General features: G+C 60.7%; 99 protein-coding genes and 1 pseudogene (1 of these 100 only partly in view). 58 read left to right on the forward strand and 42 right to left on the reverse strand.

What is annotated here, in order from left to right:
- From preA to P7F28_RS13585, 7 genes and pseudogenes are all read left to right on the forward strand, one after another.
- Positions 1-482 carry the 3' end of an NAD-dependent dihydropyrimidine dehydrogenase subunit PreA gene (gene preA / locus P7F28_RS13555; protein WP_277185025.1) on the forward strand. The gene continues 817 nt to the left of window position 1, outside the view, so the window shows 482 of its 1299 coding nt (coding positions 818-1299); the start codon falls outside the window, past its left edge; its stop codon occupies positions 480-482.
- Positions 483-533: 51 nt separating this feature from the next.
- Positions 534-2021: an NCS1 family nucleobase:cation symporter-1 gene (locus P7F28_RS13560; protein WP_277185026.1), complete on the forward strand. Its 1488-nt coding sequence runs from the start codon at positions 534-536 to the stop codon at positions 2019-2021.
- A 19-nt stretch (positions 2022-2040) separates the two neighbouring features.
- Positions 2041-3492, forward strand: a complete 1452-nt coding sequence (hydA, locus tag P7F28_RS13565) for a dihydropyrimidinase (protein WP_277185027.1) — start codon at positions 2041-2043, stop codon at positions 3490-3492.
- A 73-nt stretch (positions 3493-3565) separates the two neighbouring features.
- Positions 3566-4318, forward strand: coding sequence for a CDP-diacylglycerol diphosphatase (locus P7F28_RS13570; protein WP_277185028.1), 753 nt, complete (start codon positions 3566-3568; stop codon positions 4316-4318).
- Positions 4319-4437: 119 nt separating this feature from the next.
- A pseudogene (locus P7F28_RS13575) lies at positions 4438-4674 on the forward strand (BrnT family toxin); the annotation flags it as partial.
- 22 nt (positions 4675-4696) lie between these two features.
- Positions 4697-4873, forward strand: a complete 177-nt coding sequence (locus P7F28_RS13580) for a hypothetical protein (RefSeq protein ID WP_277185162.1) — start codon at positions 4697-4699, stop codon at positions 4871-4873.
- A gap of 137 nt (positions 4874-5010) precedes the next feature.
- Entirely contained in the window at positions 5011-5415 is a 405-nt protein-coding gene (locus P7F28_RS13585; protein WP_277185029.1) for a BrnT family toxin, read from the forward strand.
- 27 nt (positions 5416-5442) lie between these two features.
- On the opposite strand, the gene P7F28_RS13590 is transcribed toward P7F28_RS13585, so the two are convergent.
- The 3 genes from P7F28_RS13590 to P7F28_RS13600 all read right to left on the reverse strand — a co-directional run bounded on the left by P7F28_RS13590 (position 5443) and on the right by P7F28_RS13600 (position 7604).
- Positions 5443-5793: a hypothetical protein gene (locus P7F28_RS13590; protein ID WP_277185030.1), complete on the reverse strand. Its 351-nt coding sequence runs from the start codon at positions 5791-5793 to the stop codon at positions 5443-5445.
- Between the two features lie 80 nt (positions 5794-5873).
- A complete protein-coding gene (locus P7F28_RS13595; protein WP_277185031.1) occupies positions 5874-7148 on the reverse strand; it encodes an aspartate carbamoyltransferase in 1275 nt (424 codons plus the stop codon).
- 36 nt (positions 7149-7184) lie between these two features.
- Positions 7185-7604: a secondary thiamine-phosphate synthase enzyme YjbQ gene (locus tag P7F28_RS13600; RefSeq protein WP_277185032.1), complete on the reverse strand. Its 420-nt coding sequence runs from the start codon at positions 7602-7604 to the stop codon at positions 7185-7187.
- Positions 7605-7686: 82 nt separating this feature from the next.
- Here P7F28_RS13600 and P7F28_RS13605 point away from each other — a divergent pair, with 82 nt between their 5' ends.
- The 3 genes from P7F28_RS13605 to P7F28_RS13615 are packed head-to-tail and all read left to right on the forward strand — an operon-like array spanning position 7687 to position 10239.
- A complete protein-coding gene (locus tag P7F28_RS13605; protein ID WP_277185033.1) occupies positions 7687-8151 on the forward strand; it encodes a BON domain-containing protein in 465 nt (154 codons plus the stop codon).
- A 21-nt stretch (positions 8152-8172) separates the two neighbouring features.
- On the forward strand, positions 8173-9477 hold the full coding sequence (locus tag P7F28_RS13610; protein WP_277185034.1) for a nodulation protein NfeD: 1305 nt from the start codon (positions 8173-8175) through the stop codon (positions 9475-9477).
- A complete protein-coding gene (locus tag P7F28_RS13615) occupies positions 9478-10239 on the forward strand; it encodes a slipin family protein (protein WP_277185035.1) in 762 nt (253 codons plus the stop codon).
- Here the strand turns inward: P7F28_RS13615 and P7F28_RS13620 are convergent.
- The gene (locus P7F28_RS13620; protein ID WP_277185036.1) at positions 10236-10772 is read right to left on the reverse strand and encodes a carboxymuconolactone decarboxylase family protein; all 537 of its coding nucleotides are present in this window, start codon (positions 10770-10772) and stop codon (positions 10236-10238) included. The two genes, P7F28_RS13615 and P7F28_RS13620, sit on opposite strands and share 4 nt — an antisense overlap.
- A gap of 131 nt (positions 10773-10903) precedes the next feature.
- Here P7F28_RS13620 and P7F28_RS13625 point away from each other — a divergent pair, with 131 nt between their 5' ends.
- From P7F28_RS13625 to P7F28_RS13645, 5 genes are all read left to right on the forward strand, one after another.
- Entirely contained in the window at positions 10904-11845 is a 942-nt protein-coding gene (locus P7F28_RS13625) for a LysR family transcriptional regulator (RefSeq protein WP_277185037.1), read from the forward strand.
- A gap of 174 nt (positions 11846-12019) precedes the next feature.
- Positions 12020-13108, forward strand: coding sequence for an HlyD family secretion protein (locus P7F28_RS13630; RefSeq protein ID WP_277185038.1), 1089 nt, complete (start codon positions 12020-12022; stop codon positions 13106-13108).
- On the forward strand, positions 13095-14687 hold the full coding sequence (locus tag P7F28_RS13635) for a DHA2 family efflux MFS transporter permease subunit (RefSeq protein ID WP_370467317.1): 1593 nt from the start codon (positions 13095-13097) through the stop codon (positions 14685-14687). The genes P7F28_RS13630 and P7F28_RS13635 overlap by 14 nt, the downstream gene beginning before the upstream one ends.
- Positions 14688-14700: 13 nt before the next feature.
- Complete coding sequence (locus tag P7F28_RS13640; protein ID WP_277185040.1) at positions 14701-16149, forward strand: efflux transporter outer membrane subunit; 1449 nt, start codon at positions 14701-14703, stop codon at positions 16147-16149.
- Complete coding sequence (locus P7F28_RS13645) at positions 16146-16595, forward strand: PaaI family thioesterase (protein ID WP_277185041.1); 450 nt, start codon at positions 16146-16148, stop codon at positions 16593-16595. Before P7F28_RS13640 ends, P7F28_RS13645 begins: the two co-directional genes overlap by 4 nt.
- A 45-nt stretch (positions 16596-16640) precedes the next feature.
- On the opposite strand, the gene P7F28_RS13650 is transcribed toward P7F28_RS13645, so the two are convergent.
- Positions 16641-17969, reverse strand: a complete 1329-nt coding sequence (locus P7F28_RS13650; RefSeq protein ID WP_277185042.1) for an aspartate aminotransferase family protein — start codon at positions 17967-17969, stop codon at positions 16641-16643.
- A gap of 147 nt (positions 17970-18116) precedes the next feature.
- On the opposite strand from P7F28_RS13650, the gene P7F28_RS13655 reads away from it, so the two are divergent.
- Positions 18117-19526 carry a PLP-dependent aminotransferase family protein gene (locus P7F28_RS13655; protein ID WP_277185043.1) on the forward strand — a complete coding sequence of 470 codons (1410 nt, stop codon included), beginning with the start codon at positions 18117-18119 and terminating at the stop codon, positions 19524-19526.
- Here P7F28_RS13655 and P7F28_RS13660 read toward each other — a convergent pair.
- From P7F28_RS13660 to P7F28_RS13685, 6 genes are all read right to left on the reverse strand, one after another.
- On the reverse strand, positions 19465-19806 hold the full coding sequence (locus tag P7F28_RS13660; RefSeq protein ID WP_277185044.1) for a hypothetical protein: 342 nt from the start codon (positions 19804-19806) through the stop codon (positions 19465-19467). The genes P7F28_RS13655 and P7F28_RS13660 overlap by 62 nt on opposite strands.
- A gap of 72 nt (positions 19807-19878) precedes the next feature.
- On the reverse strand, positions 19879-20661 hold the full coding sequence (locus P7F28_RS13665) for a class I SAM-dependent methyltransferase (protein ID WP_277185045.1): 783 nt from the start codon (positions 20659-20661) through the stop codon (positions 19879-19881).
- A 5-nt stretch (positions 20662-20666) separates the two neighbouring features.
- Positions 20667-21413 (reverse strand): ABC transporter substrate-binding protein, encoded by a 747-nt coding sequence (locus P7F28_RS13670; RefSeq protein ID WP_306805893.1) that lies wholly within the window; start codon positions 21411-21413, stop codon positions 20667-20669.
- A gap of 168 nt (positions 21414-21581) precedes the next feature.
- Positions 21582-21947 (reverse strand): Hsp20/alpha crystallin family protein, encoded by a 366-nt coding sequence (locus P7F28_RS13675; RefSeq protein WP_277185047.1) that lies wholly within the window; start codon positions 21945-21947, stop codon positions 21582-21584.
- Positions 21948-21970: 23 nt separating this feature from the next.
- Positions 21971-22396, reverse strand: coding sequence for an Hsp20/alpha crystallin family protein (locus P7F28_RS13680; RefSeq protein ID WP_277185048.1), 426 nt, complete (start codon positions 22394-22396; stop codon positions 21971-21973).
- Between the two features lie 192 nt (positions 22397-22588).
- Positions 22589-23038, reverse strand: coding sequence for a GNAT family N-acetyltransferase (locus P7F28_RS13685; protein WP_277185049.1), 450 nt, complete (start codon positions 23036-23038; stop codon positions 22589-22591).
- A 166-nt stretch (positions 23039-23204) separates the two neighbouring features.
- Between P7F28_RS13685 and P7F28_RS13690 the strand changes: the two genes are divergently transcribed.
- Complete coding sequence (locus tag P7F28_RS13690) at positions 23205-24185, forward strand: 2-dehydropantoate 2-reductase (RefSeq protein WP_277185050.1); 981 nt, start codon at positions 23205-23207, stop codon at positions 24183-24185.
- Positions 24182-24559: a nucleotide pyrophosphohydrolase gene (locus P7F28_RS13695; RefSeq protein ID WP_277185051.1), complete on the forward strand. Its 378-nt coding sequence runs from the start codon at positions 24182-24184 to the stop codon at positions 24557-24559. Before P7F28_RS13690 ends, P7F28_RS13695 begins: the two co-directional genes overlap by 4 nt.
- Before the next feature lies 1 nt (position 24560).
- On the opposite strand, the gene P7F28_RS13700 is transcribed toward P7F28_RS13695, so the two are convergent.
- Complete coding sequence (locus P7F28_RS13700; RefSeq protein ID WP_277185052.1) at positions 24561-24809, reverse strand: DUF4148 domain-containing protein; 249 nt, start codon at positions 24807-24809, stop codon at positions 24561-24563.
- Positions 24810-24998: 189 nt separating this feature from the next.
- On the opposite strand from P7F28_RS13700, the gene P7F28_RS13705 reads away from it, so the two are divergent.
- From P7F28_RS13705 to P7F28_RS13745, 9 genes are all read left to right on the forward strand, one after another.
- Positions 24999-26042: a M14 family zinc carboxypeptidase gene (locus tag P7F28_RS13705; protein ID WP_277185053.1), complete on the forward strand. Its 1044-nt coding sequence runs from the start codon at positions 24999-25001 to the stop codon at positions 26040-26042.
- Positions 26039-26875, forward strand: coding sequence for an alpha/beta fold hydrolase (locus P7F28_RS13710; protein WP_277185054.1), 837 nt, complete (start codon positions 26039-26041; stop codon positions 26873-26875). Before P7F28_RS13705 ends, P7F28_RS13710 begins: the two co-directional genes overlap by 4 nt.
- Positions 26876-27167: 292 nt before the next feature.
- A complete protein-coding gene (locus P7F28_RS13715) occupies positions 27168-27407 on the forward strand; it encodes a hypothetical protein (RefSeq protein WP_277185055.1) in 240 nt (79 codons plus the stop codon).
- Positions 27408-27471: 64 nt separating this feature from the next.
- A complete protein-coding gene (locus P7F28_RS13720; RefSeq protein ID WP_277185056.1) occupies positions 27472-28329 on the forward strand; it encodes a GNAT family N-acetyltransferase in 858 nt (285 codons plus the stop codon).
- A gap of 82 nt (positions 28330-28411) precedes the next feature.
- The gene (gene nthA / locus P7F28_RS13725; RefSeq protein WP_277185057.1) at positions 28412-29044 is read left to right on the forward strand and encodes a nitrile hydratase subunit alpha; all 633 of its coding nucleotides are present in this window, start codon (positions 28412-28414) and stop codon (positions 29042-29044) included.
- Complete coding sequence (gene nthB / locus P7F28_RS13730) at positions 29041-29718, forward strand: nitrile hydratase subunit beta (protein WP_277185058.1); 678 nt, start codon at positions 29041-29043, stop codon at positions 29716-29718. The genes nthA and nthB overlap by 4 nt, the downstream gene beginning before the upstream one ends.
- Positions 29715-30500: a nitrile hydratase accessory protein gene (locus tag P7F28_RS13735; RefSeq protein WP_277185059.1), complete on the forward strand. Its 786-nt coding sequence runs from the start codon at positions 29715-29717 to the stop codon at positions 30498-30500. The genes nthB and P7F28_RS13735 overlap by 4 nt, the downstream gene beginning before the upstream one ends.
- 22 nt (positions 30501-30522) lie before the next feature.
- Positions 30523-30909: a tautomerase family protein gene (locus P7F28_RS13740; protein ID WP_277185060.1), complete on the forward strand. Its 387-nt coding sequence runs from the start codon at positions 30523-30525 to the stop codon at positions 30907-30909.
- A 33-nt stretch (positions 30910-30942) separates the two neighbouring features.
- Positions 30943-31632: a 4'-phosphopantetheinyl transferase superfamily protein gene (locus tag P7F28_RS13745; RefSeq protein ID WP_277185061.1), complete on the forward strand. Its 690-nt coding sequence runs from the start codon at positions 30943-30945 to the stop codon at positions 31630-31632.
- Here P7F28_RS13745 and P7F28_RS13750 read toward each other — a convergent pair.
- Entirely contained in the window at positions 31590-32096 is a 507-nt protein-coding gene (locus P7F28_RS13750) for a M48 family metallopeptidase (RefSeq protein WP_277185062.1), read from the reverse strand. The genes P7F28_RS13745 and P7F28_RS13750 overlap by 43 nt on opposite strands.
- Positions 32097-32341: 245 nt before the next feature.
- Here P7F28_RS13750 and P7F28_RS13755 point away from each other — a divergent pair, with 245 nt between their 5' ends.
- The 3 genes from P7F28_RS13755 to P7F28_RS13765 all read left to right on the forward strand — a co-directional run bounded on the left by P7F28_RS13755 (position 32342) and on the right by P7F28_RS13765 (position 38416).
- The gene (locus P7F28_RS13755) at positions 32342-32866 is read left to right on the forward strand and encodes a metal-dependent hydrolase (protein WP_277185063.1); all 525 of its coding nucleotides are present in this window, start codon (positions 32342-32344) and stop codon (positions 32864-32866) included.
- Positions 32867-32938: 72 nt separating this feature from the next.
- Positions 32939-33400, forward strand: a complete 462-nt coding sequence (locus P7F28_RS13760; RefSeq protein WP_370467318.1) for an LEA type 2 family protein — start codon at positions 32939-32941, stop codon at positions 33398-33400.
- A 153-nt stretch (positions 33401-33553) separates the two neighbouring features.
- Positions 33554-38416, forward strand: coding sequence for an NAD-glutamate dehydrogenase (locus P7F28_RS13765; protein WP_277185064.1), 4863 nt, complete (start codon positions 33554-33556; stop codon positions 38414-38416).
- Here the strand turns inward: P7F28_RS13765 and P7F28_RS13770 are convergent.
- Positions 38413-38628, reverse strand: a complete 216-nt coding sequence (locus P7F28_RS13770; protein WP_277185065.1) for a hypothetical protein — start codon at positions 38626-38628, stop codon at positions 38413-38415. The genes P7F28_RS13765 and P7F28_RS13770 overlap by 4 nt on opposite strands.
- Positions 38629-39103: 475 nt before the next feature.
- Between P7F28_RS13770 and P7F28_RS13775 the strand changes: the two genes are divergently transcribed.
- Positions 39104-40336, forward strand: coding sequence for a nitrogen regulation protein NR(II) (locus P7F28_RS13775; protein ID WP_277185066.1), 1233 nt, complete (start codon positions 39104-39106; stop codon positions 40334-40336).
- On the forward strand, positions 40333-40959 hold the full coding sequence (locus P7F28_RS13780) for a response regulator (protein WP_277185067.1): 627 nt from the start codon (positions 40333-40335) through the stop codon (positions 40957-40959). The genes P7F28_RS13775 and P7F28_RS13780 overlap by 4 nt, the downstream gene beginning before the upstream one ends.
- 7 nt (positions 40960-40966) lie before the next feature.
- Here P7F28_RS13780 and P7F28_RS13785 read toward each other — a convergent pair whose 3' ends face one another.
- The 12 genes from P7F28_RS13785 to P7F28_RS13840 all read right to left on the reverse strand — a co-directional run bounded on the left by P7F28_RS13785 (position 40967) and on the right by P7F28_RS13840 (position 58692).
- On the reverse strand, positions 40967-41242 hold the full coding sequence (locus P7F28_RS13785) for a hypothetical protein (protein WP_277185068.1): 276 nt from the start codon (positions 41240-41242) through the stop codon (positions 40967-40969).
- 174 nt (positions 41243-41416) lie between these two features.
- Entirely contained in the window at positions 41417-41740 is a 324-nt protein-coding gene (locus tag P7F28_RS13790) for a host attachment protein (RefSeq protein WP_277185069.1), read from the reverse strand.
- A 352-nt stretch (positions 41741-42092) separates the two neighbouring features.
- Positions 42093-42776, reverse strand: a complete 684-nt coding sequence (locus tag P7F28_RS13795) for a Fe2+-dependent dioxygenase (protein ID WP_277185070.1) — start codon at positions 42774-42776, stop codon at positions 42093-42095.
- Positions 42777-42840: 64 nt separating this feature from the next.
- Complete coding sequence (locus P7F28_RS13800) at positions 42841-45054, reverse strand: TonB-dependent siderophore receptor (protein WP_277185071.1); 2214 nt, start codon at positions 45052-45054, stop codon at positions 42841-42843.
- Between the two features lie 511 nt (positions 45055-45565).
- Positions 45566-50098 carry a cellulose synthase subunit BcsC-related outer membrane protein gene (locus P7F28_RS13805; protein ID WP_277185072.1) on the reverse strand — a complete coding sequence of 1511 codons (4533 nt, stop codon included), beginning with the start codon at positions 50096-50098 and terminating at the stop codon, positions 45566-45568.
- A complete protein-coding gene (gene bcsZ, locus P7F28_RS13810) occupies positions 50092-51216 on the reverse strand; it encodes a cellulose synthase complex periplasmic endoglucanase BcsZ (RefSeq protein WP_370467319.1) in 1125 nt (374 codons plus the stop codon). Before bcsZ ends, P7F28_RS13805 begins: the two co-directional genes overlap by 7 nt.
- A gap of 19 nt (positions 51217-51235) precedes the next feature.
- A complete protein-coding gene (bcsB, locus tag P7F28_RS13815) occupies positions 51236-53710 on the reverse strand; it encodes a cellulose biosynthesis cyclic di-GMP-binding regulatory protein BcsB (RefSeq protein WP_370467320.1) in 2475 nt (824 codons plus the stop codon).
- Complete coding sequence (bcsA, locus tag P7F28_RS13820) at positions 53710-55926, reverse strand: UDP-forming cellulose synthase catalytic subunit (protein ID WP_277185075.1); 2217 nt, start codon at positions 55924-55926, stop codon at positions 53710-53712. The genes bcsB and bcsA overlap by 1 nt, the downstream gene beginning before the upstream one ends.
- Entirely contained in the window at positions 55923-56711 is a 789-nt protein-coding gene (gene bcsQ / locus P7F28_RS13825; protein ID WP_277185076.1) for a cellulose biosynthesis protein BcsQ, read from the reverse strand. The genes bcsA and bcsQ overlap by 4 nt, the downstream gene beginning before the upstream one ends.
- Positions 56708-57337, reverse strand: a complete 630-nt coding sequence (bcsP, locus tag P7F28_RS13830; protein ID WP_277185077.1) for a cellulose biosynthesis protein BcsP — start codon at positions 57335-57337, stop codon at positions 56708-56710. Before bcsP ends, bcsQ begins: the two co-directional genes overlap by 4 nt.
- 137 nt (positions 57338-57474) lie before the next feature.
- Complete coding sequence (gene bcsD, locus P7F28_RS13835; RefSeq protein ID WP_277185078.1) at positions 57475-57930, reverse strand: cellulose biosynthesis protein BcsD; 456 nt, start codon at positions 57928-57930, stop codon at positions 57475-57477.
- 561 nt (positions 57931-58491) lie between these two features.
- Positions 58492-58692 carry a hypothetical protein gene (locus tag P7F28_RS13840; protein WP_277185079.1) on the reverse strand — a complete coding sequence of 67 codons (201 nt, stop codon included), beginning with the start codon at positions 58690-58692 and terminating at the stop codon, positions 58492-58494.
- Between the two features lie 453 nt (positions 58693-59145).
- Here P7F28_RS13840 and P7F28_RS13845 point away from each other — a divergent pair, with 453 nt between their 5' ends.
- A complete protein-coding gene (locus P7F28_RS13845) occupies positions 59146-59760 on the forward strand; it encodes an NAD(P)-dependent oxidoreductase (protein ID WP_277185080.1) in 615 nt (204 codons plus the stop codon).
- Positions 59761-59779: 19 nt separating this feature from the next.
- On the opposite strand, the gene P7F28_RS13850 is transcribed toward P7F28_RS13845, so the two are convergent.
- The 5 genes from P7F28_RS13850 to P7F28_RS13870 all read right to left on the reverse strand — a co-directional run bounded on the left by P7F28_RS13850 (position 59780) and on the right by P7F28_RS13870 (position 65097).
- Positions 59780-60256, reverse strand: coding sequence for a DUF3331 domain-containing protein (locus tag P7F28_RS13850; protein ID WP_277185081.1), 477 nt, complete (start codon positions 60254-60256; stop codon positions 59780-59782).
- Between the two features lie 474 nt (positions 60257-60730).
- Positions 60731-61570, reverse strand: a complete 840-nt coding sequence (locus tag P7F28_RS13855) for an ABC transporter permease (protein WP_277185082.1) — start codon at positions 61568-61570, stop codon at positions 60731-60733.
- 3 nt (positions 61571-61573) lie between these two features.
- Entirely contained in the window at positions 61574-62845 is a 1272-nt protein-coding gene (locus P7F28_RS13860) for an ABC transporter permease (RefSeq protein WP_277185083.1), read from the reverse strand.
- A 57-nt stretch (positions 62846-62902) separates the two neighbouring features.
- Positions 62903-63940 carry an extracellular solute-binding protein gene (locus tag P7F28_RS13865; RefSeq protein ID WP_370467314.1) on the reverse strand — a complete coding sequence of 346 codons (1038 nt, stop codon included), beginning with the start codon at positions 63938-63940 and terminating at the stop codon, positions 62903-62905.
- A 65-nt stretch (positions 63941-64005) separates the two neighbouring features.
- Positions 64006-65097 carry an ABC transporter ATP-binding protein gene (locus P7F28_RS13870; RefSeq protein ID WP_277185084.1) on the reverse strand — a complete coding sequence of 364 codons (1092 nt, stop codon included), beginning with the start codon at positions 65095-65097 and terminating at the stop codon, positions 64006-64008.
- Positions 65098-65297: 200 nt separating this feature from the next.
- Between P7F28_RS13870 and P7F28_RS13875 the strand changes: the two genes are divergently transcribed.
- From P7F28_RS13875 to P7F28_RS13925, 11 genes are all read left to right on the forward strand, one after another.
- The gene (locus tag P7F28_RS13875; protein WP_277185085.1) at positions 65298-66800 is read left to right on the forward strand and encodes a PLP-dependent aminotransferase family protein; all 1503 of its coding nucleotides are present in this window, start codon (positions 65298-65300) and stop codon (positions 66798-66800) included.
- A 261-nt stretch (positions 66801-67061) separates the two neighbouring features.
- The gene (locus P7F28_RS13880) at positions 67062-67610 is read left to right on the forward strand and encodes a fimbrial protein (protein WP_277185086.1); all 549 of its coding nucleotides are present in this window, start codon (positions 67062-67064) and stop codon (positions 67608-67610) included.
- 109 nt (positions 67611-67719) lie between these two features.
- On the forward strand, positions 67720-68463 hold the full coding sequence (locus P7F28_RS13885; RefSeq protein WP_277185087.1) for a molecular chaperone: 744 nt from the start codon (positions 67720-67722) through the stop codon (positions 68461-68463).
- 162 nt (positions 68464-68625) lie between these two features.
- Complete coding sequence (locus P7F28_RS13890) at positions 68626-71421, forward strand: fimbria/pilus outer membrane usher protein (protein ID WP_277185088.1); 2796 nt, start codon at positions 68626-68628, stop codon at positions 71419-71421.
- A gap of 50 nt (positions 71422-71471) precedes the next feature.
- The gene (locus P7F28_RS13895) at positions 71472-72554 is read left to right on the forward strand and encodes a fimbrial protein (RefSeq protein ID WP_277185089.1); all 1083 of its coding nucleotides are present in this window, start codon (positions 71472-71474) and stop codon (positions 72552-72554) included.
- Between the two features lie 42 nt (positions 72555-72596).
- Complete coding sequence (locus tag P7F28_RS13900) at positions 72597-73130, forward strand: fimbrial protein (RefSeq protein WP_277185090.1); 534 nt, start codon at positions 72597-72599, stop codon at positions 73128-73130.
- Between the two features lie 208 nt (positions 73131-73338).
- Complete coding sequence (locus P7F28_RS13905; protein ID WP_277185091.1) at positions 73339-73461, forward strand: hypothetical protein; 123 nt, start codon at positions 73339-73341, stop codon at positions 73459-73461.
- Positions 73462-73620: 159 nt separating this feature from the next.
- Positions 73621-74502: a hypothetical protein gene (locus tag P7F28_RS13910; protein WP_277185092.1), complete on the forward strand. Its 882-nt coding sequence runs from the start codon at positions 73621-73623 to the stop codon at positions 74500-74502.
- Positions 74503-75699 carry an HlyD family efflux transporter periplasmic adaptor subunit gene (locus P7F28_RS13915; protein ID WP_277185093.1) on the forward strand — a complete coding sequence of 399 codons (1197 nt, stop codon included), beginning with the start codon at positions 74503-74505 and terminating at the stop codon, positions 75697-75699.
- Position 75700: 1 nt separating this feature from the next.
- Entirely contained in the window at positions 75701-77800 is a 2100-nt protein-coding gene (locus P7F28_RS13920; RefSeq protein ID WP_277185094.1) for a peptidase domain-containing ABC transporter, read from the forward strand.
- A complete protein-coding gene (locus tag P7F28_RS13925) occupies positions 77793-79151 on the forward strand; it encodes a TolC family protein (protein ID WP_277185095.1) in 1359 nt (452 codons plus the stop codon). Before P7F28_RS13920 ends, P7F28_RS13925 begins: the two co-directional genes overlap by 8 nt.
- Here P7F28_RS13925 and P7F28_RS13930 read toward each other — a convergent pair.
- Positions 79096-79671 carry a TetR/AcrR family transcriptional regulator gene (locus P7F28_RS13930; protein ID WP_277185096.1) on the reverse strand — a complete coding sequence of 192 codons (576 nt, stop codon included), beginning with the start codon at positions 79669-79671 and terminating at the stop codon, positions 79096-79098. The two genes, P7F28_RS13925 and P7F28_RS13930, sit on opposite strands and share 56 nt — an antisense overlap.
- A 92-nt stretch (positions 79672-79763) precedes the next feature.
- Between P7F28_RS13930 and P7F28_RS13935 the strand changes: the two genes are divergently transcribed.
- Positions 79764-80231: a nuclear transport factor 2 family protein gene (locus P7F28_RS13935; RefSeq protein WP_277185097.1), complete on the forward strand. Its 468-nt coding sequence runs from the start codon at positions 79764-79766 to the stop codon at positions 80229-80231.
- A gap of 1 nt (position 80232) precedes the next feature.
- Here the strand turns inward: P7F28_RS13935 and P7F28_RS13940 are convergent, their stop codons facing one another.
- Positions 80233-81255 carry a transporter gene (locus P7F28_RS13940; RefSeq protein WP_277185098.1) on the reverse strand — a complete coding sequence of 341 codons (1023 nt, stop codon included), beginning with the start codon at positions 81253-81255 and terminating at the stop codon, positions 80233-80235.
- Positions 81256-81484: 229 nt separating this feature from the next.
- On the opposite strand from P7F28_RS13940, the gene P7F28_RS13945 reads away from it, so the two are divergent.
- The 3 genes from P7F28_RS13945 (at position 81485) to P7F28_RS13955 (ending at position 82927) form a co-directional block, all read left to right on the forward strand.
- Positions 81485-81826 carry a hypothetical protein gene (locus P7F28_RS13945; RefSeq protein WP_277185099.1) on the forward strand — a complete coding sequence of 114 codons (342 nt, stop codon included), beginning with the start codon at positions 81485-81487 and terminating at the stop codon, positions 81824-81826.
- A 57-nt stretch (positions 81827-81883) separates the two neighbouring features.
- Complete coding sequence (locus tag P7F28_RS13950) at positions 81884-82321, forward strand: response regulator (RefSeq protein WP_277185100.1); 438 nt, start codon at positions 81884-81886, stop codon at positions 82319-82321.
- A gap of 324 nt (positions 82322-82645) precedes the next feature.
- Complete coding sequence (locus P7F28_RS13955; protein WP_277185101.1) at positions 82646-82927, forward strand: hypothetical protein; 282 nt, start codon at positions 82646-82648, stop codon at positions 82925-82927.
- 116 nt (positions 82928-83043) lie between these two features.
- Here P7F28_RS13955 and P7F28_RS13960 read toward each other — a convergent pair whose 3' ends face one another.
- Complete coding sequence (locus P7F28_RS13960; protein WP_277185102.1) at positions 83044-84000, reverse strand: chemotaxis protein; 957 nt, start codon at positions 83998-84000, stop codon at positions 83044-83046.
- A gap of 337 nt (positions 84001-84337) precedes the next feature.
- Here P7F28_RS13960 and P7F28_RS13965 point away from each other — a divergent pair, with 337 nt between their 5' ends.
- The 3 genes from P7F28_RS13965 to P7F28_RS13975 all read left to right on the forward strand — a co-directional run bounded on the left by P7F28_RS13965 (position 84338) and on the right by P7F28_RS13975 (position 86757).
- Positions 84338-84781 (forward strand): CBS domain-containing protein, encoded by a 444-nt coding sequence (locus tag P7F28_RS13965; protein ID WP_277185103.1) that lies wholly within the window; start codon positions 84338-84340, stop codon positions 84779-84781.
- A gap of 128 nt (positions 84782-84909) precedes the next feature.
- Positions 84910-85908 (forward strand): diacylglycerol kinase family protein, encoded by a 999-nt coding sequence (locus tag P7F28_RS13970; RefSeq protein ID WP_277185104.1) that lies wholly within the window; start codon positions 84910-84912, stop codon positions 85906-85908.
- 6 nt (positions 85909-85914) lie between these two features.
- Positions 85915-86757 carry a metallophosphoesterase gene (locus tag P7F28_RS13975; RefSeq protein WP_277185105.1) on the forward strand — a complete coding sequence of 281 codons (843 nt, stop codon included), beginning with the start codon at positions 85915-85917 and terminating at the stop codon, positions 86755-86757.
- Here P7F28_RS13975 and P7F28_RS13980 read toward each other — a convergent pair.
- Positions 86741-87133 (reverse strand): PPC domain-containing DNA-binding protein, encoded by a 393-nt coding sequence (locus P7F28_RS13980; protein WP_277185106.1) that lies wholly within the window; start codon positions 87131-87133, stop codon positions 86741-86743. The two genes, P7F28_RS13975 and P7F28_RS13980, sit on opposite strands and share 17 nt — an antisense overlap.
- Positions 87134-87200: 67 nt before the next feature.
- On the opposite strand from P7F28_RS13980, the gene P7F28_RS13985 reads away from it, so the two are divergent.
- Together P7F28_RS13985 and P7F28_RS13990 are read left to right on the forward strand one after the other, a co-directional pair.
- Complete coding sequence (locus P7F28_RS13985) at positions 87201-87590, forward strand: MAPEG family protein (RefSeq protein ID WP_277185107.1); 390 nt, start codon at positions 87201-87203, stop codon at positions 87588-87590.
- Between the two features lie 16 nt (positions 87591-87606).
- Positions 87607-88278 carry an alpha/beta hydrolase gene (locus P7F28_RS13990; protein ID WP_277185108.1) on the forward strand — a complete coding sequence of 224 codons (672 nt, stop codon included), beginning with the start codon at positions 87607-87609 and terminating at the stop codon, positions 88276-88278.
- Here the strand turns inward: P7F28_RS13990 and P7F28_RS13995 are convergent.
- From P7F28_RS13995 to cobA, 7 genes are all read right to left on the reverse strand, one after another.
- Positions 88270-89226 carry a nucleoside hydrolase gene (locus P7F28_RS13995; RefSeq protein WP_277185109.1) on the reverse strand — a complete coding sequence of 319 codons (957 nt, stop codon included), beginning with the start codon at positions 89224-89226 and terminating at the stop codon, positions 88270-88272. The genes P7F28_RS13990 and P7F28_RS13995 overlap by 9 nt on opposite strands.
- Positions 89223-91235 carry a hybrid sensor histidine kinase/response regulator gene (locus tag P7F28_RS14000; RefSeq protein WP_277185110.1) on the reverse strand — a complete coding sequence of 671 codons (2013 nt, stop codon included), beginning with the start codon at positions 91233-91235 and terminating at the stop codon, positions 89223-89225. Before P7F28_RS14000 ends, P7F28_RS13995 begins: the two co-directional genes overlap by 4 nt.
- Positions 91236-91557: 322 nt before the next feature.
- Positions 91558-91716, reverse strand: a complete 159-nt coding sequence (locus tag P7F28_RS14005) for a hypothetical protein (RefSeq protein ID WP_277185111.1) — start codon at positions 91714-91716, stop codon at positions 91558-91560.
- 107 nt (positions 91717-91823) lie between these two features.
- Positions 91824-94595 carry a hsp70 family protein gene (locus P7F28_RS14010; protein ID WP_277185112.1) on the reverse strand — a complete coding sequence of 924 codons (2772 nt, stop codon included), beginning with the start codon at positions 94593-94595 and terminating at the stop codon, positions 91824-91826.
- Positions 94596-96467: an Hsp70 family protein gene (locus P7F28_RS14015; RefSeq protein WP_277185113.1), complete on the reverse strand. Its 1872-nt coding sequence runs from the start codon at positions 96465-96467 to the stop codon at positions 94596-94598. It abuts the gene before it with no gap.
- Entirely contained in the window at positions 96464-97030 is a 567-nt protein-coding gene (locus P7F28_RS14020; protein WP_277185114.1) for a DUF2760 domain-containing protein, read from the reverse strand. Before P7F28_RS14020 ends, P7F28_RS14015 begins: the two co-directional genes overlap by 4 nt.
- 339 nt (positions 97031-97369) lie before the next feature.
- Positions 97370-98122 (reverse strand): uroporphyrinogen-III C-methyltransferase, encoded by a 753-nt coding sequence (gene cobA, locus P7F28_RS14025; protein WP_277185115.1) that lies wholly within the window; start codon positions 98120-98122, stop codon positions 97370-97372.
- Positions 98123-98685: 563 nt separating this feature from the next.
- On the opposite strand from cobA, the gene P7F28_RS14030 reads away from it, so the two are divergent.
- The 5 genes from P7F28_RS14030 to P7F28_RS14050 form a co-directional block, all read left to right on the forward strand.
- A complete protein-coding gene (locus P7F28_RS14030; RefSeq protein WP_277185116.1) occupies positions 98686-100020 on the forward strand; it encodes an MFS transporter in 1335 nt (444 codons plus the stop codon).
- Between the two features lie 28 nt (positions 100021-100048).
- Positions 100049-102589 (forward strand): nitrite reductase large subunit NirB, encoded by a 2541-nt coding sequence (gene nirB, locus P7F28_RS14035; RefSeq protein ID WP_277185117.1) that lies wholly within the window; start codon positions 100049-100051, stop codon positions 102587-102589.
- An 18-nt stretch (positions 102590-102607) separates the two neighbouring features.
- Positions 102608-102952 (forward strand): nitrite reductase small subunit NirD, encoded by a 345-nt coding sequence (nirD, locus tag P7F28_RS14040; protein ID WP_277185118.1) that lies wholly within the window; start codon positions 102608-102610, stop codon positions 102950-102952.
- Positions 102949-104220, forward strand: coding sequence for an NAD(P)/FAD-dependent oxidoreductase (locus tag P7F28_RS14045; RefSeq protein WP_277185119.1), 1272 nt, complete (start codon positions 102949-102951; stop codon positions 104218-104220). The genes nirD and P7F28_RS14045 overlap by 4 nt, the downstream gene beginning before the upstream one ends.
- Positions 104217-105055: molybdopterin-dependent oxidoreductase (locus P7F28_RS14050; RefSeq protein ID WP_370467315.1), on the forward strand; the 839-nt coding region annotated here is incomplete at its 3' end. The genes P7F28_RS14045 and P7F28_RS14050, both read left to right, overlap by 4 nt.

The raw sequence follows: 105055 nt of genomic DNA on the forward strand, positions 1-105055 counted from the left end.
TGGTGCTCGGTGCAGGCAGCGTTCAAGTGTGTACCGCCGCCATGCACTACGGATTCCGAATCGTTTCCGATTTTGCAGATGGCCTCTCGAACTGGATGGACGAAAAAGGCTACGCCACGCTCGACGATATTTGCGGCCGCGCCGTGCCGAACGTCACCGACTGGAAATATCTCAACCTCAAATACGACATCAAGGCGCGCATCGATCAGGACAAGTGCATTCAGTGTGGACTGTGTCATATCGCTTGCGAAGACACATCGCATCAGGCCATTCTCAAAGAAAAGGACGGCAAGCGTCATTTCGAAGTGGTCGATTCGGAATGCGTGGGCTGCAATCTGTGCATGCACGTATGTCCGGTCGAACAATGCATCACCATGGAACGTGTCGATGCCGGCGAATATGCCAACTGGACCACGCATCCGAACAATCCCGCGCGCGTAGACGCGGAAGAAACTGCAAACAAAGCAAAAGCAGCAGCATAAAAAACGAAGCGCTCGTCATTCGAACCCACTACTGGAACTGGAGTGCATCCGATGAAGCAGACAGCGCATGACGTCGAGGCGAGCAGCTTATATAACGACGATCTTGCACCGACCGGCCCCGCGCAGCGCACCTGGAAGTGGTATCACTTCGCGGCGCTGTGGGTCGGCATGGTGATGAATATCGCGTCGTACATGCTGGCGGCCGGATTGACGGAGCAGGGCATGTCGCCGTGGCAGGCGGTCGTAACCGTGTTGCTCGGCAACGTAATCGTGCTTGTGCCGATGCTGTTGATCGGTCACGCGGGCGCGAAGCACGGCATTCCTTACGCGGTGCTGGTGCGCTCGTCGTTCGGCACGCAAGGGGCGAAGTTGCCAGCGTTGCTGCGCGCGATCGTCGCGTGCGGATGGTATGGAATCCAAACTTGGTTGGGCGGAAGCGCGATCTATACGCTGGCGAATATTCTCACCGGCAACGCATTGCACGGCGGGGCGTTGCCGTTTCTCGATATCTCCATCGGCCAGCTTGCGTGTTTCCTTGTGTTCTGGGCCTTGCAGATTTACTTCATCGTGCACGGTACGGATTCGATTCGTTGGCTCGAAAGCTGGTCCGCGCCGATCAAAGTGGTGATGTGTATCGCGTTGGTGTGGTGGGCGACGAGCAAGGCGGGCGGTATCGGCTCGATGCTTTCTGCGCCTTCGCAGTTCGTGGCGGGCGGCAAGAAAGAGGGCTTGTTTTGGGCCACATTCTGGCCGGGCCTTACCGCGATGGTCGGTTTCTGGGCGACGCTCGCGCTCAATATTCCCGACTTCACGCGATTCGCACGCTCGCAACGCGATCAGGTGATTGGTCAGTCGATCGGTTTGCCCGCGCCAATGGCTTTGCTCTCTGTGATCTCCGTCGTGGTGACATCGGCAACCGTCGTGATCTACGGCAAGGCTATCTGGGACCCGATCGATCTGACCAGCCGCATGACGGGCATCGGCGTGGGGATTGCACTCATCATCCTGACGCTGGATACGATGTGCTGCAATCTCGCGGCGAATCTAGTCGGTCCTGCTTATGATTTTTCGAGTCTGTGGCCGAAGGGTATTTCGTATCGCGCGGGCGGCATGATTACCGCGACCATCGCCATTGTGATGATGCCGTGGAAGATTCTCGCCACCACGCAGGGTTATATCTTCACGTGGCTGGTCGGTTACTCTGCGCTGCTCGGCCCGGTCGCGGGCATCATGATGGTCGATTACTTCTTTATTCGCGGCACGGAATTGGATCAGCGCGAGTTGTTCGAGGAAGACGGCGAATACTCGTATAGCGGCGGCTGGAATGTGGCGGCGATCGTGGCGCTGGTGATCGGCGTGCTGCCTAATTTGCCGGGCTTTCTGCATACGGCGTTTCCGGCATCGTTCCCCGGCGTGCCCGCGTTTTTCAACACGATCTATACCTATGCCTGGTTCGTCGGACTCGTGCTCGCAGCGCTCGTATATGGATGCTGGATGAAATTACGTGGAAGCCCACGTACCGGAATGCTGGGTGTTTAAACAGGGGAGGAACCGAGACATGCCAACCTTAATTCGCGGCGGCACCATAATCGATGCAGACCGCACGTATCGCGCCGACGTGCTGTGCGCCGACCCGCAAGCGGGCGGCACGATTCTGGCGATCGGCGAGAACATCGACGCCCCGGCCGATACGCAGATTATCGATGCAGGCGGCCAGTACGTGATGCCTGGCGGCATCGATCCGCACACGCATATGGAACTGCCCTTCATGGGCACGACCGCAAGCGACGACTTCTATACCGGCACCGCAGCGGGCTTGTCGGGCGGCACGACGAGTATCATCGACTTTGTCATTCCGAGTCCTAAGCAACCGCTGATGGCTGCGTTCAAGGAGTGGCGCGGATGGGCAGAGAAGGCGTCGTCGGATTACGGCTTTCATGTGGCGGTGACGTGGTGGGATGAGTCCGTTCATCGCGATATGGGTTTGCTGGTGCATGAACACGGTGTATCCAGTTTCAAGCATTTCATGGCCTATAAAAACGCGATCATGGCCGATGATGAAGTGCTGGTGAATAGCTTTACGCGTTCGCTCGAACTCGGCGCATTGCCGACCGTGCATGCGGAAAACGGCGAACTCGTGTTCCAGCTTCAGAAGCAATTGCTGGCGAAGGGTTTTCGCGGGCCGGAAGCGCATCCGTTGTCGCGGCCGCCGGAAGTGGAGGGCGAAGCGGCGAATCGCGCGATACGCATCGCGCAAGTGCTGGGCGTGCCGATCTACATCGTGCATGTATCGGCGAAAGATGCGGTCGATGTGATTGCGCGCGCGCGTAACGAAGGTCAGCGTGTGTTCGGCGAAGTGCTGCCGGGGCATTTGGTTATCGACGAATCGGTCTATAGCGATAAGGACTGGACGCGTGCCGCTGCGCATGTGATGAGCCCGCCGTTCCGTACGAGCGAGCATCGCGAGGCGCTGTGGCGCGGGCTGCAATCGGGCCAGCTTCATACGACGGCAACGGATCATTGCGTGTTCTGCGCATCGCAGAAAGCGATGGGCCGCGAAGACTTCACTCGGATTCCTAACGGATGCGGCGGTGTGGAAGATCGTATGTCGGTGCTGTGGCATCACGGTGTCAATATGGGGCGTCTCACGCCGAACGAATTCGTGCGCGTGACATCGACGAATGCGGCGCAGATTTTCAATTTGTATCCGCGTAAAGGTGCGGTGCAGGTCGGCGCGGATGCGGATCTCGTCGTGTGGGATCCAAACGCGACGCGCACGATTTCGGTGAACACGCATCATCAGAAAGTGGATTTCAATGTCTTCGAAGGCATGACGGTGCAAGGCGTGGCAATGCACACGCTCACACGCGGCGCGCTCGCCTGGACTGATGGCGATCTGCGCGCAGTACGCGGCGCAGGGCAATATTTGAAGCGTCCACCGAACGCGTCGTACTTCGAAGCGGCGCGTGTGATGAACAAGCTGAAGGAGCCGCATCCGATCGAGCGTTGAACATGATCGACACGATGCCCCTTGCATGCCGACATGCGCGGGGTATCGGCACATTTGCGCGCCTGCAAGCATAATGGCGCGCATGCGAAACACTCTCGCGCTTGCCGCGCTCCTCTTCGTTTCATCCGCCGCGAGTGCCGCGAATCCCAACGCGCTCTGGCAGATCGTCCACGACTATTGCGAGCCGGCCGCCGAAGGCGAAGCGGTTCAGCAGAAGTGCGCCGACGTGAATCTCGCGGACGGTTATGCGGTGCTCAAAGACCTCGTAGGCATCGCGCAATATCTGTTGATTCCGACCGCGCGCGTGAGCGGCATCGAAAGTCCTTTGTTGCTGGATGCGAACGTGCCGAACTACTGGCGCGCGGCGTGGCAATCACGCACTTATGTCGATGCGAAACTCAAGCGCACGCTGCCGCGCGATGAAGTCTCGCTCGCGATCAACTCGGCCAGCGGACGCACGCAGAATCAACTGCATATTCATATCGATTGTCTGGCCGCGGACGTGGCGCGCACGCTGCGTGAAGTCGGACCGACGATCGGCACAGAATGGAAGCCGCTGCCGGTGCGATTGCGCGGGCATATCTACAGCGCCATGCGTATCGACGACGCCGACCTCGACCATACCGATCCGTTCAAACTCGTCGCACCGTATGCCGCGCAACGCGGCGAAACGATGGGCGCGCAGACCTTGATGCTCGTCGGCGCATACCGAAGCGATGGCGCGCCCGCGTTCTATTTGCTCAACGATCACGTTCAGCCGGGAGACTGGGCGTCATCGGAAGAGTTGCAGGATCACACCTGCGCATTGGCCGAACGGCCGAGGTGATAAATCTCGTGGCTTGTTGAAGAATGAAATGACACGAACGGTTCGGAGTTCGGATGAAAAAACATTCGAATTTCAGAGTTTTCGGAACTTGTCACTTCACTTTTTGGCGACCACAATGAATGCACATCTACATCACGTTTGATCCGGTGAAGGACGCGGTGAATCGCGCTCAGCATGGCATATCGCTAGGCGTTGCGCGCGAGATCGCATGGGACGACGCCGTCTGTTGGGACGATGAGCGTCAAGATTATGGCGAGGTTCGAGAAGTGGGTTTGGGCCCACTTCAGGGCCGGACTTTTTGCGTGGTTTTCACGCGCAGGAATGATGCGCTGCGCATTATCAGTTTGCGTCGCGCGAATGACAGGGAGAAGAATCAATATGAACGAAGCATGGTGGAACTACGAACCGGGCTCGCCGGAGGAAGAAGCGGCGATCCAACGCGGCATAGCGATGGACCCCGACACATACGACCTTTCCGATCCGAACATCGTGCTAAAACCCTTCCGCCGGTGGAGGACTGATCTACCGGGCTGCGAGGTCGAAGAGGGAGGCTGAAACTCGCGCATTAGCCATTCGGTCTAGGTGTAAAACAGAGTGGTTTGCTGAAGAATGAAGTGGCGGAAATATTTCGGATGACGAAGGTTATTCGATTAATTCGGCGTCTTCAATTCATTCTTCGGCGACCACAATGAATGCACATCGAGATAACGTTTGATCCGGTTAAAGACGCGATGAATCGTATCCAGCATGGCTTCCCACTTGATCTCGCCCGCGAGATCAAGTGGAATGAACTCATGTATTGGGTGGATGAACGTCGCGATTATGGTGAGGTCCGGGAAGTCGGCTACGTGCCGTTTCTGGACACTATTTTTTGCGTGGTATTCACGCGTAGACATACCGCGCTGCGCATTATCAGCTTGCGTCGCGCGAACGACAGAGAGAAAAATCGCTATGCACGAAATCTGGAAAAACATTCAGCCCAACTCGCCCGAGGAAGAAGCCCGAATCCAACGGGGAATCGACATGGACCCGACAACCTACGTCCTTACCGACGAGGAGTTCCAGCAACTAAGGCCATTCCGGATTCGACCGAGTGAGGCTTTCGACGTGTTTCCCGAAACGAGTTAGGACGCGGCACGTACCGCCGTCCGGTGCGGAAACACCCGAGGCATCACACAATCGACGTGTGCCTCGGGCAGCACGCGCCTCAACGTGCGTAACGTAAAAGCCACGTCCTCCGTTGCAACGTCGAATTCGAGGCGCAGCGCGCAAGCTTCGCGCTGCGCCGCGCTGACATATAGACCGAGTGGCGAGTGGAACAATTGGCGCATGCGTTCTTGCAAGATATCGTCGTCGGCGAATTGGGCGCGGGCGAGCATGCGCACGCGCTGACAAGCGCCGTGATGATGACCTGCAGCCCAGGCGAGTGACATATCCATGATCGTGCTCCTTCTCGTTGTTCTGAAGGAAAGCATAAGCCGCGCCGAATCAAGGCCCCGCTAAGACTGGCGTCACGCGTATAAAAAACGCGTTAATCCTGGCGTGACACGCAGTGTCAATCGAACCCCGGAAAAACCGCATCGTCCGGACCGATCGACGCAGGCGATTTCCACGTTGCATCGCGCATCGAATGGCCGACCTGATGCTCGACGCCCAGCAGTGTCGCGAAGATTGCCATGCGAACTGCAATGCCGTTGTCGGTTTGCCGAAAGATTGCGAGGCGCGAGTCGTGGTTGAGGTCGGTGGCGAGATCGTTCGCGCCGGGGCGGCTGTCGCGTGGCAGCGGGTGCATGATCATGGTATCGCGTCCGCAGACTTCGTCAACGAGCGCCTGATTGATCTGGAAGTCCGGCGTATAGCCTTCGATCGACTCGTCGGCGAATCGCTCTTTCTGGATGCGCGTGGCGTAGACCACATCGGCGCCCGCGAGTCCTGCACGCAGGTCGGTGGTTTGTTCGATCACGTGATCGCCATGTGCGAGGCGATCGATAATGTACGACGGCATTTCCAGCGAGCGCGGCGACACGAGCGTGAATTTGAGGCCCTTGTATAGCGACAGCAACTTGGCGAGCGAATGCACCGTGCGACCGTATTTCAGATCACCGACCATCGCGATATGCGCGCCATCGACGATCTTGCCGAGCCGCGAAAACTCGCGCTGAATGGTGTAGAGATCGAGCAGCGCCTGACTCGGGTGTTCGCCGGGACCATCTCCCGCGTTGATCACGGGAATGTTGGTCGCGCGCGCGAATTCGGCTAGCGAACCTTGCTCGGGATGCCGCACGACAATGGCGTCCGCATAACCGCTGATTACGCGGCTGGTGTCGTAGATGGATTCGCCTTTTGCCATCGACGAGAAGGTGAAGCCGGTTGTGTCGCAGACCGAACCGCCGAGGCGGCAGAACGCGGAGCCGAAGCTCACGCGCGTACGCGTACTCGCTTCGAAAAAGAGATTGGCGAGCACCGCGCCTTCGAGCACGCGCGTAATTTTCCGGCGACGCGCGATGGGTTGCATCATGTCTGCGGTGCGGAACAGCGCTTCGGCGGAATCACGCGAGAACTGGTCGATGGAGATCAGTTGCGGCCGGCCTTCGAATTCGATCGGATGATATACGCTCTGCGTAGCGCCTTCGCCAGCGGGCATGCCGTTGAGGATTTCGCCGACATACCGCGCCGCGATTTCCGGCATCGCGCGGGATTCGGGCGAATCGTCCGGCAAGAGCCACGTGTCGAGCGCACGCCGCGTTACGCCGATGCGAGAAGCGAACGCATCGCGGGTCATGTTCAGACGCCGCATGGCGTCGCGAAGGACGGTTTGTTGTTGGCTCATGGAACGCTCCGGTATGTACGCGGAGCGTATATTAGGTCACTCGCCGATCAGATGCAAGACGAGTTCGCGCTGATGCTGCTCCGTGCGATGCTCGAACACGTAAATGCCCTGCCACACGCCGAGCACCATGCGCCCGGCTTCGACGGGAATCGAAAGCTGAACGGTGGTGAGGGCGGTGCGCAGATGCGCGGGCATATCGTCGGGGCCTTCGGCGTCGTGTACGTAGCGGCCCGGCGATTCCGGCGCGACCGCTTCGAAATAGCGTTCGAGGTCGGTGCGCACGTCGGGATCGGCGTTTTCCTGAATCAGCAGCGACGCCGAGGTGTGTCGGCAGAACAGTGTCAGCAGGCCGGTGCGGATATCCTGAAGATCGATCCAGTTTTCGATCTCGCGGGTGACTTCGTGCAGGCCGCGCGAGCCTGTCGCGAGCGTCAGGTGGTGGAGTGCCTGTTTCATGTCGGTCTTGGTTCGGAAATGAATGATACATCGGACAGTGTATCGGCTTGGCGGGTCAACGGTTTGTCGAAAGGTGGCGAGGATGAAAGGCTATTTTCTATTCGGCGCACTCGCGATCGCACTCCCGGCCATCGCTGGCGACGCCGCACGCCTCAACCACGGCGACGATCCTTTCATCCACGTATCGAACGCGATTCCAAACTGCGCCACGCCGCGCGGTCCGTTCGAAACCGATCAGGAATGGCTGGACGAAGCGCATTACCGCATCGAACGCGGCAATAGCTGCTGGATTGCCGGTCGATGCCGCCTGTCGAACGGCTATCTCTATGACAAGGAAATTGCGGAAAGCGTGACGCGGCGGCTGAACTCGCTGAACGCATCGCTGCAATGGCGCGATAAAACCAGCCTCTGGCTCACCATCCAGCGCCGCTTCATTTATGTCGATGGCTGCGTCGCGCGCGATTTCGACCGCGCGCATTTCGTCTCCGCGCTGGGCGAAACCGCCGATGTCGAACGCGTGATCGATCGCACCACGATCCATCCGTGAGATTTGGCCTAAGCTGGAAGCATGAGCAAGAGACTGTGTCGTTTCCTCAGATGCGCGCTGCTCGCGTTCGTTATCGGATGTGCAGCGCAGAAGGCGAATGCCGCCGCGCCCGTCGTGGTGATTCCGCTGTCGGGCGCGATCGGACCAGCAAGCGCCGATTTCGTCGTGCGCTCGCTCGCCCGCGCCGCCGATGAGCACGCGCAACTCGCCGTGCTCCAGCTCGACACACCCGGCGGCCTCGATCAGTCCATGCGCGCGATCATCCAGGCGATTCTCGCGTCGCCCGTGCCGGTGGCGACGTTTATCGCGCCGAGCGGGGCGCGGGCGGCGAGCGCGAGCACTTACATTCTGTACGCCAGCCACATCGCCGCCATGGCGCCCGGCACCAATCTCGGCGCGGCCACGCCTATCCAGCTTGGATCGGACAAGGCCGCGAGTGAATCGACGGAAACGCGCAAGCAGATTCAGGACGCCGCCGCCTATATCCGCGGACTGGCGCAACTGCGCGACCGCAACGTGCAATGGGCGGAACGCGCGGTGCGCGAGGCGGTTGCGTTATCGGCGAGCGAAGCGCTGGAACAGAAGGTCATCGATCTGACTGCTTCTGACGTGAACGACTTGCTCAACAAGCTCGACGGCAAACACGTCCGCACGACCGCCGGCGATGTCACGCTCAACACCAAAGACGCGGCCCGCATCGTGCTGAATCCCGATTGGCGCAGCCGCTTTCTCGCGACCATTACCGACCCGAGTATCGCGCTGATTCTGATGATGATCGGCCTCTACGGCCTGTTCTTCGAATTCGCCAATCCGGGTTTCGTGCTGCCGGGCGTCGCGGGCGCGATCTGTCTGCTGGTCGGCGCGTTCGCGTTGCAACTGTTGCCGATCAGTTTCGTCGGGCTCGGGCTGATCGTGTTCGGCCTCGGCTGTCTGGTCGCGGAGATGTTCCTGCCGACGTTTGGCACGCTCGGCATCGGCGGAATCGTGGCGTTCGGGATAGGCGCGTTGATGCTGATCGATACCGACGTGCCCGGCTTCGGCATTCCGATTGGCGTGATCATCGGTGTGGCGTTGGTGACGGCGCTGTTCGTGTTCACCGTGTCCGGGCTGGCGCTGAAGGCGCGCAGGCGGCCTGTGGTGAGCGGCGGCGAGGCGATGCTCGGCAGCATCGGCGTGATGCTCGACGATGGCTGGGCGCAAGTGCATGGGGAACGCTGGCGCGTGGAAAGCGCGGCATCGGATAAGCAGCCGGAAAAAGGCGATCGCGTGCGCGTGACGGCGCGTCACGGACTCACGCTGAGCGTCGAACCAATGAGAGGCGACTAAATGGGCATGACCTTCGGATTCAGCGGCATCATTCTGGCGCTCGTGATGATCGTGGTGCTGTCGGCGGTGAAAATTTTTCGGGAGTACGAGCGTGGCGTGGTGTTTATGCTCGGGCGCTTCTGGAAGGTGAAAGGGCCGGGGCTGGTGTTGATCGTGCCAGCTGTGCAGCAAGTGGTGCGCATGGACCTGCGCACCGTCGTGTTCGATGTCCCGCCGCAAGACGTGATTACGCGCGACAACGTATCGGTGAAGGTGAATGCGGTGGTGTATTTTCGCGTCGTCGATCCGGAAAAGGCCGTGATTCAGGTGGCGCGCTTTCTCGAAGCGACCAGTCAACTCGCGCAAACCACCTTACGCGCGATTCTCGGCAAGCACGAACTCGACGAGTTGCTTTCCGAGCGCGAGCGCCTGAACGCCGATATCCAGCGCGTGCTCGATGCACAAACGGATGCGTGGGGCATCAAGGTATCGAACGTGGAAATCAAGGATGTCGATATCAACGAGACGATGATTCGCGCCATTGCCCGGCAGGCCGAAGCGGAGCGCGAGCGGCGCGCGAAGATCATTCATGCGGAAGGCGAATTGCAGGCATCGGAGAAGCTGTTGCAGGCGGCGCAGATGCTCGCGCAGGCACCGCAAGCGATGCAACTGCGCTATCTGCAAACCTTGACGACGATCGCCGGTGACAAGAATTCGACGATCGTGTTTCCGGTGCCGGTCGATCTCGTCAGCGCCGTGATCGACCGGTTCAGCAAGCCTTAAACGAGAGCGGGAAAGTCCAGCGTCGTATCGTTGACGCGGTTCACGAGGTTGGTGAAGTTGATCACGCTCATCGCGAACAGCGCTTCGATGACTTGCTGTTCCGTGTAACCGGCTTCGCGCACCGCGTTCAACACTTCTTGATCGACGGTGCCGCTCGTATTCGCCACGGTCCGCACGAAGCGCACGAGCGCATCACGCTTGGCGTTGCCGGTCGCTTCGCCCGCGCGGATTTGCTGCGTTTGCGCCTGCGTCAGACCGACCATCTTGCCGACGACCGTGTGCGCGGCGGCACAGTAATCACAACCCGCAATTTCGCTGACGGCCAATTTGATCGCTTCGACATCGGCTTTTTCCAGGCTGCTTTTGGCGAGAATGGCATCGCCGGAAAGCGTGGCGCCGAGCGCAGCGGGGCTATGCGAGCCGATCGCCGCGTAAGCGTTCGGCACGCGTCCGGCGGCTTTCTTGATGGCGGCAAACAGATCGGCGGTGACGCCCGTGGCTTCGTTGACGTTGATTTGGGAAAGACGTGACATGGTGTGCTCCTTGGTTCAGTGGGTGCCATCGGATGGCGTGAGTGAACTTTAGGCGCACACCGCTCCGGCGTGAATGCGCGGGAGGCTCGCAAAACCGCGCAATCGTCTCAATCGCTGTAGAGTGTCGATCCATGGACTATCTCACCAGCCTTCGCGTGTTCTGCACGGTCGTCGAAGCCAAGAGCTTCGCCCGTGCCGCCGATATCCTCGGGCTGTCGCCGCCGGTGGTATCGCGCGCCATCGCCGGACTGGAACAGCGACTGGGCAGCCGATTGTTCAATCGGACCACGCGGCAAATCTCGCTGACGGAAACCGCCGAGCGCTTTTTCTCGGACTGCTCGCGCCTGCTCGACGAACTTCAGGCAATGGAAGAGCGCGCCGGGAATCGTTCGAGCGAGGCGACGGGCTTGTTGCGTCTGGTCGCGCACACCACGGTCATGATGAATCGGTACGCGCCCTTGATCGCGGATTTCCGCCGCGCGCATCCGCATGTGCGGCTCGATGTGACGTTGACCGAACGGCCCGTCGATCTCGTCGGCGAAGGTTACGATCTGGCGATCGTGCTGCCGTTCATGTTGACGACGGACACGGTCGTCACGCGTCAACTCGAAATCATTCCGCAGGTGCTGGTAGCAAGTCCCGCGTATCTGGAAACCCATCCCGCGCCGCGCCATCCGTCCGAACTGGTCGATCACGCCTTCGTCGCCATTTCTTCGTCGATACGCAAACCGTCGCTGACGTTTCGCATCGGCGGGGAAGAGGTGCTGGTGCCGCTGAATTACGATATCTCGTCGAACAGCGCCGTGTTCAATCGCGAGATGGTGGTGCAGGGCTTCGGTATCGGCGTATTGCCGAGTGCGCTGATCGAGCGCGAAGTGGAAGCGGCGCGGCTGGTCAGATTGCTCGATGCCTACGAGCTGATCGGTGCCGTCACCGATATCCGTCTCGCCTACAGCACGCGCGCGCTCTTGCCCGCGAAAGTGCGCGCGTTCGTCGAACATGCGGTGCGTTTTTGCGCCGAACAGCCTTATGTGCTGGGCGAATCCATCCGCGCGCCGCTGCCGCAAAACTGATTCTTGCCACGCCTGAACGCAACGCCCCGGCGATTCTTGTCGCCAGCGTTATTGTCTCGTGTCTTCAGCACGCGTTGACCTGGTGCATCGGCGCAACTACTCTTCCGGACTATGACGGGCAGCGAAAGTTGCCCTTTTCTCCATCTGATCGGTGCATATGCACACAAAGTCAATATGACGACTCCTACGACAAATCTTCCCTCCACGGCCGCGCCCGCACTCGCGCGCCCGCCGCGCCGCATTCCCTGGATGATGATCGCGCTTGGCTTGGTCGGTATCGCGCTGATTGCGGCGGCGACTTATTGGGCGCTGGTGCTGCGCTTTGTCCAGACAACCGACGATGCCTACGTCGGTGGCGACGTGACCGTGCTCGCGCCGAAGGTCAACGGCTTCGTCACCGATGTACTGGTGCAGGACAACCAGCGCGTCAAAGCGGGACAAGTGCTGATCCGCCTCGATTCTCGCGATTACAACGCGCGTCTCGCACAAGCCAATGCCGAAGTCGATAGCGCGCGAGCGGCGGTCGTCGAACTGAAGGCGAAGGATGAGTTGCAGGCGGCGGTGATCAATCAGCAGCAGGCGGAAGTGCATGCGTCGTCGGCGGAACTGACGCGCAGCGCGCAGGATCGCGTGCGCTATCGCGAACTCGTGAAGGACGATGCGGTGTCGAATCAGATCGTCGAACGGGCGGATGCGGATTACACGAAAGCGCAGGCTTCGGTGGATCGGAGTGGCGCGTCTTTGGTGGCGGCGAAGCGCCAACTCGCGGTGATCGAAGCGCAAATCGCGGATGCACAAGCGCGCGTCAACACGGCGGAAGCCGCGCGGCGCGTGGCAGAACTAAACGTCGAATATACGACGATCCGCTCGCCCGTGGATGGCTACGTGGGCAATCGTACGGCGCGTGTGGGCGTGCTGGCGAACGTCGGCACATCGCTGCTGACGATCGTGCCCGCAACCGGCCTTTGGGTCGATGCCAACTTCAAGGAAGATCAGCTCAAGAAAATGCACGCCGGCGATCGCGCCGATGTCGAACTCGATGCATCGAACATTCCGTTCACGGGACACGTCGAAAGTCTTGCGCCTGCAACCGGCGCGACGTTCAGCGTCCTGCCCGCCGAGAACGCGACCGGCAACTTCACGAAGATCGTGCAGCGCGTGCCCGTGCGTATTCGCCTCGATGTGCCGAAGGGCGCGGAAGCCGTGTTGCGCCCGGGTCTCTCGGCGACGGTGAAAGTGCATCTGACGAATAACAACGGCTGAGCGAGGCGCGATCATGGACCCTCTCGATCCCGCCAGCGCACCCGTCAAACAGCGCGCGTTCGCCTTCGCGCTGATGTGCCTCGGCTTCTTTATGGCGACGCTGGATATTCAGATCGTGGCATCGTCGCTGAAGGATATCGGCGGCGGATTGTCGGCGAGTCAGGACGAATTGTCGTGGGTACAGACGTCGTATCTGATCGCGGAAATTCTCGTCATTCCGATGTCTGGTTGGTTATCCAAAGTATTTTCCACGCGATGGCTGTTCGCGGCGTCCGCTGTCGGATTCACGATTACGAGCATGCTGTGCGGTCTTGCGTGGGATATCAATTCGATGATCCTGTTCCGCGGTTTGCAAGGCGCGCTCGGCGCAGCGATGATACCGACGGTCTTTACCACGGCCTTCGTTTTATTCCCCGGCAAACAACGTTTGATTGCATCGACGACGATCGGCGCGCTGGCCTCGCTTGCACCTGCCATCGGTCCGGTGATCGGCGGATGGATCACGGATCAATGGTCGTGGCACTGGCTGTTTTATCTGAACCTCGTGCCGGGTCTGGTCGTGGCCGTGCTCGTGCCGAAGTATGTTCACATCGACAAAGCTGATCTTTCGCTGCTTAAAAAAGGCGATTATCTTGGCATGGTGCTGATGTCGGGATTCCTTGGATGCCTCGAATACGTGCTCGAAGAAGGGCCGCGCAAGAACTGGTTCGGTGACGACATTATCGTGTTCTGCGCGTGGATATCGGCGATTTGCGGCTTCTTGTTTATCGTGCACGCGTTGACAGCGAAGGAACCGATTGTCGATCTGCGTGCGCTGGCGGTGCGGAACTTCGGTATCGGTAGCTTGCTGTCGTTTGTGATCGGGATCGGCATCTTTACTTCTGTGTTTTTGTCGCCGGTTTTTCTGGCTCGCGTGCGTGGTTTCGATTCGCTGCATACCGGTTTGGCCTTGCTGTCCGTAGGCGTGTTCCAGTTGCTTTCCATCGGCGTGTACAGCACGGCTTCACGCTTTATCGATATGCGGATTTTGCTGGTGTTCGGTCTCGTGTGCTTCGGCCTCGGTTGCTATTTCTACACGCCGTTGACGCACGAATGGGGTTGGCAACAATTCCTCTTGCCGCAAGCATTGCGTGGTATCGGTCAGCAATTCGCAGTGCCGCCCATCGTGACGATGGCGCTCGGTTCGCTGCCGCAATCACGTCTGAAATCGGCAAGCGGTTTGTTCAATCTGATGCGTAATTTGGGCGGTGCGATTGGTATTGCGGTGAGCGCGACCATGCTCAACGACCGGCTCAATCTGCATTATTTGCGGCTCAACGAAAGCGTAACGGTCGGCCGTCCGGTGATCGAAGACATGCTCTCGCGCAGCACGGCGCATCTCGCCTCCGTTGCTGGCGATGCGCTCGATGCTTCGCAAGCCGGTCTCGCATCGCTGCATGCCCTGGTGTTCCGTGAAGCGCTCGTGCTGACCTTTGCCGATTGCTTCTACGTGCTCGCGCTGTGCTTCGTCGTCGGTATCGTGGCGATGCTGTTTGCCAAGCCGATCACCAGCGCGCCGCCTTCGTCCGAAGCGCATTGAACGGATTACGATCATGAAGAAATTATATTTCGCCATACTGACGACATTCGCGCTCGCCGCGTGTGCCGTGCAGCCGGAAACGCACGCCGATTTGCCCGACACCGTGCACACGACCGCGCCCGCCACATGGAGTGTCGATACCCCGCCAGCCGATGCCGATCCCACCGCGTGGTGGAATCAGTTCAACGATCCGGTGATGCACGAACTCGTTGCATCGGTGCTGAACAGCAATCTGGATGTGCAGGCCGCAGTAGAACGCGTAAAGCAGGCGCAAGCGCTGACCGTGCAACGACGCGCAGCATTGCTGCCGCAACTCGACGCCAACGCGGGCGCATCGGACACGCGCCAGAACACGCCGCCGCCCTTGGGCTACGTGAGGCAGGCGGGTATCGGATTGACGCTGAGCTGGACGCCGGATGTGTTTGGCGGCGAGCGGCTGGAATTGCTCGCATCGCAGGCGCAGCTCGTGGGCCGCGAACATGCCGCCGATCAGGTGCGTCTGGCGCTGGCAGCGGATACCGCATCGGCTTATGTCGATCTGCGTTGGGCGCAGGCGGAACTGAAGATTCTTCAAGATAACGAAGCAATTCGTGACCGTGCGCTGAAACTCACGCAACGCCGGCTTCAATACGGCTTATCGACTCAACTCGATGTTGCACGCGCGCAGAATCAACTAAGCGATCTGCAATCACGCATTCCGCGCACGCAAGCCACTATTCAGCATCAGCTCAGCCTGATCGCGGTGTATTCGGGCCGCACGCCCGAGTCCGTCGATAAGCTGATGCTCGCGGATGCAGGGCCATCGCCCGTAATTCCGGTGCCTGCAAACGGCGCGCCGACCACGCTGCCATCCGATGCACTGCTGCGTCGTCCGGACGTGCTCGTCGCTTACGCAGGCGTGCAGCAACGCGCAGCGGAAGTGGGCGTCGCGCGTGCAGAGCGCTATCCGAAGTTCTCGTTGCGTCTGACCGATGGCTTGCTTGCATCGTCCTATCTCGGCTTGCCGACGTTGACCGATAATCTGTTCTCCGCAGCATTGAACGCGACCAGTCCGATCTTCAACGCTGGCCGCATTACCGCTGATATCGAGCAGAACGAAAGCAAGATGCGCGAGTCAGAACTGCATTTGCGGCAGACCATGCTCGAAGCGCTGAAGGATGTCGAAGACACGCGCAGCGATCTGGTCAGCACGAGCGATCAGACCAAGCGTTTAACCGATGCACTCGCCGCGTCCGATCAATCGCTGAAGCTTTCGACGCAGCTATACAAAGGCGGCGCAGCCAGCTTCCTTGACGTGCTCGACGCGCAACAAGCCTATCTGCGCGATGCCGACTCTCTCAATCAATCGAAGCGCGAACATGCGCTGGCGGCAGTGGCGCTGTATCGATCGCTCGGTGGCGGATGGAGCACGACCGACGATTCCATCAAGACAGCAAGCACGCAAAGCAAGGAGACGAAATGAGTCTGATCGAAGAGACCGCAGCGGGACTGGATGGACTCGCGCAATTGCGCAGATTGATCGCGAGCGGGCGCAAGCCAGGCATCATGGTGTCGCTGGACTTCGACTTTATCGAAGTGGAAGCGGGGCGCGCGGTGTTCGCGGGCGTGGCGGGCGATCATGCGTATAACCCGATCGGCACGGTACACGGCGGCTATGCGGCGGCACTGTTGGATTCCGCTTGCGGATGCGCGGTGCATTCATGTCTGACCGCGACGCAGGCTTATACGACGTTCGAACTGAAGGTCGCGTATCACAAGGCAATCACGCGTGACACGGGTTTGCTGCGGGCGGAAGGGCGCGTGTTGTCGATCGGACGACGTGCGGCTTTTGCAGAAGCCAATTTGAAGGATGCCAACGGCCGCTTATACGCGTCGGCAACTTCCACGCTGCTGGTGATGGAACGATAAGACAAGTTCGGTTCCTTCGGCCAACGAAGGAACCGAAAACATCATTTATTTCACGCTTTCCAGCGCCTTTCGCACCGTGCTGAAGATCTGATCGATCTGATTGTCTTCGATAATCAGCGGCGGCGAGAACGCCAGGATATCGCCCGTATAACGCACCAGCACGCCCGCTTCGAAGCACTTCACGAACACTTCATACGTACGCGCGCCCGGCGCGCCTTCACGCGATTCCAGTTCGATACCCGCAACCAGTCCGAGATTGCGAACGTCCTTCACGTAGGGCGCATCGCGCAGCGCGTGTGCGGCGCTTTCGAATTTCTCGGACTTCGACGCGGCACGATCGAACAGCTTGTCGCGCTGATAAAGATCGAGCGTGGCGATTGCGGCAGCGGTCGCGGCCGGATGCGCCGAGTACGTATAACCGTGGAACAGTTCGGTCGCGTTCGCCGCGCCTGCATTGACGATGGCGTCGTGCACAAAGCGTTGCGCTGCGACCGCGCCCATCGGAATGGCGGCGTTGTTGATGGCTTTGGCCATCGTGATGAGGTCGGGCGTTACGCCGAAATACTCGCTCGCCGTCGCCTTGCCGAGACGTCCGAAGCCGGTGATGACTTCATCGAAAATCAGCAAAATGCCGTGCTTGGTGCAGATGTCGCGCAGCTTTTGCAGATAGCCCTTCGGCGGAATCAGCACGCCGGTGGAACCTGCGACCGGCTCGACAATCACCGCCGCAATCGTCGATGCATCGTGAAGCGCGACGATGCGCTCCAGCTCTTCCGCGAGATGCTCGCCATGCTCCGGCTGGCCCTTCGAAAACGCGTTGCGCGCGAGATCGTGCGTATGCGGCAGATGATCGACCGAAGGCAGCAGCGCGCCCGAAAACGTCTTGCGATTCGGCGCGATCCCTCCGACCGAAATTCCGCCGAAGCCCACGCCGTGATAACCGCGTTCGCGCCCGATCAGCCGCGTACGCTGGCCTTCGCCGCGCGCCCGGTGATAGGCGAGCGCGATTTTCAACGCCGTATCGACGGATTCGGAACCGGAATTCGTGAAGAAAATGCGGTCGAGTCCTTCCGGCATGATGCTCGCCACTTTCGTTGCCGCTTCGAACGCGAGCGGGTGGCCCATCTGGAAAGTCGGCGCGAAATCCAGCGTCGAAAGCGACTTCTGCACCGCTTCGACAATTTCATCGCGGCAGTGGCCCGCGTTCACGCACCAGAGACCGGCGCAGCCATCGAGCACGTCGCGACCATCGGTCGAACGGTAATACATGCCCTTGGCGCTCTCCAGCAGGCGCGGCGCGGCCTTGAACTGGCGGTTGGCGGTGAAGGGCATCCAGAACGATGAAAGGTCGTCGATGACGGGGCGCGCGTTCATGAAGAAGTCTCCTGTGGAAGTACGGCCACTCTATTCCTCGACAAATTTGCGCGGCATAGACAGTTGTGTGACTGCGCTGCCAACTGTGTTGGTCAAATGCCGCAAACTGTATTGGCGCGTTCTCCGGTTGCGCGTTATTCTCGATGGATGATCGAACTCAAGCTGGAGCGTGGCTCGCGGCAAGCGCCGACGCTCGTCGAACAACTGGTGCGCGCGTTTTCCTCGGCTATCGAGGAGCAGACGCTGCGCGCGGGTGCGTTGCTGCCGTCCGTGCGGCGTCTGGCGGAGGCGCATGCGCTGAGCACGTTCACGGTGACGGAGGCGTATGGCCGTCTCGTGTCGATGGGACTCGTCACCGCGCGGCGCGGTTCCGGCTATCGCGTAGCGGTGCGCGGGCATAGCGAGCGGGCGCGCGCGGTCGAATGGCAGCCGCCGAGTCTCACGGCCACGTGGTTATTGTCGGATGTGTTCGCCGATCATTCCGTGCCGATCAAGTCCGGCTGCGGCTGGCTGCCGAACGAATGGATCAACGAAAGCGGTTTGCAGCACGCGCTGCGTTCGGTCGGACGCGTGCCGTCGGCGCGGATTGCGGACTATGGGCATCCGTATGGGTTTGCGCCATTGCGTGAACGCATCGCGGAGCAATTGGATCGGCATGGATTGCCAGTCGATGCCGCATCGAACGTGCTGCTCACCGCAGGCGCGACGCAGGCGCTGGACCTGATCGTGCGCACGCTGCTGCGCCCCGGCGATGCGGTCGTCGTCGAAGATCCCGGTTACTGCAATCTGCTGCAAATCCTGCAACTCGCGGGGCTGACCGTGCATGGCGTGCCGCGCACGGCGGCGGGTATCAATACGGACGTGTTCGAGCGCATCGTGATTGAACATCGGCCGAAAGCGGTGTTTCTCAACACGACGCTGCAGAATCCGACCGGCGCGACGTTTGGCATGGCATCGGCATTTCGATTGATGCAGATTGCCGAGCGACATGGCTTGTGGGTCGTGGAAGACGATGTGAACCGCGAACTCGCGCCGCCCGGCGCGCCGTTGCTCGCCGCGATGGAAGGCCTGAGCCGCGTGCTTTACGTCGGCGGTTTTGCGAAAACCATCACGCCCGCTTTGCGATGCGGTTATGTCGTCGCCGAGCGCGAAGTGCTGCGCGAAATGGCGCGCACGAAGATGGCGGTGGGGTTGACTACATCGGAGGCGACGGAGCGCATTGTCGAAAAAGTGCTGACGGAAGGGCGCTATACACGGCACGTCGAAGTCGTTATCGAAAAATTGAAGGACGCGCACGCGCTCGTCGAAGAACGAATGGATGCGCTCAACATCGAGCTATTTCGACGCCCGCGCGCAGGGCTTTTCGTATGGGGTACGCTGCCGATCGATCCGGACCACGCCAGCGATTTCGCCACGCGCGCCTTGAATCACGGCATCTGGCTCGCGCCAGGTTCCTACTTCCGCCCCGGCGGTGCCCCGAGCGCGAGTTTTCGCTTCAACGTGCCGTATTCCGTGGACGATGCGTTGTGGTCGTTCTTGCAGCAGGAAATCGGCTGACGCGATACGCCTGCAAGCGCTCGCACACGTCTTTCCTGCGCACGGGATTGAGCGGATCGCACAGACGAATCGTCAACGTCGCTACTTCGGCGCGCGAATTATCCGGCGCTTCCCAAAGCACGACGCTATACGTGCCATCCGAAACCTGCACGATCTGAAAGCGGGCGAGATCGATCTTGGTCAACTCGTGCGGCTCGATCGAATGATGCATGATGGTCCTCGACAGACTCGACTGGTGCGTGAGCTTATGCAAACACCATGCCGATACCGAAGCCATCATGGCGCACGGCTCATGCAACACATTGCGCCTTGCTAAATTTTGCAATGACGCAATGGAGCCTTTGCCAAAGGCTTATTTGTTTTCTTTTACGATGACGAACGCGGCAGTTTCATAAGGCACCGTAACGGTTTCCTTGCCGCGCAACTCGGATTCTGAATCGATCAACGCGCGTACTTGTTCGTCGATACGCGCGCGTTCGTCTTCAGGCAACGCGGCGATAAAACTCGTCGAACGCACGCGATCCAGAATCACGTGCTCAGGCGACCCGCTATGTCCGATCGAAAAGCGCGTTTCATGCAGCGCGCCGAATCCAGTATGTGGGAATACCTTGCGCCACGCGCCGGTGTAAAAGCGCGGACTGCCGCCTTCATACTGATCGACGATGGCATCCAGCTTCGCGATCCACGGCACGCGTTTATCGCGCGTGTTCCATACGAGCCCGAGCTTGCCGCCAGGCTTCAATACGCGATGAATCTGGCTTAGCGCTTCCTTATGCGCAAACCAGTGGAAGGATTGCGCGCAGACGATTGCATCGACGGATGCGTCTAGAAGCGGAATGGATTGCGCGGTGCCTTTCAATGCTTCGACATTCGGCAAGGCATGTGCGAGCTTGGCGCGCATGGTATCGACAGGTTCGACGGCGATCACGCGCGCGCCTGTTTTTACGAGCCAAGGCGTGAATTTGCCCGTGCCCGCGCCGAGATCGACAACGGTTTTATCCGCGTTTAATCCCAGCACATTCGCGAGCCAGTCCGCGAGTTCCGGCGAATAACCGGGACGTCCGCGTACATAACCATCCGCGTTTGCCGTATAACCATCCGCCGCCGCGCGATGCACATCGCCTGCCTGAGTCATGGTGATTACTCGCCGTAGATATCGAAGTCGAAATACTTCTGTTCGATGCGCTTATACGTGCCGTCTTTAATCATCGCGGCAATCGCGCCATCGAGTTTCTCCTTCAGGTCCGTGTCTTCCTTGCGCAAGCCGATTGCGGTCCCCGGTCCGAAAATCGCGGGATCTTCGAGCGCGCCGCCCGCAAAAGCGTAGGGCTTGCCGCGAGCCGTATCGAGAAAGCCACGCTCGGCTTGCACGGCGTTTTGCAGCGATGCATCGAGTCGGCCGGAAAGCAAATCCGCATACACCTGATCCTGATCCGCATACGATACGACCGTCACGCCCTTGCTGCCCCAATGCGCTTTGGCATACGTTTCCTGCATCGAACCTTGTTCGACGCCAACCGATTTACCGGCGAGCGCTTCGGCTGTCGGCTGAATTTTGGAGTCACGTTTAGCGACTAAACGCGTGGGCACGTGAAAGAGTTTGCTGGAGAAGGCGATCTGTTTGACGCGCGCGGGCGTCATCGACATGGTGGAAAGCACGCCGTCGAATTTGCGCGATTTGAGGCCTGGAATCATGCCGTCGAATGCGTTTTCGACCCACACGCACTTCGCGTTCAGACGACGGCACAATTCATTGCCGACATCGATATCGAAGCCGACCAGCGAACCGTCCGCCGCTTTCGATTCGAACGGCGGATAGCTGGCATCCACGCCAAAGCGAATCGTCGACCATTCTTTAGCGTGCGCACCGATCGATACGGCGAGCATCGAACCCAACAACACCGTCAACAGCCTGTTCACGTTATTTTCCTTGCGTCTCTTAGGTTAAATCGGATGGGAACCGCTAAGGAATTATAGAGGCGCGGCTTGACGCACAAACAAAAAAGGCCGCAATCGCTTGCGGCCTTTGCTAAAACGCTAAAGAAATCTTAGCGATTAATTCACGCTGACTTCCACCTTTCGCGGACGCGCAGTCTCACGGCGCGGAATGCTGAGCTTAAGCACGCCATTGGTCAGATTCGCATCGATCTTTGTGGTGTCGAAGTCTTCGCTAACGGTAAAGGCACGCGCAAAACGCGGCGCGCGAATTTCCGCATGATGCACGCGCAAATCCGGCTGCACGGGCACGACGGCTTCTGCTTCGATATACAAGCGCGCATCATGCACTTTCACGTCCAACTTATCGCGCGGCACGCCGGGCAAATCGGCCCACAGCGTAATGCCTTCGCTATTCTCGACAATATCGACCGCAGGCGTAATCGTGGCTGCCTGACGCTGAGTGATTTGAGTGGTGTCGTTCATATTTTCCTCGCAAGCAAGCAGAGTTATTGAATAGCGATGGCGCGCGGCTTCGATGCTTCGCGCTTGCCGACCGTAATGGAAAGCAGACCGTTTTCATAACGCGCTTCGACTCGTTCGGCGTCCGCATTACGCGGCAATTCGATCACGCGGCGGAAGCTGCCATTAAAGCGTTCGCGAGCATAAGTACGCGCGCCATCGGTCGGCGCTTGTGCCTTGCGTTCACCGCTGATAGTGAGGGTGCCTTTATCGACCGTCACATCGAGCGATGCCGGATCGATGCCCGGTGCAAACGCGACAATCTGAATCGCTTCTTCGGTACTGCCAATATTCAGACGCGGGAAAGCATCTGCACGGCTCGAACGCATGCTCGAAGGAAAATTGCCGAATAATTGGCGCTGCACACGGTCGAGATCCGAGAAAAGATCGCCGCTGAAATACAAGTCACTCATGGTCCAGTCTCCGATAATGCGCGGCGAACGCCGGCTAGCAGAAATAACAAATCGGTTGATTCGACAGCGAGATGTTTCGCTGCCTCTGAATCCAAAATAGGTTCGGGCGCTATGGTTTCAATAGCGCAAAACGCGGTTTTTATTCGATCGAGAAGCTCTTGAAATCCGTCTGAGCATCACCAGAGCAGGGCGCTATGACTTTGCGGAATCTGGCTGGCGCGTGTAATAAATATCCCACTCCGCTTCGTCCGTCTGCTCGAAACCGTGTTGTTGGTAGAAACGGTTCGATTCGCTGCCACGCAAAGCGCCCAGGCGGACAGGCATACGTTGTGAATCGGCATCCGCAATGATCTTTCGCAGCACTGCGGACCCGATTCCCCGTGCCTGATGTTCCGGCAAGATGTACAAATGGTCCAGCAGCCAGTGGTCCGAATAAGGGCGAATCAGGTAAAAGCCCGCCCGGACATGATCGATTTCGATGAAGCGGCACAGCGCCGGTTCAAACGATGCCAGGAAACGTTCCCGCGCGCGTTGTGCGTCGAAACGTCCGAGACGCTCCAGGCTCTCGCGCATCGCCGCGATGCGAATGCTCACCAGCAGATCAGCGTCAGAATGCGTAGTGGGTGAGAAAGTCAGATTCATCGGAAAGCCAATTTTCTATGTCGAAGCGGTAGAGATCGTCCAGCTTAGCAGGCCGTTCCGATGCCGGTCGATCCGCGGACGAGGACGTGTCCGAGGAACCTTCCACGGCGAGGCAACGCGGCCTCGCTTTACAATAAAGCGCATCAGATCAGACGAGGACCGGACGATGAAAGTATGCATATACGGCGCAGGCGCAATCGGCGGATGGATTGGTGTCAAGCTCGCGCAGGCGGGTTGCGATGTCAGCGTGATCGCACGCGGCGCGACGCTCGAAGCGCTTGACGCGCACGGCCTGCAACTTATCGAGAAAGATGCGACGCATACGGTGAAGGTCGCGGCGAGTGCATCGCCGGAAGCGCTCGGGCCGCAGGATCTCGTGGTGGTCGCGGTGAAAGCGCCCGCCATGGAAGACGTGGCCGCGCATATCGCGCCATTGATCGATGCGAACACCATCGTGCTGACCGCGATGAACGGCGTGCCGTGGTGGTTCTGCGACGGACTCGGCGATGCCTTCGCCGGCAAGCGCCTTTCGTCTGTCGATCCGCACGGCGCGATCGCCGCTGCGATTCCTTCATCGCAAACGGTCGGCTGCGTGGTGCATGCGAGTTGTTTCGTCGAATCGCCGGGCGTGATTCGGCATCGGCAGGGCATGGGATTGATTCTCGGCGCGGCGGATGGCAAGCCGAATGCGCGCGTCGAAGAACTGGTTTCGCTGTTCTCGAAGGCCGGTTTCGACGCGACGCACTCGCCGCAAATTCAGCGCGACGTCTGGTTCAAACTCTGGGGCAACATGACGATGAACCCCATCAGCGCAATCACAGGCGCAACTACGGACCGCATTCTCTCCGACGATCTCGTGCGCGATTTCGTCACGCGCATCATGCTGGAAGCGAAGGAAATCGGCGCGCGCTTTGGCATTCCGATCGAACAAGCGCCGGAAGATCGGCACGCCGTCACGCTCAAACTCGGCGCGATGAAAACGTCCATGCTTCAGGATGTCGAAGCGCGTAAATCGGTGGAGCTGGATGCGCTGGTGGCATCGGTAAAAGAACTCGGTGTGATGACCGAAGTGCCCACGCCTTACACGGACGCGCTGCTCGGCCTCGCGCGTCTTCATGCACGCACGCTGAATCTGTATCCGAAATGAACGATCAACCGAACGCGTCAAATGAATTGACGCAAATGCGCGACATGCTGCGCGAGTTTGTCCACGAGCGCGACTGGCGGCGCTTTCATACGCCCAAGAATCTCGCCAGCGCGTTGAGCGTGGAGGCGAGCGAGTTGCTCGAACCCTTCACGTGGCTCGCCACCGGCGACAAGACCGAACTCGACGACGCCAAGCTCACCGCGATCCGCCACGAAATGGCCGACGTGCTCGCCTATCTCGTGATGCTCGCGGACTCGCTCGACGTCGATCTGCATCGCGCGCTGATCGAGAAGATGGCGCTCAATCGTGCGAAATATCCGGCCGACAAAGTGCGGGGCGATGCGCGCAAATACTCCGAGTATCGCGACGACTAAATCAGTGCGCGATATTCATCCCTTGCGCGCGGCGTTGCGCCACGATACGTCCGGCCTTGATGGCGTTGTCGGGATAACCGAGCCAGTCGTTGGGATCGTAGCCGGCGGCACGCCAGTCGAGAAACTCCTGACGTACTTGCGCGCGCGTCTTGGGCGCGTTGGGATCATATGCGCCGGAAGGCTGCGCAAAAGCGGACGCCGCGCAGCACAAAGCCAGCGCGCCGAGAATCAAGCGGGATAGGGATGTCATGATGATTGCCTCTTACCGCATCGCGCGGTAAATCCATTCTAGGTGACCGTGCAGAAAGCTGCTGAAGCCGCGAAGCGCGCACGCCGCATATTGTTGTCAGACAATCCGACCTATACTCGGCGTTTTGCGGCGCAGAGCTTGCGATCAAAGCCGAAATCAAGAACGACCACACAAGAAAGGCCGTAATTCATGAGCACTTTGCGCGTTGCCAGCGACAGCTTTCCCGAGATGGACGAACTCAAGGCGATTCTCGTCGCGGGCGGCACGTGGTTCGAGCGGCGCACCATCGGCGAAGTGCAGGTGCAGGAATTCAAGTTTCCGCTGATCACGGCATCGATTGGTTCGACGGATCGCAATGCGCCTGCGGTCGGTTTCTTTGGCGGCGTGCACGGGCTGGAATGTATCGGCACGCAACTCGTGCTCGAGTACATGCGCGCGTTGCTGCGGCGGCTCGAATGGGACGAACTGTTGCGCGAGCAATTGCGGACCATTCGCCTTATCTTCATGCCGATTGTTAATCCCGGTGGTATGGCGGCGCGGCGTCGCTCGAATCCGAATGGCGTCGATCTGATGCGCAATGCGCCGCAAAATGCCGAAGGGCGCGTGCCGTTTCTCGCGGGCGGGCAGCGCATCGGGCCGTGGCTGCCGTGGTATCGCGGGCCGAGCGGGGCGCAACTGGAAGTGGAAAGCGCGGCCTTGCTCTCAGTGGTCGAAGAAGAACTGATGTCGCGTCCGCTGAGCTTTGCGCTCGACTGTCATTCGGGTTTCGGCTGGGACGACAGCATCTGGTTTCCCTACGCGCGCACCGAACGCGAAATGGCGCATCTGCCGGAAATGTTTCTGCTGAAGACCATGTTCGAGGAGTCGTATCCGCATCACGGGTACGCGTTCGAGCCGCAAAGCCATCAATATTTGCTGCATGGCGATCTGTGGGATTGCGCATACGATCGCACGCGCGCGCCCAATATTTTTTTGCCGATGACGCTGGAACTCGGCTCGTGGCGCTGGATTCGCAAGAACCCGATGCAGATGTTCACGCGCATGGGCATCTTTAATCCGATCAAGGCGCATCGGACGCGGCGCGTGTTGCGGCGGCATCCGAGCTTCTTCGACTTTTTGACGCGCGCGGCGTTTTCGTCGCGCCGCTGGCTGCCGAACGGCGATTTCCGCGATCAGGTCATGCGTCGCGCGCGCGAACACTGGCAGCCTGCCAGCGCGGTATCGACCTCATGAGCGATTGGATTTTGCTGCGTGGGCTCACGCGCGAAACGCGTCACTGGGGCGCGTTCGAATCGTCGATGCGCGCGCATGGCGTGTTGCGTGACGATGATCGCGCGGTGTTCATCGATCTTCCTGGCAACGGCGACGAACGCGCGATGCACGTTCCGCTTTCCGTCCACGCGATGATGAACGATGTGCGCGCCCGCGCCGTCGCGCTCGGCGTCACGATGTCGTGCCGCGTGCTCGCGATGTCGCTCGGCGCGATGGTCGCGACCGCGTGGGCGCAGCAGCATCCCGGTGAGATCGAACGGCTGGTGCTGATCAACACGAGCATGCGGCCATTCGCGCGTGTGGATGAACGTTTGCGCGTGTCCGCGTGGCCGACGCTCTTGCGTATCGCGACGCAATGGAATCATCCCGAGCGATGCGAGCGGTTGATTCACGCGTTGACCTGTCATCGCATCGACACAATCGATACGGATATAAGCGAATGGGCCGCATTGAGACGCACGCACGGCGTAAGTGCGGGCAACGCGCTTCGCCAGCTTTACGCCGCCGCGCGATTCCGTGCGCAGCCATTCGCGCCGCCATGTCCGACGCTGATTTTGTCGTCGCGATCGGACAGGCTCGTGGATAACGCATGCTCTGAGCGTATCGCGAAGCAATGGCGCGCGAAGCACGCGATTCATCCGTGGTCCGGCCACGATCTCCCGCACGACGATGCCGCGTGGACCTGCGAAGCCATCGCCACTTGGCTCGCTGATATGCACGCGATGCATGCGACTCATGCCATCAGCGAACACGATGCGAAGCAAGCGCATCACGCGTTCCACTCGCGGAAATAACGCGCTATTACCCGTGCGTTCGCTGCATGTTCTTCAATGATGAACGTGATTGACGCTTCATTGGCGTGTGCATGACCCCATGCATCGGGTAACCCCGTGTTGCAACGCAGCATCGCATTGCGTATGCTGTTTGGAACAAGCGGAAAGGCCGCAAATATTCCACCCATTTCAACCAACGATATCGAATCGTTCCGGATGGCATCGACGTAAAAGAGAAACGCCCGAAGATCAAGGGCGTTCGTCGGGCAAGGCAGTCCGCCTTACGAACGTCAGCTTGAGGGAGCCGTAGCTTATGGACCTGATTACATCGACTCATCCCGTGCTGCATGTCTTCCATCAGGAAGGCGGGTGGCATTGGGGCATCACAGTCGAACGCACCTCGGGTGGCGGAATGAAGGTCGTCGCGTATAGCGACGAAGGCTTCGACTCCGAGGAAGAAGCGCGCGAGGACGGCGAGTACGTGCTGCGCTCGGAAGACTGGCGTTCGCGTCAGAGCTTCAGCCGCGCAGAGCGTCGTCGCGACTATTCCTGAGCATTTTTTTCGCCGCGTTCTACACTGCAGGCATTCGTCGTCGTTTCGTCCATCAGAGACGCGCATGCCGACTTCTTCCGACTCCCCGCACTTTATCGTCCGCCGCATGCGCCCAGGCGAGCCTCAACTCGCGATCGACTGGGCCGCGGCGGAAGGCTGGAATCCCGGCCTAGACGATGCTTCCACCTTCCACGCCGCTGATCCCGAAGGCTTCTTCATCGCCACGTTCGATGACGAGCCGATCGGCTGCATGTCTGCCGTCGCGTACGGCGAGTCGCTCGGTTTCATCGGCTTGTATATCGTGCGGCCGGAATGGCGTGGCAAGGGCTATGGCATGCAGTTGTGGCGCGCGGGCATGGCGTATCTGGGCACGCGCAATATCGCGCTGGACGGCGTGCTGGCGCAGCAGGCGAACTATCGCAAGTCGGGGTTCGTGCTCGCGCATCGGAATGTGCGCTATGAGGGTTTCGTGACGGGCGAGCATGACGGCGATTTAGTCGATGCACGCCGCGTTCCCTTCGACCGACTGCTCCAATTTGACACGCATCACTTCGCCGCGCCGCGCGAAACCTTCCTGCGCGCATGGCTCGATGCGCCCCATGCCAACGCACTCGCCGCCGTCGATGGCGACACGCTGCGCGGTTATGGCGTCATCCGCCGATGTCGCGAAGGCCGCAAGATCGGACCGCTTTTCGCGCAAGACCGGCGCGTGGCGCGTGCCTTGTTCCGCGCGCTGGTGGCGACATCGGATGAAGGCGGCAAAGTCGTGCTCGATGTGCCCGAATGCAATCCCGCCGCCGTCGCGCTCGCGGTCGAGCATGAGATGACGAGCGTGTTCGAAACGGCGCGTATGTTCACGCACGCTGCGCCCGTTATGCCGCTTGCCAATATCTTCGGCGTGACGAGCTTCGAACTTGGGTGAATGCGCTCGGTTTGCACGCTGTTTGCACGCGCAGGCGCACTCCGGTAACGTGTATCGCGCGTCCACTCACGTTCCCACGCCCATGAGCCACGACCACGACCACGATCATTCCCACTTGTCCGAGATGGATTTGCGCGTGCGCGCGCTCGAATCCTTGCTCGTCGAAAAAGGCTATATCGATCCGCAAGCGCTCGATGTGTTTATCGAAACGTACGAGCATCGCGTCGGGCCGCGCAATGGCGCGCGCGTCGTCGCGAAGGCGTGGAGCGATGCGGCGTATCGAAAATGGTTGCTGGAGGATGCGACGGCGGCGATTGCATCGCTCGGATATAGCGGACGGCAGGGCGAGCATATGGTCGCGCTCGAGAATACGGAGCAGGTGCATCACATGGTCGTGTGTACGCTGTGTTCGTGTTATCCGTGGTCGGTGCTGGGATTGCCGCCGGTGTGGTACAAGTCGGCGCCGTATCGCTCGCGCGCGGTGATCGATCCGCGTGGCGTGTTGAAGGACTTCGGCGTGAGCTTGCCCGAGCATGTCGAACTGCGTGTCTTCGATTCCACCGCCGAAATCCGCTATCTCGTCTTGCCGATGCGTCCCGCCAACACCGATCATCTCGATGAAGCCGCGCTCGCCGAACTCGTCACGCGCGATTCGATGATCGGTACAGGCCTCGCGCTTTCGCCTGCAACATCGCCGGAAGGAGCCGCATCATGAACGCCGCGCACGATATGGGCGGCATGCAGGCGTTCGGTCCCGTCGTGGCCGATGCCTGCGATGCACCCGGCGCGTCGCCCTTTCACGCCGAATGGGAACGCCTCGTCCTCGCCGTGACGCTCGCGATGGGCGCGACCGGGCGATGGAATATCGACACATCACGCGCGGCGCGCGAAAGTTTGCCGCCCGCGCAATATCTCGGCAGTACGTATTACGAAATCTGGTTCGAGGGATTGAAGAAGCTGATCGTGGCGAAGGGACTGGCAAGCGAGGCGGAAATCGCATCGGGCCGTTCGATCGATGCGCCATTGCCCAATGTACGCGTCCTGCGCGCCGCCGATGTGAGCGCCGCGTTGCTGCGCGGATCGCCGACTGAGCGCGTGTTAGAAGCGCCCGCGCGCTTCAACGTGAACGGTCGCGTGCGTGCCAAAGAGATGAATCCGCCGACGCACACGCGTCTGCCGCGTTATTGCCGTGGCAAAACGGGCAGCATGGTCGCGGTGCGCGGCGCGCACGTGTTCCCCGATACCAACGCGCTGGCGCAGGGCGAAGACCCGCGCTGGCTCTACACCGTCCGTTTCGATGCCACCGAACTGTGGGGCGCGGACACGAGCGCATCAGCGGTTTATGTGGATTGCTGGGAGCCGTATCTGGAGGCGGCCGATCAGGCATGACAACGCATTTGCACGAACTCCGCGAAGCCCTTCCCAACCTTCCATTCGATGAGGACGGTCCCGTTTTTCACGCGCCGTGGGAAGCGCAAGCCTTCGCCATGACGCTCGCGTTGTACGAGCGCGGCGTCTTCACGTGGCAGGAATGGGCGCACGCCTTGAGCGAAGCCATCCGCGACGCGCAGGCCGCAGGCGATCCCGATCACGGCGATACGTATTACGCGCACTGGCTGAGCGCGTTGGAGCGCATCAGCACGGAAAAGGGCTGCACGAGCGAGGAAAGGCTCAGGCAACGGCGTATCGAGTGGGATGAGGCGGCGCATCGTACGCCGCATGGTCAGCCGATCGAGCTTCGGCGCTCGCTTTCGGACGCGACGCTCGAGGCGTATCGCGGCGCGGTATATCGCATCTTTTTAGAAGGCGAAGCGCGTATCGATATGCGTATCGACGAACCGAACGAAGCGGTTATTGCGCTGCTAAAGCGCTATCACGCGACGAGCGCTGTATTCGTGACCGCGTACAACCCGTTCGGTGTCTTGTTCGATGAGGCAACGAACGAAGCCCGCCAACAGTCGCTGGCCAACGATCTTCTGAACGTGCCCGCGTTAAAAGGCATCGGATTCGATCCGAACGAAAACCCGCCGCATTCGGAAGCGAGCATTTTCGCGTTGAACGTATCGCGCGAGGCCGCTTGTGCGTTGATGCAAAAGTTCGAGCAGAATGCGGTGGTACTCGTGGATGAACGCGGCGTGCCCGAACTGCTGCTTCATCCGATCTATAGATGAACAGCAGCACAAGGAGCCTCATATGCCGTTCGTTCGAATCGATTTGATGCTTGGCAAGGACGCGACGTATCGCACGACTATCGGCGATGTTGTCTACGAGGCGATGCGCCGCACGCTCGACGTGCCGGAGAACGATCGCTTTCAGGTGATCGCGGAGCGGGGCGCGTCGGATTTCATTGTCGATCGCACGTATATGGGCATCGAGCGGACGGACGATTGCGTCGTGATTCAGATCACGCTCAACGAAGGCCGCGATGTCGCGAAGAAGAAAGCGTTCTACAAAGCCGTCGCCGATGGCCTGCACGAACGGCTGAAGCTGCGGCGCGAAGACGTGTTCATCAATCTGGTGGAAGTGAAGAAGGAAAACTGGTCGTTCGGCAACGGCGAGGCACAATACGCGCCTCAATAACGCCGGAGTTTCATTCTGAACCACGTCACGCCCATGCAGCTTCCGTCACACGCGCCCGACGATGTGCGCGTGTGGCTCGTAGAAATCGATTTCACTGCGCCGATGGATTGCGCCGTGCTGAACGAAGCGGAAATCGCCCGTGCGCGCCGCTATCTTCGTCCGGTCGATGCCACGCGTTTCGCCGCCGTGCGCGCAGCCTTGCGTCGCGTGCTCGCCGCCGAAGTGGACGAGGACGCGGCGAGTCTCGTCATCGAAACGGATGCGAATGGGCGTCCCGCGCTTGCGTTGAACCACGCGCCGGACTTCAACGTATCGCATTCGGGCGCGTTCGGCGCGATTGCGTTGTCGAGGAAACGTGCCGTGGGAATCGATATCGAAGAAGCACGTGCAAACCTGAACTGGCGCGAACTCACATCCGTCGTATTCGCGGATGCCGACACACGCGCCATCGAAGTCCTGCACGAAAACGCGCAACGTAACGCGTTCTTCGATTGCTGGACCGCAAAGGAAGCCGTGCTCAAGGCGCACGGCACCGGCATTGGTGCAGGCGCGATCCGCATGGACGCGTTTTCCGTGCTGCCGCGCGATGGCGAGCGTCACGCGTTATCAAAAGAAGCAGGCGCTTATGAAGTGGCCGTGCTCAAAGCACCCATGAATTACGCGGCCGCACTTTCATGGTCTCAAAGCGCCTCAATCTTCGCCAAATCCCGGTGCGTCAAATAAAGCCTTAAGTCGAATTCGATCTGATGGTACCCAGGCTGCATCAACTCGCACAGCCGATAGAACGCTTTGTTGTGATCGCTTTCCTTCAAATGTGCGAGTTCATGCACGACGATCATCCGTAGAAACTCCGGCGCCGTGTCCTTGAACAACGACGCGATACGTATCTCTTTCTTCGCCTTCAGCCGCCCGCCCTGCACGCGTGAAATCGCGGTATGCAGGCCGAGCGCGTGCCTCAGCACATCGAGCTTGCTGTCGTAAATCACCTTGTCGATGGAAGGCGCCACGCGCAGGAACTCGTTCTTCAGATCCGAGCAATACGAATACAGCGCGCGATCGGATTGCACCGCGTGCTTGTTGGGATAACGCGCATCGAGATACGAACCCAACTGCTGTTGAGCGATCAGACGGCGTACTTTGTCCTGCAACGCGTTGGGGTAAGCGCTGAGGTATTTCAGTTGTTGCATGACGGCGGTATTCGAAGTGTGTTCCATTGCACGATATGCGCGAATCCCGGCGCAAGAACCGGTTTCGCGCGCAACGATCTTCGAACCATTTTAGTCAACGCCGCGCCGGCTCGCCGATGATTGGCCACTACGCCGTGTTTCCACTCTCGCATTTCCGTAAGTTTATGTTTCCGCCTGCGCGATGCGGCAAGCCGCGTGCGAACATTCGCGCCTTCTTTCTTCAATGTGTTTGCAGGCAGGACTTCATGGCATCGGGCAAGGCGCATCACGCAACCGGATTTGCGGCAGGGATCATCGCGGCGGCGCTCGTCAGTGGAACGGGCGGTAATCATCTGGCGTGCGGTCTGGCGATGGTCGCGGCCATCGCGGGTGCAACCGCGCCGGACTGGCTCGAAGTGGCGTGGTGGAGCCGCGCGCGGCGCTTGTGGATCACGCATCGCACGTTGACGCACTGGGGCGTCGGCTGGGCCGCGATGTTAGCGGTATCGTGGCACTTTCTCGGCCGTGGCGGAGACTACGGAGCGGGCGCGGCGTTTGCGTTCGGTTTCGCCTGCGGCGGGCTGATACACCTGCTGGCCGATTGGCCTAATCCGCTGGGCGTGCCGTGGATACACGCGCGTCATTCGCTCAACCTCTGGACCAGCGGCCATTGCGATCTGATCGTAGTCGGCGCATCGTGGATCGCGGCGTTTTTCGTCGCGGACGATATCTGGTTTCATCATGCATATGGCCATATGCTGATGAATGCGCTGCGGACTCTGCACGCCTGAACATAGAATAAGCACTGTCATTTCATCAAACCGGAGAGGCCATTGAACCACCCGCTCAGGCGTTTCGTCTTCCTGCTGTGCGCATGCGTTGCACTTCTCACGCTCGATGGTTGCGCCGGTCTGTTCAATCGCGAAGACATGCGCGTGAACGTGGCGGGCATTGAGCCATTGGAAGGGCAAGGGCTCGAAATGCGTTTCGCGGTCAAGCTTCGTGTACAGAATCCAAACGACGCGCCCATCGACTATGACGGTGTCGCGCTCGATCTCGACCTCAATGGACGCGCCTTCGCCAGCGGCGTCAGCGACCAGCGCGGCAGCGTGCCGCGTTACGGCGAAACGCTCATTTCCGTGCCGGTGACCATTTCCGCGCTTTCCGTGGCGCGTCAGGCGCTCGGCTACGCCAGCGGCGATTCGGTCAGCAAAGTCTCCTACGCGGTACGCGGCAAGCTCGCGGGTGGCACATTTGGCGGCGCGCGGTTCTCTGGCTCCGGCGTGATCGACTTTCCGGGCGGGGCCGGCGCACTCGGCTACTAAAACCCGTTGTCGCGCGAGGTTCATCGCGATCGTTTAAGGTTTGATAGATTGCACTACGATTGTGCATTGCACCGTGGCTTCGCGGCGGCGAAGCGGCAACGCGGCGCATAATCATCGACAAACCAAGAGAACGCCGGAGACGCGGAGGACACCATGCTGGTCAAGAACGAAGCGCGGGTCGAACATCTCATCAACGATCTTCTCGAATTCGCGCGGCAGCGTTTGCCTGAGCCGTCCTTCAATCTGGTCGAACCCTTGCTGCGGCATTACTACGATCAGGTCGATGTCGAAGATATTGCCAGCCGCGACATAGCCGATCTCTACGGCGCGGCGATGGCGCACTGGCAGACCGCGCAGAAATTCGCGGGCGGGCGCGCGGTGCTGCGGGTCTACAACCCGAATCTCGAGCAGCACGGCTGGCATTCGGACCACACGGTCGTCGAGATCGTGAACAACGATATGCCGTTTCTCGTCGATTCCGTGTCGATGGAACTAAACCGGCTGGGTTTGGCGCTGCATTCCGTGATTCATCCGGTGTTTCGCGTGTGGCGCGCAGGCGCGCATTCCGGCGATATCCAACGCGTCTGCCAGGGCCACGCCGAAGCGGGCGATAAACAATCGGCGCTCGAATCGTTTATCCATTTCGAAGTGGATCGATGCAGCGAAGGCGACAAGCTCGAAGAAGTGCGCGCGAATATCGAACGCATTCTCGGCGATGTGCGCGCCGCCGTCGAAGACTGGCCGAAGTTGCTGGATTCCGCGCGCGTGGTGATCGGCGAAATGAAGGCGCGCGATACCAGCCCGGACGGTATCGAAGCGCGCGCGTTTCTCGAATGGATGGTGAATGACCATTTCACCTTCCTCGGCTGTCGCGATTTCGATCTCGTCGAGCACGAAGGACAACCCGCATTGCGCGGCGTGCCGGGTTCGGGCGCGGGCATCATGCGCGAAAGCCTGCGTCTGCCGACCGCCAACGATGTGACGCCGCTGCCGCCCGGCGCGGCCGCGATCATCGAAGGCAGCGCGCCGATCTTTTTGACCAAGGCAAATTCACGCGCGACGGTGCATCGGCCGGGTTATCTGGACTACGTGGGCGTGAAGCGTCTTTCGCCGGAAGGCAAGGTGATCGGCGAGCGGCGCTTTCTGGGGCTTTATACGTCTACCGCGTATCTCGTGCCCACGTCCGAAATTCCGATGGTGCGCCGCAAGTGCGCGAATATCGTGCGGCGCGCGGGCTTTCTGGAAAAAGGGCATCTGTCGAAATCGCTGATTACGGTGCTGGAGCAGTATCCGCGCGACGAGCTTTTTCAGGCCGATGAAGACGTGCTGTTCGATATCGCGCTGGGCGTGCTGCGTTTGCAGGAACATCAGCGCACGCGGCTTTTCGTCAGACGCGATCAGTTCGACCGCTTCGTGTCGTGTCTCGTGTTCGTGCCGCGCGACAAGTTCAATACCGATCTGCGCCGCCGCATTTCCAAAGTGCTGATGGAGGCGTTCAACGGCAAGAGCATCGAGTTCACGCCGCTGTTGTCGGAGTCGCCGCTGGCGCGCATTCATATTGTCGTGCGGGCGGATCGCGGCACTATGCCGGACGTCGATACGCGCGAACTCGAAACGCGCGTGGTGCAGGTCGCGCGCCGCTGGCAAGACGATCTCGCCGATGCGCTGATCGACAGTCACGGCGAGGAAGAAGGCAATCGCCTGCTTCAGCGTTATGCGGATTCGTTTCCCGCGGGCTATCGCGAGGACTATCCGGCGCGAACCGCGGTGCGCGATATCGAACTGATCGAGGCCACGCATACGGGCGCGGGCGGCATCGCGATGAGTCTGTATCGTCCGATCGAAGCGGGCATCGATACGAAGAAGCGCGCGTTTCGCTTCAAGGTGTATCGCGTGGGCGATCCGATTGCGCTCTCGCACAGTTTGCCGATGCTGGAGCATCTCGGCGTCCGCGTGGACGAGGAGCGGCCGTATCTGATCGAACCGACCGGCGCGCCGAACGCGTGGATTCACGATTTCGGCCTGGAATTGCAGGACGACGTGGAGTTCGATGTCGATCGCGTGAAGCCGCTGTTCGAGAACGCGTTCGCCAGCGTCTGGGCGGGTGAAACGGAGAACGACGACTTCAATCGCCTCGTGCTGCGCGCACAATTCGGCGCGCGCGATGTGACGATCATGCGCGCCTACGCGAAGTATCTGCGCCAAGTCGGTTCCACGTTCAGCGATGCGTATATCGAACGCGCGCTGACGGGCAATCCGAAGATCGCGAAAAAGTTCGTCGAACTATTTATGGTGCGTTTCGATCCGGCGCGCGGTGCGTCGATCGAAGACCGCGAGAAGGCGGCGGAACGCGTGCTGGCGGATATCGAAGGCGCGCTCGATCAAGTGCCGAATCTCGACGAAGACCGCATTTTGCGGCAGTTTCTCGGCGTCATCATGGCGACGCTGCGCACCAACCATTTCCGGCGCGATGCCAACGGCCAGCCGCGTCCGTATCTGTCGTTCAAGCTCGATCCGTCGAAAGTGCCGGGTTTGCCCGAGCCGAAACCGCTGTTCGAAATCTGGGTCTACGCGCCGCGCGTGGAAGGCGTGCATTTGCGCGGCGGACGGGTGGCGCGCGGCGGTTTGCGCTGGTCGGATCGGCGCGAAGATTTCCGCACCGAAGTGCTTGGCCTGATGAAAGCGCAGATGGTGAAGAACACGGTGATCGTGCCGGTTGGATCGAAGGGCGGTTTCGTTGTGAAGAATCCGCCGCCGATTACGGATCGCGAAGCGTTTCTGACCGAAGGCGTCGCGTGTTATCAGATGTTCCTGCGCGGCTTGCTCGATGTCACCGACAACCGCACGCCGAACGGCATCGTGCCGCCGCCCGACGTAGTGCGTCACGATAACGACGATCCTTATCTCGTCGTCGCCGCCGACAAAGGCACGGCCACGTTCTCCGATTACGCCAACGCCATTTCGCAGGACTACGGCTTCTGGCTCGACGATGCCTTCGCGTCCGGCGGCTCGGTCGGCTACGACCACAAGAAAATGGGCATCACCGCGCGCGGCGCGTGGGAGTCCGTCAAGCGGCATTTTCGCGAGATGAATATCGATACGCAAACGACCGACTTTACCGTGGTCGGCGTAGGCGATATGTCCGGCGATGTGTTCGGCAACGGCATGCTGTTATCGCGTCATATCAAACTGCTGGCCGCGTTCGATCATCGTCATATCTTTCTCGATCCGACGCCGGATACCGCAAGCAGTTTTGCCGAACGCGAGCGCATGTTCGCGCTGCCGCGTTCGAGTTGGGCCGACTACGATTTATCGCTGATTTCGGAAGGCGGCGGCGTGTATCCGCGCACAGCCAAGACCATTCCGATCTCGCCGCAAGTGCAGAAAGCGCTGGGAATCACATCATCGATTCTTGCGCCGAACGAACTGGTGCGCGCGATTTTGCTGGCCGAAGCCGATCTGCTTTATAACGGCGGCATCGGCACGTATGTGAAGGCGACCAGCGAAACGCATGCGCAAGTGGGCGACAAGACCAATGATTCCCTGCGCGTGAACGGCGCGGAATTGCGCGTAAAAGTGGTCGGTGAGGGCGGCAATCTCGGGTGCACGCAATTGGGGCGCATCGAGTTTTCGCAGCATGGCGGGCGCATCAATACGGATGCAATCGATAATTCGGCGGGCGTCGATTGTTCGGATCACGAGGTCAATATCAAGATTCTGCTCGGCCTCGTGGTCGCGGATGGCGAGATGACCGAGAAGCAACGCAACGCGCTGCTCGCCGAAATGACCGATGAAGTGGGCCTGCTCGTGCTGAAGGACAACTACGCGCAGACGCAGGCGCTGTCGATCGCCAAGCGCAATGTCGCCGAAACGCTCGATGCCGAAGCGCGCATGATGCGCTATCTCGAACGCGCGGGACGGCTGAAGCGCCGCATCGAATTCCTGCCTTCGGACGATGAAATCGCCGAGCGCGCCGCCGCGAAGCAAGGGCTGACGTCGCCGGAACGCGCGGTGCTGCTGGCCTACGGCAAGATGTGGCTGTACGACGAACTGCTCGAATCCGATGTGCCGGAAGATCCGCTCGTCGCCGACATGTTGCCCGATTACTTTCCGAAGCCATTGCAAAGCCGTTATGGTGCGACCATGCAGCGACATCCGCTGAAGCGCGAAATTCTCGCCACGCATCTGACTAATGCGCTGGTGAATCGCACGGGCACGACCTTCGTGCATCGTCTGATGGAAGAGACGGATGCGCGTCCGAGCGAGATCGTGCGCGCCTCGCTGATGTCGCGCGATGTGTTCGATCTCGACGATCTCTGGCGCAATATCGATGCACTCGACAACCTCGTCGCCGATGAAGTGCAGGCGCGCATGTTCGTCGATGTCGTGCGTCTGCTCGACGATACGGCGCTGTGGTTCCTGGGCCATCTCAAGCACAACAAGCAGGACGCGAAGGGCCTGCTCGCGCGATGCCGCGAAGCGGCGCAACGGCTCGCGCCACAATTGCCGGCGTTGTTGCCCTCCGCGCAATTGGATGCGTGGTACGGGCGTCGGCGTGAGTTGGAAGAAGCGGGCGTGGAAAGCACGCTGGCGGCGCGTGTCGCCAGCGGGGATATCGCCACGGCCGTGCTGGATAGCGCCGAAGTGGCAGCGTGCTCGGAGCGCAGTCTGGAGCTTGTCGCGAGCGTGTACTTCGGTATCGGCACGGAGCTGGATTATGGCGGCATCGCCGAACGGGCGATGGCGCTGCCCATTTCCACGCACTGGGACTTGCTCGCGCGCGCCGCCGCGATGGAAGAATTCGCGCGCCTGAAACGTGCGTTGACGGTGAGCGCGCTCGAACAATCGCGGGGCATCGATGCACCGGATGTGATCGTCGAAAGCTGGCGCGCGAAACACGCCGAGGCGATCGAACGTTACACCCGCCTGCTTACTGAACTGCGTGCAAGCGGCGGCGCGAGTCTGTCGATGTTGCTCGTCGTGGTGCGTGAAATGGCGGCTCTCGAACGCGCTTAGCGGCGTTTCTTTCTACGCGTGGTCGTCGGCTTCGGCGGAGTCAGGGCAGCCGTCCAGAAGTCGACGGCCTGCTTCTGACTGCGCTTGACCGCCGTCGATGCCTGTCTCTTCGCCGCAGCCGTTGCATGGCCGCGCGCCGATCCTGCTATCGCGTTCGCGCCCGACAGCCACATGCTGAGGAACGGGTTTTTCTTGGTCCAGGGATTTTTCATTTCGAGCCTTTTCGTGCGATTGAGCGTTGCAAGGACGGACGCAGAACGTGTGCCTGACTGCTTCGTTCTGCAAAAATAAACCGTCGTTCGTTGCATGAATCGAAACGCCAAAAGCGTGCACGAATGCTCGTTGTCACCCGCATGTCATGCGTTCGAATGTGCCGCAATCCGCAGGCGATTGTGCACGCGCATTCGGTTTACAAAGTGTTCTGCACCGCATACCATTTCGCTCACTCGGCGTATCAGTCGATTCGACCGGGTTCGCTTTTTATCGCCTGATGTGTGCGTAATTTCGTCATAGGGCTAAGCGATTTCCGCTGCTTGAGCGTCATGTCGATCTAACAACGATGGCAAATACGGAACTCGCGGCGAACGCGTCAACGGTGTGCGTTGACATCATCGCCCCGCGATTCCTTGAACGGCACATGCTCTCGTGGGTTCGCGCCGCGCGAGAGACTGACAGGAGCACGGGGTCATGGCTATCGTGCATGCCACTGCGGCCTTCGGGGCCGTGCTGATCGGGTTGACGCTCGCGCCCTTCGGACGGCGCAAACGCGCGCAGGCCGCGCGCGGCGAAGGCATGCTGGCCGAACCGTCCTTACCATCCGTGCGTTCCATCGTGCTCGATTCGTGGCGGCATATGCGCGGCCGCGCGCCAGTATCGTCCATAAACGAAGTCAACGAGGACCGCGCTTCCTTGCGCGAGACGCTGGAGCGTCTGCCACTCGCGATGTTGACAATCGAAGCGAATGGAATTATCGGTTTTGCCAATGCGTCGGCTGGACGCTTGTTTGGTTATGCGCGTCATGAATTGCTCGGGGCATCGGCGGATATGGTCGTGCCCGGCGTGCGCGCGGCGTCCGAGAAAGCGACGCTCTATGCGTGCCGCAAAGATCGATCACGCTTTCTCGCCGATGTCACGCTAAACACGATCGACGGTCCCGCGACGCTGGCCGTCGTGATCGACAGAACGGAGCGCGACGAGCTTCAGCGCAATCGTCAGGAACTTGCGCATCTCACGCGTGTGTCGATGCTCGGGGAACTGGCGGCATCGCTTGCGCATGAGTTGAATCAGCCGCTGACCGCCATTCTCAGCAACGCGCAGGCCGCGCAACGTTTCATGAATCGCGATCCGATCGATCTCGACGAAGTGCGCGAAATTCTCGGCGATCTCGTGGCGGACAACAATCGCGCGAGCGAGATTTTGCGGCGCATTCGCGCGTTGGTGAAGAAGGGCGAACTGGAACGTGCGCCGGTGTCGATTGCAAGCGTAATCGGCGACGTCGCGCTGCTCGTGCATAGCGATGCCATCGTGCGCGGCATTCGCGTGGTGCTCGACGTCGATCCGCAGTTGCCGTTCGTGCGTGGCGACAAGATTCAGTTGCAGCAAGTGCTGCTGAATCTGCTGCTCAATGCCTTCGACGCGATGAACGACAGCACGGCGCGCGTGGCGGTTGTATCGGCCATGCGTGAAGAGGGTACGGATATGGTTCGCGTCTCGGTGCGCGACGAAGGACACGGTTTGCCGCCCGCGCTCGCGGATCAGCTTTTCCGGCCGTTCTGCACATCAAAACGCGATGGCCTGGGCCTCGGTTTATCGATCAGCCGCACGATTGTGGAGATGCACGGCGGGCGCATCTGGGCACAGAACAACGCGGAGCGCGGCGCAACCTTCAGCTTCACTTTGCCGATGGAGACTGCATCGTGAGTCCCAGCGTTTTTATCATCGACGATGACCACGGCGTGCGGCGCGCGCTGGCGCGGCTGATCGGCGCGGCGGGGTATCGCGTGGAAGTGTTCGTGTCGGCGCAGGCGTTTCTCGATGCTTCCATCGATATGCCGAATATTCCGGCATGCTTAGTACTCGATGTGATGATGCCCGACTTAAGCGGCCTCGAATTACAGCGCGCATTGAACGATACACACGAGACCTTGCCGATCATCTTCATTACCGGACACGGCGATATTCCAATGACCGTGAGCGCGATGAAAGCGGGCGCAACCGACTTTCTCGCCAAACCCGTGAACGATACCGCGCTGCTTCGAGCTATCGGCGCGGCTTTGGAACGTTCGTCACACGCGCTAGCCAGCCGCAGCGAATTCGACTCGATCCAGCGCCGCCTCGATCGTCTGACGCCGCGTGAACGCGAAGTCATGGTGTTGGTGGTCAGCGGCCTGCTCAACAAGCAAGTCGCGGATGAACTCGGCACGGTCGAGAAGACCATCAAGGTGCATCGCGCGCGCGTGATGGAGAAGATGGAAGCGCACTCGTTCGCGGAACTCGTGCGCTTGTCGGACAGAGCCAGGATTCGTTCGACTACGCTTAATTAGCGCTCAATTAGTGCGTATAGCCGTTCTGGTTGGCGACATCGCCGTGGTAATGCTCGTACGCCTGATGGCTGCTTTCCTGCTGAGCATGTTGCTCGTTTTGATGACCATGCTCGTGGTCGTTGCGCGCATGCTTGTCATAGCCGTGCTCATGATGCTTGTACTCATCATGATGCTGTTCGTTCTCATGCTTGTGATGATGCTTGTCGCCTTCGTGATGCGAATCGGCGAATGCGCTCGCCGACAGGCAGGCAATGAACAGCGCGGCGAGAAACTTGATTTTCATGATGGCAATCCTTGTCAGAAACGTGCAAGCCGATTTGGCTCGCGACACTCCGACAACGTTGCCCATCAGGCACAGTTGACCGCCGACATGGCGATGTAAGCATGTTCAACACTAAGTGCCAGATTTGCCAGTCAATTGATCAAACCGGTTTGATCAATCAGCCATCCGAACTAATTAACTGCGATCCAGCCGATACCGTGGCACATCGTCGCGTGCTTCGTCATAGACGAGCTTGCTGGTTTCGCTGCTGAGATGTTCGCGCAACACGCGCAGAAACTTCGGTTCCACCGCCAGCCGCAATCGATCGAACCGATGCTGCACACGGCTGCGCTCCAGAAAATCCGCGACGGATTGCGCGAAGGTATCACTCTCTTGCGGCATACGTGCCAGCGGATTCTTGAGATCCTCGACCTGCTGCAGATCGACCTTCAACCCATGTGTCTCGAAGATCCGCGCGCGGCTGCCGTCGGCGGCGAGAACCCAGGTGATGGCGGTCATGACGCTCCTCCTTGGCGCGTCAACCGAGGCGCGCGCACCCGATATTGTGCGCTCAATTCCGGCATCTAAACTTCGTGGAAACGCGTAGGGTCTGTTCACATATAAACGGCCATGCGTTGCCCCTTTGCAGGGCAACCCTTCGGGAACACCCGAACTCGGCCGCATGGCGGCGTCGCGCGTCGCTTGTTTGGCTAGCCAAACGGCGCTCCTTACTCCTTGCCCTGTGCCCCGTAGGAAACCCCCTTGGGGGGCGGCCGATTTCGGGCGTTCGCATGGCCGTTTATATGTGAACAGACCCTAGTTTTCGCGTTCGAAACACATGCCGCGATGCTGCATCGCGGCATCGGATGACTTAGGTTTCGCTCCACATGCGCAGAAGGTTGTGATAGCAGCCAACGAGCGTGCGCTTGGCGGCTTCATCGCCATTGGTAGCGTTCAGGCGCTGGATGGAATTGTCGAGATCGAAGAGCAGGGCGCGTTGGGCATCGTCGCGAACGAGGCTTTGCGCCCAGAAGAAACTCGCTATGCGCGCGCCGCGCGTCACCGGTTTCACCTGATGCAGACTCATCGCCGGATACACGATTGCATGGCCCGCAGGCAGCTTTACTTCCTGCACGCCGTAGGTATCTTCGATCACGAGTTCGCCGCCATCGTAAGTTTCGGGCGGCGACAAAAACAGCGTAACGGACACGTCCGTGCGCACGCGCGCGCCGTGACCGGGCACGATACGAATCGCGCCATCGACATGACTGCCGAAGTGCATGCCGCCTTCATAGCGATTGAACAGCGGCGGATAGACCCGATTCGGCAGCACCGCGCTGATAAACAGCGGATGCCGCTCCAGCGCGCCGACGATCATATCGCCGAATTCGTGCGCGATCGGCGAGCCTTCCGCGATCTGCATATTGCGCTTGACCGGCGCGCCCTGATAGCCGGCGGTGGCGCGGCCATCGACCCATGCGTCGCTCGATTCCAGGCGCGCGCGCATGGTGGCGGCGTCTTCGGGGCTCAGCACGTTCGGTATCGAGAGGATCATGATTTTTATCGAGTGAGACCTGCCGCGCGCCGCAAGAAACACGCGGCGCGCGTGCTTCACGGCATCAACGGAAGCGGTAGTTCAGGGTTGCCAGGAACGTGCGGCCAAGACCCGGCACCGCGCGTCCGCCATCGGACGGAATCAGGGCGTCGTAGTACTTCTTGTCCGTCAGATTCTGGATATTGAACTGGATATCGTAGCGCTTCTGATGATACGCGGCCATCGCGTCCCAGCGCACGTAACCGCCGACCGAGACCAGATTATTGTTTGCCGCATAACGCGAGGACACATACGACGGCCCGCCGCCAAGCTGCCATTCGGGCGTGAAGTCGTACGTAGTCCAAAGCGTGAACATATGATGCGGCGTGTTCGCAAGCTGATTGCCCTGCGTGCCGTCACGTGCGTTCAGAATCGTGCTGTCCATGTACGTATAGCCGCCGAACATCTGCCATTGTTTGGTGATGTGGCCCGCCACGCCCAACTGATAACCGCGCACGCGCACGTCGCCATCGAGCACGTAATCGCCGGTGGAAGTCTGCGTGCGCGCGTTCGTCTTTTCGATGTTAAAGAGCGATTGCGTCACCGAAAGCCCGCCGTTCAGCAGATCCCACTTCGATCCGATTTCATACGACTTGTTATGTTCCGGCGGCAGATTCTGCTGGCCGTTGGTGAGCGTGAGCGCTTCCAGCGACGGATTGAACGACGTGCCATACGATACGTAGTACGACTGCCAATCGGTCGGCTCCCACACCACGCCCGTACGCACGCTGGTGAAGTAATTGGTCTGCGTGGCGTAACCCGGCACGTTGATCGAGTTATGAATCGCCGCTTCATAGCGATCCCAGCGCACGCCGCCGATCCACTTCCAATGCTCGCCGAGCGAGATCGTATCGTTCAAATAGAGACCGACGCCATTGGCGCTCGACTCCGCCAGATTGGTCGCCACCTCACGATAATTCGCCGGGCGCGGCACATAGGACGGATTCACCAGCGGCACGATCGCCAGCGTGTTCGACGGCAGCCCCGGCGTGGTCGCGGTGAAGCTCTGGTTGCTGTACGTCTCGTGGCTCAGATCGACGCCCGCAAGCATGTCATGCTTGAGGATGCCGGTCGCGAACTTGCCGGTCACTTCGGTTGTGTTGTACACCGAATGATCGTTGATATTGCGATCCTTGCCTTGCAGCCGCACGAACAGCGAAGACAGCGGCAACGTCGTGTAATTGCCGTTCGACAGCGCAGGCGACGAACCCAGCGGCCCGGTCAGCACGGCCGCTGCGTTGGTTTCGCGCGCTTCGGTGCTGTAGTGGCTGAACTGCGTCTGATTGCGCAGCGTGAACATATCGTCGAAACGATGTTCGATGCGCGCGTTCACCGTCTGCACGTCCTGAATCGTGCGGTCGTCGGTGAAGCCGTAGAACGTTTTTGTATCGACGGGAGCGGGGTGGCCGTTGAGCGGCGGAATGCCGTAATTGACCATGTCGCGGTTGTGCTGGATCAGCGCGGACAGCGTGACCTGCGTCGGCGTGCCGATGCCGAACTTCACTTCCGGCGCGACGCCGTAGTCCTTGTTGACCATCTCGTCGCGCGTCGAGCCCATCGACTGGCCGAACGCGTTGATACGGAACGCGGAGGTATCCGTCATCGGCTGATCGATATCGACCGTGGTGCGGTATCGGTCGTGCGTGCCGGCCTGCAAGGAGAGATCGGCGCGCGGCTTGAGCGTCGGCTGCTTGCTGACCTGATTGATCACGCCGCCCGTCGATCCGCGCCCGAAATACAGCGACGACGGGCCATACAGCACGTCGATCGATTCGAGATTGAAGGTATCGCGATAGTACTGGCCGCGGTCGCGGAAGCTATCGAGATAAATGTCCGTACGCGCCGTGAAGCCGCGCAGGTTGATGTTGTTGCCGATCTGACCGCCTTCGGCCGCGCCGAGCGTCACGCCCGGCACGTTGCGCAGCGCGTCCGAGAAGGAGCTGACGCCTTGCGATTGGATCAGCGCTTTCGGCACCACGACCACGGCCTGCGGAATGTCGCGCAGTTGAGCGGGCACTTTGGTGACGCTGGTGGTATCGGCCTGGAAGTCTTGCGATTCGGCGGTGCCCGTCACCTTGACGGCGGGCAGCGTGGCCGCGTCAGGCGCAGATGCCGATGATGCGGGTGCTGCAGAGGTTGGCGATGCGGCTTGCGGTGCGGTCTGGGCATACAGCGGTGCGGCCATCGGCACTGCGGCAATCGTGACCAATGCCGCAGCAAGCGGCGTTTTCCTCAACATGTCGTCATTCCCCGGTACTTGTTAGTGGATGCCACAGGCAGAGAAACGGGTTTTCGTCTGCCGAATAAAGCGGACGATGCCGGCGGAAATTCTTGCGGCGTCGTCCGGGAGGCGCATGTTCATCGCGGGCGCGCGCATAGGAGCGGGCTATCGAAACGATGAACTAAATGCGAAGCAGTATCATTACACGTGAAAGTAATAATTTGAAATAGACATTTCAAAATTCGGGGGCTTTTGCCTTTCGCGTGACGTGGACGCAACGCAAAAATGAGTAAAAGATGCGGATTCGTGCGAAAGGTGTTATTGACGGATTCGATTCCGAATCTGAGCGATTCAGCGGAACCTCAATGTGGGCGGGACTTTGCAGCGGATTGAATGCGAACGCACTGCAGACAAAAAGTGGCGGATCGACTTTATGCGCGAAACCTAAGTGTAATTATTTGATTGGTTTTCGTAATATTTTGCTAAGTGGCGCGCGTTTAATTCGACGCGCGCTCACGGCTAAATGTTGTCAATTTGACAACGATAAATACGGCGAGCTAAAAGCCTGCGGCGGGAAAATCGGCTGCGCGCCGGCGGAGCGCGTAAAGCTGTATCGAACATAAACGGCGGCCAGCCATTCGCGATACTGGTACGCGTTGCCAAACGAAGCCGTTGCGCCGAACGCGAGTTGCGGCGCGAGTTGATACTCGCCCGTCGCGCTGAGCGAATACGACACGCCGGTCTTGCTCTGCGACGGATACACCGCTTTCGCGTCCGGCGCGAGATTCAGGCTGGCGTAAAACTGTTGGTAACCGGACTCCGTCGGAAAGTAGTTTGACGCGTCCTGGCGGTAATGCTGCACGCCGATCGAACCTTTGAGGTCGTACGTGAACAGTCCCGTCCGTCCCGCATACTCGACCGGAAAGTTCAGGATCACGTACTGTTGCGGGCTGAAATAGCCGCCTTGTCCGTACGTGAAATAGGACAGGTTCTTGTCGTAGTGCATCAGCGTGGTATTCGCGCCGACGGTGAGCGTCTGATCGGCGTCCTTGAGAATGCGCGTATAGATGCCGCCGCCGCCCTTGACGGCATTGTTCGTTGCGACGTTTTTGCCGTCGAGGAACTGGTAGGACGCGTTCACATAAACGCCGCTCGTGCCGTCGTCCCAGCCGAGATCGGCACGTGCGCCGCTCGATGTGACGCCGCCCCACTCGAGGCCGACGGTGCCGTCGCGCGCGCCGGCATACGACAACAGGCTATCGGTGACCGCGCGGCGGGCGATCGCAAGCGAGTACGACACCTTATCGGTGATGGCGTTCTGATACTGCAAGCCGCCGACGACGTTGGTTTCGCGGAATCCCAACGGCGTGCTGCCGACATCGCCCTTGAAGTTGCGGTTTTCGTAGCCGACCGCAAGGCCGACGCCGGTCGCGGTCTGCGAGCCGTAGCTCAGGCCAAGCCGGGCAGCGGGCGCGCCGAGGCCCGCGCCAAAGCGCGCCTGCGCGTTCGGGTCGGAACTGGCGGTGCCCGCATCGAGCGTAACGGGCGTGGCGCGCACGATGATATGGCCGTTGCCCGCCTTGATGCGGCCTTCGATCGGCGCTTCGATATCGGTGAGATTCGAGAGGCCGTCTTCGCCGTCGCGGCTGCGGAAGATCACGCCGCCCGAGATCGTGCTCGACTGCTCGCGATTGATCGCCGCGAGTTCTTCGGCGACGCCTGCGGTTTGCGAATTGGCGATGGGCGCGGGCATGCCCGCAGCGCCGATCGACGCGGCCGTGGCGGCGCGTTGAACGCCGGTTTGCTGCGCGGGATAGTAGGGCTGCGCGTAGCCTTGGGGCGGTTGCGGCACGTAGGGCTGCGGCGCGTACTGTTGATATTGCGGCTGTTGGTATTGCGCGTACTGCTGCTGTTGCGGCGGATAGGCCGGATAAGCAGGCTGCTGAGCATACGGATTCGCAGCAGGCACATTCCCTCGCGATGCAGACGCCGTCCGCTTCGCCTTCGAAGGCGCTACCGGAGCAGGCGCATACGCATTCGATTGCGCATCGCGCGCGGCGGGCGACATCGGCCAGGGCGAGCTATTGTAGGGATCCTGAGCGGTTGGATAAGGTGCGGGCTGCTGCGGATACGCCTGTTGCGGATAGGCGTCCTGCGGCGCGTACATAGTCGAATTCGCATCCTGTCCCGGATACGGCTGCAAAGGCGCGCCCGACTGCGCCGACCCATAAGCATCGCCGCCATATCCGCCACCGCCCGCCGATTGCGGCGCGACATACGGCAGGGAAACGGGCGCAGACGGCGCGACGTAAGGCACCACATAAGGCGCGACGTAGGAAGAAGGCTGAGCAGGCGGCAGATAATTCGGCACGGGTTGCGAGTAGTTCTGTGAAGAAGCCGGGCGCGTTCCCGGCAAACCGACGGAGCCGGACGCAAGCGGCGAGGTGGCCGTATCGACGGCGGTCTTGCCTTCAAACGGATTGGTGCCGGGCAGCGGCATCGAACCGATACGGTTCATCGCGCTTTGCCAGTCGCGCGGCACCTTGCTGTTTTGCTGCGCCATCGCGGCGCTCGGCGCAGGCGTGTTCGCCGCGAGCAGCGAGCGTTGCAAAAACTGCGCGGCGAGATCGAGCTTTCCTTCCGCGCGATACATCCGCCCGATCGCGGCGAGCACGCCCGGATCGTTCGGCGATGTTTCGTAGGCCTGATTAGCCAGCGACTCCGCGTATTTGAAATCGCGCACGCCGGTGGCGGCGGACATCGCGGCTGTCTGCAACGCGACATCATCGGGACGGCGATTGAGCGCGGTTTTGTAGCACGACAAAGCATTGCGATCATCGCCCGCCGATGTGTACATGCGGCCCAGTGCGGCTTGCAGATCGGCGTTATCGGGCATCGCGGCGAGCCACGGCGAGATCACGTCGTACGCGCCCGCGAGATCGCCTCGCTGACGCACCGCATCGGCCTGACGGATCACGATTCCGATATTCAGATTGTCGAAGTCCGCGCGCTGCTGCGTGGTCATTTGCGTGGCCGACAAGCGGCGCATCACCGAGCCCAATTCGGCGTTCTGATTCGTCGCCGACAGAATGCCCGCGTATTGCAGCATCAGTCCGGTATCGTTCGGTGCCTGCGCGATTGCACCGCGCACCAGCGCCAACGCCCGCGCCGGATCGCCCGCCTTCACATACGCCGATGCCACCGCGCCCGTGAGTTCCGCGTTACCCGCCGCGACCGGCTCCGCGCGACGCAAAATTGCGTAGGCCTGCTGAGTTTGTCCGGAAGCGGCAGTACGCGTCGCCAGTTCCGCTTGCTGCTGCACCCATAAGCGATGCTGAAGTGCCGTCATGGCAGGCGTGCGCTGCGCGGCCGGAATGCGATCGAGTTGCGCAAGACCCGCCGACCAGTCCTTCGTTTCAGCGGAAAGCAGCGCGCTTGCATAAAGCGCATCGGTCATATCGGGATGCGTGGCGAGCAGGCCGTCCATCATGCTGCGCGCATTGCCGACCGCGCCCTGGCGCACATAAATGCGCGCGAGATCGAGCCGCAGCCACGGATCGTCGGGATTGTTGAGCAGCGCGTCTTCGAAGAGACTGCGCGCCGCGCCGAGATCGCCACGAGCCTCGGCAGCGCGGGCCTGCGCCGCCTGAGCCTCGCCACGCAACTTGTTGATGCCGCCGGCCTTCGCCTGCTGCTCCGCGTTCAGCCGATTGGCGAATTCGAGCGCTTCGTCGCCGCGTCCTTGCGCGGCCAGCGCGCCGACGAGACCGCGAATGGCATCGGGATTATCGGCCTGCCGACGCAGCGCCATCCGATACGCCTGCTCCGCGCCGCGCGGATCGTGATTTGCGAGCAGCATCTCGCCGAGCAGCGTCTGCGCGGTGACATCGGATGGATTGACGGCGATGGCGCGCTCGAACAGCGCCTTCGCCTGCGCGATCTGCCCGTTGCTGCGTGCGCCGATGGCATCGCTCGTATAGGTCCAGTAGGTCGCGCTCGTCAGCGCGTCTTTCCAGCGCGCCGGATTGCCCGCACGCGATGCGCGTTCGAGATAGTTACGCGCTTCCGAAAAGCGTTCCTGTTTCAGTGCGACGACGCCGAGACCGCCGAGCGCATCGGCATCGTTAGGATTGCTGGCGAGTACGGATGAGAAGCGCGCCTGTGCCGCCACCAGATCGCCGCGATCCACAGCGTTGAAACCTTCCGCGACGGTGCGGCCGCGCGCATCGACGGCGGCGTCGGCTTGCGAGCGTTCGCGGGCGGATTTGTCTTGCTGCACCATCGAATCGAAGCGGGCTTTGACAGCGGCATCGTCGGGCGATGTTTGTAAGTACGCCTGATATAACGGCGCATCCGATGCGCGCGCGCCGAGCCACAACAACGCCTGCCGCCAGCTTTTCTTGGCCGCAGCGCCGACGGTGTTGTCGTTCGCCAGCTTCGCCAATCGGTCGATACCGTCGCGGCGCGTGGTATCGCGATACGTAAGATGTTGCGCGTAGGCGAGTGCGTAACGCGGATCGTCCGGATTCTGACGCGCGAGTTGTTCGAGACCGCGACGCGCTTCGTCCCAGCCTTGCGGCGTGGCGGCGAGCGCCTGGTAATACTCGAGCTGCAATTCCGGTGTCGAAGGCTTGCCATCGATCGCACGCTTGTATTCCTGCACCGCCGATGCGCTTTGTCCGCTTTGGGCGAGACGGCGCGCGTCGTTCACGGTTTGATCGCGCGCGCTGGTTTCGCCGAGCCTGCGGCCGAGTTCATCGATATTCGGATAGTTCGGCGCGACCTGCCGCAATTGCGCGAGATACTGCTGCGCGCCGCTGCCGTCTTTGCGATCCGCGAGCACCATGCCCATGCCATACAGCGCATCCGGCTGCTTCGGATTGATACGGAGTACTTTCTGCCACGCTTGCTCAGCAAGACCGCCGCGCTTGTGCGCCTGCCAGTATTTGCCCTGATCGATCAGCACTTGCAGCGGATCGGCGCTCGGGGTTTGTGCCAAGGCCACCATCGGCGCGAGCGAAATCAACGCCGCGATCACGCGCATTCGAGTCCGGATCAGCATGCGCTTCTCCAGTTCGGCACGAGCCGGCCGTTATCGTCGAATCTGAATTTTCCTTCGATAAAACCGCCGCCGAACAGTCCGAGCACGCGGTCGTAATAGACCGGTTCGCGCGCGGCGTTCGGCGTGTTCAGCGCATCGAGATGCGTGCGGGCGAGGCCGAGTCCGCGTTCATCGTTCAGCGACTTGAAGTAGGGTGCAAGCGCGGCCCAATACGAAATCGGGCCTTCGCCGCTGACCGCGCCGGATATCGTCGATACCTTTTCGGGCGGATAGCCATTCTGCGCGACGCTCTGGCGCATGCCGCCGAGCGCATCAAGCCAGCCGCGTGCGAGCGGATCGTTCATCGAGGTCATGCCGGCCCAGAGATAGACACGGATTGCATCGTAGCTGCCGATATCGCCGTTCTTCGGATCGACCACAAACTGGCCGCCTTTATACGCGACCCAATCCGGCGAATAGCCGCGCGGCGCGGTGATTTTCACCATGCGTTCGGCGCTTTGCGCGAGCTTCGCCCACGGACCATCGGGCATTTCATGCGCGAGTGCGCGCAGCAACGGCAGCGGCAAATAGCTCGGATTCAGACGCGTGACGTCGCCGATGCGGAAGCCTTGCGGACCGGGCAGCAACATCGGGCCGAGTCCGGGAAGATCGACCATTTCCTGTTTGATGATCTGCGTCGCCAGCGCATACGCGAGCTTCGTGTACGACGGCTCTTTCCACAAACGTCCCGCCTGAAACAGATCGTAAGCAATCCAAAGGTCTGCATCCGATGCCGAATTCGCATCCATCACGCCAAACGATCCATCCGGCTTTTTGCCCCATTGCCATGCGGGCAAACGCAGGTTGGTCGAATCGAACTGATTGGCGGAGAGATTCGCGCGCGACCAGTTCAGCATACGGTCGAAACTCGCGCGATCGTTTGCCACCAATGCGAAGAACATGCCGTAGGACTGGCCTTCGGACGTGGTCTGCTGCGCCTCGGTGGAACGATCGACCACGCGGCCATCGGCTTGTACCACGCGTTCGATAAACAAGCGGTAAGCAGGCCAGTCGCATTGCGCGGCCTGCACATTCAGACTGACCGCGGTGGCGGCGAGAACGGCTCCGGAAAACATCATGGCGGTCGATGCCCGCATATCAATTCCTCAGACGCCGCGCTGCGATCGAACGCAACGCGCGGTAGAAGACGGCCGCGAAAATCAGCGCGGCGATCACGGCGGAAAGCACCAGCAGCAGCGGATGCGCGGAGAGCGCCCAGCGCATGTAGTGCATCGGCGAGAGATGGCCGACGAAGTACGCTTCGCCGTTGCTCGTCACCGTCACCGTGCGGCCGTGGATCACGGCCATCGCGCCTTGAATGGATGGCAGCAGGTCGTTGTCGAGCAGGGCGGCGGAGAGATCGGCATCCGACTGGCCTGCCGCGCTGATGAGCGCGACCGCGCTGCGCCCGTTCTTCAGCGGCGATTCGAAACCGGTGAGCAAGGCATCGCCATTCGAACTGACGAGCGATAAATCCGCGCGCGCGGGCGAGCGTTCCGGACCTTGCTCGCCGTGCCACCAATCGACCAGCTTGAAGCCGACATCGCTGAGCTGGAAGGTGCGGGCGTCGCCATCGCCGGAAAAGGGCATGTTCTTCGCCCAGCGTTGCAGCAAAGGCTGACGTCCCGGCGAGCCGAGAATCAGCAGGTCTTTATCGGCGAAACGATCGACGTCGTTGGCGCTGGTCACGGTTACGCCCGTCACCGGATAACCCGTCGATGCGCCCATGCGGCCCATTTCAAGCAGGAAAAGGCTGTAATCGGCGTTGTTCTGCTCGTTCGGGAACACCACCGCCGTCTGCGACAAATCCGCCATGCGCGTGAACGGGAAGCCGCCGTTGGCGAACGCGGCCAGATCGGGCAGCGCCATGTAATGCGGGAAACCGGACAGATCGATGGTTGAATTCGGATCGATGGAACCGACCACGTTGTCCAGCACGCGGCCCGTACACTCGCCGGTCTTCGGGATATCGTAATAAAAGTGCAGACGCAACTGCGCGCGCGGCGTGATGAGCAGCGGCGGAATGTAGATTTCGCGCCGCGCGGCCACGGTCTTGTCGGGCATCACGCGCGTGAAATACTGGCCGAGATCGAACGTCGATGTCGATACCGCCGGAATGCGCAGCGACTGCACGAAGCCATCGTTCACGCTGATATTCAGCGACGAGCGATCGGGCGCGGGCCGCACGGTGTATCGATAAGCCAGATCGATCGGCACGCCCTTGGTCTGCCACATAAACAGATCGGGCGGCACGCGCAGATTCACGCGCACGGCATCGGCGTCGTAGCCGTGGGCGCTGAGATCGCGCGCTTCCGCGAGTTCGCCGAAGCGCACGGGGCGATCGGTCGAGAGCCAGTTCGGGGCGTCGTAGGGACGGCGCGGTTGCAGATCGGTGAATCGCGTGATGGTCGCGCTGGTGCCGCTCAATGTGTTCTGGCCGACGCCCAGCGCCTTTGCCGCCGTCTTCAGTTCGTTGTCGTCGCGGCCCAGCACGAGCAGCAAACGGCCGCGCGCGGCTGCATCGCGTTCGATGACCGCGATGGTCGGGCCGGACACGGGCGGGATATCGACGCCGGGGATTTTGGTGTCGCCGGTGGCGAAGATCACGGCGTTGCCGGACAGCGGCACGTTGCCGGTTTGCGCCGGAAAGATCGCGCCGCGATAACCCGCCAGCGAGCCGAAATACGATGCCACCATGCCCGCCGCTTCGAGCGTCGGCAAGGAAGGTTTGCCCGCGAACACGAAGGGCAATTCGAGGCGGCGCACATCGCGTCGATCGAAAAAGGGCTGCGGAAGCGCGGCGAGATCGGGCTTGCTCGCAATCGATGCGTAGGTCAGATCGAGCGAACTCGCATTGCTCACCGTCGCCCACAGAGTCGAGTTCGACGGATCTTCGCACTGCTGCGTGTAATGGCCGATCAACTGCACGTTGAGGTGATTGAACTCGGTGATGAAGCGCGGATCGATCGCCACATCGCGCGCGACCAGCACGCCGGCCTGATCGCGCGGCACGGGCAGCGTCGCCGCGACTTCGCCGTTCACCAGCACTTTCAATTGCGATATCGACGGCAGCAGCGACGGCGAATAGCTGTAGATCAGATGCAGCACCGCCGCCGTCACCACTTCATCGCCACGCACCGAAAACGCGATGCCGTTCTGGCCGTCCGTACCGCGCAACTGCAGCGGATCGCGCGCGCCGTAATCGGCGAAGCTCAAAGTCTGGCGACGTCCGCCCGGCACGAGCGTGCCCGGATCGGCAGTCGTCGGCACGCGCGATGTCAGCGGCTTTTCCGGCTTGCCGGAGAAGGCGGGCACGGGCATCGCCTGCGCGGGTTGCGCGATGGTCATTGGGTTGAAGACAGCCGAAGGACCGGGCGCGGGCACATTTCCGACGCCCGTTGCCTGTTGAACTTGTTGTACGGCCCCACTCGCCGCGGCATCAACCGCATAAGCGAGCGGGGCGCACAACGCGGTCTGCACTGCCATACAGACCGCCACTAACCGCTTGCAAAAACGCGGCGCGCGCGCCGCCTGCCCGTGTTTCACGCGCGTCTTCGTCATGGCATCGCCCATCATTGGTCTTTGGTTTTGAGTTTCTTCACATCGACCGGGCGCTTGGTCGTCCAGGTCCGAAGGTCGCTGTAGAGATGTTCGAACAATCCGGCGATACCCCGCGTGCCCACCAGCAGCACATGCGACAGACCGGTGAGCGGCGTATCCGGGCGGCGTCCTTCGGACCAGCCGGTCCACGCGTCCGCGCGCGCGAAGGTGGTTTTGACGAAGTCGTATTCCTGTTCGCGCGTGAGTTGCGAGAAGCGCAATCCGACGCGCCCCGGTTCGGTGAAACCGACGGTAGCGGGGAACGCATATTCCTCGTCGCCACGGAATAGCGATACGGTCACGCGCTCGTGCATCGGCACTTCGATCATATTCGGCAGCTTCACGCCCACGCCGCCTTCCGAATAGTCGATGGTCTCGCACGCAAGCGTCCGCCCCGTCGAGAACTTGAGCATCACCGGCATGGTCATGGTCACGCGATGCGTCGAACGAACCTGCTTGCGCTCACTCGCCGCCGCCACCGATGCGCCCAGAATCAGCATGTTGTAGACGGTCCAGCAGAGGTTGAGCACGGTCGTCTGCACTTCGCTGCGCACATGCCAATACAAAACGATATGCACGATCCCCGCGATAAACCCGAGCAGATTCAGCAGCAGCAAAAAGAGGTAGGGCCGCGAGATATACCAGTCGAAGTAATCCTTCGCGATCTGTCCGCCCTTGGCCGTCACGTTGAACTTGCCGAGCTTCGGGTTGATGACCGCCAGCAGCGTCGGCGCGGTGATATACGAGGCCAGCACCGACTCATACACTTCCGCCCAGAACGAATGCCGGAACGAGCGCTGCATCCGCGAATTGGTGATGCTGGCGTGGAACATATGCGGCAGCGCGAAAATAGCGATACTGCTCGCCGCCGCTTCGATCACATGCGCGCCGAAGAACAGATACGACAGCGGCGCGGTCAGAAACACCAGACGCGGCACGCCGTAGAAGAAGTGCATCATCGCGTTGAGATAGCAGAGGCGCTGGCCGATTTTCAGCCCTTTGCCCGTCAACGGATTATCGATCCGGAAAATCTGCGTCATGCCGCGCGCCCATCGAATCCGCTGACCGATGTGGCCGGAGAGACTTTCCGTCGCCAATCCTGCGGCTTGCGGAATCGCCAGATAAGCCGTCGTATAGCCCAGCCGATGCAGCTTCAGCGCCGTATGCGCATCTTCCGTCACCGTCTCCACCGCGATGCCGCCGATCTCTTCGACCATCGAGCGGCGCAGCACGGCGCACGAGCCGCAGAAGAAGGTGGCGTTCCACAGATCGTTGCCGTCCTGCACGAGTCCGTAGAACAACTCACCTTCGTTCGGCACCTTGCGGAACGTGCCGAGATTGCGTTCGAACGGATCGGGCGAAAAGAAATGGTGCGGCGTCTGAAGCATCGACAACAGCTTGTCGCGCAGAAACCAGCCGAGGCAGATTTGCAGAAACGAGCGCGTGGGAATGTGATCGCAATCGAAGATGGCGAGGTATTCGCCCTTGGTGATCTTCAGCGCTTCGTTGATGTTGCCCGCCTTCGCGTGTCGATTGTGCGTGCGGATCGTCCAGTTGACGCCGATCTCTTCGCAGAAGGCTTTGAACTCGGGACGACGGCCATCGTCGAGTACGTGGATGGCGAGTTTGTCGCTCGGATAATCGAGGGCGAGCGCGGCGTAAATGGTCGGCTTCACCACGGACAATGGTTCGTTGTACGTCGGAATAAAGACATCGACGGTCGGCCAGTCGCGGCGGTCGGCGGGAAGGGGCAAAGGTTTGCGCTTGGGCGGCCACGAAGTCTGGAAATAGCCGAGCAGCAGCACCAAAGTTGCATAGACTTCGGCGGCGACCAGCAGCAGCCCCCACGCGGCATCGAGCGGATGTTCCCAGTAGGTCGTTTCCGTCAGACGCCAGTACATATAGCGGCTCGATGCGACCACCGAGAGCAGAATCATCACCAGCGTCGCGTACTGGCCTTGCAGACGTCGAAAGCCGAGCGCGCACGCAAAGCAGATAGTCGCGAACGCGAGTTGCTGGCCGAATGCCAGCGGCACGGTGACCACGAAGTAGAACGCGAACAGCGCGAAAACCGTCATCAGCACGACGAGGATTTTGCTGCCCCAGACGCGTGCATCGACGAAACGCTCCAGCCGCGATTGCGCCATGCTCACTTCGGTTTCGGGCGATGGGATTTTCGGCGCGCTCATGCAAGTTTCCTCGATGAAGCGGCTATCGCATCGATCGCGGCGAGCAGCCAGTCGCCGCACGCGCGCAGATCGGCGGCGGCTTGCGAGAGCGGATCGTAGTGGATCAGCGTGGTGTCGCACGCCAGCGATTCCGCGATGCCTTCGTCCTGATGAATCACGCCCGGAAACAGCTTCGTGCCGAGCATATTGCGCAGCACTTTCAGCACATCCTTGCTCAACTGGCGCGACTGATCGACCTGATTCACCACATAGCCTTGTCCGGCGAAATTGGCGCGCGGCGTGGCGTAGGCGTCGATCATGCGCTCCATGCCGGGAATCGCGGCGTAGGATGCGGCATCCGCAAGCACGACGTTCAGCGCGAAGTTCGCGGCGGTCAGTGCGGTGCGCGTGTAGACCGACGAGCCGGGCGGGGTATCGACGATGACGATGTCGTTCGCGTCCAGCGCCAGCGATTCGAGCGAGCGCGCGAGCCACGACGGATCGGCATCGACCAGCGCTTCGAAGCGGCGGCGATCGTCTTCCACGACCGCGCCGTAGGGCAGCACGGTCACGCCATCGACGCCATCGAACATCACGGTTTGCCAGGCGTCGCGGCTGAGCGTGGCGCGCGAAATTCCGTCGATGCTGTCGAGCGGAATGCCGAAGTGCAGGCGCAGCGCGTTCTGCGGATCGAGATCGAGTACGATCACGCGACGGTTGCGCGCGGCGAGCACGGAAGCGAGATTGGCGGCGAGTGTCGTCTTGCCGACGCCGCCTTTGGCGGACACGACCGTGATCACTTTCATGAGCGTGGTCCCCAGGTGCGGCGCGGGCGCGTGGCTTCGGCTTGCGTTGTCGTTGGCGCTTGCGTCGCGGTGTTTGCGCCGCGCAGGCGATCGAACATGGCGTTCAGCGCGTTGTCTTTGGCAACCGGTGCGGGTTCGGCGTGCTGCGGCTTGAAAAGCTGGCCGAGGATCGACGGCTGCGGTTCGACTTTCTTTGGCGCAGCGGCGGCTGGAACAGGAGCAGGCACGGGCGCGGGCGTGACCGCAGCCACGGACACCACGATCTCCGGCTCCGTTTCCGTCGTCAGCGGCCCGAAGCGCGATGCGCTCAGCGAATCGCGTTTGGCGCTCGTGTCCACCACCGGAATCGTCCGGCGATGGGGTCGCGCAAACAACGGGGGTTTGCCGCGATTGATCGGCGTGGCTTCGGTCGTTGGTGCGGGCACCGGTTCTGCGACGCGCGGCGCCTGCGTTTCCCGCCGCTGAGCGATTTCCGGAATCGCCGGCTGCGCGAGATCAAGCGTGGCGAGCAGCGGCCAGCGCGTGCGGGCGGTTTTCGCCTCGTTCTCGCGCCCAATCTCCTGATAGTCCCCGGCGTTACCGCCGAAATGGTCGAACAACTTCTCGATATCGCGGGAAGTATTCATCGTGCTGCGTCCTCGAAAGACTAGTGTTCTAGCTTGGCCAATACGGCTTTCTTGATTTTTATCGTTGGCCGCCTGTGTATCGCGCGAGCCAAACGTTTGCCACGTCAAATAAACGCGGCGGACTTCTGACGCTGGGTTCAGCCTGCGCCGCGCGCAAGCCGGAATTCGATTGCGGCGTCATCGCCGAATTCGCCTTCTTGTTTGAGCGACAAGCCTTTCGCGCCGAGCGTGCTCAGCCAACGCTCGTACGCGCCTTCGAGAAACGCGGGCGTCCAGGCAAGCGCACTTTCGCCGAATGCGGGCAAGGGCGCGCAGAAATGCACGATCCGCATATAGTCCCGCTCGTCCGATAGCTCGACGAAGCCCCAATCGGTATCGCGCCAGAGCGTGTTGAGCGCATCGGCGAGTTCGGCGGTGGAGCGGCAGGGCGGCATGGCGTGGGCATCGGCGAATCGGCCGCCAACGCGATGCATCAGCTGGCGGAGTTCCGTGCGCCCGATCTGCGCTTCGAATTCATCCGCCAGCGCGGCAAGCAGGCCGCGCCATTGCCGGGACATCTGGTTCTCGAACAGGTAATCGAAAATAGCGGCCATGATCTGTCAGCACGGCGCGAGGCCCGTGGCGCGGTTAATCGGTATTTTCTACTTCATTCGATCATTAAGTCTGCTGAATCGCAAGCGAGTTTCATTCGCAGTCAACACGTCTGAACTTACTTCATTGCGATTTTTTTCACCAGTAAAGGTTAGCAGCCGATTTTTTTAACGAAACGAACAAAAAGAACTAATGGAAGGCCCAAATCGATGGATGAAACAGGCCGGGCTGGACGAACCATCGACAAGCAGTGCGTAGTACCTTGCCGCCGCATATCCAGCGAGGGCGCAGTGTACCATTTCGTTAATGATATGAAATGCGGAATGTCGCCTTATTCTTACGGATTGACATTTTCTTAATGGCAGGCGCGCTCGGCAACTTAATCAAATTGCTGTTTGTCCGCTAATTCATCGGATTATTGCGTTTTAATCAGATGAAATTAATGGTCGATGAGATCGGTAATTTGGACCGAAGGCAGCTTGTTCGACTCAGCCGGCACGCCGCGCGCGGGCGAAAAAAAAGCGCCCCGATTGCGGGGCGCTTGATGGTCTATGCGTTGACGCTTACAGGTTGGCGCGGACTGCGTCCCTGACGGCGTCCATCACGATGCCGTAATCGAGCGGGATGTCCAGCGAGTCCGAATACCCGAACTCTTCTTCTGCTGGCTCGAGTGGCGCGGCGGTAACCGGGATCGGTTCGAAGGCGTTTTCGCCTGCCGGATTGTCGCGTCCTTCGATGGCACCCTGCAATTGCGGATTCTTCACGATTAACTCCTTCCGGAAATGGAGCGGCGAGGAACTGCAATATAGAACAACGTCATGACAAATTGACGACTCGCATGGATGGACTCGTTTCGAAACTATCGCGCGCGGCGCGCCGATGTTCGCCACGCACGCGCGTTTCGAAAGAGCGCGCGGCCCTCCAGTTTAATGTCGTCAAACAGCACCATACGCACTTTTCGATTATGACGAAGCCATGTCGATATTGTCTGGCGAGCGGTTTATCGGCTCGAAACTTGCATACTATTGCTCTTTATGAGTGCGCTGGATTAATTGTATGCCGGCAATCCAATTCGCCTAATTCTTCCTATTAGGAAATTTATTGTGATGAATCGGCGAAAAATGCAGACGTTATTTCCTTATATGATGTTTTTGGCCGATTTCGGCACGCGGCGCTGAATCGCCGCGCCAGCCGTATCAGCAATGGAGACGTGAGGTATGAGCAAAATCGCAATCGTTGGGGCAACGGGCAATGTCGGGAGCCGCTTGCTAGGAGAATCGTTGCGGCGCGGACACACTGTCACGGCGCTCGCACGCGATGCGTCGAAGGTCGAATCGCGCGAAGGCGTGACGGCCATGAACGTCGATGTGCTCGATGCGAACGCGTTTGCCGAAGCGATCGCCGGTCAGGATGCGGTTTTCAGCGCGGCCAGATTTCAGGTGGTCCCGGAAAACGCGATTGTCGAGCCGATGAAGCAGGCGGGCGTGTTGCGCTTGTTGGTGGTCGGCGGCGCGGCCAGCTTGTATGTCGCGCCGGGCCAGCGTGTGCTGGATATGCCCGGCTTTCCGGACGCGTACAAGCCCGAGGCCACTGCAGGCGCGGCGTTTCTGGATGCGCTGCGTCGCGAGCGGGGCGTGGACTGGACGTTCGTATCGCCGTCGGCGGAATTCGTGGCGGGCGCGCGCACGCAAAAATTCCGCGTCGGCGTAGACGAATTGCTGGTCGATTCGAACGGCCGAAGCTGGATCACCTTCGAGGACTACGCGATCGCCTTCCTCGACGAATTCGAAAGCGGCGCACATATCAAACAGCGCATCACGGTCGGATATTGATGCGCTGTTTGACGCTGTTTCAGCAGTCCTGGCAGTCCACTTCCACTTCCTCGCTGTTCTTGGGCATCGCGGCGGCGAGGATCATGGCCGATGCGTTCTGCGGCTTCGGATCGCGCTGCGACGGGCGATACACCTGATCCCCGCGATGCACCGGCATCCCCGACAGCGAGCAGACGCCTTCGGACGTCGCCGTGGTCGCGCGCCAGCCTTGATAGCCGTAATGGCAAGTGCCCGGATCGGACCAATACACGAGCGCGGTCGCGCTGCTCGGGCGCTCGATCACGCGCACGATGGCTTCCGGAAACGGCAACTGATCATTCGACGGACGCGGATGCGGATGCGCGCGATTCCAGTCACGCGTTAATCGATCGATGAACTCGCTCTCGGCGCGCGCCGTTTTTTGCGAGGGAGCGACACGGACCGCGTCCTTGGGAACGGCCTCGAGCAGGTGAACCGTTTGTGACCACGGGTCCGCTCTTTTTGCTAAAGCTGTCATGGCATTTTTCCAGGCTTCGACTCGACCTAGAAATTACGTCATTAGGCATATTCCGATAAATAGTGCATCGGTGAAAACACTGTCCCGTTGTCACGAATAATCGGCGGCGGCCTGCGGGGCTTGGGTTTGCGGCGGATGCTGCGGTTTGAAGTGCCGCTCAGGTGGCTGTCATTCCCGCTTTTGTCCTACCGATGAAGCCACGTGGAGCCTTCACTGGCGAGGGTTTGCGCCGGTCCGTGTGTGCGGTGGAGGACCGCTCGGAAGCGTGCAAACGATAACGCATTCGGGCGAAAGCTGCCGAATGCGTCTGTAAGCTGCGTCGATGATGCGCGAAACCCACGCGCACGCCCGCCACACGCGGGTTTCCGCTTCTTTGAAAGGTTCTTGCGGACTGGCATCGAAACCTGCAAAAGAGTCCGTTGAACTCCATTCCCCGCGTAAGGCTATTGTTTGTCTGAGCTGAATAAACTTCGATCAGCTTGCCACCGCCCGCGCCGCCGCACGACCGCGCAACCATTCGAGCGCCAGCAGCAGACTCGTCGAAAACACGATCAGAATGGTCGCCAGCGCCGCAATAGTCGGGCTGATATTTTCGCGGATGCCGGTGAACATCTGCCGGGGCAGCGTCGTTTGATCCGCGCCTGCGAGGAAGAGCGTGACGACGACTTCATCGAACGATGTCGCGAAGGCGAACAGCGCGCCCGAGATCACGCCCGGCGCGATCACCGGCAGCGTTACGCGGAAGAACGTGGTCAGCGGACTGGCACCGAGCGACTGACTCGCGCGCACGAGGTTGTGATTGAAGTTCTGCAAGGTCGCGCCGACCGTCGTGACGACGAAGGGCACGCCGAGTGCCGCGTGCGCCAGAATCAGCCCGAAATACGTATTCGCGATGCCGAGCGGCGCAAAAAACAAATACATGCCGACGCCCACGACGATCACCGGCACGATCATCGGCGAAATAAGCACGGCCATCAGCAGACTTTTGCCCGCGAAGTTGGCCTTGGTCAATCCGACCGCTGCGAGCGTGCCGAGAATAGTCGCGACGATGGTTGCAGACGGCGCAACGATAAAGCTGTTCTTCGCCGCCATACGCCATTCGGTGGACATGACGAGGTTGTGATACCAGCGCATCGACCAACCGGGAATCGGGTAGACGAGGAAGGTGCTCGATGAAAACGACAGCGGCACGATTGCCAGTACGGGCAGGATCAGATATAGCAGCGTCAGCACGCAGATGATGCGCAGCGCGAAGTACCAGACGCGCTCGATGGCGGATGTATGCGGCGCGAACATCGGTTTGGCGAGTTTCATTGCTTATCCCAGGCTGACATTGGCGCGCGTGAAGCGTCCGTAGACCACGTACAGCAGCAGCGTGGCCGCAAGCAGCAGCGCACCAAGCGCGCACGCCATGCCCCAGTTGATCGTCACGTTGGTGAAATAGGCGATGTAGTAACTCACCATCTGATCGTCCGGACCGCCGAGCAGCGCAGGCGTGATGTAGTAGCCGATCGCCAGAATGAACACCAGCAGCACGCCCGCGCCGATACCCGGATACGTCTGCGGCACATACACGCGCCAGAACGCCGCGAACGGATGACTGCCGAGCGATACCGCCGCGCGCTGATACGTAGGTGGCACCGACTTCATGACGCTGTAGAGCGGCAAAATCATGAAGGGCAGCAGGATATGCGTCATCGAGATATACACGCCGACGCGGTTGAACAACAGGCCGAGCGGCGAGCCGATCAAGCCTGCACCGATCAGCGCTTTATTCACCAGCCCTTCGCTTTGCAACAGCACGATCCACGCGGCCACGCGCACCAAAATCGACGTCCAGAACGGAATCAGCACCAGCACCATCACAAGGTTGGCGCGGCGCACGGGCAGCGTCGAAATCCAGTAGGACAACGGATAGCCAAGCAGCAGCGCGAAAAACGTCACGGCCACGCCGATCACGAACGTTCGCCCGAACACATTCAGATAGATGGACTGGTCAGGATCCGCATGGACGATATTGCCGAAGCCGTCCTGTTTGTGATCGAGCGACGCGAGGAAATAGAACGGCGAGTAACGGCTCGCATTCTTCGCGATGGCCTGCCAGTAGACTGGATCGTTCCAGCGCTCGTCCAGTTCGATAATCTTCGCTTTGATCTGCGGCGAGGCGAGCGGCTTGCCGTCGTCGCCGGTCAGCGGCATCGCGCGGGCGGTTTTTGCAACCAGCGAGCGATAGCCGGGAATTTCGGTATTCAGGCGGCGGGCGAGTGCGCCCATTGCTTCGCCATCCTGAATCGTGGTGAGGTCGGCCGCGAGCGCCGCATACGCTTCATCCGATGGCGGCGCTTTGCGGTCCCACTTCGCCAGCGCCGCGCCCGTGTGCGGCAGCGCATTCGCAATCTCGGGGTTTTCGACCGCACGCGTCAGCAGCGCGCCGATCGGCACCACGAAAATCAGAAACAGAAAGATGGCCAGCGGCGCGATGAGCGTGAGCGCCATCGCGCGCTTCTTGGCATCGGCGAGCTTCAGTTCGCGCTTCAGACGCGCACTTGATTCGCGCGATTCCTCGGCGGGGATCGTCATGGTGTTCACGCTTCGAGTCTCCTTCGGTGCGGTGGCATCGGATAAAGACGCCACCGCCGCACACACTTACTTCGTTGCCCACGCCGTGAAGCGTTGCTCCAGTTCATCGCCGTGATCGGTCCAGAACGCCATGTCCTGCAACACCGCGTTCTTCGCGTTCGCGGGCGAGTTCGGCATATCGGCCTGCGTCTTGGCGTCGAGCGAAGTGATCGCCGCCTTGTTCACCGGACCGTAGGCGATGTTCTGCGCATAAACCTGCTGCGGCTTCTGCGACAACGAATACGCGATGAACTGCGTCGCCACGTCCTTGTTCGGCGAGCCCTTCGGAATGGCCCAGTAGTCGAGGTCATAGATACTGCCGTTCCACACGACCTTCAGGTTCTTGCCTTCCTTGCGCGCCGCGTCGATCCGGCCGTTATAGGCGGTGGACATCACGACATCGCCCGCGACGAGGAATAGCGGCGGCTGAGCGCCGGCTTCCCACCATTGAATATTCGGCTTCAGTTCGTCCAGCTTCTTGAACGCGCGATCCGCACCGGCCTTGGTGCCGAGTACCTTGTACACGTCCTTTGGCGCGACGCCATCGGCCATCAACGCGAATTCGAGGTTGTAGCGCGCACCCTTGCGCATGCCGCGCTTGCCGGGGAATTTCTTCGTATCCCAGAAGTCCGCCCAGCCGGCGGGCGCGCCCTTCAGCTTGTCCGCGTTATAGGCGAGCGCCGTGGACCACACGAAAAAGCCTGCGCCGCACGTCGCGGGCGATTCCGGCACGAGTTCCGATTTCTTCGCGATCTTCGACCAGTCGAGCTTTTCATACAGACCTTCGTCGCAGCCGCGTCCCAGATCGCCCGATTCGACTTCCACGACATCCCAGTTCACATGCTTGGCTTCGACCATCGCCTTGACCTTGGCCTGCTCGCCGTTGTACTCGACGGCGGTGACCTTGTTCTTGGTCGATGCTCCGAACGGCTGATTGAACGCGACTTTCTGCGCATCGCCGTTGGCGCCGCCGAAATTGACGACGGTCAGCTCCGCCGCCTGCGCGACCGACGTGCCGAGAAGCGCGGCCGCCGCCGCCATGGAGCACAGTGCGAACTTCTTCATGATGGTTTCCCTTGTCTGCCTGGTTTTATTGATGGAACTGCCGGTGGAGAACGCGAAGCCTTGGCTTACGCAAACACGCGAAGATGCTCGGGCGCGAATTCGAGCGCGATGGGCGCGCCGGGTGTAAATGAGTCGAGTGCGGCGGTGCCGAGCGGCACCTTGACGAAGCACTCGTCCTGCTCGCGCACGCCGCAGCGCATGCGTACGTGATCGCCGAAATAGATCAGACTGCGTGCTTCGCCGGCCAGCGCGTTGCGGGCGGCGCCATTGGCTGCGGCGGAAAGCTTCATGCGCTCCGGACGAATACACGCGACGGCGGGCGCGCCGGCCTTCGCTTTGGCGACATTCAGACCGGACAGACGCGTGCCGTCCGCCAGACGAATGGCGCAGTATTCGCCTTCCGTCTGCTCGATGGTGCCGCGCAACCGGTTACTGTCGCCGATAAAGTTCGCGACGAACTCGTTGCACGGCGCTTCGTAGAGATGATCGACGGTATCGAGTTGCTGGACGATGCCTTTATCGAACACGGCGACACGGTCCGACATGGTCAGCGCTTCGCCCTGATCGTGCGTCACATAGACAAAGGTCACGCCGAGCTTTTCATGCAGCGACTTGAGTTCGTACTGCATATGCTCGCGCAATTGTTTGTCGAGCGCGCCGAGCGGTTCGTCCATCAGCACGAGCTTCGGTTCGAACACCAGCGCACGCGCCAGCGCGATCCGCTGCTGCTGACCGCCCGACAATTGCGCCGGATAGCGCTTGGCGAAACTCTCCATGCGCACCATCTTCAACGCATTGTTCACGCGATGCGCGCGCTCCTCCGCCGACAGCTTGCGCACGGTCAGCGGATATTCCACGTTCTGCTGCACCGACAGATGCGGAAACAGCGCGTAATTCTGAAACACCATGCCGATGTCGCGTTTGTGCGGTGGCACCTTGTTGAGCAGCTTGCCATCGAGCCAGATTTCGCCGCCGGTCGGGAATTCGAAACCGGCGAGCATCATCAGGCAGGTGGTCTTGCCCGAGCCGGACGGCCCGAGCAGCGTAAGGAACTCGCCCTGATAGATATCCAGATCCAGCGATTTGACTACGAGCGTCTCGCCGTCATACGTCTTGCGGACGCCGCGAAAGCTGACGATCACCTGATCCGATTTCATCTTCGGTGTCTCCTTCGGAAAGCTGCTGTGCGGTTGTCTTGCCTTCTGCGTTTTGCAGTCAGGCGATACCCGGAAAAAATTTCCACTGCCTGCGATAACTATATCCTTGGACGGTTCTACAATGTGGAGCCATTTCAATATTCAAAATGGAACCACTTGGTGCCGTCAAGCTGGTGGTTCTACGCGTCGGAAGCTAGCCAATGGACACGATCATCCTCGCGGATTACCTCAGCACGCGGCTGGACCGCTCGCGCGGCGAACCGATGTATCGGCAAGTGCTGGAACATATGCAGCAGGCCATTCTGTCGGGCGAACTGCCGCCGGGCATGAAGCTGCCGAGTTCGCGTACGCTCGCGCTCGACCTCGGGATCGCGCGCAACACCGTGCTGCACGTCTACGATCAGCTCACCGCCGAAGGCTATGTGACGACGACCACCGGCAGCGGCACCTATGTCGCCGATACCGCGCCGCGCGAAGCGGCCATCACCCGAGCGGAACCGGATACGCCGAGGAAGCCGTGCATGATTTCGCGGCGCGGCGAGCGGCTGGTCGGGCACGCGGGGGTATCGCCGAAACAGTGGGGCGCGTTTATGCCGGGCGTACCGGATGTCGCCGAATTTCCGGCGCGCACGTGGAGCCGCTTGCAGGCGCGCTTGTGGAAGAAGCCCAATCCCGAATTGCTGACCTATGCGCCGGGCGGCGGATATCGGCCATTGCGGCGCGCGCTCGCGGATTACCTGCGCGTGGCGCGGTCGGTGAAGTGCGCGCCGGATCAGATCATTGTCACCACGGGGATTCATCAGTCGATCGATCTCTCCGTGCGTCTGCTTACCGATGTCGGTGATCGCGCGTGGGTCGAAGATCCATGCTACTGGGGCGCACGCAGCGTACTGGAAGCATCGGGATTGACGCTCGCGCCCATTCCCGTCGATGACGAGGGCCTCAACCCGTCCGCGCGCGACATGGAAAAGCCACCGCGCGTGGCGCTGGTGACGCCGTCGCATCAGTATCCGCTGGGCATGGTGATGAGCCTCGCGCGGCGGCGCGCGTTGCTGGAGTTCGCGCGGCAGCACAGCGTGTGGATTATCGAAGACGATTACGACAGCGAGTTCCGCTATGGCAGCCGGCCGCTTTCCTCGCTGCAAGGACTCGACGATGCAGGGCAGGTCATCTACGTCGGCAGTCTCGGCAAGATGCTGTATCCCGGATTGCGGATGGGCTATATGGTTGTGCCCGAGCATCTCGTGGAGACATTTCGTGTCGGCGTGGCGGAGTTGTATCGCGAAGGGCAGTTGATGCAGCAGGCCATCCTCACGGAATTCATTCTGGATGGCCACCTCACTTCGCACGTGCGGCGCATGCGCGGACTGTACGGCGAGCGGCGCGAGATTCTGATCAACGCGATCCGCGCGCGCTTCGGCGACACACTCGCGGTGCGCGGCGACGAAGCGGGTCTGCACTTCGTGCTCGAATTACCCGGCGAAGCCGATGATCGCGCCGTGACCGCGCAAGCATTGGGCGCAGGCGTGGTCACCCGGCCGCTGGTTAACTACTACATGAAGGAAGCCGATGCGCGACGCGGACTGATGCTCGGTTACGCATGCGTGCCCAATGAGCAGATCGCGCCGAACTTTTCGAAGCTGGCGGAGGTGATCGAACGCGAATTGACTGCTCCTAAGCAGAGAATTCGGCAACAAGCCTGATTACTCGCATCTAATCTGCCTCAGTAGTTTCCCGATGTTCGCAAAAACACCTTGCAAGTCTTATATAAAACTAAGTAAGGCATGAAATTAGGAATTTCCGTGGTGCGAACAATGATTTCCCTCAATAAAATGCAATTCCCGATTTGACTTGCGTCGCGTAACGCGGAGGCGCGCTTACGTGCAAGTCTGAGGCTAGGGGCATCCTGAAAGACGACTCTTCAACGAAAGAGTCTCAATTACTATTACTTAGGAAAACGAATCATGAAAAAAATTGCAATGTCGTTGATCGCGGCTTCGATGGCGCTCGCAGGCGTGACGGCCCACGCTGCACCGACCAGCAATGGTGGCGTGCTGACCATTAACGGCCAGTTGGTCGCGAACACCTGTGACGTCAGCGGTGAAGGTCAGGGCAACAACTTCACGGTGACGCTGCCGACGCTTGCAGCTTCGGAGCTGTCTGCTGCAGGCTCGACCGCTGGTTCCACGGGCTTCACCATCGCGCTGACGAACTGCGTGCCGAACACCGGTAATGTCCACACGTTCTGGGAATACGGCGCGAATACGCTGAGCGACGGCGCGCTGAAGAACAACGGCACCGCAACGGCAGTGGAAGTTCAGCTCAGCGATTACAACGGCGCAGGACAGTTGCTTGACCTGAGCAAGGCTGACGGTGCTCAGGGCGCGCATAGCGTGGCGCTTGCCAGCGGCGCGGCCAATCTGAAGTACGCGGCTCAGTACTTCTCGCCGTTGGGTGGTGCAGGTGCAGGTACGGTGGCCACCACCGTGACTTACTCGATCGTCTACCAGTAAGCAATCGGTCGCGAGAAGCTTTCGCGCGGAAGGGCAGCGCCTGCGGGCGTTGCCTTTCTGCAGAAATCGTTTAGTGAACCGTAATTTCGAACTGTTTTCGGCCGAGTCCATGAGTACCAGGAAAGTCTTTATAAGTTTGTTGATGGCCGTCGTGGCGATCGCAGGCGCGCTATTGTCTTCGTCGAGCCGCGCGGCCGTCGTGATTGCCGGAACCCGTGTGGTCTACAACGCAGCCGACAGTGAAGTCACGCTCAAGCTGACCAATGCAGGGAAGCATCCCGCCCTGACTCAGGTGTGGCTCGACAAGGGCAACGCGGCGGAAGATCCAACCAAGCTGGACCTGCCGTTTCTGCTGACGCCCGCGCTTGCCCGGATCGATCCGGACAAGTCGCAGACGGTGCGCATTGCCTATACGGGCGAGGCCCTGCCGCAGGATCGTGAAACGCTGTTCTGGTTCAATATGCTGGAAGTGCCGCCCAAGCCGCTCCAGGCTGAAACGGGCGCGAACTACGTGCAGCTGGCGTTTCGGTCGCGGATCAAGTTCTTCTTCCGGCCGTCCGGCTTGCCGGGCAATGCGGACGACGCCCCAGGCAAACTCACATGGCGTCTTGTGACCGACAACGGCAAACCCGCGCTGCAAGTTTCGAATCCGACGCCTTATCACGTCACGATCATCGAAGCGAAAGTCGGCGCTGGCGATAAAGCACCGAAGTTCGATGAAGGCGGCATGGTCGAGCCTGGCGGTCAACTCGCGCTTCCGCTTTCCGGCACGCCCTCAGCCGACGGCACGATTTCATTCGCCACGCTCAACGATTACGGTGGCGCGATGAAACACGAAGCGAAGCTTCAGTAATCGCCATGGCCGCATCTCACTCCCCTAACTGACACACGCCTGCCAAAGCGGCGCTGAGCGCCCGAGTCCTCCGTAGTCCCGTCGGGTAAGGACGGGCGCGGCTTCGAGCGTCCGGTGCCATTCAGGTAACTCCACCAGATCGTCGAAAGTGTGCAGATCTTGATGCCAATGCGTTCTCGCATCGGCAAGGGCTGGCTCACGCCTCGATTCCGGCTCATCATGAATACGCGCTACTCTGAAACCAATCACAAGACACGCAACGCCGTTCTCCTCTCGCTCAGCCAGGTCAGTATCGCGGTTTTGCTCGCATTTTCCACGGCGCACGTATGCGCCGATGACACAAAGCACGCGGACACTGCTACGCGGAGTGGATCGGCATTACCGGGCGGCGACCAGCATCCGGCAGCGGCGCAGCCGTCTGGACCCGACGCTTTGGCAGACACGGCGCCGCCTCAACCTGTTCCGCTGACATTGAATCTCGCGCAAGCCACGCCGCCTCCACCTGCGGAAGTGCAGTTCGACTCTCAGTTCCTCAGCGGCTCCGGCGCTGGCGCGGTCGATATCAGCCGCTTCAACAAGGGCAATTTCGCCGCGCCCGGCCAGTATCGCGCGGCCCTGTATGTGAACAATATCTGGGTTGGTGTGAGCGATGTGACGCTACGCGACGTATTCGGCCCCGGTCGTCCCGCCCAGCCAGTCATGAACAGTGACCTGGTTTCGCGCATCGGCATCGATCCGATGCGCCTGCCCGACGCGGCCCGCGCAAAGCTCGACGAAGCAGACAAAGGCGGAAATGTTCTGTTATCCGAACTGGTTCCGGCGGCGACGGCCAGCTTCGACATGGGTGAACAGCGCCTTAATGTGAGCGTGCCACAGGCGGTAATGAGCCACAGTGCACGCGGCTGGGTCGATCCGAAGTTCTGGGACGAAGGCATCAACGCCGCCGTGTTCCAGTACAACGCGAACGTGTATCACTCAAGCGGCAATGGCGCATCGACCACGCAGAGCTACCTCGGCATGAACACCGGGGTGAATATCGGCGCATGGCGCTTCCGTTACAACGGCAACGTGACCAATACGTCGGGCACCGGTTCGAGCAATGGCACGCACGTGCAGAGCATGCAGACTTATCTGCAACGCTCCTTTGCCCCGATCAAGAGCGAATTCACCTTCGGCGACTCCTACACCGATGGCTCGATCTTCGACTCGTTCGGCGTGCGCGGGATGCAAATCACGACCGATGACCGCATGTATCCCGAATCGCAGCGCGGCTATGCACCGACCGTACGCGGCACGGCGAATACGAACGCGAAGGTTCAGGTCCGGCAGAACGGCAACATCATTTACGAAACGACCGTCGCGCCCGGTCCGTTTCAGATCGACGATCTGTATCCGACCGGCTACGGCGGCGACCTTCAGTTGGTCGTGGCCGAAGCAGACGGCAGCCAGCATACGTCAGTGCTGCCGTATGCATCGCCGGTCAACGCGTTGCGCGAAGGCCGCTGGCGTTACACGCTGGCGGGCGGCCAGTACCGCAGCACGAATCTGAACGACACGCCTTACGTATTCGAAGCGGGCCTGTCGCATGGCCTGAACAATCTCGTCACGCTGTACGGCGGCACGCTTTTCGCCAATGACTACGTCGCCGTGGCAGGTGGTATCGCGCTGAATACGAAGATCGGCGCATTCGGTTTCGACGTCACGCAGGCGAATACGACGATCACCGGGCTGCCAAGCCGAGAAGGGCAGAGCTATCGCTTGTCGTATTCAAGAACGTTCACGCCGACCGAAACCGACGTCACGCTCGCGGCTTACCGTTACTCGACCAGCGGCTATCTTTCGCTGCAGGACGCCATGTCGATCCGCGACGCCAGCCGAGGCGGTTCGTGGACGAATACGAGCATTCAGAAAGGTCGATTGCAGCTCACGCTCAATCAGAATCTCAGGCAGTACGGCAGCGTTTATGCGTCGGGTTATACGCAAAACTACTGGAATCGCTCGGGCAACGACACATCGTTTCAGGTCGGCTACAACACCAATATCGGGCGCGTGGGTACGGGCGTTTCGGTATCTCGTGAAATTGCCAACGACACCGGCCGCTGGGACACCCGCGTGATGCTTACCCTCAACATTCCGCTCGATCTGGGCGCGGCGGGCACAGCCAGCGCGATCACGAACTACACGCACGATTCGAGCACGAATAGCAATCTCATCCAGCAAAGCTTCTCCGGCTCGGCAGGACAGGATCACCAGATCAGCTATGGCGTCACGGCGGGGCATCAGTGGGGCGATCAGAGTGGCAACGACATCAGCGCTAACGCGGGCTACCTGTCGCCGTTCACGCAACTGCGCGTCAATGCCGGCAACGCAAACGGCTACACGCAGGTGGGCGGCGGATTGTCGGGTTCCGTCGTCGGATACGGCGATGGCGTGGTCTTCTCACCGCAGACCGGCGACACGCTGGCCATCGTCGAAGCGAAGGATGCGGTCGGCGCGCGAGTGGCATCGGCGCCGGGCGTGCGTATCGACTATTTCGGGCATGCGCTGATCGGCGGCATGGAGCCGTATTCGCAGAACCAGGTGGATATCGACACCAAGGGTCTGCCGCTGGGCGTGCAGCTCAAGAGCACCGAACAGCGCTTTGCACCGACGGCGGGTTCGGTGGTGCGCGTGAAGTTCGATACGGAAAACCGCGGTCAGGCAGTGGTGATGCGCCTGCGACGCCTCAACGGCGAGCCGGTGCCATTCGGTACGGATCTGCTGGATGAGCACGGAAATACGGTCGGCACAGTCAGTCAGGGCAGCCGCGCGATGTTCTTCGGCAAATACGAGGCGGGCGAACTGACGGCGAGCTGGGGTGCCGATAGACAGCAGAACTGCAAGGTGCAATACGAACTGCCGGCTCAGGATCCTGCCAGGCGCGGCAGCCCGATTTACACGGACGCCGTTTGCAAGTGACGAATCCGACGCACCAACGCGACCTGATTACATAGAGGAAGTTTTTTCGAATGACCACAATATTAAAATTGGTACGCCTGATTGTTTTGGCGTGGATGGCGATTGGCGCGGGCGGCGCGTGGGCGGAGTGTACGGGTGGTCCATCGACAGTCATGCTGACGCTGCCCTCGACGGTTTCCGTGGCGCGAGATGCGCCAGTGGGGACGTTGTTGACGAGTTGGGTGTCGTCGCCTGCGACCACGAACTACTTCAACTGCACGGTTCCAGTGAATACGACTGCCGCGGGTGTGCGCGATCAGATCGGGACGTTCAACAGCAGTTCGGGCACGACCATCAGCGACGGAAACGGCACGTATACCGTCTACAACACCAATGTCGCGGGCGTCGGCGTTGCAGTCGGAATGCGCTTTTACGTCGGCTCTATCGGCACCTGCAGCACCGGATTTACCGGTTGGAGCCCTTGGGGCTCGGCGCCGGCCACATGGTTCGGACAAGTGTGCCCTTACTCCCCGACTGCGTACACGGGTAGCTTCGGCTCGCAAGCCGTGATGGCGTTGATCAAAACGGGAACCGTCTCGACGGGTGGCACCATCTCGGGAATGGTGGCGCAAACGGCTCCGGTTTATGGAACCACGACGAGTACGCTGACCGGGCAAGCCGTCGCGTATCAGATGACGCCGGTCACAATCGTTCCCATGACGTGCAACACGCCGGACGTAACCGTACCGATGGGCAACTTCGTCGCTGCCGATTTCCCGACCGTGGGTTCTCTGTCGCCACGGCCGGCTTCATTCAACGTCTCGCTCCTGAATTGTCCGGCGGGCGTTGCTGTGTCCGGTACGCAGGCGGGCATTATTCACGCGGTCCAATATCAGATCGACCCGAGTAACGGAACGGTCATAACGAACGTTGCCAAGCTCGGCGGAACGTCGCCGGCAGGCGGCGTCGGCATTCAACTCTTTACGTCGTCGGGCGCGGTATTTCCGCTTTCCACGCTGCAATCGTTGAGCACGTTCAACGGCACGAGTGGCGGAGACTACTTGATTCCATTCACCGCGCGTTATTACCGGACGGGCACGGTCACACCGGGTCCCGCGAATGGCGTCATGACGCTCACCGTCAAATACCAGTAACAAGCAATAAGTTTCAAGTTTGAAAATAGGAAGGTTAACTAAATGATGAAAAAAATCGTAAAGCTTGCTTTGGCCATGCTGGCGATGTCTGCCACTCACAGTGCATTTGCCGCGCCGGATGCCACGCTCTATTTCAACGGGAATATCCTGGCTGCGTCCTGCACGGTGGACCCGGACAGCGTTACGCGAACCATTACGCTCGACCCCGCTGTCGTCACCAGTTTCCCATCTGTCGGCACGACGCAGAACCCCAAGGCGTTCGATCTTCATCTTACGAACTGCACCAATGGTGTTCATGTGACGATGGCCGTGAGCGGAACGTCGGACACTGTGGCCAGCGTGCTCAAGAACACAACGGGAAGCGCCACGCAGGTCGGTATTCAACTGTTGCTGGCGAGCGCTTCGGGCGGAACGACCGGCAACGCCATCACGCTTAACAGCGGATCGATCGATATGGGAACCGTGGGCGCGACTAACGCGCTGACCATCCCGATGGTGGCTCAGTACTATCGGCTGGGAACGATGACCGCGGGCACGGTTGGCTCAACGGCTACGGTCAATTTCACCTATAACTGAGCCATCGCAGTTCCTGTTGGTTTTGACTGATATCAGGCAGCTATATTTAGGAGTTTTTACTATGATAAATGTCAAGATGATCAGTTATATTCGTGGCCTGTTCTCGATTTGATTGCCGAAAGCGAGGCAGGTTAATGGAGGCGTAACAAGAGGATTGCTAAGTAATATTCTTGTGAATCTCCGCAATATTTTTTTAACGAGGTGAGCGATGGAAAAAATCGATCGTAAAGAGCTTGCGCAAACGCAAGTCGCGGGTGGTTGCTGCAAGTGTTCGTGCAAGACGCCGGTGACGCCGCCCGGACCGCCGGTTGTAGGCGGCGGCAAGAAGTAACAGAAAAGCGCGAAAGTCGAATCGCCGTACGTTCAGGCGATTCGCTCTTTGCCATGAGGCCAGGATCAACTCCTGGCCTTGTTTCATTGATGATCTGCGATGATGAAGTCAAAGCCGTACTTGTTGCTTAAGCGCTTCTTGATGAGTTGCTTGTTTTGCATGAAGCGAGCATTCATAGGCCGCTTGCCGATGCGGCAGATCGAACCGCTTGCGCACCTCATTTCGACGGTGCGCTGCGTGTTCAGCACACGATCGCGGCACGACGCGAGCATCCGCGTCGAACTGGGCTACGCGGTGTCGGGCGACAGCAATGCGTTTGTGCGTTCCGCACGGATCACGCGCGCGCTTGAATCGCTGATCGACCAACGCATTTATTTTGGCCGTGCGCTCGAGCCGAGCGAAAGCTTGCCCGACCTCGACGCCATCGTTGACGCGCTGATGATTCGCATCGCAGAACTTCGGGCGTACGCGCCGGATCGGCCCATCTTTATCTCGCCGTTCCACTACGTTTCGCAGTACGCCAATATCTATATCGTCGATAAGCTCGCGGAGCGGCTGGGCCTGGACGCATTGGCCGTCGTTTCAGGCGTGCCGCGAAACACATATGGCGATGACCACGCGCTGGTTCGCCGCCTCAATATTCTCTATACCTACGGCGACGCGAATCGCGGCGGTCTGGGCGTGCGTCTTTCGCGATCGCTCAGGCAGAACCATATCGCCGCGCTGTTCGCCGATGTCCCGCCGTTCACCATGCACCGCTATCCCATGGAGACCGCGCAGGTCACCAGGTTTGGGCGCGACGCGCGTATTCATCGCGGCGTGTTTCGCATCGGCGCACGATCGAATGCGTGGCTGGTGCCGTTTTATCTGCGCTTCTCGCGTGGTCGTTTCGGCATGCATATTTTCGACAGCATCGCGCTGGCAGAAGAGAACGCTCCGCAGATGCTTGCCGGTTGTATCGAATCGGCGCTGCGCGATAACTATCACAGCTGGCTTCCGGCAGGGCATCCCGCCATGTACTCCTTTGCGCCTTCCCGCTAAATGCAAGCTTCACCCATTCCCGAATTCAAGGATATCCACTGGCGCTGGATCGGCTATATCGCCTCGCTGTTCGTGCTGGCGGCGCTCGTATTCGCGTTCGTGCGTGAAGTCGAACTCAAGCAGGACGTGCCGTGTGAAATCGTTTCGCCATCCGAAGTAAAGATTCGCGGCATGAGCGGGCTGGTCGCGTCCGTGCTGGTGCATCCGTCGGATCATGTCGAGCCGGGAACGCCATTGTTCCAGTTGCAACACGACTTATCGTTATCGGCGGATGGCCGTCGCCGTCAACTCTTCGATGAAACCATGCGCGACGATCAACTCCGCGCCAATGACGAAGCGTATCGCGAACGTCGCGCGCAGCTTCTTGCGCAGCGCGATGCCATGCGTGCCACGGAATCCAGCCGCCGCGCAGAGCGTGATGCGCTTCAGGCGCAGATCGCCGAGAACCGGCAGATCGTTACCGAGACGCAACGGCGCTCCGCACGTCTCGATGCCGTGTCCGACTACGTCACCGCCGATAAAATCGAACAGGCGCGCGTGGACACGCTGCAAGCCCAGGCCACCGTATCTCAGGGCATGGCGCGACAACGCCAGCTCGATGGTGAAATCGGCGTTGCTGCGAGTACGCAAACGCAACTCGACGCGCAGTTACGCGAAATTGAAGCGCGCCACGACAGCGATGCGCAGGATATCCGCAATCGCTACGAACAAGCGCGGCGCGATACCACGGTGTCCGCGCCGAAAGCGGGTGTCGTCACGTTCTCCAATCTCGTCGCGGGACGCACGCTCGATCCCGCCGATGTCGCGCTCGTCATCGCCACGCCCGGAACCGGCGCGCTCAAAGCGGCGCTGCGTATTCCTTCGCGGCGTCGTGGCTTCGTGAGAGAAGGCCAGACCGTCAGACTCAAATTCGATGCTTATCCCTACGCCCGGTTCGGCACCTACGCCGCGCGCATCGAGTCGATTTCCGACACCACGATCGGCGCTGCGGAAACACCGCCCGGCCCGGATAAAAAGGCATCGAACGAGGGGGACACGTATCTGGCATGGGCAAGTTTGCCCGGTCACGCTTTCCATTCCGAAGGCCGCGACTTCGCCATTTTGCCCGGCATGCGCGCGACGGCGAGCATTGTTGTGGAGCGGAGAACCATTGCGGAATGGGTGCTGGCGCCTTTATTCAGCGCGTTGAGAAGTTGATATGCGAGTGATTTATCAGAACGAGGTCGCGGAATGCGGCTATGCCTGTCTGGCGATGGTGCTGTCGCATCTCGGACGCGCCACGGAAGTCCGCGAACTGTCCGGCTACAAGCCGATATCCGCGAACGGTCTTACCTTGATGGACCTTTATGATGTCGCCGTCGATTTCGGCTTGGCCGTGCAAGCATATCGATTCGATCCTTCGGACCTCTCATCAGTCAAGAAAGGCTCCATTCTTCATTTCGGCGGCGCGCATTTCGTCGTGTTCGAGTCGCAGGGGCGCGGTTATGTACGCGTGATCGACCCCGCGACGGGACGCCGCCGCATTTCCATCGATACGTTCATGACCGCCGTATCGGGCTTTCTGCTCGAATTCGCACCGACCGCCGCGATGCCGCGCATTCGCGCGAAATCGCGCGTGCCTGCGGCGCTTAAGCGCGTGAAAGCCGCTTATCCGATGCTCGGCGCGCAAATGGCGAAGGTGCTGTTCGTTGCGCTCGGTTGCGAGTTCGCCGTGCTCGCCGCGCCTTATTTCGGCAACCTGACTTTGGACTACGTGGTCGCCGCAGATAATCCGAATCTGCTGAACCTGCTCGTCATCACCTTCGCAAGCATTTTCGTGCTCGGCGCGGCGAGCGAATACGCGCGGCGTTATCTGACCGAACTCTTGTTCACGCTGGTTCAGAATCGCGCAACGGAAGGGCTGTTCGCGCATATGCTGCGCAATCCGGTGTCGTGGTTCGAAAAGCGCCACGTCGGCGATGTCTTCGCGCGCGTGCGGGCGCAAGAGGAAATCAGCGTATTCGCCACGCGCACCACGGTTTCCTTCTACGTCGATCTCGCGGTCGGCACGCTGGCGCTCGCGCTGATGCTCGTGCAAAGCCCGCGCCTTACCGCCATCGCGTTGCTCATTTTTGGGCTGTATATCGCGCTTGCGCTGGGCATGTTCAGATCAATGCGCGACACCCACGCGCTCGTGCTCGAAACCTCGACCCGTTGCGACGACTCGCTGATCGAAACTATTCGCGCCGCATCGCTGATCAAGCTGGCGCAGGGCGAGCTTCGGCGGACCGCGCTGTTTATGGTGACGTTCAAGGAACGCGCAGCGGCCATGTTGGCGAGCCATCGTCTGGATAGCCGACGCCGCGCGCTGCTCAAGCTGGTCGAATATGCGGACACTATCGTCATTACGTGGATGGCGGCGCGGCTGATGCTCGGCGGCGTCGTTTCCGTCGGCGTGTTCTATTCGTTTCTGATCTACAAATCTTTGATGTCCGAACGATTCGCCCATGTAATCGACGCGGCGTTTCAATACTTCATGCTGAGCGTGCCGGTCGCGCGCGTGGACGATATCGCCACGGCAGAGAACGAGCCTTATACGCCGCTGGCCGACACGCAGCGCGCGAGCGAAGTCCGGCAGTTCGAGCGTATCGAAGTGCGTGACGTGAGCTTCAGTTACGGCGTTTCGGATCAGCCGGTGCTCAGGCATCTCGACTTCGACCTTCGCCGGGGCGACAAGATCGTGATCACCGGACCTTCGGGAAGCGGCAAATCGACCATGTTCAAATTGCTGTCGGCTGCCGAGCCTTTACAGCACGGACAGATCACGCTCAACGGCATTGCATGGAGCAATCTGACGGTCGATGAAATCCGCCGGCATGCCGCGCATATGCGGCAGGGCGACATCATCCTGCATGGTTCGATCGCCGACAACATCACGCTTTTCGCCGGGCGGCAGGACGACGAGCGCATTCACCGTCTGCTCGGCGATGTGGGCTTGCTGGACGACATCATGCGTTTGCCGATGCGAACGCGCACGGTCATCAGCGACACCATCGCGAATATTTCGGCGGGGCAGCGGCAGCGCTTGCTGTTGGCGCGCGCCTTATATCAGGATCGCGAAATATTGATGCTCGACGAACCGACGTCGAATCTCGATCCAGCGTCCGTGCAGCGGATCGCCGCGTTGCTGCGCGGGTTGGATCGCACGGTCGTGGTGATTACACATGATATGTCGCTGGCGGCGGCGTTTGAGCATCGATATGAGTTTGTGGATGGCGCACTCAAGCGTGCGCACGCCGTGGAAGCCGAGCATGTCTGATCGGTTTTTGATGTGCTGCGTGACCCTGATGTGCCTGTCGTATTCCGCCTATTCACAGGCAGACGATCTGACGACCATTGTCGCCCGCGCGCTCGATCGCGATGCGGAACTCGCGCAGGCACGCGCCGCCGACGTCGCTGCGCGTCAGGCCATTCCCATCGCGCGGGCGGCATTGTTACCGCAAGTCTCGGGCGGTTGGGGGCGCGGCTATAACGAAATCAAAACGGACGGCTTTCCGAACCAACATTACTGGCAAAGCGGCTGGACCGTGCAGGCCACGCAACCGCTGTTCGACTGGAGCAAATGGACGGCTTATCAGCAAGCAGATTACATCGCCGCACAAGGCACGGTTGCGCTGGCACGCGCACGACAATCGGCCATGCTGAAAGCCGTGCGCGCCTATTTCGATGAACTCGCCGCCGAAGACGAACTCACGCGTACTACTGACTATCTCGCCGCCATCGACAATCAGCGCGAACAAGTACGCCGAAAGCGCGCAGCCGGTGAAGCGACGCTGATCGATCAGCGCGATGTCGAAGTTACGCGCGAGCAGGCGCAGATTCAGCAAGCCGATGCACAGCAGGACTTGGCGCTCAAACGTCGAATGGTCGAGCAGATCAGCGGCACGGCCTTCGCGACGCTCGCTTCCTTGCCCGCCGTCATGCCGTTGCCGCGCCTGAATCCCGACAATCCGGACGCGTGGAGCGATCAGGCGCGCGCAAGTGGCTACGACGTTCAGGCGAAGCAACTGGAACTGGAAATCGCGCGGATGGAATCGAAGAAAGCGCGCGCGGCGCATTATCCGGTCGTCGCGTTGACGGGCAGTTATACGCCGGCGGGCGCGGCATCGGGATATGCGCGTCCGACCACCACGACCACGGCCATGCTTCAGATCACGATCCCGCTCTATTCGGGCGGCGAGGTGCAGGCGCGTCTCAAGCAGACGCTCGCGCTCGAAGACAGCGCGCAACAGAGCGTGGAAGCCGCGTCGATGAAGGCCGAAGCGAGCGCGCGCGAGAACTACGCGCAGTACTTCAAAGCGCGCGTGCGTGCGGATTCGCTGGCGCGTCTGCTCGGCACATCGCGCGATGCGCTTGCCGCGACTCAGCAAGGTTTGATCGTCGGCAGCCGCACACAGGTGGACGTGTTGCGCGCCATCGACATGGTCGATACCACGCGCCGCGATCTCACGCGCTCACGCTACGAAGCCATCGTCGCGCTGCTGCAATTGAAGGCGGACGCGGCATCGCTCGATTGGGAAGATATTCAGCAGGCCAACGCTTTGCTGAGCGATGCTAAGCTTCGCGCTGGCCTTTCTGAACAGCACGCACCACACGCGCTAGCGCCTTGAGCGAATCGGCGGGCGAGTCGGCGAATTGCGCGGCGACAATCGCGCCATCGACGGCGAGTGCGAGCGCTTGTGCATCCGCTTTCGCCGTGCGCTGGCCCGGCATCAGCGCGCGAATCGCCAGCGTCATATCGCGTTTATGGCGACGTGAAATATCGACCGCTTGCGGTAGCGTTCCACCGACTTCCACCACCGAATTGATAAACGCGCATCCGCGATACACGTCGGTGCCGAACCATTCGGCCAGCGCGGGCACGAGCGCATTCAGCGTGCCGCCGTGCCGCGCGAGCGCATCGCGAAACCACGTAATCCAGTTGTCGTGCCGATAGTCGAGAAACGCGACGATCAGATCGTCCTTGCTCGGAAAGTAGCGATAAAACGTCTTCTTCGCGACACCGGATTCCGCAATCACACGATCGATACCGGTCGCGCGTATGCCATCGCGATAGAAGAGATCGTGCGCCGTTTTGAGAATGCGCGCGTCGGGCGCGGACTCGTCGGCAGAGGCATCTAAGGTATTCATGCAATCGGTTGTAGACAGGTCTGTCTACCTGCGCTAGAGTTCGATCAAGGTAGACAGACCTGTCTACCCAGCTAAGAACAGGAGCCGAAAGCATGGAAAGCAAACCGCCGTTCCCGCCGTTCGATGCCGAAACCGCCGCGCAGAAAGTGCGTCTTGCCGAAGACGGCTGGAATACGCGCGATCCAAAGCGCGTCGCGTTGGCGTACAGCGAAGACACGCACTGGCGCAATCGATCGGAATTCGTCAACGGCCGCGCGGAAGTGGAAGCGTTTCTGACGCGCAAGTGGATCCGCGAAATCGACTATCGGTTGATCAAGGAATTGTGGGCGTTCACGGGCGATCGCATTGCCGTGCGCTTTGCCTACGAATGGCACGACGATTCGAATAACTGGTTCCGCAGCTATGGCAACGAGAACTGGCATTTCAACGAAGCAGGGCTGATGGTGCATCGCCATGCGTCGATCAATGATTTGCCGATCAAAGAGGCGGATCGCAAATATCATTGGCCGCTGGGCCGCCGTCCCGACGATCATCCGGGACTCAGCGACCTCGGGCTCTGAACTACAGATTGCGGCTGCGCCTGAATGCCCACCAACCGGCCAGCGCGGTAAAGCTCGCGACGATCACCACCAGCAGCCAGAAGCCGTGGTGATTTTCCGCGAGCGGAATCCCGCCCACGTTCATGCCGAAAAAGCCCGCGACGATATTGATTGGCAACGCAAGCACGGTCACCAGCGTCAGCGTAAACAGCGTGCGATTGCTTTGTTCGTCCATGCGCGTGGCGACTTCTTCCTGCAACAGCTTGATCCGTTCGACGAGTCCGGCGAGATCGTTGAGCACGAGCGAAAACTCTTCGGTCGCGTCGCGTAAGTCCTGAATATCGTGCGAATGCAGCCAGCGCGGCGGCCGCGCCAGCAGTCGAAATACCGAGCCGGGTTCGGGCGCGAGCAGTCGTTGCAGACGCACCAGCACGCGTCGCAGCGCGCCGAGATCGGAACGGCTGGCGGGCGCGCGCATCGAAAGGAAACGATCTTCGATTCCATCCACTTCCACGCTCGTACGCCGCACGATCTGCACGAGTAAATCGGCCTGATCGCGCAGCAAATGCGCGAGCAGTTCGGCGGGCGAGCGGAACACTTCGCCGCGCCGCACGGATTCACGCAAGGAATCGACCGAACGCAGCGGCTTCATGCGCGCCGTGACAATCACTTTTTGATGCGTGTAGACGAACAGCGTGGCGATTTCGGCGGGCGTCAGCTCGAAATTGAACATCACGTCGTTGATGACGGCGATCAGCGCGCCTTCCTGATGCTCGAGGCGCGTGGAGTGCGAGCCGTCGTGCATGGTGTCGAAGAACGCGTCCGGGAGCCCTAAGCGCGAGCGCATCCATCGTTCGCAGGCGCTGTTGGCGAGATCGAAGTGCAGCCAGAGGAATTCGCGGGTGGTGTCGTCGCGCGCGAGCCATTCGCTGGCGGCTTCTGAATCGACCGGCTCGCCGGGCTGATCGACATGAAAGCGAAAGCCGCAGACGAGGCCGGAGAAATCGGAGCCGTAAGGTGGTCTTTGCAGGGTAGCGGGATTCATGCGGGCTTTGATTGCGTTAGAACGTGCGATTCAGCCGGTAGTGTGCCATTTGATGCGATCGGTTCGGGACTGTTTGCGCGCCTCGGGCGATGAAACGATGCCGGACGTCATCGCTCTAATGGCAAATATGGCTGACATATTGGCGTCGTAACATAGCGCGATGCAAGAAGGGCGCAAAAGCGGTGTAAGTTTCGCCGCTGTCTGAACCAAACCTCACGGGGAGAAGGCAGTGGAAGAGCGGGACGATCTGGATGGCGCGACGCAAACCACGCAGGCGGGATTGATTCGTCTGGCATCGGTGATGGCGGGCATGGTGCGCGAAGGCGCGATCGATACGCGCTTCGGCGGCAAGCTGCTCAGGCGGCTGGAAAAGGAGGCGCGGCGTATGGTGGATCGCGGTCCCGGGCCGCTGAACGAGGCGGAGCAGGATGCGCTGTTCGCCGCCATCGGCGAGTTCGATCTCGCCTTGCGCCAGCGCGATGCCGCCTTGCTGGTCGAAGCCAACGCCCGTCTGCGCGATGCCGAAACGCCCGCGCCCAAGCCACGCAAAAAGAAAGACGAACAGGAATAGGCAAGCTCAGGCGTGAATCGTGCTGTGGCAATCGGCACACGAATTCGTCCATCGCCCATGTCTCTGTTCACGCATTCCCATCCCTGCGCACTCTGGACGAACCGCAGCGTCGATGTCGATCGCCAGCAATGGCGGATTCTCGTCGTCGATGACCACGCACACAGCGCCGAAGCGCTTTCGGCGGCGCTGACATCGGACGGCTACGACACGCGCGTCGCGCTATCCGGCGTCGATGCGCTCCACGCAGTCGATCACTGGTCGCCGCACATCATCATTCTCGATATCACGATGCCGGAACACGACGGCTTCGCCACGGCGCGCGTATTGCGGCGGATCGCGCCGACGCGCGACGCGGGGATTATCGCGTTCACGGCGCTGGGCGAGGAGCTTGTCAGAAAGCAGGGACTTAGCGCCGGTTTCGACGGCTACTGCCAGAAAGGCAATTCGCCCGATGCGCTCGTCCAACTCATTCAAGGTCTCGTGCGCGTCCACTGACAGATAACGTCCGTTTCGACCAGAAAACGCGCCGTAAAAGCACGTTCGTGCAATAAATAATTGTTCCGTCCCCGCAGAACGATCGTTCTGTTCACATGTTGGTGGCACGCGCGCTGCGCCTTGCCAGTCAAGCCTCTGCGCCCGAAAAGCACGTTCATGCGGCCAGCGATTGTTGGTATCGGACGAAACTGAATTGAAATATATTGAGATAAAAATTTGATAGTAGGGGTATACACTGCATTCCATCGACGTAGCAGACAGTTTCTCGCAAATCCGCTGCGGCGCTTTCTGATTGAACGTCAAACCGTCTTTGGAGCCTACATCATGAAACGCAATCTTCTCGCTACCCTGCTGATCGCTGCTTCCGCCACCATCGCTGCTCCGGCTTTCGCCAGCGGCTACGGCCCGGCACCGTTCTACAAGCCCGCTGTTGGCGCACCGACGTCGCAACAAGGCCCGAGCGCACAAGCCATCGCTGCTGAAGAGCAATTGAACGGCGTGAACGCAACGGCTTTCGGTGGTTCGCGTGAATCGCTGGCGCAGTCGGGCAGCCGCGCGCAAGCATCGAACAGCAACAACGCGCAATCGGTTTTCTTCGGTCACTAAGCCGAACGTAGCACGTAGCAAAAAGCAGTAAAAAGCGCCCGGTGACGCAGACTCAAAAGGTCTGCGTTCACCGGGCGCTTCGTTTTTCAGCTGTTTTTCAGCAGCAGCAAAAACGTTCAGGCCGCGCGCAACGCCCCGCGCATCACATTGGCCAGTTCCGTCGGCTCGAATTTCGATACATAAGCATTCGCGCCAACCTTTCGCACATGCTGCTCATTCGCCGATCCCGACAGCGACGAGTGAATCACCACCGGAATATGCCGCAGGCCCGCATCGGATTTGATCCGGCGCGTGAGCGTGAACCCGTCCATCTCCGGCATTTCCAGATCCGTCAGCACCAGCGCGATGTGATCGGCCACTTCGGTGCCGTCTTTTCTCGTGCGCGCGAGCAGGTCTTCCAGCACTTTCCACGCTTCCTGTCCGGTCTTGGTCATGACGAAGGGCACGCCCATCGCCGTCAGACTTTGTTCGATCAGCGCGCGCGCCACGCCTGAATCGTCCGCTGCGAGCACGCGTGCGCCCGGCTTCAGCTTGATACGGCCGGTCGCTTCCTCGCTGATTTCGGTGGTTTGTCCCGGCAGCGTATCGCGCACGATGCGCTCGACATCCAGCACCTGCGCCAGCCGCGAGCCATCCACATTGCCGTCGATACGCGCGAAGCTCGTCACCGTGCGTCCGCCCGAATGCGATTCCGCCGATAAAACCTGGTTCCACTCCAGCCGCACGATATCGTCCACTTCTTCGACCGCGAAACCCTGCGTGGTGCGCGCGAATTCCGTGACGAGCAGAATCTTCGGACCGTTTTTCGGCCGGCAACCGGTGATGCGCGCCAGATCGATCACCGGAATGATCTGACCGCGAATATCCGCGACGCCGAGAATTTCCGGCTTCGCGCCCGCGACCGCCGTGATGGCGGGCATCGCCAGGATTTCGCGCACCTTGAATACGTTGATGCCGAACAATTCGCGATCTTCCGAACCCGGCGCTTCGCCGAGGCGGAACAACAGCAGTTCGAACATATTGCTGCCCGCCAGCCGAACTCGCTGCTCGATGTCTTGTTGTGATTGACTCACGTCCCTGATTCTCCGTCGGCTTGTTTTGTCGATGATGTCGATGAGCGTCGCGGTGCTGTCACGCGACCGCCCGATCCTTGAATAGCGGCATCGATTGGCAAAACTGAAGACGAAACACCAGGTATGGACTGCATACGGCGTCGCCTATACTTTTTTCGAATGGTCGGGTTAATGCCGATGAAGGCGTCGCGCGCAAAGCCTTAGTCTGGATGGCGCGGCAGGCATCGCCCGAAGCCATGCGCAAGGTACGTTTTCCGCAGACAACAAATCAGCACTCGTCGGCCACCGAGCAAAAAAGCAGGCCGACGAATGCGGCAAAGCCAGACGGAGGCGCTCGATGGCAACAGTCGCACAGGTTTTGAGCACGAAACCCGATCAGGTGGTTTTCACCATTCCCGCCGAAAGCTCGGTCTACGACGCGATCAAAATGATGGCCGAAAAGCATATCGGCGCGGTGATCGTCACGCATGGCGAAGAGATCGTCGGGATCGTGACCGAGCGCGATTACGCGCGCAAAGTCGTGCTGATGGATCGCGCGTCGAAACAGACGCCGGTCAGCGACATCATGACCTCGCACGTGCGCTACGTGCGGCCCGATCAGACCACCGACGACTGCATGGCGCTGATGACCGAAAAGCGCATGCGCCACTTGCCGGTGATCGACAACGGCAAGCTGATCGGCATGATTTCGATTGGTGACCTGGTGAAGAACATCATCTCGGAGCAGCAGTTCACCATTCAGCAACTCGAGTTGTACATTCGCGGCGGCGAGCACACGTAAGCACGCGCTCAAACCTTTCGTAAGCCTTTCGTTATACTCGGCAGAGGCTCGCCGGACGTCACGTGCGCATCCCGATGCACGGCGTCCGGCGCGTTCGCGTACTTTTACGCGACAAGGAGCATATGCCGATGACCACCACCGCGACTCTTGATACGCGCGCCGAATCTGCCAGCCGCGAGATTGCGCGCGATGCGCCGTTTTTTATCGTGATGAACGCCGGTTCCGGCCGCAAACAAGCCGACGAAACGCGCACCGTGCTGGAGCGCGAACTCGGCGCGGCGGGGCGGCGTTTCGAACTGCGTATTGTCGATGATCCGCGCCGTCTGGCGTCGATCGCCCGCGAGACGGCGGAGCAGGCACGCGCGCAACACGGCGTGCTGGTCGGCGCGGGCGGCGACGGCACGCTTTGCGCGGTGGCGCAGGCCGCGCTCGAAGCAGGCGTGCCGTTCGCGGTGCTGCCGCGCGGCACCTTCAATTACTTCAGCCGCGATCACGGCATTTCCGCCGATCTCGTCGAATCCACGCGACTGCTGACGCACGCGCGTGCTTATCCCGTTTCGACGGGCTTCGTGAACGGCCGCATGTTTCTCGTCAACGCGAGTCTCGGTCTTTATCCGAAGTTGCTGGAAGATCGCGAGACGTATAAGCGGCAATTCGGACGCAGCCGGATCGTTGCGTTGTGGTCGGCGCTGTTCACGCTGTTGCGGCCGCATCGGCATTTGCGGCTGCATATCGGACATGAGGGACAGACGCACGAGATTCGTTCATCGACATTGTTCGTCGGCAATAATCGGTTGCAGATGGAACAAATCGGCATGCCCGAAGCCACGCGCGGACTGGAACAGGGCTTGCCCGCCGCAATCGCGCCGCGTCCGATCGGACGGCTCGCGCATCTGTTTTTGATGCTGCGCGGCGCGGCGGGACGACTCGCGGACTCGGAGCACGTCCAGTGCATCACGTTCGACCACATTACCGTGACGCGCGCGTCGCGCAAACGCCGCCGCGTGAAGATCGCGACCGATGGCGAAGTCGCGTGGCTCGATATGCCGCTGGAGTTTCGCGTTTCCGACCAGCCGCTGCTGTTGCTCAAACCCGAACCGGCGGTGGCCGAAGCCAACCGCTCCTAATCGCTCATGAGTGTGCTGCTGCAAATATCCGATCCGCATTTCGGCACCGAACGCCCGCTCGTCGTGGCCGCGCTGCTGCGTCTGATCGATGCCTGCGCGCCCGATCTCGTGATCGTTTCCGGCGACATCACGCAGCGCGCGCGCCGTCAGCAGTTCGCCGCCGCGCGCGCTTTCTTCGACACGCTCGGCAGCACGCCGATGGTCGTCGTTCCCGGCAATCACGATATCCCGCTATTCGATCCGTTCGCGCGCTTGTTTTATCCGTACGCGAATCATCAGCGCGCGTTTGGTGCGGAGCTGGAGCCATCGTTCGAATCGAATGAATTGCTGGTGTTGGGCGTGAACACGACGCGGGCGTATCGGCATACGGATGGCGAAGTGTCGATGCAGCAGGTCAAGCGCGTGGCATCGCGGCTGGAGAAGGCGAAGACGGCGCAGTTGCGCGTGGTCATCACACATCAGCCGGTCGCGGTCACGCGCACGCAGGACGAAAAGAATCTCTTGCGCGGACGCGATGAAGCCGTGCGCGAATGGGCGCGCGCGGGCGCGGATCTGATCGTCGGCGGGCATATTCATCTGCCTTACGTGTTGCCGCTGCACGATAGCTTTGCCGGTTTGCCGCGCAAATTGTGGGCGGTGCAGGCGGGCACGGCACTGTCGCATCGGGTGCGCGGGACGATCGACAATTCGGTGAACGTGATTCGTTATTCGAGCGATACGGGCGCGCGCCGCACGACCGTCGAACGATGGGACTACGCCGAACGCAGCGAACGCTTCGAACAGATTGCGGTGCATGATCTGGCGCTCGACGGCACGGTGCAGAAGAGCGCCGTCACGTCCGCCGGATGACGAGTTCCGCGAAGCCCGTGGCGGCGTCGTGCTCGCGGGTGTAGCGTTCGCCGGGAATCGATGCGATCACGATTTCCGCCGTCGTCCGCACGATGCAGCCCGCCGTGACGTGGCCGCCGAATACGCGACCGTCTGCATCGGCGATGCTTATGTGCAGATGCGGACCGTTTGCCGATAACGAGCCCGCGAGCGTCAGGATTTCGAGGTCGCCGCGATGTTCAGTCGATGCGTCGCGGCCCGCGTAGCGCAGCATCGCCACCGAGAGCGAGCCGATGCCTTGCAGCACGAAAGCCGCACACGGGCCGGAACGGAACGCGTGATCGAGCGCGATGCGCAGGTCATCGCCGGGAGAAAGACGAACGGTGGTCGCGTGCATGTGTCGAAGGCTCACATGAAAGCGACCATGATGGCATGATCGAACGCACGTTAATAAGGGAGATGCCATGAGTTTCGAATTGACGATGCTCGCCTGGACCCTCGTCCTCGCGCTGGTGCAAGTCCTGTTGCCCGCGTTCGTGCGCAACCGCGAAGTCGGCCTCAAATATCAGATGGGACCGCGCGACAATGCCACCGCGCCGCCCACGCGCATCGCCGGGCGGCTGATGCGCGCGCAAAGCAACCTCTTCGAAACGCTACCGATTTTCGCGATCGCGGTGCTGATCGTCCATGTGACGGGCCGTGAGAACGCGCTCACCCATTACGGCGCGCTGGCGTATTTCGTCGCGCGGCTGTGCTATGTGCCGCTTTACGTGCTGGGCGTGCCGTTCGTGCGCTCGCTCGTGTGGCTGATTTCGATCGTGGGCATCGTGCAGATTCTTGTGCCAATTATCTAGGATTAGGGAGTACCGAATGACCGACCAGCCTTCCACCATCGAAGTCGAAACCGCGCCGAATCCGACGCACGCGATCATCCTCATGCACGGCCTCGGCGCGGATGCCAACGACTTCGTGCCGCTCGTCCCCGAACTGCGTCTCGCCGATGCGCCCGGCATCCGCTTCGTGTTCCCCAACGCACCCGAAATGGCCGTGACCGCCAACAACGGCTACGTGATGCGCGCGTGGTACGACATTTTGTCGTTCGAAGGCATCAACCGGCGCGTGGACGAATCGGGCATCGAGGCATCGTGCGCGCGGGTGCGCAAGCTGATCGCGGAGCAGAATGCGCGCGGCATTCCCACTGAGCGCATCTTTCTGGCGGGCTTTTCGCAGGGCGGCGCGATGACGTATAGCGCGGGTCTCACGCATCCGGACAAGCTGGCGGGATTGATCGTGCTGTCGGGCTATATCCCGGCGAAAGGTTTGATCGATGCATCGATCAGCGAAGCAAATCGCAGCACGCCCATTTTTGCCGCGCACGGCAGTTTCGACGATGTGCTGAAGGTGCAGCTAGGCGAAGAAGCGGCGGAATTCGCGCGCGAGCAGGGCAATCCGGTCGAATGGAACACCTATCCGATGCCGCATTCCGTGTGCATGGAAGAGGTCGAAGCGCTGCGTGCGTGGCTCGGCGCGCGCTTAACGTAAGGTCTTCGCGAACAGATCGAGCACCGCATCCGCATTCACGCCGATGCAGACATCGCACGATGGCCGCGTGTCCCATTCCGGCGCGGGCACGGGCATCGCAAGCGGCTTCTGAATGGTCAGCGCCGCCGCGATGCCCTCGGTCAGCACGCGCACCGGCCCCTGGCGCGTGGTGAAAAGTTCACGCGCCACGACGTAAGCCGCCGCCGAATAATCGTGCGCGTAGATGCCGTCCGTGACGCCTTCTTCTACATGAAAGCGCGCGTAGAAACGCGACACGTCCCACACGAAGCGGCCCGCATCGCCTGCTGAATCGCGCACATCGGCGAGAAAGGCGTTCGTCATGATTGTCACTTGCGTGACGTCGAGACCGACGATCGACACTTTCCACGGCGCGCTGAACACGATATCCGCCGCGTGCGGATCGCCGCGCATATTCGCCTCCGCCGCCGGCGATACATTGCCCAACACGCCGTTGATGCCGAACGCGCCGCCCATCACCACGACTTCGCGCACGAGCGACGCAATCTCCGGATCGTCGCGCAAGGCCAAGGCAAGATTGGTCAGCGGTCCGACCGCGAGCAGCGTCACTTCGCCGGGATGCGCCCGCACCGTATCGATGATGAAGCGATGCGCCGCGCGTCCATCTTCCTGCACGGTCACGTCGCCCGTGCGTTCGATATTGCCGAGCGCGTCATCGCCGTGAATATGCGGAATCGGCGCGGGCGGCGCGCTTTCAAGCGGAGCCGACGCGCCGCGCGCCACCGGCACGTCCGGCGCAAACCGCGATGCGAGATAACGCGCGTTCGTTGTGGTCGTATCGATATCCGCGTTGCCGAACACGCTCGTAATGCCAAGCAATTCGATCTGCGGATGCCGCGCCTGAAACACCAGCGCGATGGCGTCATCGATACCCGGATCGGTATCGTAAATAAGCTTGTGCAGCGTCATGCGGTAACTGCCTCGCATTCCGGCGCGATCAGCGCGAGCATGCCGCGCCGCAAATCCATCGGACTGACGGGTTTGCTGAGCACGTCCTGTTCGCACGCGAGCGGCACGATGCTCGCCGCTGGTTCGCCCGTCACCACGAGGCACGGGCACGCGCGCCCGAGTTTCGCGGCGCTGGCCATTGCGACTTCGCGCGCGGTCTTGGTGTCGCGCAGGCGGAAGTCGGTGATGATGAGATCGGGAAAACGCTCCACCGAGCCGAGAATCTCCTCGAACTCTTCGAAGGTCGCCGCCGAGTCGTACAGCACGCCCCATTGCGACAACAAGGCTTCCGTCGATGCCCGCACCAGCCCGTCGTCCTCGACCAGCAACACATAGCGCCCGCTGAGCTGCGCGGTTTCATCGGCTTCCGAACGAAGCGGCGCGCGTGTCGAAGGTTTGTCGGGCGTCGGTCCGCACAGCGGCATTTCAAGCGAGAAGCGCGAACCGCGCGTTTCCGTCGATTTCAGTTCGATACGGTGCTGATCCAGCATCGACACCACCGCATTGACGATCGACAGTCCGAGTCCCAATCCCTTGTCGCGATCCTGCTCGGGGTTATCGACCTGAAAGAAGGGCTGGAAGATGGCATCGAAATAATCGCCGGGAATGCCGATGCCGTTATCCAGCACGTCGATCCGCGCGCGCGTGGCCGAGCGCACCACACCGACGATCACGGTCGGCTTGGTGCCCTTGGTCTTGTCCGCATACTTGATGCCGTTTGACACCAGATTGGCGACCGCGCGGCCCAGCCAGTGCGAATCGCTGCGCACGCAGACGACTTCGTCCTTCGGCAAGCGCAGCCGCAATTCAACGCCACGGCTCATCGCGAACGGACGCAACTGCGCGGCGGCTTCTTCGACGATCTGCCGCACATCGAACACGTGATAGCGCGGCACCACGCGGCCCGACTCCAGCCGCGACAGATCGAGCACGGCATTCAGCAAGCGCGCCAGAATCACCGACGAGCGCCCGCAATCGTCGATCAGGCGTTCGGCTTCATCGAAATCGCCGTTGCGGATGGCTTCGGCTGCGGCTTGCAGGAACAGGTTGAGCGCGTGCATCGGCTGACGAAGATCGTGCGTCGCGGCGGCGAGGAAGTTGGATTTCTCGCGGCTCGCGGTCTGCGCGGCGATCATCTGCTGTTCGCGCAGCGCGAGCAGCGCGTTGGTCTTGTTTTCCTGATCCTTCTTTGACACCAGCAGTTCGCTGTTCTTTCTTTCCAGCGAGACATTCGCGCCCCGCAATTCCTGATTGAGCGATGCCAGCGCCCGCTCCGACACGAAGCGTTCACGCGACACGCGCTCGGCGTGCACGCAGACCCCGTGACCGACGACGATCACGTTGAACATATAGAACATGCCCGCGAAGAAGTCCTCGGTGTGCAGCAAATGCGCGCCGAGCTGCAACACGACGACGGATGCCATCGTCACGATCCCGGCAATCAGCACGATGCGCGCGCGCAGATAAAAGAAGCTGAACTGCACGAACAGCGCGAGACACAGGCCATTGAAATGCTGCGTGTAGTTATAGGGCGCGGGCGTAATGGCGAACAGCGCGAGAATCAGGCACAGCAAACCATAGACGCCGACCAGAATGATCCGCTGCGAAATCTTGTGCGTCCGAAACGATGGCCGCAGCACCATCAGCGCCAGAATGAGAAGCAGCACGATCCCGACGAAACGCAGCAGCAGAATCTGATCTAGCCGCACGTTGAGCGTCTTGTTGCCACGCGCGAAGCTCACGTCCCACCACAGGAAACACGTCCAGATCACCACCGCCAGCATGGTCGATGCACGGCGGAAAGCGCAGAAGCGCTCGCTGTGATCTTCGAGAAATTGCGATTCCAGCGCCGGGTCGGGAAATGCCTTGGGCATCGTCAGATTGCGCACGAGGCTGGCCACCGCTTCGCGTGCGGCGGCGGCGATCGGCCCTGAGGAGTGCGCGCTGGCGGCGCGTTGCGGTACGGCCATCGTCAAAACTCGCTTCTGGAATGCGGGATTAACTACTTTAGGCCACCTCGGTCATACCAATACGCCTTTTTCTAGACATCAGCCGTTAAAAGCGGAAAAAAGTGCAGTTTTTCGAGGAGGATGCGCGACGTTCGGCTTGCAGGGACACGCGAAATGCGAGTCACGCATTGTGCCGGGTGAATGGATGGGCGGAAAGGGTTTATAGCGCAGGAAGGGGACTTTCTTGATGACGCGTCGAACGGCGAGTGACTTTAATGACTTTAGAGTGAATTGCTTCGCTCGCCGTATCGAAGGACAGCCACGACAAATGAACGCCGATTGCTCAGCTTTTGGGTTTGGCCTTGGTGCTGCGCTTGGCGACCTGCATTTCCTTCGCGCCTGCGGCCTTCGCGGGCGATGCCTTCGGGCTAGCCGTTTTCTTGCGGCTCGACATTTCCATTTCAGCGGGATTGCTGGCCTGCGCTTTACGTGGGGATGGCATGGCGACCTCCAGATTGTCGTGTCAGGAGCGACACATTGATAACCATAGGATGCGCGCGCTTGCTATTCAAGACATGCGGTATGGATAAGTTGTGAGAGCGAAGTATTTCAGCCGATCAGCTTGAGGCCCGCAGGCAGCGCTTCACCAAAGACGCGTCCTTCGTCCGCACGATCCAGCGCGATGACCTCGCGCACCATCGCCACCCAGGCTTGCGCCGCGCCGATGCTTTCGAGCTTTTCGATCACGGCGATGCGGATGGCGTCGGGGAGATCGCGGGAGCGGTCGCCGGTCATGCGGGCGATCTGCACAGCGGCAAAAGCAGCCGGTTCGATCTTCTTCCAGTCGAGCGCGAGTATCGTTTCGAGCCACGCCGATGCAGTCTCCGCCGGCATTACGCCATGCGCGCTGCCATAAAACGGCTGGCGCGCGCCGATCCGCCCGACCGCCCACCAACTCTGCACGTTCTCCGATGGCTTCTTCAGCCGCGTTAGCGGCCATTCGCCGACTTCCACCTTACGCTCGACCGGCAACCGCTCCAGCGATGCCGCCAGCCGCACCATATCCTCATAGCCCGAACGTGCCGCGCCCGCCGCTTTTCGATAGCGGCTGGTGCCGGGTGGTTGAAGCACGAAGGCCATATCGTCGAGCAGGCGTAGTTGGGCGGCTTCGTCCAGACCGCCTGCCGCGCGACGCCACAGCGTCCACCATTCCGACCAGATCTGGCTTTCGTTCACGTACTGAATGCCCTGATCGAACAGCGTCCACAACTGCTCGACGCGCCACTCGTCCAGCGGATGCCCGAAGCCCGGCCGAATGCAGTAGCCCATCAGATTGAGCCAGCTTCGTTCGTGATCGGCGGAGCGCCGCCGCCGTTTCGCGCGGTCCAGCAGCGCGCCGAACAGTTCGCGCAGCAGCGCGATATCCCATGAATCGCGTGGGCCGAGCGTGTGTTCTAGTTGCTGGCGCAGGCGTTTGACTTCCTTCGGGCCGACATCGTGGGAACGTGCGCCGAAAGTCCGGTCGATGAGTTCGAGCGCTTTGGGCAGCGCCGGGTGGGTTTCCGGCGCACCGGTTTCCGTCGATGCCGCTTCCTGCCGCAACTGGAATTCGAGCAGCCAGCGTTTCGAAGGATCATCGACGGCGATGCAGTGCATTTCCAGCGTGCCGACTTCGGTCAGCGACGTCGTCAACTGCACCGCAATTTCACTCGGTTTCGACGATGCGTTTCCGCGCGGATCGACCACGGTCGCGATCGGCGGCAGGCGCACGAAATCGTTCGCCGACGCGCCGATATCCGCGAGTTCGCCCGGTTGGTACGCGGTATCCGCCGTGGTGGAGACGAGGTGAAAGCGCACCGGCGCGCCGAGCCGCAGCGCGAAAGTGCGGTCGGCGAGATGGATCGGCTGGGCTTCTTCGGTGCCGCGTGGCAGCAGGCAGACGCCATCTTTATCGTCGAGCATCAGGAAATAGCTGCGCGCCGAGCCGCCGCCGATCTTGGGCGCAGCGCCCGAACGAGCCAGCGCATACGCGACTGCGCCGCGCGCGACGGCCACATCGGGATTGCCGTTGGCGAGCACTTTTACCGGCTGCCCGCGCCAATCGCCCAAGGTTTCTGCGATACGTCGCGCCAGCGGTTCGGCACGGAACACGCCGCCGTTCAGCAGCAGCGTATCGGGAATCGCGGATTCATCTTCTTGGCCGAGCGCCGCGCGCGAAGGCGCAGCGTGCGCGCCGAGAAACGCCGCGACGTGCCGCGTGATGGCCGGATCGCTGGCATAAGGCAAACCGAACTCGACGATGCCGCCCCGCGTGCGCGCCGGCCGCTCGCCCGCCGACACCTTCGGAAAAAACCCTTCGACGATAATCCGCTCGATTTCCTCGCGCCGGACCTCGGTCGATCGCGCACCGCCGATCAGCTTCGCGCCCGCGCCGAGCAGGGTGATGGAGGTTGAGGCGGGCGCGTTGGCATCGAGCAATTGCTCTTTGGCGGCGCGGCTGCGTTCGACCAGTTGCGACAGCCTGCCCGCCGATAAGCGCTCACCTTCGGGCGCGAGCCGCCGCTCGACCAGATGCGCCAGCGCCAGGTCCATATTGTCGCCGCCGAGCATCAGATGGTTGCCGACGCCGATACGCGTCAGCACCGGCTCGCCGTTTTCCATCGCGACCTGAATCAGCGTGAGGTCGGTCGTGCCGCCACCGACATCGACGATCAGCACCAGACGCGTCTTCTGCAATTCGTCCGCGAGCGTGGCGCGGTGATGAAACAGCCAGTCGTAGAACGCGGCCTGCGGTTCTTCCAGCAGACGCAGCGTTTCGAGGCCGGCCATGCGTGCGGCTTCGAGCGTGAGCGCCCGCGCGCCTTCATCGAAGGAAGCGGGGACGGTGAGCACGACGTCTTGCTGGTCCAATGGCGCTTTCGGAAAGCGCTCGTTCCACGCCGCGTGAACGTGCGCCAGATAGCTCGCACTGGCGATCACCGGCGAAATCTTTTCGATATCGTCGCCCGCGCCCCACGGCAAAATGGCCGCGAGCCGATCGACGGCGGCATGCGACAACCAGCTTTTCGCACTCGATACCAGCCGCCCCGGCACCTGCGCGCCGAGCACCCGCGCAAATCTGCCGATGACCGCAGGCGCTTCCATCTCGCCCCACGGCAATTGCAGATCCTCGGATTTCAGTTCGCCCGGCGCGAAGTGATAGCGCAGCGAAGGCAGCAGCGGCAACGCCGCCACTTCGCCCGCGCCGACCAACTGATCCACATCGAACACGCGAATCTCATCCGATCCGGGTTCGGCATACGCGACCACCGTGTTGCTCGTCCCCAGATCGATACCGACGCGATACTTCGCGCCGGACGCGTGCTTCTTGCGTGTCGCCACTTACAGGCCCATGCCCTGATCTGCGCTGACACCACCGCGCACATCGAACTCGACTTTCCAGCGCTCGGACGTGCCGCGCGGAATGGCTTCGAGTTCCAGCGTGCCCGCTTCGGTCACACGCGCGTGCAGCTTGACCGGCACCACTTCGCCGGGTGTGCGGCCTTCAGACGGCAGCGAGGCTTCGATTGCTTCGAGTTCCTGCAATTCGTCCGGCTGCCAGTAATCGAGCATGGTGCCGACCGTATCCTGACGACGCACTGACGAGCCGAAGAAGCGGAAATGCACCGGTTCGCCGACCACCAGCCCGAATTCCTGCGCGGGCAATTCGGCATCCGTGCCTTCTTCCATGCCGAACGGCGCGACACACAACGCCGAAACCGGCGGCTCCAGCCCCGGCACCGCCGGCATCGCCGATTCAACCGCGACGTAGTACGCCCGCGCCGTGCCGCCGCGAATCCGCACGCCCTTGCCGTGACGCACGTAGCCGTAATAGGCCGCACCGCGCGCCACCGCGAGATCGAGATCCGCACCTTCGATCAGCCGCGCGGCGGGCGCGTTTTCAGCGCCGAGCCAGGCGTTGAGCGTGTTCATTACGCGCTCGACCAGCAGCGTCGATTTGAAGACGCCGCCGTTGAACAGCACGGCGGTGGGATGCAACAGCGTCGCGCCTTGCGGGTTTTCGCGCTGCAAGCCTTCGACTTCGGCAAGCGCGTTCACCTGACGGCCGAGGAACGCGGCCAGATGGCGCGTCACGGCGGCGTCTTGCGCGTACGGCAGACCAAGTTGCGTCAGACCGGCGCGTGCACGGCTGACCGGGCGCGCGTTTTGATCGACCTGAGGGAAGAAGCCGTCGAGCAGGATTTGCGTGAGTTCCGCACGCGTGAGTTCGGTGCGGATAGAACCGCCGATCAGCTTCGATCCGCGACTCGGCACGACGAGCGGCACGGTTTCGACGGTTGGATCGGAGAGCAGGGTTTCCTTCGCCGAACGACACGCGTAGGTGAGTGCGCGCAGTTGCCACGGATCGGCCTGCGTGCCGGACGCCGCCAGCTTGCGCGCGACGATATGCGCCAGCGCGAGATCCATATTGTCGCCGCCGAGCAGAATGTGCTCGCCCACCGCCACGCGATGCAGTTCCAGATTGCCTTCGCGCTCCACCACGGCGATCAGCGATAGGTCGGTCGTGCCGCCGCCGACATCGACGACGAGAATCACGTCGCCGACCTGCACCTGCTTGCGCCACGCGCCGTTGCTCTTCTGAATCCAGCTATACAGCGCGGCCTGCGGTTCTTCCAGCAGCGTCATGCGCGTGTAACCGGCGGTCGCGGCGGCCTCGGCGGTGAGTTCGCGGGCGGCGGGATCGAAGGAGGCGGGAATCGTCACAGTGACGTCCTGCTGATCGAAAGGCGCGTCGGGATGCGCCTGATTCCACGCTTCACGCATATGCGTCAGATAGCGCACCGAGGTTTCCAGCGGCGAGACGCGCTGGACTTCTTCGGGGGCATCGGCGGGAAGAATGGCGGCGCGGCGATCCACGCCCGGATGGCACAGCCAGCTTTTCGCGCTCGACACGAGGCGAATGGGCGTGCCCGCGCCGCGACTGCGCGCAAGTTCCCCGACGATAAAGGTGCGCTCAGCCGTCCACGGCAACGTGAGATCGCCCGGCGCGAGTTCGTTTTCGTGCGGCAGATAAAGAAACGATGGCAGCAGTTCGCGCTCTTCGGCGGCACCCGGCGCGGTCAGTTGCGCGATGGGCAGCACGCCTTGCACGGTCTTTTCGCCATCGCTGGCGCTCATATCGACGTACGAGAGCGCGCAGTGCGTGGTGCCGAGATCGACGCCGATCGAATAACGTGCGGTGGTATCGCTCACAGTTCCACCTCCGCAGGCGCGACGATGCTCGCATCATGCGAAGGCGCGAGCTTCGGCAGACGCGCCTCTTCCACCTTCCAGCCGCGATGGCTGATGGTGCCCGTAAACGGCGGCTTGCCGACCACATTGCCGGTCAGACGCACCGCGCCCGCATCGAAACCTTCCTGAAGCGTAAGACGGCTGCCTTCGGCTTCGCGGCGCACCGGCTGAATGGTGAAATGCTCGCGCAGCACCGCGCGGCAGCCGTCGTGCACCAGACGCGCGGCCGCGCCGATATCGGCGTCGTTGTAATTGGCGATGTCTTCTTCGACGAAATCGATGAAACGCGCGTCGCGCTGAAGCAGGCCGAGAAGCTGAAGCGCGGCGGTCGGGCTGGCTTCTTTCAAAGGCGATGGCGCGGGCGTCGCCACGGGCGCGGCGGCAGGCTTCGGCGCTTCAGGCGCCACGGGCGCTTTCTTTAGCCGCGCGACGCGTCCGGCGAAGGCGGCGTTGCCCAGGCAGCCGAAAAAGGCGCCAAAGGCAATGGAAATCCTGCCGAAAAAGGACGGATTCATATCGGTCATGTCATGCTCCTGTTGGCCGCGCGGGATGACCATCCTCGGGCGGCGCGGGTGGCCGGTGTGGGTGCCGTGTCGGCTGGGCGATGCGGTGTTGTCGGACGATTGCGGCGCGTTTATCTGCCGTTGCGCGCATCGCCGGATACACCGTATCCCGATATTGTCCATGATGTTGCGCGCCGAGCCGAAAAACGGCGCTCAGCGGCAATCGACGGCGGGCGTCATTCTCTCGATTCAGCGCGCGAAGTCAAGGCAGACAGCGGTTTGAACGCGAGAGGAAACTCTAGCGCGGCAAGCGCGGCGGGGAAACCTGGCCGAATGGCATAGGCAAAAAGGACGGAATGCTCACGCAGCCCGTGCAGCAAGCGCATTAGATGCAAACGCCGCCGCCTCACCAATCGCCCCGCCAATCAGAATGACCGCAGGACTGCCGAGACCAGCGGCGCGCGCATCGTCGGCGATATGGGCGAGCGTGGACACCACAGGTTTTTCGTTCGATGACCCCGCGTGCTGGACGACCGCTGCGGGCGTCGTCGCGGGCAGCGTCTGCATCAACGATTCGGTGATGTTGGCGATTCGGCTCATGCCCATATAAATCGCAAGCGTGGTGCCGGTGGCCGCGAGCGCGTTCCAGTCCGGCTCGCCATGATCCTGCTTGTGCGCGGTGACGAAGGTCACGCCCTGACAGTGATCGCGATGCGTGAGCGAAATGCCGAGTCCCGCCGCCGCCGCGAATCCCGACGACACGCCATTGACGATATCGACCGCAATGCCCGCGTTGCGCAGCGCGCTGATCTCTTCGCCCGCGCGTCCGAACAACAGCGCATCGCCGCCTTTGGCGCGGACCACACGCAGGCCGCGTCGTGCATAACGGATCATCAATCGTTCGATGAACGCCTGCGGTGTAGACCGGCATCCGCCGCGTTTTCCCACGCGAATCACGCGCGCGGCCGGGGCGAGCGTGGCGATATCGGCGTTGGCGAGATCATCGACGAGCAGGATATCGGCGGCGGCGAGCGCTTTGGCTGCGCGCAGCGTGAGCAGGTCGAGATCGCCGGGGCCGGCGCTGAGCAGTGTGACTTTGCCAACTGTGTTCATCGTCGGGTCCTCGGGTTGATGGTTGCGCGGCAAATAAAAAAGCGTCCGCTCGTGTCGATACACGAGGGGACGCCTTTGTCCTTTGCGCTTTCATTTGCAGTGTTGGTTGCCATCGACGCCATTGCCGCTGACGTCGATATCAATGCAAGTTGCGGGCCATTGTTTCGTGGCGCACGCGTGCTTCGCTTTAACCGCTTATCCATGCTGCTTCCGAGCCCATCAAGCGAGCTAACCAGACCGTACACACGCGTGCACGGCAAGCACGTCATCAGTGCTGCGCCGCACCAGCGCTGTGCTGCTCTGCATCGCAACGCGGCATGAAGCGCATGCGCAAGCACGGTGCACGCATCCTGCAAAGCCATACGCAGCAAGCCTTCCCAGCCGATACCACGCGCATGGCATAGGGCTTGCCTTATAGCTTCGCATCGGATCAACGGCGATCCGTCCTTAACTGAATACAGCGCCCGGCTACGTTCGAGACTTGCGGGCAATCGGACAATGGCGTCCCCCGCATCGGCTCGAAGGCTGCTGCGCGGGACGCCTTTTTTATTTGGCGGAACGTAATGATTAAAGCGATTAAAGCGACGCGAATCGATCTCTTCAGCATGCGTACCGCGCCCATGCGCGCGTTCCATCTCACGTGGATGGCGTTCTTCGTGTGCTTCTTCGCGTGGTTCGCCTGCGCGCCGCTGATGCCGCTTATCAAGCGCGAATACGGACTCACGGCCGATCAGGTTGCCAACATCAATATCGCGGCGGTTGCCGTGACCATTCTCGTGCGTCTTGTCGTCGGTCCGATGTGCGACCGATTCGGACCCCGAAAGGTCTATAGCGCGCTACTGCTCGCAGGCGCGGTGCCGGTGATCGGTGCGGCGCTTTCCACGGGCTATGAGAGCTTCCTGTGGTGCCGTCTTGCGATCGGTGCGATCGGCGCGAGTTTCGTTATTACGCAGTACCACACATCGGTGATGTTCGCGCCGAACGTGGTCGGCACCGCGAACGCGACGACCGCAGGCTGGGGCAATGCCGGCGCGGGCGCGGCACAGGCGCTCGTTCCGTTGCTCGTGGCAGCGGCGATTGCGATCGGCTTTGGTGAGTCGTCGGCGTGGCGCGTGGCGCTGATCGTGCCGGGCATCGTCATGCCGGTGATGGCGTTCTTCTACTGGCGCTATACGCAGGACTGCCCGCAAGGCGATTTCACGACGCTGCGTCGCGCAGGCATCGCCATCGATGGCGGCAAGAAGGGTGGCTGGCAGAGCTTTCTCACCGCGTGTTCGAACTATCGTGTGTGGATGTTGTTCGTGACGTACGGCGCGTGCTTCGGCGTGGAAGTGTTCATTCACAACATGGCCGCCGTGTATTACGTCGATCACTTCAAGCTTTCGCTCGGTGAAGCAGGACTCGCAGCAGGCAGCTTCGGTTTGCTCGCACTGTTCGCACGCGCACTCGGCGGCTGGCTCTCGGATAAAGCCGCTGCAAAGAAAGGCCTCGATATCCGTTCGACGCTGCTGTTCGCGCTGATCGCGGGCGAAGGCATCGGACTGTATGCGTTCGCGCATGCACCGGGCGTGGGCTTTGCCATCGTGTCGATGCTCACCTTTGGTCTCTTCACGCATATGGCGTGCGGCGCGACGTATGCGCTGGTGCCCTTCATCGATCGCAAAGCGCTCGGCGGCGTGGCGGGCGTGATCGGCGCGGGCGGCAATGTCGGCGCAGTCGCAGCGGGCTTTCTGATGAAAGGCCTCGGCGATGCGCAAGCCACCTTGTCGATGCTTGGCGTAGTCGTCGCGGGCACCGCGTTGTGCGCGCTCGCCGTGCGCTTCTCACCCGAACACAAAGCGCGCGAAGCCGCGTTGCGCGAAAGCGCGCTGGCCGTGAACAACGGCGTCGCCAACTAAGCAAACGAGCATAGATAAGGTCCCCGTCATGAAAATCGTCGTCATCGGCCACGGCATGGTCGGCCACAAGTTTCTCGAATCGCTTGCGGAAAGCCCGCTGCATTCGTTCAACGTCACCGTGCTCTGCGAAGAACCGCGTGCTGCCTATGATCGCGTGCATCTCACGGAGTATTTCTCCGGCAAGTCCGCCGAGGATCTGTCGATGGTCGAAGGCGGCTTCTTCGAACGTTCGGGCTACGCGCTGAAGCTGAACGCACGCGCCGTGTCGATCGATCGCGAAGCGCATACCGTGACCGCTTCGACCGGCGATGTGCTTGCGTACGACAAGCTGATTCTCGCGACGGGTTCGTATCCTTTCGTGCCGCCAGTCGAAGGACGTGAGCGCGATGGATGCTTCGTATATCGAACGATTGAAGATCTCGAAGCGATGCAGACCTTCGGCGCGCATTCGAAAGTAGGAACGGTCGTGGGCGGCGGTCTGCTCGGCCTCGAAGCCGCCAAAGCGCTGCGTGATCTCGGACTCGAAACTCATGTGGTCGAATTCGCGCCGCGTCTGATGGCGGTGCAAGTGGACGAAGGCGGTGGCCGCATGTTGCGCGGTAAGATCGAAGAACTCGGCGTGACCGTGCATACGGGCAAGAATACGCAGGCGATTGTCGCGGGCGAGCGCACCGCTAATCGCATGAATTTCGCCGACGATACGCATCTCGATACCGACATGATCGTGTTTTCCGCAGGCATTCGCCCGCGTGACGATATCGCGCGGGCGGCGGGACTGGAGATCGGCGCGCGCGGCGGTATCGTGATCGACGATGCCTGCCGCACCAGTGATGCCGATATCTTCGCCATCGGCGAATGCGCGCTGTGGAAGGGGCAGGTGTTCGGGCTGGTTGCGCCGGGTTACGACATGGCGCGCATCGTCGCGAAGCAGATCATCGGCGAAGAGGCCGCGTTCGCGGGCGCGGACATGAGCACCAAGCTCAAGCTGATGGGCGTGGACGTCGCGAGTATCGGCGATGCGCACGGCAAGACGCCGGGCAGCCGCACGTATCAATACAGCGACGAACGCAAACAGGTCTATAAAAAGCTGGTCGTTTCCGATTGCGGCAAGTTCCTCCTCGGCGGCGTGATGGTCGGAGATGCTTCGGAGTACGGCACGCTTTTGCAGATGATGCTGAACCGAATCGAATTGCCCGAAGCGCCCGAATTCCTGATTCTTCCATCAAGCGATGGCAAAGCCAAACCCGCGCTCGGCGTTGAAGCCTTACCCGATGGCGCGCAAATCTGCTCATGCAACAACGTAAGCAAAGCGGAAATCTGCGCGGCGGTATGCGCGGGCGCGACCAGTATCGGCGCAATCAAGACGTCGTGCAAAGCGGGTGCGACGTGCGGCGGATGCGTGCCGCTCGTTACGCAAGTGATGAAGTCGGAGATGAAGCGTCAGGGTCTCGCGGTCAACAATCACATCTGCGAGCACTTCGCCTATTCGCGTCAGGAGCTTTATCACATTGCGCGTGTGGAAGGGCATCGCACGTTTGGCTCGCTGCTTGCCAAGCATGGCAAAGGTCGCGGATGTGATATCTGCAAGCCGGTGGTCGCGAGCATTCTCGCTTCGTGCTGGAACGAGTTCGTGCTGAAGACCGAACATGCAAGCCTTCAGGACTCCAACGATTATTACCTCGCCAACATTCAGCGCGATGGCACGTATTCGGTGGTGCCGCGCATGGCAGGCGGCGAAGTCACGCCGGATGGTTTGATCGCGGTCGGCATGGTCGCCAAGAAATACGGCCTCTATACGAAGATCACCGGCGGGCAACGTGTCGATATGTTCGGCGCGCGCGTCGAGCAATTGCCGTTCATCTGGGAAGAACTCATTGCAGCGGGCTTTGAGTCGGGACATGCATATGGCAAGGCGCTGCGCACGGTGAAGTCGTGTGTCGGTTCGACGTGGTGCCGTTACGGTGTCGGCGATTCCGTGGGCCTCGCTATCGAACTGGAAAACCGCTACAAGGGCTTGCGCGCGCCGCACAAGATCAAGTTCGGCGTATCGGGCTGCACGCGCGAATGTGCCGAAGCGCAAGGCAAAGACGTCGGCGTAATCGCAACGGAAAAGGGCTGGAATTTATATGTCTGCGGCAACGGCGGCATGAAGCCTCGTCATGCCGAACTCATCGCCAGCGATCTCGATCACGATACGTTGATCCGCTACATCGACCGTTTCCTGATGTTCTACGTGCGTACGGCGGACCGTCTGCAACGAACGAGCGTCTGGCGCGACAACCTCGAAGGCGGTCTGGATTATCTGATCGACGTGGTCATCAATGACAAGCTGGACATCGCCGCTGAACTCGAAACGGAAATGCAGCACGTAGTCGATACCTACGAAGACGAATGGAAGAAAGCCGTTACCGATCCGCAAACGCGCAAGCGCTTCCGCCACTTCGTCAACAGCGACGAAGGCGATGCGCATGTGACCTTTGTTGAAGAGCGTGGACAGATTCGTCCGGCTACACCGGATGAGCGCAAGACGAAGCTGAACGATATCCCTGTCGTTGTCGAAACCGTTTGATTCAAGGAGCGTAATGACATGAACAATCGTATCGAAGAGAACTGGACGGCGGTGTGTGAGCTTGACGATATCGTGCCGGACACGGGCGTGTGCGCGCTGATCAAAGGCGCGCAAGTCGCCGTGTTTCACGTACCGGGCGATGCCGAAACCGTCTATGCCATCGATAATTTCGATCCGCATTCGCAGGCCGCGGTGTTGTCGCGTGGGATCGTGGGAAGCATCGGAGAACGAATCGTCGTTGCATCGCCAATCTACAAGCAGCACTTCGATCTGCGCACCGGCGAATGCGTGGAAGCGCCGGAACAGTCGGTGAATGCGTATCGCGTGAAGGTGGCGGGGGGCAAGGTGTGGATCGCCGCATGAAGACGGAATATGCGGTTGCGGCGGTTGCATCGCTCGATGAAAGCGTGAAGCGTCAGCGTCTCGTCGTGATTGGAAACGGCATGGCGGGCATGCGCACAGTCGAAGAATTGCTCAAGATTGCGCCCGAACTTTACGACATTACCGTGTTCGGCGCGGAGCCGCATCTCAACTACAACCGCATTATGTTGTCGCCGGTGCTGGCCGGCGAAAAGCGTATCGACGACATTATTCTCAATACGCGCGAATGGTATGACGCGAACGGCATTACGCTGCATGCAGGCGATGCAGTGGTCGGGATCGATCGGGCGCGGCGTATTGTGCGTTCGGAGAAGGGCGTCGAAGCGCATTATGACCGGCTGTTGATCGCGACGGGTTCGAAGCCGTTCATCATTCCCGTGCCGGGGTGCGATCTGCCTGGCGTGATCGCGTTCAGAGATATTCAGGATGTCGAAAAGATGCTCGATGCGGCGCGCGATCATCGACATGCGGTGGTGATCGGCGGCGGTTTGCTTGGGCTGGAAGCGGCGAATGGTTTGCAGCGTCAGGGTATGTCGGTGACGGTCGTGCATTCGAGCGAAAGTCTGATGGATCGTCAGCTCGATAAAAGCGCATCGACGCTGCTCAAGCGTGCGCTCGAAGCGAAGGGTCTGCGCTTCGCGATGGCCGCGAAGACCACGGAGATCATTGGTGAAGATCGCGTAAAAGCCGTGCGTTTCGCGGATGGCAAGCAGATCGATGCGGACCTCGTTGTGATGACGGCGGGCGTGCGTCCGAACATCGCGTTGGCGCAAGAGGCAGGTCTGCATTGCGAACGCGCCATCATCGTTGACGATACCTTGCAGACTTTCGATCCACGCGTGTATGCAGTCGGCGAATGCGTGCAGCATCGTTCGGCCACGTTTGGTCTCGTTGCGCCAATCTGGGATCAGGCGCGCGTGGCGGGCGCGCATCTCTCGGGCGCGGGGCATCGGCGATATGTGCAGCGCGCGACCGCGACGAAGTTGAAAGTGACCGGTCTCGACCTGTATTCTGCGGGCGACTTTATCGGCGGTGACGATACGGAAGACCTCGTGCTGCGCGATCCGCGTCGCGGCATTTATAAGCGGCTCGTGTTGCAGGGCGGACGCATTATCGGCGCGGTGCTGTATGGCGATGTGAAAGACGGCGGCTGGTACTTCGATCTGATTCAAAGCCGCACCGATGTATCGCATCTGCGAAACCGCTTGTTGTTCGGCAAGACGCTGTGCGAAAGCGAGACTTCCAATTGAATATCCCCATCGTTCCAGTTTCGGCTCTGGCTTCCGTCAAGACAACGTGCCCTTATTGCGGCGTCGGCTGTGGTGTCAACGCGACGCCGAAAAGCGCAACCGAAGTTTCGATTGCAGGCGATGAATCGCATCCATCGAACTTTGGCCGTCTGTGCGTGAAAGGCTCCGCTTTGGGCGATACAGTAGGACTCGAAGGCCGTCTGCTTTCGCCAAAACTGCGCGATGCGAAAACTGGTTCGATATCCGAAGTATCGTGGAGTGATGCGATAGGAACGGTAGCAAGCGGGTTTTCTCGCATCATCGCGGAACACGGGGCGGACGCGGTGGCGTTCTATGTCTCGGGACAATTGCTCACCGAAGACTACTACGTCGCTAACAAACTGATGAAGGGCTATATCGGCAGCGCGAATATCGATACGAATTCGCGGCTGTGCATGTCGTCTTCGGTCGCAGGACACAAACGCGCGTTCGGCGAAGACCTCGTGCCGACGAATTACGAAGATCTGGAACTGGCCGATCTCGTCGTGCTGGTTGGATCGAACACGGCGTGGTGCCATCCGATTCTGTTTCAGCGCATTGTGAAGATGAAGGAAAAGCGGCCGGATGTGAAGATCGTCGTAATCGATCCGCGCTATACCGCAACATGCGAAATGGCCGATTTGCATTTGCCTCTGAAGCCCGGCAGCGACGTGCGCTTGTTCAATGGCTTGCTTTCTTTTCTCGCCGAACACGGCGCAACCGACGCGGCTTTCATCGATCAACACACCAACGGTTTCGATGCAGCATTGAGCGCGGCCGGTCCTTCGAATCTTGCGCAGACTGCCAAAGACTGCAA

It is taken from the genome of Caballeronia sp. BR00000012568055, assembly GCF_029439455.1.
GTDB lineage: Bacteria > Pseudomonadota > Gammaproteobacteria > Burkholderiales > Burkholderiaceae > Caballeronia.

Excerpts from the sequence above, each read along its gene's own strand:
- P7F28_RS13560 (WP_277185026.1), top strand. The coding sequence starts at position 534 with ATGAAGCAGACAGCGCATGACGTCGAGGCGAGCAGCTTATATAACGAC.
- hydA (WP_277185027.1), top strand. The coding sequence starts at position 2,041 with ATGCCAACCTTAATTCGCGGCGGCACCATAATCGATGCAGACCGCACG.
- P7F28_RS13570 (WP_277185028.1), top strand. The coding sequence starts at position 3,566 with ATGGCGCGCATGCGAAACACTCTCGCGCTTGCCGCGCTCCTCTTCGTT.
- P7F28_RS13580 (WP_277185162.1), top strand. The coding sequence starts at position 4,697 with ATGAACGAAGCATGGTGGAACTACGAACCGGGCTCGCCGGAGGAAGAA.
- P7F28_RS13585 (WP_277185029.1), top strand. The coding sequence starts at position 5,011 with ATGCACATCGAGATAACGTTTGATCCGGTTAAAGACGCGATGAATCGT.
- P7F28_RS13590 (WP_277185030.1), bottom strand. The coding sequence starts at position 5,793 with ATGCTTTCCTTCAGAACAACGAGAAGGAGCACGATCATGGATATGTCA.
- P7F28_RS13595 (WP_277185031.1), bottom strand. The coding sequence starts at position 7,148 with ATGAGCCAACAACAAACCGTCCTTCGCGACGCCATGCGGCGTCTGAAC.
- P7F28_RS13600 (WP_277185032.1), bottom strand. The coding sequence starts at position 7,604 with ATGAAACAGGCACTCCACCACCTGACGCTCGCGACAGGCTCGCGCGGC.
- P7F28_RS13605 (WP_277185033.1), top strand. The coding sequence starts at position 7,687 with ATGAAAGGCTATTTTCTATTCGGCGCACTCGCGATCGCACTCCCGGCC.
- P7F28_RS13610 (WP_277185034.1), top strand. The coding sequence starts at position 8,173 with ATGAGCAAGAGACTGTGTCGTTTCCTCAGATGCGCGCTGCTCGCGTTC.
- P7F28_RS13615 (WP_277185035.1), top strand. The coding sequence starts at position 9,478 with ATGGGCATGACCTTCGGATTCAGCGGCATCATTCTGGCGCTCGTGATG.
- P7F28_RS13620 (WP_277185036.1), bottom strand. The coding sequence starts at position 10,772 with ATGTCACGTCTTTCCCAAATCAACGTCAACGAAGCCACGGGCGTCACC.
- P7F28_RS13625 (WP_277185037.1), top strand. The coding sequence starts at position 10,904 with ATGGACTATCTCACCAGCCTTCGCGTGTTCTGCACGGTCGTCGAAGCC.
- P7F28_RS13630 (WP_277185038.1), top strand. The coding sequence starts at position 12,020 with ATGACGACTCCTACGACAAATCTTCCCTCCACGGCCGCGCCCGCACTC.
- P7F28_RS13640 (WP_277185040.1), top strand. The coding sequence starts at position 14,701 with ATGAAGAAATTATATTTCGCCATACTGACGACATTCGCGCTCGCCGCG.
- P7F28_RS13645 (WP_277185041.1), top strand. The coding sequence starts at position 16,146 with ATGAGTCTGATCGAAGAGACCGCAGCGGGACTGGATGGACTCGCGCAA.
- P7F28_RS13650 (WP_277185042.1), bottom strand. The coding sequence starts at position 17,969 with ATGAACGCGCGCCCCGTCATCGACGACCTTTCATCGTTCTGGATGCCC.
- P7F28_RS13655 (WP_277185043.1), top strand. The coding sequence starts at position 18,117 with ATGATCGAACTCAAGCTGGAGCGTGGCTCGCGGCAAGCGCCGACGCTC.
- P7F28_RS13660 (WP_277185044.1), bottom strand. The coding sequence starts at position 19,806 with ATGATGGCTTCGGTATCGGCATGGTGTTTGCATAAGCTCACGCACCAG.
- P7F28_RS13665 (WP_277185045.1), bottom strand. The coding sequence starts at position 20,661 with ATGACTCAGGCAGGCGATGTGCATCGCGCGGCGGCGGATGGTTATACG.
- P7F28_RS13670 (WP_306805893.1), bottom strand. The coding sequence starts at position 21,413 with ATGCTCGCCGTATCGATCGGTGCGCACGCTAAAGAATGGTCGACGATT.
- P7F28_RS13675 (WP_277185047.1), bottom strand. The coding sequence starts at position 21,947 with ATGAACGACACCACTCAAATCACTCAGCGTCAGGCAGCCACGATTACG.
- P7F28_RS13680 (WP_277185048.1), bottom strand. The coding sequence starts at position 22,396 with ATGAGTGACTTGTATTTCAGCGGCGATCTTTTCTCGGATCTCGACCGT.
- P7F28_RS13685 (WP_277185049.1), bottom strand. The coding sequence starts at position 23,038 with ATGAATCTGACTTTCTCACCCACTACGCATTCTGACGCTGATCTGCTG.
- P7F28_RS13690 (WP_277185050.1), top strand. The coding sequence starts at position 23,205 with ATGAAAGTATGCATATACGGCGCAGGCGCAATCGGCGGATGGATTGGT.
- P7F28_RS13695 (WP_277185051.1), top strand. The coding sequence starts at position 24,182 with ATGAACGATCAACCGAACGCGTCAAATGAATTGACGCAAATGCGCGAC.
- P7F28_RS13700 (WP_277185052.1), bottom strand. The coding sequence starts at position 24,809 with ATGACATCCCTATCCCGCTTGATTCTCGGCGCGCTGGCTTTGTGCTGC.
- P7F28_RS13705 (WP_277185053.1), top strand. The coding sequence starts at position 24,999 with ATGAGCACTTTGCGCGTTGCCAGCGACAGCTTTCCCGAGATGGACGAA.
- P7F28_RS13710 (WP_277185054.1), top strand. The coding sequence starts at position 26,039 with ATGAGCGATTGGATTTTGCTGCGTGGGCTCACGCGCGAAACGCGTCAC.
- P7F28_RS13715 (WP_277185055.1), top strand. The coding sequence starts at position 27,168 with ATGGACCTGATTACATCGACTCATCCCGTGCTGCATGTCTTCCATCAG.
- P7F28_RS13720 (WP_277185056.1), top strand. The coding sequence starts at position 27,472 with ATGCCGACTTCTTCCGACTCCCCGCACTTTATCGTCCGCCGCATGCGC.
- nthA (WP_277185057.1), top strand. The coding sequence starts at position 28,412 with ATGAGCCACGACCACGACCACGATCATTCCCACTTGTCCGAGATGGAT.
- nthB (WP_277185058.1), top strand. The coding sequence starts at position 29,041 with ATGAACGCCGCGCACGATATGGGCGGCATGCAGGCGTTCGGTCCCGTC.
- P7F28_RS13735 (WP_277185059.1), top strand. The coding sequence starts at position 29,715 with ATGACAACGCATTTGCACGAACTCCGCGAAGCCCTTCCCAACCTTCCA.
- P7F28_RS13740 (WP_277185060.1), top strand. The coding sequence starts at position 30,523 with ATGCCGTTCGTTCGAATCGATTTGATGCTTGGCAAGGACGCGACGTAT.
- P7F28_RS13745 (WP_277185061.1), top strand. The coding sequence starts at position 30,943 with ATGCAGCTTCCGTCACACGCGCCCGACGATGTGCGCGTGTGGCTCGTA.
- P7F28_RS13750 (WP_277185062.1), bottom strand. The coding sequence starts at position 32,096 with ATGCAACAACTGAAATACCTCAGCGCTTACCCCAACGCGTTGCAGGAC.
- P7F28_RS13755 (WP_277185063.1), top strand. The coding sequence starts at position 32,342 with ATGGCATCGGGCAAGGCGCATCACGCAACCGGATTTGCGGCAGGGATC.
- P7F28_RS13765 (WP_277185064.1), top strand. The coding sequence starts at position 33,554 with ATGCTGGTCAAGAACGAAGCGCGGGTCGAACATCTCATCAACGATCTT.
- P7F28_RS13770 (WP_277185065.1), bottom strand. The coding sequence starts at position 38,628 with ATGAAAAATCCCTGGACCAAGAAAAACCCGTTCCTCAGCATGTGGCTG.
- P7F28_RS13775 (WP_277185066.1), top strand. The coding sequence starts at position 39,104 with ATGGCTATCGTGCATGCCACTGCGGCCTTCGGGGCCGTGCTGATCGGG.
- P7F28_RS13785 (WP_277185068.1), bottom strand. The coding sequence starts at position 41,242 with ATGAAAATCAAGTTTCTCGCCGCGCTGTTCATTGCCTGCCTGTCGGCG.
- P7F28_RS13790 (WP_277185069.1), bottom strand. The coding sequence starts at position 41,740 with ATGACCGCCATCACCTGGGTTCTCGCCGCCGACGGCAGCCGCGCGCGG.
- P7F28_RS13795 (WP_277185070.1), bottom strand. The coding sequence starts at position 42,776 with ATGATCCTCTCGATACCGAACGTGCTGAGCCCCGAAGACGCCGCCACC.
- P7F28_RS13800 (WP_277185071.1), bottom strand. The coding sequence starts at position 45,054 with ATGTTGAGGAAAACGCCGCTTGCTGCGGCATTGGTCACGATTGCCGCA.
- P7F28_RS13805 (WP_277185072.1), bottom strand. The coding sequence starts at position 50,098 with ATGCTGATCCGGACTCGAATGCGCGTGATCGCGGCGTTGATTTCGCTC.
- bcsZ (WP_370467319.1), bottom strand. The coding sequence starts at position 51,216 with ATGATGTTTTCCGGAGCCGTTCTCGCCGCCACCGCGGTCAGTCTGAAT.
- bcsB (WP_370467320.1), bottom strand. The coding sequence starts at position 53,710 with ATGGGCGATGCCATGACGAAGACGCGCGTGAAACACGGGCAGGCGGCG.
- bcsA (WP_277185075.1), bottom strand. The coding sequence starts at position 55,926 with ATGAGCGCGCCGAAAATCCCATCGCCCGAAACCGAAGTGAGCATGGCG.
- bcsQ (WP_277185076.1), bottom strand. The coding sequence starts at position 56,711 with ATGAAAGTGATCACGGTCGTGTCCGCCAAAGGCGGCGTCGGCAAGACG.
- bcsP (WP_277185077.1), bottom strand. The coding sequence starts at position 57,337 with ATGAATACTTCCCGCGATATCGAGAAGTTGTTCGACCATTTCGGCGGT.
- bcsD (WP_277185078.1), bottom strand. The coding sequence starts at position 57,930 with ATGGCCGCTATTTTCGATTACCTGTTCGAGAACCAGATGTCCCGGCAA.
- P7F28_RS13845 (WP_277185080.1), top strand. The coding sequence starts at position 59,146 with ATGAGCAAAATCGCAATCGTTGGGGCAACGGGCAATGTCGGGAGCCGC.
- P7F28_RS13850 (WP_277185081.1), bottom strand. The coding sequence starts at position 60,256 with ATGACAGCTTTAGCAAAAAGAGCGGACCCGTGGTCACAAACGGTTCAC.
- P7F28_RS13855 (WP_277185082.1), bottom strand. The coding sequence starts at position 61,570 with ATGAAACTCGCCAAACCGATGTTCGCGCCGCATACATCCGCCATCGAG.
- P7F28_RS13865 (WP_370467314.1), bottom strand. The coding sequence starts at position 63,940 with ATGAAGAAGTTCGCACTGTGCTCCATGGCGGCGGCGGCCGCGCTTCTC.
- P7F28_RS13870 (WP_277185084.1), bottom strand. The coding sequence starts at position 65,097 with ATGAAATCGGATCAGGTGATCGTCAGCTTTCGCGGCGTCCGCAAGACG.
- P7F28_RS13875 (WP_277185085.1), top strand. The coding sequence starts at position 65,298 with ATGGACACGATCATCCTCGCGGATTACCTCAGCACGCGGCTGGACCGC.
- P7F28_RS13880 (WP_277185086.1), top strand. The coding sequence starts at position 67,062 with ATGAAAAAAATTGCAATGTCGTTGATCGCGGCTTCGATGGCGCTCGCA.
- P7F28_RS13885 (WP_277185087.1), top strand. The coding sequence starts at position 67,720 with ATGAGTACCAGGAAAGTCTTTATAAGTTTGTTGATGGCCGTCGTGGCG.
- P7F28_RS13890 (WP_277185088.1), top strand. The coding sequence starts at position 68,626 with ATGCCAATGCGTTCTCGCATCGGCAAGGGCTGGCTCACGCCTCGATTC.
- P7F28_RS13895 (WP_277185089.1), top strand. The coding sequence starts at position 71,472 with ATGACCACAATATTAAAATTGGTACGCCTGATTGTTTTGGCGTGGATG.
- P7F28_RS13900 (WP_277185090.1), top strand. The coding sequence starts at position 72,597 with ATGATGAAAAAAATCGTAAAGCTTGCTTTGGCCATGCTGGCGATGTCT.
- P7F28_RS13905 (WP_277185091.1), top strand. The coding sequence starts at position 73,339 with ATGGAAAAAATCGATCGTAAAGAGCTTGCGCAAACGCAAGTCGCGGGT.
- P7F28_RS13910 (WP_277185092.1), top strand. The coding sequence starts at position 73,621 with ATGAAGCGAGCATTCATAGGCCGCTTGCCGATGCGGCAGATCGAACCG.
- P7F28_RS13915 (WP_277185093.1), top strand. The coding sequence starts at position 74,503 with ATGCAAGCTTCACCCATTCCCGAATTCAAGGATATCCACTGGCGCTGG.
- P7F28_RS13920 (WP_277185094.1), top strand. The coding sequence starts at position 75,701 with ATGCGAGTGATTTATCAGAACGAGGTCGCGGAATGCGGCTATGCCTGT.
- P7F28_RS13925 (WP_277185095.1), top strand. The coding sequence starts at position 77,793 with ATGTCTGATCGGTTTTTGATGTGCTGCGTGACCCTGATGTGCCTGTCG.
- P7F28_RS13930 (WP_277185096.1), bottom strand. The coding sequence starts at position 79,671 with ATGAATACCTTAGATGCCTCTGCCGACGAGTCCGCGCCCGACGCGCGC.
- P7F28_RS13935 (WP_277185097.1), top strand. The coding sequence starts at position 79,764 with ATGGAAAGCAAACCGCCGTTCCCGCCGTTCGATGCCGAAACCGCCGCG.
- P7F28_RS13940 (WP_277185098.1), bottom strand. The coding sequence starts at position 81,255 with ATGAATCCCGCTACCCTGCAAAGACCACCTTACGGCTCCGATTTCTCC.
- P7F28_RS13950 (WP_277185100.1), top strand. The coding sequence starts at position 81,884 with ATGTCTCTGTTCACGCATTCCCATCCCTGCGCACTCTGGACGAACCGC.
- P7F28_RS13955 (WP_277185101.1), top strand. The coding sequence starts at position 82,646 with ATGAAACGCAATCTTCTCGCTACCCTGCTGATCGCTGCTTCCGCCACC.
- P7F28_RS13965 (WP_277185103.1), top strand. The coding sequence starts at position 84,338 with ATGGCAACAGTCGCACAGGTTTTGAGCACGAAACCCGATCAGGTGGTT.
- P7F28_RS13970 (WP_277185104.1), top strand. The coding sequence starts at position 84,910 with ATGACCACCACCGCGACTCTTGATACGCGCGCCGAATCTGCCAGCCGC.
- P7F28_RS13975 (WP_277185105.1), top strand. The coding sequence starts at position 85,915 with ATGAGTGTGCTGCTGCAAATATCCGATCCGCATTTCGGCACCGAACGC.
- P7F28_RS13980 (WP_277185106.1), bottom strand. The coding sequence starts at position 87,133 with ATGCACGCGACCACCGTTCGTCTTTCTCCCGGCGATGACCTGCGCATC.
- P7F28_RS13985 (WP_277185107.1), top strand. The coding sequence starts at position 87,201 with ATGAGTTTCGAATTGACGATGCTCGCCTGGACCCTCGTCCTCGCGCTG.
- P7F28_RS13990 (WP_277185108.1), top strand. The coding sequence starts at position 87,607 with ATGACCGACCAGCCTTCCACCATCGAAGTCGAAACCGCGCCGAATCCG.
- P7F28_RS13995 (WP_277185109.1), bottom strand. The coding sequence starts at position 89,226 with ATGACGCTGCACAAGCTTATTTACGATACCGATCCGGGTATCGATGAC.
- P7F28_RS14000 (WP_277185110.1), bottom strand. The coding sequence starts at position 91,235 with ATGGCCGTACCGCAACGCGCCGCCAGCGCGCACTCCTCAGGGCCGATC.
- P7F28_RS14005 (WP_277185111.1), bottom strand. The coding sequence starts at position 91,716 with ATGCCATCCCCACGTAAAGCGCAGGCCAGCAATCCCGCTGAAATGGAA.
- P7F28_RS14020 (WP_277185114.1), bottom strand. The coding sequence starts at position 97,030 with ATGACCGATATGAATCCGTCCTTTTTCGGCAGGATTTCCATTGCCTTT.
- cobA (WP_277185115.1), bottom strand. The coding sequence starts at position 98,122 with ATGAACACAGTTGGCAAAGTCACACTGCTCAGCGCCGGCCCCGGCGAT.
- P7F28_RS14030 (WP_277185116.1), top strand. The coding sequence starts at position 98,686 with ATGATTAAAGCGATTAAAGCGACGCGAATCGATCTCTTCAGCATGCGT.
- nirB (WP_277185117.1), top strand. The coding sequence starts at position 100,049 with ATGAAAATCGTCGTCATCGGCCACGGCATGGTCGGCCACAAGTTTCTC.
- nirD (WP_277185118.1), top strand. The coding sequence starts at position 102,608 with ATGAACAATCGTATCGAAGAGAACTGGACGGCGGTGTGTGAGCTTGAC.
- P7F28_RS14045 (WP_277185119.1), top strand. The coding sequence starts at position 102,949 with ATGAAGACGGAATATGCGGTTGCGGCGGTTGCATCGCTCGATGAAAGC.